At 60.8% G+C, this 113,628-nt stretch carries 99 protein-coding genes (2 of these 99 running past the window's edge); 63 read left to right on the plus strand and 36 right to left on the minus strand.

The annotated features are described in order from the left end of the window. Both CFU_RS00695 and CFU_RS00700 read left to right on the plus strand, forming a co-directional pair. Window positions 1-262 carry the 3' portion of a hypothetical protein gene (locus tag CFU_RS00695; protein WP_014004129.1) on the plus strand. It extends 272 nt beyond the left edge of the window, so 262 of the gene's 534 nt are visible here — the last part of the coding sequence; its start codon lies off the left edge, out of view; the stop codon is at window positions 260-262. Between the two features lie 158 nt (window positions 263-420). Beyond that, window positions 421-891 (plus strand): hypothetical protein, encoded by a 471-nt coding sequence (locus CFU_RS00700; RefSeq protein ID WP_014004130.1) that lies wholly within the window; start codon window positions 421-423, stop codon window positions 889-891. Between the two features lie 105 nt (window positions 892-996). Here the strand turns inward: CFU_RS00700 and CFU_RS24755 are convergent, their stop codons facing one another. Further along, entirely contained in the window at window positions 997-1,149 is a 153-nt protein-coding gene (locus CFU_RS24755; RefSeq protein ID WP_190275207.1) for a hypothetical protein, read from the minus strand. Window positions 1,150-1,313: 164 nt separating this feature from the next. Here CFU_RS24755 and CFU_RS00705 point away from each other — a divergent pair, with 164 nt between their 5' ends. The 5 genes from CFU_RS00705 (at window position 1,314) to CFU_RS00725 (ending at window position 7,547) form a co-directional block, all read left to right on the plus strand. Next, a complete protein-coding gene (locus CFU_RS00705) occupies window positions 1,314-2,453 on the plus strand; it encodes a branched-chain amino acid ABC transporter substrate-binding protein (RefSeq protein WP_041741021.1) in 1,140 nt (379 codons plus the stop codon). A gap of 30 nt (window positions 2,454-2,483) precedes the next feature. Next, a complete protein-coding gene (locus CFU_RS00710) occupies window positions 2,484-3,188 on the plus strand; it encodes a helix-turn-helix transcriptional regulator (protein ID WP_014004133.1) in 705 nt (234 codons plus the stop codon). 93 nt (window positions 3,189-3,281) lie between these two features. After that, window positions 3,282-3,914, plus strand: coding sequence for a glutathione S-transferase family protein (locus CFU_RS00715; RefSeq protein ID WP_014004134.1), 633 nt, complete (start codon window positions 3,282-3,284; stop codon window positions 3,912-3,914). 239 nt (window positions 3,915-4,153) lie between these two features. After that, window positions 4,154-5,839: an aspartate-alanine antiporter gene (gene aspT, locus CFU_RS00720; protein WP_041741022.1), complete on the plus strand. Its 1,686-nt coding sequence runs from the start codon at window positions 4,154-4,156 to the stop codon at window positions 5,837-5,839. A gap of 61 nt (window positions 5,840-5,900) precedes the next feature. Beyond that, window positions 5,901-7,547, plus strand: a complete 1,647-nt coding sequence (locus CFU_RS00725; RefSeq protein WP_014004136.1) for a bifunctional aspartate transaminase/aspartate 4-decarboxylase — start codon at window positions 5,901-5,903, stop codon at window positions 7,545-7,547. A gap of 40 nt (window positions 7,548-7,587) precedes the next feature. On the opposite strand, the gene CFU_RS00730 is transcribed toward CFU_RS00725, so the two are convergent. Further along, on the minus strand, window positions 7,588-8,859 hold the full coding sequence (locus CFU_RS00730) for a cytochrome-c peroxidase (RefSeq protein ID WP_041741023.1): 1,272 nt from the start codon (window positions 8,857-8,859) through the stop codon (window positions 7,588-7,590). Window positions 8,860-9,056: 197 nt separating this feature from the next. Here CFU_RS00730 and acpA point away from each other — a divergent pair, with 197 nt between their 5' ends. Next, the gene (gene acpA, locus CFU_RS00735) at window positions 9,057-11,210 is read left to right on the plus strand and encodes an acid phosphatase (protein ID WP_041741024.1); all 2,154 of its coding nucleotides are present in this window, start codon (window positions 9,057-9,059) and stop codon (window positions 11,208-11,210) included. Between the two features lie 64 nt (window positions 11,211-11,274). Here acpA and CFU_RS00740 read toward each other — a convergent pair whose 3' ends face one another. The 3 genes from CFU_RS00740 to CFU_RS25340 all read right to left on the minus strand — a co-directional run bounded on the left by CFU_RS00740 (window position 11,275) and on the right by CFU_RS25340 (window position 13,654). Next, on the minus strand, window positions 11,275-12,255 hold the full coding sequence (locus CFU_RS00740; RefSeq protein ID WP_014004139.1) for a pyridoxamine 5'-phosphate oxidase family protein: 981 nt from the start codon (window positions 12,253-12,255) through the stop codon (window positions 11,275-11,277). A gap of 51 nt (window positions 12,256-12,306) precedes the next feature. Further along, on the minus strand, window positions 12,307-12,945 hold the full coding sequence (locus CFU_RS00745) for a glutathione S-transferase family protein (RefSeq protein WP_041741025.1): 639 nt from the start codon (window positions 12,943-12,945) through the stop codon (window positions 12,307-12,309). A 136-nt stretch (window positions 12,946-13,081) separates the two neighbouring features. Next, window positions 13,082-13,654 carry a TetR/AcrR family transcriptional regulator gene (locus tag CFU_RS25340; RefSeq protein ID WP_041741026.1) on the minus strand — a complete coding sequence of 191 codons (573 nt, stop codon included), beginning with the start codon at window positions 13,652-13,654 and terminating at the stop codon, window positions 13,082-13,084. 164 nt (window positions 13,655-13,818) lie between these two features. Here CFU_RS25340 and CFU_RS00755 point away from each other — a divergent pair, with 164 nt between their 5' ends. Further along, entirely contained in the window at window positions 13,819-14,235 is a 417-nt protein-coding gene (locus CFU_RS00755) for a MarR family winged helix-turn-helix transcriptional regulator (RefSeq protein ID WP_014004143.1), read from the plus strand. Window positions 14,236-14,315: 80 nt separating this feature from the next. Further along, window positions 14,316-14,570, plus strand: a complete 255-nt coding sequence (locus CFU_RS00760) for a hypothetical protein (RefSeq protein ID WP_014004144.1) — start codon at window positions 14,316-14,318, stop codon at window positions 14,568-14,570. 55 nt (window positions 14,571-14,625) lie between these two features. On the opposite strand, the gene CFU_RS23155 is transcribed toward CFU_RS00760, so the two are convergent. From CFU_RS23155 to CFU_RS00775, 3 genes are read right to left on the minus strand one after another with little or no spacing between them, the layout of a single operon-like run. Then, window positions 14,626-15,363, minus strand: a complete 738-nt coding sequence (locus CFU_RS23155) for a helix-turn-helix transcriptional regulator (protein ID WP_014004145.1) — start codon at window positions 15,361-15,363, stop codon at window positions 14,626-14,628. A gap of 12 nt (window positions 15,364-15,375) precedes the next feature. Continuing rightward, window positions 15,376-16,389 carry a response regulator gene (locus CFU_RS00770; protein ID WP_014004146.1) on the minus strand — a complete coding sequence of 338 codons (1,014 nt, stop codon included), beginning with the start codon at window positions 16,387-16,389 and terminating at the stop codon, window positions 15,376-15,378. Between the two features lie 54 nt (window positions 16,390-16,443). Continuing rightward, window positions 16,444-17,763, minus strand: coding sequence for a sensor histidine kinase (locus tag CFU_RS00775; protein ID WP_014004147.1), 1,320 nt, complete (start codon window positions 17,761-17,763; stop codon window positions 16,444-16,446). 163 nt (window positions 17,764-17,926) lie between these two features. On the opposite strand from CFU_RS00775, the gene cqsA reads away from it, so the two are divergent. Then, the gene (cqsA, locus tag CFU_RS00780; RefSeq protein ID WP_050808433.1) at window positions 17,927-19,174 is read left to right on the plus strand and encodes an alpha-hydroxyketone-type quorum-sensing autoinducer synthase; all 1,248 of its coding nucleotides are present in this window, start codon (window positions 17,927-17,929) and stop codon (window positions 19,172-19,174) included. Window positions 19,175-19,218: 44 nt separating this feature from the next. Here the strand turns inward: cqsA and CFU_RS00785 are convergent, their stop codons facing one another. Together CFU_RS00785 and CFU_RS00790 are read right to left on the minus strand one after the other, a co-directional pair. Then, window positions 19,219-19,785 carry a DUF1697 domain-containing protein gene (locus CFU_RS00785; protein WP_238531376.1) on the minus strand — a complete coding sequence of 189 codons (567 nt, stop codon included), beginning with the start codon at window positions 19,783-19,785 and terminating at the stop codon, window positions 19,219-19,221. Then, window positions 19,782-20,576 (minus strand): IclR family transcriptional regulator domain-containing protein, encoded by a 795-nt coding sequence (locus CFU_RS00790; protein WP_148264724.1) that lies wholly within the window; start codon window positions 20,574-20,576, stop codon window positions 19,782-19,784. Before CFU_RS00790 ends, CFU_RS00785 begins: the two co-directional genes overlap by 4 nt. A gap of 199 nt (window positions 20,577-20,775) precedes the next feature. Between CFU_RS00790 and CFU_RS00795 the strand changes: the two genes are divergently transcribed. The 5 genes from CFU_RS00795 (at window position 20,776) to CFU_RS23160 (ending at window position 24,598) form a co-directional block, all read left to right on the plus strand. Then, window positions 20,776-21,474 (plus strand): 3-oxoacid CoA-transferase subunit A, encoded by a 699-nt coding sequence (locus tag CFU_RS00795; RefSeq protein ID WP_041741027.1) that lies wholly within the window; start codon window positions 20,776-20,778, stop codon window positions 21,472-21,474. A 30-nt stretch (window positions 21,475-21,504) separates the two neighbouring features. Then, the gene (locus tag CFU_RS00800; RefSeq protein WP_014004152.1) at window positions 21,505-22,155 is read left to right on the plus strand and encodes a 3-oxoacid CoA-transferase subunit B; all 651 of its coding nucleotides are present in this window, start codon (window positions 21,505-21,507) and stop codon (window positions 22,153-22,155) included. Window positions 22,156-22,176: 21 nt separating this feature from the next. Beyond that, a complete protein-coding gene (gene pcaF, locus CFU_RS00805; RefSeq protein WP_014004153.1) occupies window positions 22,177-23,379 on the plus strand; it encodes a 3-oxoadipyl-CoA thiolase in 1,203 nt (400 codons plus the stop codon). 72 nt (window positions 23,380-23,451) lie between these two features. Then, the gene (locus tag CFU_RS00810) at window positions 23,452-23,991 is read left to right on the plus strand and encodes an isochorismatase family protein (protein ID WP_014004154.1); all 540 of its coding nucleotides are present in this window, start codon (window positions 23,452-23,454) and stop codon (window positions 23,989-23,991) included. 151 nt (window positions 23,992-24,142) lie between these two features. Then, window positions 24,143-24,598 (plus strand): transposase, encoded by a 456-nt coding sequence (locus tag CFU_RS23160; protein ID WP_190275208.1) that lies wholly within the window; start codon window positions 24,143-24,145, stop codon window positions 24,596-24,598. A 38-nt stretch (window positions 24,599-24,636) separates the two neighbouring features. On the opposite strand, the gene CFU_RS00820 is transcribed toward CFU_RS23160, so the two are convergent. Both CFU_RS00820 and CFU_RS00825 read right to left on the minus strand, forming a co-directional pair. After that, window positions 24,637-25,086, minus strand: coding sequence for a ProQ/FINO family protein (locus tag CFU_RS00820; RefSeq protein ID WP_041741028.1), 450 nt, complete (start codon window positions 25,084-25,086; stop codon window positions 24,637-24,639). A gap of 206 nt (window positions 25,087-25,292) precedes the next feature. Next, window positions 25,293-26,243, minus strand: a complete 951-nt coding sequence (locus CFU_RS00825; RefSeq protein ID WP_014004157.1) for a helix-turn-helix transcriptional regulator — start codon at window positions 26,241-26,243, stop codon at window positions 25,293-25,295. Between the two features lie 270 nt (window positions 26,244-26,513). Here CFU_RS00825 and CFU_RS00830 point away from each other — a divergent pair, with 270 nt between their 5' ends. The 7 genes from CFU_RS00830 (at window position 26,514) to treF (ending at window position 37,431) form a co-directional block, all read left to right on the plus strand. Continuing rightward, on the plus strand, window positions 26,514-27,161 hold the full coding sequence (locus CFU_RS00830; RefSeq protein ID WP_041741029.1) for a LysE family translocator: 648 nt from the start codon (window positions 26,514-26,516) through the stop codon (window positions 27,159-27,161). A 309-nt stretch (window positions 27,162-27,470) separates the two neighbouring features. Then, window positions 27,471-28,790, plus strand: a complete 1,320-nt coding sequence (locus tag CFU_RS00835) for an MFS transporter (protein ID WP_014004159.1) — start codon at window positions 27,471-27,473, stop codon at window positions 28,788-28,790. Window positions 28,791-28,800: 10 nt separating this feature from the next. Then, the gene (gene nirB / locus CFU_RS00840) at window positions 28,801-31,362 is read left to right on the plus strand and encodes a nitrite reductase large subunit NirB (RefSeq protein ID WP_041742871.1); all 2,562 of its coding nucleotides are present in this window, start codon (window positions 28,801-28,803) and stop codon (window positions 31,360-31,362) included. Window positions 31,363-31,371: 9 nt separating this feature from the next. After that, complete coding sequence (gene nirD / locus CFU_RS00845) at window positions 31,372-31,725, plus strand: nitrite reductase small subunit NirD (protein WP_014004161.1); 354 nt, start codon at window positions 31,372-31,374, stop codon at window positions 31,723-31,725. Next, window positions 31,722-32,969 (plus strand): NAD(P)/FAD-dependent oxidoreductase, encoded by a 1,248-nt coding sequence (locus CFU_RS00850; protein WP_050808434.1) that lies wholly within the window; start codon window positions 31,722-31,724, stop codon window positions 32,967-32,969. The genes nirD and CFU_RS00850 overlap by 4 nt, the downstream gene beginning before the upstream one ends. 12 nt (window positions 32,970-32,981) lie before the next feature. Further along, complete coding sequence (locus CFU_RS00855; protein WP_014004163.1) at window positions 32,982-35,729, plus strand: nitrate reductase; 2,748 nt, start codon at window positions 32,982-32,984, stop codon at window positions 35,727-35,729. A 64-nt stretch (window positions 35,730-35,793) separates the two neighbouring features. Beyond that, window positions 35,794-37,431: an alpha,alpha-trehalase TreF gene (treF, locus tag CFU_RS00860; protein WP_041741030.1), complete on the plus strand. Its 1,638-nt coding sequence runs from the start codon at window positions 35,794-35,796 to the stop codon at window positions 37,429-37,431. 10 nt (window positions 37,432-37,441) lie between these two features. On the opposite strand, the gene CFU_RS00865 is transcribed toward treF, so the two are convergent. Further along, window positions 37,442-38,635: an MFS transporter gene (locus tag CFU_RS00865; RefSeq protein WP_041741031.1), complete on the minus strand. Its 1,194-nt coding sequence runs from the start codon at window positions 38,633-38,635 to the stop codon at window positions 37,442-37,444. A 161-nt stretch (window positions 38,636-38,796) separates the two neighbouring features. On the opposite strand from CFU_RS00865, the gene CFU_RS00870 reads away from it, so the two are divergent. Beyond that, window positions 38,797-39,276 carry a DUF1348 family protein gene (locus CFU_RS00870; RefSeq protein ID WP_014004166.1) on the plus strand — a complete coding sequence of 160 codons (480 nt, stop codon included), beginning with the start codon at window positions 38,797-38,799 and terminating at the stop codon, window positions 39,274-39,276. A gap of 15 nt (window positions 39,277-39,291) precedes the next feature. Here the strand turns inward: CFU_RS00870 and CFU_RS00875 are convergent, their stop codons facing one another. Then, entirely contained in the window at window positions 39,292-39,564 is a 273-nt protein-coding gene (locus CFU_RS00875; RefSeq protein ID WP_081466379.1) for a DUF2471 family protein, read from the minus strand. Between the two features lie 201 nt (window positions 39,565-39,765). On the opposite strand from CFU_RS00875, the gene CFU_RS00880 reads away from it, so the two are divergent. Next, a complete protein-coding gene (locus CFU_RS00880; RefSeq protein WP_041741033.1) occupies window positions 39,766-41,805 on the plus strand; it encodes a M3 family metallopeptidase in 2,040 nt (679 codons plus the stop codon). A 109-nt stretch (window positions 41,806-41,914) separates the two neighbouring features. On the opposite strand, the gene CFU_RS00885 is transcribed toward CFU_RS00880, so the two are convergent. Next, window positions 41,915-42,859 (minus strand): S1/P1 nuclease, encoded by a 945-nt coding sequence (locus CFU_RS00885; RefSeq protein WP_014004169.1) that lies wholly within the window; start codon window positions 42,857-42,859, stop codon window positions 41,915-41,917. A 237-nt stretch (window positions 42,860-43,096) separates the two neighbouring features. Here CFU_RS00885 and CFU_RS00890 point away from each other — a divergent pair, with 237 nt between their 5' ends. Continuing rightward, a complete protein-coding gene (locus tag CFU_RS00890; RefSeq protein ID WP_014004170.1) occupies window positions 43,097-43,759 on the plus strand; it encodes an epoxyqueuosine reductase QueH in 663 nt (220 codons plus the stop codon). Then, window positions 43,756-43,974, plus strand: coding sequence for a hypothetical protein (locus tag CFU_RS00895; RefSeq protein WP_014004171.1), 219 nt, complete (start codon window positions 43,756-43,758; stop codon window positions 43,972-43,974). The genes CFU_RS00890 and CFU_RS00895 overlap by 4 nt, the downstream gene beginning before the upstream one ends. Before the next feature lie 19 nt (window positions 43,975-43,993). On the opposite strand, the gene CFU_RS00900 is transcribed toward CFU_RS00895, so the two are convergent. The 3 genes from CFU_RS00900 to CFU_RS00910 all read right to left on the minus strand — a co-directional run bounded on the left by CFU_RS00900 (window position 43,994) and on the right by CFU_RS00910 (window position 46,096). Further along, entirely contained in the window at window positions 43,994-44,752 is a 759-nt protein-coding gene (locus CFU_RS00900) for a molybdopterin-dependent oxidoreductase (RefSeq protein ID WP_014004172.1), read from the minus strand. Continuing rightward, window positions 44,749-45,408, minus strand: a complete 660-nt coding sequence (locus CFU_RS00905; protein WP_014004173.1) for a cytochrome b/b6 domain-containing protein — start codon at window positions 45,406-45,408, stop codon at window positions 44,749-44,751. The genes CFU_RS00900 and CFU_RS00905 overlap by 4 nt, the downstream gene beginning before the upstream one ends. A gap of 64 nt (window positions 45,409-45,472) precedes the next feature. Further along, window positions 45,473-46,096 (minus strand): hypothetical protein, encoded by a 624-nt coding sequence (locus CFU_RS00910; RefSeq protein WP_041741034.1) that lies wholly within the window; start codon window positions 46,094-46,096, stop codon window positions 45,473-45,475. A 147-nt stretch (window positions 46,097-46,243) separates the two neighbouring features. Between CFU_RS00910 and CFU_RS00915 the strand changes: the two genes are divergently transcribed. Then, entirely contained in the window at window positions 46,244-46,924 is a 681-nt protein-coding gene (locus CFU_RS00915) for a heavy metal response regulator transcription factor (protein ID WP_014004176.1), read from the plus strand. Continuing rightward, entirely contained in the window at window positions 46,921-48,333 is a 1,413-nt protein-coding gene (locus CFU_RS00920) for a heavy metal sensor histidine kinase (RefSeq protein WP_014004177.1), read from the plus strand. The genes CFU_RS00915 and CFU_RS00920 overlap by 4 nt, the downstream gene beginning before the upstream one ends. Before the next feature lie 26 nt (window positions 48,334-48,359). On the opposite strand, the gene phnD is transcribed toward CFU_RS00920, so the two are convergent. Both phnD and CFU_RS00930 read right to left on the minus strand, forming a co-directional pair. Further along, the gene (gene phnD, locus CFU_RS00925) at window positions 48,360-49,319 is read right to left on the minus strand and encodes a phosphate/phosphite/phosphonate ABC transporter substrate-binding protein (protein WP_050808435.1); all 960 of its coding nucleotides are present in this window, start codon (window positions 49,317-49,319) and stop codon (window positions 48,360-48,362) included. A 177-nt stretch (window positions 49,320-49,496) separates the two neighbouring features. After that, window positions 49,497-50,810, minus strand: coding sequence for an HAD family hydrolase (locus CFU_RS00930; RefSeq protein ID WP_041741035.1), 1,314 nt, complete (start codon window positions 50,808-50,810; stop codon window positions 49,497-49,499). A 351-nt stretch (window positions 50,811-51,161) separates the two neighbouring features. On the opposite strand from CFU_RS00930, the gene CFU_RS00935 reads away from it, so the two are divergent. Next, window positions 51,162-52,337, plus strand: coding sequence for a geranylgeranyl reductase family protein (locus tag CFU_RS00935; RefSeq protein WP_190275209.1), 1,176 nt, complete (start codon window positions 51,162-51,164; stop codon window positions 52,335-52,337). Window positions 52,338-52,405: 68 nt separating this feature from the next. Here the strand turns inward: CFU_RS00935 and CFU_RS00940 are convergent, their stop codons facing one another. Further along, the gene (locus CFU_RS00940; RefSeq protein WP_014004181.1) at window positions 52,406-52,945 is read right to left on the minus strand and encodes a methylated-DNA--[protein]-cysteine S-methyltransferase; all 540 of its coding nucleotides are present in this window, start codon (window positions 52,943-52,945) and stop codon (window positions 52,406-52,408) included. Between the two features lie 221 nt (window positions 52,946-53,166). Between CFU_RS00940 and CFU_RS00945 the strand changes: the two genes are divergently transcribed. The 3 genes from CFU_RS00945 to CFU_RS00955 all read left to right on the plus strand — a co-directional run bounded on the left by CFU_RS00945 (window position 53,167) and on the right by CFU_RS00955 (window position 58,157). Continuing rightward, window positions 53,167-53,625 carry a (2Fe-2S)-binding protein gene (locus CFU_RS00945; protein ID WP_014004182.1) on the plus strand — a complete coding sequence of 153 codons (459 nt, stop codon included), beginning with the start codon at window positions 53,167-53,169 and terminating at the stop codon, window positions 53,623-53,625. Between the two features lie 10 nt (window positions 53,626-53,635). Beyond that, a complete protein-coding gene (locus CFU_RS00950; RefSeq protein ID WP_014004183.1) occupies window positions 53,636-55,834 on the plus strand; it encodes a xanthine dehydrogenase family protein molybdopterin-binding subunit in 2,199 nt (732 codons plus the stop codon). 172 nt (window positions 55,835-56,006) lie between these two features. After that, window positions 56,007-58,157, plus strand: a complete 2,151-nt coding sequence (locus CFU_RS00955) for a TonB-dependent receptor (RefSeq protein WP_014004185.1) — start codon at window positions 56,007-56,009, stop codon at window positions 58,155-58,157. A 61-nt stretch (window positions 58,158-58,218) separates the two neighbouring features. Here the strand turns inward: CFU_RS00955 and CFU_RS00960 are convergent, their stop codons facing one another. Next, complete coding sequence (locus CFU_RS00960; protein WP_014004186.1) at window positions 58,219-59,250, minus strand: Glu/Leu/Phe/Val family dehydrogenase; 1,032 nt, start codon at window positions 59,248-59,250, stop codon at window positions 58,219-58,221. 331 nt (window positions 59,251-59,581) lie between these two features. On the opposite strand from CFU_RS00960, the gene CFU_RS00965 reads away from it, so the two are divergent. Continuing rightward, on the plus strand, window positions 59,582-59,824 hold the full coding sequence (locus CFU_RS00965) for a type II toxin-antitoxin system Phd/YefM family antitoxin (protein ID WP_014004187.1): 243 nt from the start codon (window positions 59,582-59,584) through the stop codon (window positions 59,822-59,824). Continuing rightward, complete coding sequence (locus CFU_RS00970) at window positions 59,821-60,240, plus strand: type II toxin-antitoxin system VapC family toxin (RefSeq protein WP_014004188.1); 420 nt, start codon at window positions 59,821-59,823, stop codon at window positions 60,238-60,240. Before CFU_RS00965 ends, CFU_RS00970 begins: the two co-directional genes overlap by 4 nt. 45 nt (window positions 60,241-60,285) lie before the next feature. Here the strand turns inward: CFU_RS00970 and CFU_RS00975 are convergent, their stop codons facing one another. From CFU_RS00975 to CFU_RS00985, 3 genes are all read right to left on the minus strand, one after another. Further along, entirely contained in the window at window positions 60,286-61,545 is a 1,260-nt protein-coding gene (locus CFU_RS00975) for a DEAD/DEAH box helicase (RefSeq protein ID WP_041741038.1), read from the minus strand. A gap of 122 nt (window positions 61,546-61,667) precedes the next feature. Continuing rightward, window positions 61,668-64,151: a DEAD/DEAH box helicase gene (locus CFU_RS00980; protein WP_014004190.1), complete on the minus strand. Its 2,484-nt coding sequence runs from the start codon at window positions 64,149-64,151 to the stop codon at window positions 61,668-61,670. Next, window positions 64,148-64,921, minus strand: coding sequence for a hypothetical protein (locus CFU_RS00985; RefSeq protein WP_041741039.1), 774 nt, complete (start codon window positions 64,919-64,921; stop codon window positions 64,148-64,150). The genes CFU_RS00980 and CFU_RS00985 overlap by 4 nt, the downstream gene beginning before the upstream one ends. 241 nt (window positions 64,922-65,162) lie before the next feature. Here CFU_RS00985 and CFU_RS00990 point away from each other — a divergent pair, with 241 nt between their 5' ends. The 4 genes from CFU_RS00990 to CFU_RS01005 all read left to right on the plus strand — a co-directional run bounded on the left by CFU_RS00990 (window position 65,163) and on the right by CFU_RS01005 (window position 73,317). Continuing rightward, window positions 65,163-67,313, plus strand: a complete 2,151-nt coding sequence (locus CFU_RS00990) for a S9 family peptidase (RefSeq protein WP_238531377.1) — start codon at window positions 65,163-65,165, stop codon at window positions 67,311-67,313. 33 nt (window positions 67,314-67,346) lie between these two features. Further along, entirely contained in the window at window positions 67,347-69,539 is a 2,193-nt protein-coding gene (locus tag CFU_RS00995; protein WP_014004193.1) for a prolyl oligopeptidase family serine peptidase, read from the plus strand. A 106-nt stretch (window positions 69,540-69,645) separates the two neighbouring features. Then, window positions 69,646-71,901 carry a glycoside hydrolase gene (locus tag CFU_RS01000; protein ID WP_041742877.1) on the plus strand — a complete coding sequence of 752 codons (2,256 nt, stop codon included), beginning with the start codon at window positions 69,646-69,648 and terminating at the stop codon, window positions 71,899-71,901. Window positions 71,902-72,045: 144 nt separating this feature from the next. Next, window positions 72,046-73,317: an alkaline phosphatase family protein gene (locus tag CFU_RS01005; protein ID WP_148264725.1), complete on the plus strand. Its 1,272-nt coding sequence runs from the start codon at window positions 72,046-72,048 to the stop codon at window positions 73,315-73,317. A 23-nt stretch (window positions 73,318-73,340) separates the two neighbouring features. Here CFU_RS01005 and CFU_RS01010 read toward each other — a convergent pair whose 3' ends face one another. Together CFU_RS01010 and CFU_RS01015 are read right to left on the minus strand one after the other, a co-directional pair. Continuing rightward, window positions 73,341-74,360, minus strand: a complete 1,020-nt coding sequence (locus CFU_RS01010; protein ID WP_014004196.1) for an alpha/beta fold hydrolase — start codon at window positions 74,358-74,360, stop codon at window positions 73,341-73,343. A gap of 95 nt (window positions 74,361-74,455) precedes the next feature. Next, window positions 74,456-75,505: an AraC family transcriptional regulator gene (locus CFU_RS01015; protein ID WP_014004197.1), complete on the minus strand. Its 1,050-nt coding sequence runs from the start codon at window positions 75,503-75,505 to the stop codon at window positions 74,456-74,458. A gap of 433 nt (window positions 75,506-75,938) precedes the next feature. Here CFU_RS01015 and CFU_RS01020 point away from each other — a divergent pair, with 433 nt between their 5' ends. The 12 genes from CFU_RS01020 (at window position 75,939) to CFU_RS01075 (ending at window position 91,079) form a co-directional block, all read left to right on the plus strand. Beyond that, window positions 75,939-77,159 (plus strand): D-arabinono-1,4-lactone oxidase, encoded by a 1,221-nt coding sequence (locus tag CFU_RS01020; protein WP_238531378.1) that lies wholly within the window; start codon window positions 75,939-75,941, stop codon window positions 77,157-77,159. A 16-nt stretch (window positions 77,160-77,175) separates the two neighbouring features. Next, on the plus strand, window positions 77,176-78,378 hold the full coding sequence (locus tag CFU_RS01025) for an MFS transporter (RefSeq protein WP_190275210.1): 1,203 nt from the start codon (window positions 77,176-77,178) through the stop codon (window positions 78,376-78,378). Beyond that, complete coding sequence (locus CFU_RS01030; RefSeq protein WP_081466381.1) at window positions 78,375-79,667, plus strand: alanine racemase; 1,293 nt, start codon at window positions 78,375-78,377, stop codon at window positions 79,665-79,667. Before CFU_RS01025 ends, CFU_RS01030 begins: the two co-directional genes overlap by 4 nt. After that, window positions 79,660-81,054 (plus strand): coniferyl aldehyde dehydrogenase, encoded by a 1,395-nt coding sequence (locus tag CFU_RS01035; RefSeq protein ID WP_041741041.1) that lies wholly within the window; start codon window positions 79,660-79,662, stop codon window positions 81,052-81,054. Before CFU_RS01030 ends, CFU_RS01035 begins: the two co-directional genes overlap by 8 nt. A gap of 69 nt (window positions 81,055-81,123) precedes the next feature. Beyond that, a complete protein-coding gene (locus tag CFU_RS01040) occupies window positions 81,124-82,500 on the plus strand; it encodes a DUF1329 domain-containing protein (RefSeq protein ID WP_014004201.1) in 1,377 nt (458 codons plus the stop codon). A 65-nt stretch (window positions 82,501-82,565) separates the two neighbouring features. After that, window positions 82,566-84,512 (plus strand): DUF1302 domain-containing protein, encoded by a 1,947-nt coding sequence (locus tag CFU_RS01045; RefSeq protein ID WP_014004202.1) that lies wholly within the window; start codon window positions 82,566-82,568, stop codon window positions 84,510-84,512. Between the two features lie 23 nt (window positions 84,513-84,535). Beyond that, window positions 84,536-86,956, plus strand: coding sequence for an efflux RND transporter permease subunit (locus tag CFU_RS01050; RefSeq protein ID WP_014004203.1), 2,421 nt, complete (start codon window positions 84,536-84,538; stop codon window positions 86,954-86,956). Window positions 86,957-86,964: 8 nt separating this feature from the next. After that, window positions 86,965-87,963 carry a WD40/YVTN/BNR-like repeat-containing protein gene (locus CFU_RS01055; RefSeq protein ID WP_085959131.1) on the plus strand — a complete coding sequence of 333 codons (999 nt, stop codon included), beginning with the start codon at window positions 86,965-86,967 and terminating at the stop codon, window positions 87,961-87,963. Window positions 87,964-88,078: 115 nt separating this feature from the next. After that, on the plus strand, window positions 88,079-88,483 hold the full coding sequence (locus tag CFU_RS01060; protein ID WP_014004205.1) for a nuclear transport factor 2 family protein: 405 nt from the start codon (window positions 88,079-88,081) through the stop codon (window positions 88,481-88,483). 50 nt (window positions 88,484-88,533) lie between these two features. Continuing rightward, entirely contained in the window at window positions 88,534-89,391 is an 858-nt protein-coding gene (locus CFU_RS01065) for a helix-turn-helix domain-containing protein (protein WP_050808437.1), read from the plus strand. A 69-nt stretch (window positions 89,392-89,460) separates the two neighbouring features. Then, window positions 89,461-90,006, plus strand: coding sequence for a DUF3455 domain-containing protein (locus CFU_RS01070; RefSeq protein WP_014004207.1), 546 nt, complete (start codon window positions 89,461-89,463; stop codon window positions 90,004-90,006). A gap of 188 nt (window positions 90,007-90,194) precedes the next feature. Next, window positions 90,195-91,079: an amino acid ABC transporter substrate-binding protein gene (locus CFU_RS01075; protein ID WP_050808438.1), complete on the plus strand. Its 885-nt coding sequence runs from the start codon at window positions 90,195-90,197 to the stop codon at window positions 91,077-91,079. A gap of 9 nt (window positions 91,080-91,088) precedes the next feature. On the opposite strand, the gene CFU_RS01080 is transcribed toward CFU_RS01075, so the two are convergent. From CFU_RS01080 to CFU_RS25070, 6 genes are all read right to left on the minus strand, one after another. Continuing rightward, window positions 91,089-92,096 carry a nucleoside hydrolase gene (locus tag CFU_RS01080; protein WP_014004209.1) on the minus strand — a complete coding sequence of 336 codons (1,008 nt, stop codon included), beginning with the start codon at window positions 92,094-92,096 and terminating at the stop codon, window positions 91,089-91,091. Between the two features lie 18 nt (window positions 92,097-92,114). Continuing rightward, window positions 92,115-93,266: a nucleoside hydrolase gene (locus tag CFU_RS01085; protein WP_202946133.1), complete on the minus strand. Its 1,152-nt coding sequence runs from the start codon at window positions 93,264-93,266 to the stop codon at window positions 92,115-92,117. A gap of 57 nt (window positions 93,267-93,323) precedes the next feature. Continuing rightward, window positions 93,324-94,277: an alpha/beta fold hydrolase gene (locus tag CFU_RS01090; RefSeq protein WP_014004211.1), complete on the minus strand. Its 954-nt coding sequence runs from the start codon at window positions 94,275-94,277 to the stop codon at window positions 93,324-93,326. 92 nt (window positions 94,278-94,369) lie between these two features. Continuing rightward, entirely contained in the window at window positions 94,370-96,622 is a 2,253-nt protein-coding gene (locus CFU_RS01095) for a TonB-dependent receptor (RefSeq protein WP_081466383.1), read from the minus strand. A 475-nt stretch (window positions 96,623-97,097) separates the two neighbouring features. Further along, the gene (locus CFU_RS01100; RefSeq protein WP_238531379.1) at window positions 97,098-97,826 is read right to left on the minus strand and encodes a GntR family transcriptional regulator; all 729 of its coding nucleotides are present in this window, start codon (window positions 97,824-97,826) and stop codon (window positions 97,098-97,100) included. Between the two features lie 164 nt (window positions 97,827-97,990). Beyond that, entirely contained in the window at window positions 97,991-98,158 is a 168-nt protein-coding gene (locus tag CFU_RS25070) for a hypothetical protein (RefSeq protein WP_238531380.1), read from the minus strand. Here CFU_RS25070 and CFU_RS01105 point away from each other — a divergent pair. The 5 genes from CFU_RS01105 to CFU_RS01125 all read left to right on the plus strand — a co-directional run bounded on the left by CFU_RS01105 (window position 98,145) and on the right by CFU_RS01125 (window position 103,495). Next, window positions 98,145-99,683 (plus strand): ABC transporter ATP-binding protein, encoded by a 1,539-nt coding sequence (locus CFU_RS01105; RefSeq protein ID WP_041742889.1) that lies wholly within the window; start codon window positions 98,145-98,147, stop codon window positions 99,681-99,683. The genes CFU_RS25070 and CFU_RS01105 overlap by 14 nt on opposite strands. After that, the gene (locus tag CFU_RS01110; protein WP_041741042.1) at window positions 99,676-100,764 is read left to right on the plus strand and encodes an ABC transporter permease; all 1,089 of its coding nucleotides are present in this window, start codon (window positions 99,676-99,678) and stop codon (window positions 100,762-100,764) included. Before CFU_RS01105 ends, CFU_RS01110 begins: the two co-directional genes overlap by 8 nt. A gap of 5 nt (window positions 100,765-100,769) precedes the next feature. Continuing rightward, window positions 100,770-101,690, plus strand: coding sequence for an ABC transporter permease (locus tag CFU_RS01115; RefSeq protein WP_014004216.1), 921 nt, complete (start codon window positions 100,770-100,772; stop codon window positions 101,688-101,690). A gap of 22 nt (window positions 101,691-101,712) precedes the next feature. After that, entirely contained in the window at window positions 101,713-102,855 is a 1,143-nt protein-coding gene (locus CFU_RS01120) for a BMP family ABC transporter substrate-binding protein (protein WP_041741043.1), read from the plus strand. 82 nt (window positions 102,856-102,937) lie between these two features. Continuing rightward, window positions 102,938-103,495 (plus strand): flavin reductase family protein, encoded by a 558-nt coding sequence (locus CFU_RS01125; protein WP_014004218.1) that lies wholly within the window; start codon window positions 102,938-102,940, stop codon window positions 103,493-103,495. 182 nt (window positions 103,496-103,677) lie between these two features. Here CFU_RS01125 and CFU_RS01130 read toward each other — a convergent pair whose 3' ends face one another. After that, window positions 103,678-104,157 (minus strand): VOC family protein, encoded by a 480-nt coding sequence (locus CFU_RS01130; protein WP_041741044.1) that lies wholly within the window; start codon window positions 104,155-104,157, stop codon window positions 103,678-103,680. A gap of 351 nt (window positions 104,158-104,508) precedes the next feature. Between CFU_RS01130 and CFU_RS01135 the strand changes: the two genes are divergently transcribed. The 3 genes from CFU_RS01135 to CFU_RS24260 all read left to right on the plus strand — a co-directional run bounded on the left by CFU_RS01135 (window position 104,509) and on the right by CFU_RS24260 (window position 107,690). Then, a complete protein-coding gene (locus CFU_RS01135; protein ID WP_041742890.1) occupies window positions 104,509-105,939 on the plus strand; it encodes an IS1182 family transposase in 1,431 nt (476 codons plus the stop codon). 674 nt (window positions 105,940-106,613) lie between these two features. Further along, window positions 106,614-107,039, plus strand: coding sequence for a hypothetical protein (locus tag CFU_RS01140; protein WP_041741045.1), 426 nt, complete (start codon window positions 106,614-106,616; stop codon window positions 107,037-107,039). A gap of 225 nt (window positions 107,040-107,264) precedes the next feature. Then, a complete protein-coding gene (locus CFU_RS24260; protein ID WP_148264727.1) occupies window positions 107,265-107,690 on the plus strand; it encodes a hypothetical protein in 426 nt (141 codons plus the stop codon). A 764-nt stretch (window positions 107,691-108,454) separates the two neighbouring features. Here the strand turns inward: CFU_RS24260 and lepB are convergent. Both lepB and CFU_RS01150 read right to left on the minus strand, forming a co-directional pair. After that, entirely contained in the window at window positions 108,455-109,303 is an 849-nt protein-coding gene (lepB, locus tag CFU_RS01145; protein ID WP_041741046.1) for a signal peptidase I, read from the minus strand. Between the two features lie 100 nt (window positions 109,304-109,403). Continuing rightward, entirely contained in the window at window positions 109,404-109,775 is a 372-nt protein-coding gene (locus CFU_RS01150) for a hypothetical protein (protein WP_148264728.1), read from the minus strand. An 822-nt stretch (window positions 109,776-110,597) separates the two neighbouring features. Here CFU_RS01150 and CFU_RS23165 point away from each other — a divergent pair. From CFU_RS23165 to CFU_RS01170, 4 genes are all read left to right on the plus strand, one after another. Beyond that, complete coding sequence (locus tag CFU_RS23165) at window positions 110,598-111,437, plus strand: HEAT repeat domain-containing protein (RefSeq protein WP_081466385.1); 840 nt, start codon at window positions 110,598-110,600, stop codon at window positions 111,435-111,437. Window positions 111,438-111,914: 477 nt separating this feature from the next. Further along, the gene (locus tag CFU_RS24270) at window positions 111,915-112,157 is read left to right on the plus strand and encodes a hypothetical protein (protein ID WP_148264730.1); all 243 of its coding nucleotides are present in this window, start codon (window positions 111,915-111,917) and stop codon (window positions 112,155-112,157) included. 722 nt (window positions 112,158-112,879) lie between these two features. After that, window positions 112,880-113,182 (plus strand): DUF6678 family protein, encoded by a 303-nt coding sequence (locus tag CFU_RS25445; RefSeq protein WP_041742893.1) that lies wholly within the window; start codon window positions 112,880-112,882, stop codon window positions 113,180-113,182. Window positions 113,183-113,315: 133 nt separating this feature from the next. Next, window positions 113,316-113,628: the 5' portion of a hypothetical protein gene (locus tag CFU_RS01170; protein WP_014004221.1), read on the plus strand. Its footprint extends 62 nt past the window's final position; 313 of the gene's 375 nt are visible here — the first part of the coding sequence; the start codon lies at window positions 113,316-113,318; the stop codon falls past the right edge of the window.

Genomic DNA, 113,628 nt, shown 5'->3' on the forward strand with positions numbered 1-113,628 from the left:
GATCGCGCGCTCGGTGCAAACGCATTTTGCGACCGAGCCGGGATTCGCCCGCAACAGCAGCCTATGGCTGACCTTCCAGCGCCGCTTCGTCTGGATCGAGGGCTGCAGCGCCGATCCAGCCGTCGATGCCGCCGCGCTGGAAACGTTCGTCCGCGCTGAACCGGATATCGAACGGGTGATTGTTAACCTGCGCATAGCGGGTGACAGCAAGCCGCCCTATCCGCTGGCGCCGAACGCCATGCCGCTGCCGCCACCCAAATAAATTGACGCCGGATGTCCGCCTGGCCTTCGATTGTTAAGCTGAACGTAACAATCGACGCCAGGAATTTTCGGTTTGCGAAAGGCGGCAAACCGTTTAGAGTGGCCGTGCGGCGCGCGGGATGAGCCAGCGCGCTGTGCCTGGAAAACAAAAGGTAAGTTATGAAATTGTCCCTGATCCCCCTGCTGTTTAGCGCTCTGCTGGTGTCCGATATAGTGAAGGCGGATGATCTGTCGATGTCCATCGGCGACATGCTGACCGACAAGGATGTGATGCAGGCCGCCAATGCCTGCCTGCTGAGGCATCCGAAAGGCGCCAATGAATTTGTCGAAAACGTTTATCCCATGAATCACGGCATGGTGGGCGTCGTCACCGCCGATGCTTCCGGCCGCCGCTACGATTGCAATGCCGAACTGGGCACCGGGAAAGTGCGCGGCAGCGAACCGATAGTAGAACCGAAGGGACCGCTGTTCGTGTCGGTCAGGCAGATGCAGGCGCCGCCGCAAGGCGAATGTTTCAGCAGCAGCCCGCTGGTGATCGGCAAGCAGCTGCAAGGCTGGCTATTGAGCCAGACCGGAAAATGCGGTGGTGTATCCTGGAACGGCATCGCCGCTGGCGCGAAAAGCCAATAACTATATTCCCGATAACTTCTCTTCATCAGACCTTACCAGTGCTACCGAACTCGCTGTAGCGCTAGGCTGCGTATCAAATGATGCCGCAACGGTAAAAATACACCGCTAGTCGGTATCGAAATCCATTTTTCTTGCCGCCATGGACGTTAGTGCCGTACATGGAAAGTCGACCAGCCCGGCCAGCGTCGAACTCTTGCCGCAGCATGTGCAGCGGGTGGTTTCCGGGACCTTGTTGCACTCGTATGGATTATGGTTCATGACGGTGGCGGCGAAAAAGGGTGGCAGCGGAGAATATTGGGCTGGAGCCATTATAGCCACAAGCGCCACACGGCTTGTGTGTAGAATAAACGCCGCTGGAACAGTTGCCAGGAGGCTGGGATAATCGCAGCACTTCAACCAAATTCAAACCCCGGGGAGAAAACATGCAGAATCATGCCAAAACAGCCTTGCTGGCCGCCGCCGTCGCCTTGACCTTCGGCACTGCCGCGCAGGCCCAGGAGCAAATCGTGAAGATTGCGCACGTCGGCCCGATTACCGGTCCGGTGGCGCATGTCGGCAAGGACAATGAAAACGGCGCACGCATGGCGATCGACGATTTGAACGCCAGGCACCTGGTCATCGGCGGCAAGAAGATCCAGTTCGTATTGCAGGCTGAAGACGACGCCAGCGATCCGAAACAGGCCACCAGCGTCGCCCAGAAACTGGTCGACGCCAAAGTGGCGGGGGTAGTCGGGCATTTGCAGTCGGGCACCTCGATTCCTGCATCGAAGATTTATTTCGACGCCGGCATCCCGCAAATCTCGCCTTCCGCCACCAGCGCCAAATATACCGAACAAGGATTCAACACCACCTTCCGCGTGGTGGCCAACGATTCCCAGCTTGGCGCCGCGATGGGCCGCTATGCGGCAAAAACCCTGCATGCAAAAAAGATCGCGGTGATTGACGACCGCACTGCCTATGGCCAAGGGCTGGCCGCGGAATTCCTGAAAGACGCCAAGGCCAACGGCGTCGAAGTGGTGTCGACCCAGTACACCAGCGACCGGGCGACCGATTTCAGCGCCATCCTGACCGCGGTCAAGGCCAAGCAGCCGGACCTGATTTTCTTCGGCGGCATCGACGCCAGCGCCGGCACCATGCTGCGCCAGATGCGGCAACTTGGCATCACCGCCAACTTCATGGGCGGCGATGCCATCTGCACCGGCGCCCTGCCGCGCCTGGCCGGCGAGGGCCTGATCGACGACAAGGTTTATTGCGCGATCGCGGGCGGGGTTGAAAACCCTGCGCCGCTGGATGCTTTCAAGGCTGCTTACAAGAAAAAATACAATGCCGACATCGTCCAGTACGCGCCGTATACCTACGACGCCGTGATGATCATCGCAAAAGCCATGCAGCAGGCCGATTCGGTCGACCCCAAGAAATATCTGCCGGCGCTTGGCAAGATCCAGTATACCGGCGTCACCGGCAAGATCGGCTTTGACAGCAAGGGCGACATCAAGAACGGCACGCTGTCGATCTATACCTTCAGGAACGGCCAGCAGACCCTGTTGACATTGACCAAGTAGATGAGCAAGTAGGCAGGCGAAGGAGGCGCATTGGCACAAGCAGCAAGCCGTACCGGACGATTGTTCATGCTGATGGACGCCTTGCGCAGCCATCGCCGGCCGGTTACCGCTGCCCGTCTGGCGGAGCAGATGTCGGTCTCGGTGCGCACCATTTATCGCGACATGCAGACCCTGATCGAGCTGGGCGCGCCGGTAGAAGGCGAGGCCGGCCTCGGCTACGTCTTGCGCGCCGGCTTCTTCCTGCCGCCGTTGATGTTCAGCGAAGACGAGCTGGAAGCGCTGGTGCTGGGGGCGAGCTGGGTCAGGCAGCAAGGCGACGACGGCCTGGCGCAGGCCGCCAAGAGCGCGCTCAGCAAGATCGCCGCCGCTGCGCCGCTGGACCTGCGCGACAGCATGGCGAACACAGGGTTGCTGGCCGCCAGCTACCTGGAAGAAGCGCCCGGCAACAATACGCTGGGGCCGATCCGTGAAGCGATCCGGCGCCAGCACAAGATCAATATCAGCTATCGCGACGAGAGCGGCAGCGCTACCGAAAGACTGGTCTGGCCGATTGCGCTGGCGTTCTTCGAGGGCAAGCGGCTGCTGATCGCCTGGTGCGAGCTGCGCAACGGCTTCCGCCACTTCCGCAACGACAGGATCAACGTCCTGACGCTGACCAAGGTGCGTTATCCGCAGCAGCGCAGCGTGCTGCTGCAAGCCTGGCGCCGTGAAAATCCTTTCGGCGACGGCGAGTAGCGCCTGCTTGTCGGAACACTACTGACACAGCCTGTCAGCACCCCGGGGCTAAGATGCAGATATCGCATCAACAACCGCCGGGAGATCGTCGTCATGCGCCTCTATCATCACCCCATTTCATCCAATGCGCGGCGGGTCGTCATGACCGCGCACCACCTCGGCCTGCCGCTCGAGCTGGTGCTGCTTGACCTGTCCAGCGCCGAGCAGCGCAAGCATCTGCTGGCGATCAATCCCAATGAAAAAATCCCGGTCCTGGTGGACGGCGAGTTCATCCTATGGGAATCCTGCGCGATCATGCAATACCTGGCCGACAAGACGCCGGGCCAGACGGTATACCCGGCAGAGCTGCAGGCCCGGGCCGATGTCAACCGCTGGATGTTCTGGTCGGCCCAGCACTTCGCGCCGGCGATCAGCATTTTTTACTGGGAAAATTTCATCAAGGGATTGATCGGCGCCGGCCGCCCCGATCCGGTCGAACTGCAGCGCGGACTGACCGACCTCGAGACCTTTGCCGGTGTGCTCGACAGCCACCTGGCGCGACGCCGATGGGTATCGGGACCGGGCCTGACCCTGGCCGACCTGGCGATCGCGGCGCCGCTGATGGCAGCCGCAGCAGGGCATGTGCCGCTGCAGCCGTACCCCAACCTGCGCGCCTGGTTCGAGCGCGTGCAAGAGCTCGACGCCTGGCGCCAGACCACGCTTGAGGAAGAACTGCTGATAGCCTGAGCGCGGCGGACACACTGCTGCTTCAAGCCAGTCTTTCTTCGGCGGCATGCGCCGCCAGCCCGCATCGCTCCTCCTTTTCGCCCCATAAAACAGTCGCTATTTCTTTTTGGAAATAGCGACTCTGCTATTATTGGGATGCCATTTTGCAACTTTCCAAGGCTTCATCCGCACAAGTCGTGCTGGCAGCGACACCGATTGATTGAGCAAACTGCATTTCTCAAAAGGAAAGGATGTCCCTTATGGAGTGGCTGCATGAATTATTCAAGAAATCCCCGGAAATAGCGCTGTTTTTATCGCTGGCGGTCGGTTATGCCGTCGGCAAGATCAGGTTCGGCAAGTTCCAGCTCGGCGGCGTCGCCGGTTCTTTGCTGGTGGCGGTGCTGGTCAGCCAGGTCGGGGTGCAGGTCGATCCGGGCGTCAAGGCAGTGCTGTTCGCGCTTTTCATTTATGCGGTCGGCTACGAAAGCGGTCCGCAATTCTTCAACTCGCTGGGCAAACAATCGATCCGGGAAATCGTCCTGGCGGCGATCCTGGCGCTGACCGGCCTGGCGACGGTAGTCGTGATGGCCAAGCTGTTCGGCCTCGACAAGGGACTGGCTGCGGGTGTCGCCGCCGGCGGCCTGACGCAGTCGGCGATCATCGGCACCGCCGGCGACGCCATTACCAAACTGGGGCTGGATGCCGCCGAGGTGGCGCGCCTGCAGGGCAATGTCGCGGTGGGTTACGCGGTGACTTACGTGTTCGGCTCTTTCGGCGCCATCATTGTCTGCGTCAACATCTTGCCGAAACTGATGGGGCGCAGCATCCGCGAAGATGCGATCAAGGCCGAGACGGCGATGCAGGCCGGGGTCAAGGTGCTGGGGCCGGAGCAGCATGCGGCGCTGCCGGAACTGGTCGGCCGCCTGTATGAAATCACCCAGGGCAAGATTTCGGTCGAGGAAGTGGAAAATCTCGATCCTGCCACCGCCATCACCATTGAAAGAGTCAAGCGCGCCGGCCAGGTGATCGAGGTCAGTCCGCAACTGCTGCTGCTGCCGCACGACATCGTGCTGGTGGTCGGCCGCCGGGAAGCGGTGGTCAGCACTTCCGGTTTCCTGGGCAAGGAAGCGTATGCGGTGGAAGGCATGGAGCTGACCATGCAGCACCGGGAAGTGGTGCTGACCAACAAGGAATTCCACAATAAAAGCGTGGCGGAAATCCGCACCCAGACTGCCGGCGACGTACGGCACGGCATTTACGTGGTGCAGATCAGCCGCATGGGGCAGGTGCTGCCGATCCTGCCGGAAACCATCGTCCAGGTGGGCGACGTGGTGTCCATCTACGGCGCCGAACAAGACGTCAAGCGCGTCGCCGATATCGTCGGTTATGTGATCGTGCCGAGCGCCAAGACCGATTTTGTCTATCTCGGCGCCGGCCTGGTGGCGGGTTTGCTGGTAGGCCTGCTGGTGGCCAAGGTCGGCTCGATTCCGCTGACGCTGGGCAGCGGCGGCGGCGCCCTGCTTTCCGGCCTGCTGTTCGGCTGGTTCCGCTCCCGCCACCAGTCGTTCGGCGCCATGCCGGCCGGCGCGGTGCAGATCCTGAAAGACCTGGGCCTGGCCGGTTTCGTGGTGGTGGTCGGCCTGTCGTCCGGGCTGCAGGCGGTGCAGACCGTGCGCCAGCAGGGTTTCACCATCTTCGGCGTCGGCGTGGTGGTGACCATCCTGCCGATGATCCTGACCATGCTGATCGGCCGCTACATCCTGCGCTACGACAATACTGCCGTATTCGCCGGCGCCTTGAGCGGCTCGCGCAGCGCCAATCCGGCTTTCGGCGAGGTGCTCGACAAAGCGGAGAATGCCATTCCCACCGTGCCTTTCGCCATTACCTATGCACTGGCCAATGTGTTCCTGACGTTATTGGGACCGCTGATCGTGGCGCTGGTCTGATCTTGTTTGTGCCTCTCAGTCCGCTGCGGCGGATTCAATCTATCGAATAAGGAGTATCAGAATGGATTTCAGCAATCCGGATAAACTCGCCCTGCTCAGCCCGTTTGAATTGAAAGATGCATTGATCCAGGTGGCGTCGGGCGCTGACCGCGCCATGCTCAACGCCGGCCGCGGCAACCCGAATTTCCTGGCAACCACGCCGCGCCACGGTTTTTTCCAGTTCGGCCTGTTCGCCATGAGCGAAGCCGAGCGCTCCTATGTCTACATGGACGGCGTCGGCGGATTCCCGCAGCGCGACGGCATCGAGGCGCGTTTCGAGATTTTCACCAAGGCCCATGCCGGCGTCGACGGCGTGCGTTTCATCGAAGCCGCCGTGTCTTACGTGCGCGACCAGCTGGGCCTGTCGGCCGGCGCTTTCCTCTACGAGATGTGCGTCGCCATCCTCGGCTGCAACTATCCGGTGCCGGACCGCATGCTGAGCCTGAGCGAGAAGATCGTCGGCCAGTACATCCGCCAGGAGATGATCGGCGAGCAGCCGTTCATCGGTAATTTCGACATGTATGCGGTGGAAGGTGGCACCGCCGCCATGACCTACATTTTCAACAGCCTGCGCGAAAACCATATCCTCCAGGCCGGCGACACCATCGCCCTGGGCATGCCGATCTTCACACCGTATATCGAAATCCCGCACCTCAACGACTACCAGCTGCTCGAGCTGCTGATCGATGCGCCGCCCGAGAACAACTGGCAGTTCACCAAGAAGGAGCTCGACAAGCTGCTCGATCCCAAGGTCAAGGCCTTCTTCCTTGTCAATCCCAGCAACCCGCCGTCGGTCAGGATCAACGATGAGACGCTGGCGTATATCGCCGAGATCGTCCGGCAGCGCCCCGACCTGATCATCCTGACCGACGATGTGTACGGCACCTTCGCAGACGATTTCGTATCGCTGTTTGCGATCTGTCCCTACAACACTATCCTGGTGTATTCGTTCTCCAAGTATTTCGGCGCCACCGGCTGGCGCATGGGGGTAGTCGCCACGCATGAAAACAATGTCCTGGACGACAAGATCGCGGCGCTGCCCGAGGCGCGGCGCAAGGAGCTGGACCTGCGCTACAACTCGATCACCACTGAGCCGCGTGCGCTGAAATTCATCGACCGGCTGGTGGCCGACAGCCGCACCGTGGCGCTCAACCACACCGCCGGGCTGTCGACCCCGGTGCAGGCGCAGATGACCTTGTTCTCTTTGTATTCATTGCTGGACGAGCCGCAGAATTACAAGAAATCGATGAAACGCATCGTCCTGCGCCGCAAGGAAGCGCTGTACCGGGCGCTGGGATTGCCGCTGCCGGTCGACGCCGATTCGGTCAGCTACTATCACCTGCTCGACATGGAAACGCTGGCCACGGAAATGTACGGCGCCGATTTTGCCAAGTGGATGGTGAAACGCCTGAAGCCTAACGAGGCGCTGTTCCGGCTGGCGGAAGAAACCGGCGTGATCCTGCTGCCCGGCCGCGGCTTCGGCACGGCGCATGCGTCGGCGCGGGTATCGCTGGCCAACCTCAACGAATACGACTACACCAACATCGGCACGGCGATCCGCAAGCTGGCGCTGGAATTTCACGCATTGTTCGAGAAAGGCGCCGGCAGCGGCAAGGCGGCCGCCGGCAAATCGAAACCGGTGAAGAGCGCGAAGAAAACCAGGAAATAACGCAGGCGGCCCATGGAATCCCGTGGGCCTTGCCGTTTTCTTATGGGCGGTAACCGTCGTTCAGGGTTTTCAGGAAGGCGATGACATCCTTGATCTCGCCATCCGTGAGCGCCGGCCGGTCGCCTGGCTTGCGGTCGAACGGCGCTTCGACATTGACGTTGCCATGATAGGCCTCGGGCAGGTCGTCGAATTTGCGCACCTTGCCATCTTTATCGCGCGGATACCATTTCTGCGGCTGGGTATCGCGCTGCACGTAGAACTTCATCACCTGCTCCAGGCTGGTGAAAGCGCCGTTGTGGAAAAACACCTGGCGCGTGGCGACGTTGCGCAAGGACGGTGTCTTGAACATGCCGCAATATTCGGTCTTGTCCTTGAGGTCGGTGCGGTCCGGGCCGCACAAGCCCATGTCGAAATATTTCGGATCGGCGTTGGCCGGAATATTCTTGTTGCGCGGCACGCCGATGGCAATCAGGCCGTAGTCGGTAAATTGCGGAAACGCGCCGCTGGCGGTGATTTCACTGATATGGCATGAGGCGCAGTTGCCTTTGGACGCATCGTTGAACAGGCGCAAGCCGTTCAACTCCTGTTTGCTGAGCTGGGTTTGCTGGCGCAGGAAGGCGTCGTACTTGCTGTTGTACGGATAAAACTCGGTCGGGCTCTCCTGGAATACTTCCAGCGCCATCAACGCCCACTTGAAAGCCTGTTCCTGGTTGTCGAAAATATCTTCGCCGAAGGTGGCGCGGAATTGCGCCACGTAGCTGGCCTTCTTCAGTTTCTCCACCACTTCAGCCGCACTCGCATTGCCCATTTCGTGTGCCGACAACAGCGGAATCCGCGCCTGGTCGTGGGTCGATGGCGCGCGGCCGTCCCAGTTGTGGCCGCCTGTGGGGCCGGCGTCGATGCTGTCGTCGCCGTCGTCGTCGAAGAAATGCTCGGTGAATGCCGGCACGTTCTGTATATAGCGCAGCGAAGGCACGGCGCGCGTGCCCAGCGTTTTCATTTCCTTGCCGCCCAGCTGCACCGCCAGGTTGTTGGGCGGACCGAATGCATGGTCGGGACTGTGGCAGGTAGCGCAAGACATCTTGCCCGAGGCCGACAGCGAGGGATCGGAGAACATGGTGCGGCCGAGCGCGGTCATGGCGGCCACCGAGGGCTGCTTTTTCAGCGTCGGCGCATAGGCGGCGCCGACGTAGGCCGGGGCAGCAGGCTTGGCGGCTTCAGCGTCCGCATGCTGTTGGCCGCAGCCGTTCAGGGCAAGCACGGCGACGCCGCTCATGAATACAATGACTGCCGCAATGACCGCTGGTTTCATAGGAATGTTGACAAGCCTCGGAGGACGAGCGGAGCGCTGCGCCGCGTTGAATTGAATGGGAGGCAAGCCTAGCAGCGTTGTGTGACAGAACGATGACACATCCACATCCCAAAAATAAATGGCGGCCGCTACCGCATTTCACACAGCTGACATATTCGGGGCATACGATTGCGCTTTTTATCGCCCGGGGAGGGTATATGAAGCGGACCATGCAATGGCTGCCAGAAACGATGGCAGCGGTAGCAACAGTGACACTAGCGGCGGGCTTGAGCGCATGCGGCGGTGGCGGCGGTGGCTCGATCGGCGATTCCGGCGGCGCCGTGACCAGCGGCCAGGTGACCGGCAGCTATTATGAAAAAGCCAAGGTCTGCTTCGAAGACAAGGTAAAGAAAGCAACCTGCGACGCCGCCTCGCCGGTAACCACGACGGCTGCCGACGGTTCCTATTCCCTCAAAGGCCAGGGCGCGGTAGTGGCTACTGTCGGTACCGACGCCGTCCGCCATGAAGCGCTGGGCGACAAAGGCAGCGCCGTCACCCAGAAACTGGTGTTCCGGGCGCCGTCCGGCCACAGCGCTTTCGTCAGCGCCATTTCGACCGAACTGGCGACGGCCATGGACGCCAACGGCGGCGATTTCGCCGACGCCAGCAAGAAGCTGGCCGCCAAGATCGGCACTGCCGAAGCCAACCTGCTGGCCGACATCAACAAGCTGGGCGGCAACGACCAGGCCAAGCTGAAAGCGGAAGCAGCAGCCGTCAACGCCGCCATCGCAGCGGCTATTGCCCAAGGCGGCAATGTCGACCTGGGCCAGGCCCTGGGCAGCGCGCTGGCCATGAACAATATCCAGAACGTCGTGGTGATCTTTGCCGAGAACCGCGGTTTCGACAACCTGTACGGCCTGTTCCCTGGCGCCAACGGCATTCCCGGCGTCAATCCGACCTCGGCTTCCAGCTACGTGCCGCAAAAGGATTTCGACGGCAGCACCCTGCCGGTCCTGCCGCCTACCTGGGGCGGCATGACCCTGGCCGGCCAGAGCACCGTCATCACGCAAGCGCAGTCGGCCAACCTGCCGAACAAGCCGTTCCAGATCGACGATGTCAACAGCCCGATCGCCATGTCGTCGACCGTGATCACGCGCGACCTGGTGCATCGTTTCTTCAATAACCAGATGCAGATCAACGGCGGCAAGAACGATAAATTCGCCGCTTACTCGGACGCCGGCGGCCTCACCATGGGCTATTACGACGGCAGCAAGATGAAGCTGTGGAATATCGCCAAGCAGTACACGCTGGCCGACAACTTCTTCATGGGCGCCTTCGGCGGTTCCTTCCTGACCCACCAGTACCTGATCTGCGCCTGCGCGCCGACTTACCCGAACGCCGACGCCGCCACTTCGCCTGCCAAGGGCAACATTTCGGCCGTCACGCTCGACGCCAGCGGCAACCTGGTCGGCCTGACCCCAGGCACCGGCAACCCGACTTCGGTATTGAACGGGGCACCGGTCTATCAAAAGGACAGCACCATCACGCCGAAAGACGCCGCCGGCATGTTCTACGCGGTCAACACCATGCAGCCGCCGTACCAGCCTAGCGGCAACAACGCCGCTGCGGTCGCTGCTTACGCCGATCCGACCAAAGCCACCACCCTGCCGGTGCAGACCCAGACCAACATCGGCGACGAGCTGACCTCCAAGGGCATCGACTGGGCCTGGTATGCCGGCGCCTGGAACGCCGCCCTGGCCGATGCGCCGAACGCCACCCGCAACGTGATCTACAGCGGCAAGGTCCAGTTCCAGCCGCATCACCAGCCGTTCAACTACTACAGCCGCTTCGATCCGGCCACCGCCACCGGCGCTGCCGAGCGGGCCAGCCACCTGAAGGATTTCGACGCTTCGTTCCTGCAGGATGCAGCCGCCGGCAAACTGCCTGCAGTCGCGTTCTACAAACCGCAAGGCAACCTGAACCAGCATCCAGGTTATGCCAACGTGGCTGACGGCGACGCCCATATCGCCGACGTCATCGCCAAGCTGCAAGCCAGCCCGCAATGGAAGAACATGCTGATCGTGGTGACCTACGATGAAAACGGCGGTTTCTGGGATCACGTGGCGCCGCCCAAGGGCGACCGCTGGGGTCCGGGCATGCGCTTGCCGACTCTGCTGGTGTCGCCGTATGCGAAGAAGGGTTTCGTCGACCACACCCAGTACGACACTGCTTCCATCCTGCGTTTCATCACCAACCGCTATTCGCTGCCGGTGCTGCCCGGCATCACCGCTCGCGACAAGGCGCTGGTGGCGAACGGCGCCAAGCCGATGGGCGACCTGACAGGCGCGTTGACTCCGGTTCCGCAGGAATAAGCTGACCGAAGCTCAGCCAGGAAACTGGTCAAGCCGGCTGCCTTGGAAAAGGCAGCCGGCTTTTTTATTGCCAGGATCCCATGGGCGCCAGCGCCGGCGACAGTTCCGCTTCGCCCCAGCGCAGCGGCAGCGAGGCCTCGACCCGTATCGCCTGCTCCACATGGAAACGCAACAGGCGCTCGGCGCCTGCGAATGCTGCGACTTCGGGACCGTCCCAGATCAGCTCGGCGCTGACCGCCAGGTACAGCAGATCGCCGCCGGCGAAATCGATGAACAGCAAACCGGCGCGCGGATGTTCGACCAGGTTGCCGATGGTGTTGAAGTAAAAATTGCCGACAAAATCAGGCACCGTCAACGTCTTGGCATCGTCGATGCGGACGAAGCCGGGCTTGCCGCCGCGGTGCGAAACATCAACCCCGTGCTGGCGCTCGCCGGCCGCCGCGGGTTTGCCCATGAAAGCAGAGGCAATGAAAAAAGTGTCGGCGCCGGCGATCAGGTTTTGCATCGCGGCGTCGAGCTGTTCCGTCCTGTGGACCACTGGCGCTGCTGCAGCGCCATCTTCAATCAGGGCGGGACGGCGCGCCTGTATGTATTTAGGGCAGTTGCCGAAGCTCTGGTCTACCTTCAGCGTCCACCCTGCCGCATTGATTTTCTCGACCTTGCCGTTCATGCGGTTGCGGCGGCGGGTATGCGGTTCTATGCCCAGGATGCCGATCGCTGCGTTGTGAGCCAGGTTCTGCTGCAGCGGATCGGCCGCCAGCACATGCGGGTGCAGCTCCAGGTGTTCGGCATCCGGCGAAGTTGCAAAACCGGGGGCGCCGGTCACTATCGAGGCCCACGGCTGTTGCTCGCGGTCGATGCTGCCGACGATCAAGAACGGCAGCTGCTGGAAGAATTCGCGGTGCTGGTCCGGCATGAAGCTGCGCAGCAGCTGGCCGCGGCTGGCCATTTTTTCCAGCACGCCGACACGCTGCTGCACTGCCTGTTCGCCGCTATGGAAAGGCGTGTTCGCAGGACTGCTTGCAGCCGTTTCTGGATGGGACATGTCTTGCCTCCTTGGTGGAGCGTTCCGATCGGTTGCGGCCGGAGCGCAGTCTCAGGCTGCCAGCGCCGGCGGGGTGGCTTGCATGGCGACAAAACCGGCCAAGGCTTCAACCCGGCCCAACCAGGCGCGGATATGCGGGTAGTCGTCCAGCGTTACGCCGCCTTCCGGCGCATGCGCTATATAGCTGTAAGCCGCCACATCGGCGATCGTCACCTGCGTGCCGGTCAGGAACTGGCGGCTGGCCAGGTGCGGTTCCAGCAGCGTGAACAGATGTTTTGCGGTGGCGCAGGCTGCGCCATGGTCCAGCGGCATGCCGAACAAAGTGGCCAGGCGGGCGCTGGCCGGGCCGCGGAAAATCTCGCCTGCGGCCAGCGACAGGAAACGCTGCACGGTGGCCGCCCCCAGAGGGTCGCGCGGCAGCCAGCCGACATCGCCATATTTGCTCGCCAGATAAACCAGGATCGCATTCGAATCGGCCAGCGTAACCTCGCCGTCTTCAATCACGGGTACCTGGCCGAACGGGTTTTTCGCCAGGAATTCAGGCTTTTTCTGTTCGCCGGCGCGCAGGTCGATATCGATCATTTCAAACGGCAAGTCCAGCAAAGACAGGAACAGCTGCACCCGATGGGCGTGGCCGGACAAGGCAGCGCGATAAAGACGGATAGGATGGGCTGGACGGGCGCTTGGCATGGAAGATCTCCTGAATGGCTTGGATAAAAAGCACCGCAAGCGATGCCTGGTGAAACGGCTGATTCTGTACCGAACAATCGGTACAATACAAAGGCAAACCCACCCTGTCAAGTAAAAACAGGAAATCCAATCAAAATTACTCGGTTGACTGCGGGCCCAGCAGGATGGCGGGAAAGTTTTCTATCATGCGCAAAAAGGGACCGTTGCTGTCCAGCGCGCGCGACACGATCAGCGAACCCTGGATCGCCACTACCGCGTTTTCCGCACGCACCGCCGCCTCCACCTTGTCGACGCCAGCCTGTTCCGCCACCTCGGCCAGCAAGGCCATCAGCGCCCGCATGCGGGCGCCCAGGTGCTGCTGGAACAGCGAACCGGCCTCGCCTATGGTGAACACGTCCATCAGGCAGGGCGCCGTGCCGTTAGCGTAATATTCCGTCAACTTGCCGGCGAAACGCTGCAAGCGGATGGCGGAGACCTCGCGGCTGTTCAAGGTGGACAGCACATGCTGGGTAAACCAGGCGCCGACCGCTCCCATGGCGGCGCTCGCCATGTCTTCCTTGCCATTCGGGAAATAATGGTAAAGACTGGACCGGCCCAGTCCGGTGGCTTCAGACAGGCGCGACAGGCTGCTGCCCTCATAGCCGTAGCGGCGGAAAGCGGCAAGAATGCGGTCGACAACCTGGTCGCGGGTGAGAGTGGCTACTGGCATAAAATTCAGACCTGACGTTTGTACCGAATGTTCGTTGCTATCAATGTAGAGGTGAAATACCAAAACAGCAAGGGCATCTGTGCAAAATCCGCGCGCGTGATCCGCAATCTGGGGGAAGTGCAATAATAGTTGCTTAGCTAATTATATTTATCTAGAATAAAGCCATGTTCGATCACTGCCTCTATTTCAACACCACTGCGCTGGCGCGCGTCGTCGAGCGCGAGTGGAATGCTGCCTACCAGCCGTTCGACCTGACTGCGCCGCAGGGTTTCGTCTTGCGCGCAGTGTTGAGGCAGCCGGGCCTGCTCAATAGCGAACTGGCCGGCATCTTCGGCATTGCCCGGCCGACGGCGACCCGGCTGCTGGATGCGCTGCTGGCCAAGAATCTCATCGAACGTCGCCCTTCTGCCGCCGACGGCCGTGAATGGAATATCTTTCCGACCGCGGCGGCGCTGGCGCTGGACGAACCGATCAACGCCGTCAGCGCGGAACTGGCCCAGCGTCTGCGCGGGCAGATGGGAGGCGAGCGCTTTGACGATTCGATCAGCGCCCTGCGCGGAGTCAGGGAAAGCATCGGCTGATTGCCGGGACGCAGCAGGCAAGCCAGCCTTAATTTTTATCCAATTAGTTGTCTAGCTAACTTATTTGGGAAGGAATCGCCATGCCAGCCATTTCAAGGGATGTGCAGAAAACCGCGGGACGCCACGCCATGCTGGCGGCGCTGGCAGTTGCCGCTGCGGCGGCCGGAATCATCCTGTACTTCTTCGCCGAGCCAGGCCTGCTGGATAGCCAGGGTGCTTGCCTGGCGGCGCATGCGGCCGACTACGGCGTCACCACGCAGCAACTGCGCAGCGACGTCAGCCGTCAGCCGGAACTGGTGGCGGCGCTGTCGTCCTGTTCCGGCATGGCGCCTTAGTTGCAACAGGGCGCACCCAGCGCCACGCCAAGATGCATAGCCGATGCCTTGCCGTTCAGGTATTGGGTTTGATGATACCCATCATGACCGCTCTGCTAATTGCATGGCGGGTACTGTAGACGCCCAGCTTCATCGCCACATTCTTCATGTGGAAATACACGGTGCGCTGCGATATGCCCAGGATCAGGCCGATTTCGCTGCTGGTCTTGCCGTCGGCGCTCCAGCGCAGGCATTCGAGTTCGCGCGCCGACAGGATCGGTTCCTGGTTCGGCGCCACCTTGCGCCACAAGCGTTCAGCCGCTTCCTGCAGATAGACGCCGAGCAGCAGGGCGTCGGCCTGGGCCGCGGTAGACATCACCGCCGGACCCGCCGCATTGCTATAGAAATCGAGGCGGCTCGCCGTATGCTTGCTGTGCAGCGCCACGCTCATGCCCTGCGTGACGCCCTTGGTCTTCAACAAGGGATAGATCTGTCCGCCGTGCAGCAGGCACAACTGGTCGACCTGCCAGTTCAGCGGCAGGCAGGAACGCACCAGATGCTGCCGGACCGGATCGGTCTTGTCGTCTGCCGGCTGGCCGAACTGCTGCAGCATGGCGCTTGGCAGGCTGCCGAACAGCTGCACCTGCGCCACGCCGTTGACGCCGGCGATCTCCATCCGCAACATGAAATCGCACATGCCGAGCTGCGCCAGCAGCCGTTGCATGCATGCGCGCAGCTGCTCCCAGTCGGGAGCCTGCACGACCTGCAGCAGGTCGGGAGCGGATAATCGAGGAGCGGTTTCGCTTCGCAGCATGGGATGGGGGTTCTATGATTTTATGTCGGCGGACTGGTCGCGCAAGAAATCCGCCAAGGAATAAAAGGGTTCGCGTAAATAATGGGTCGGGAAATCAAACAGCGCCCAATAGTAGTCCTGGGCGCCGAAACAAATCTGGGCCGGCAGACAGTATGATAGCCAATCGTGGCGCAACGCGTCGGTATACATGCCGCCGCTGTCGGAAAAGAACGGCACCAGCCGCATTTCGCGCAGGCCGGTCAGCAATTCCAGCGGCGCGCCGTAGTCTTGCGCCACCTCCAGCTGCGACATCAGGCTGGCTTCGGTTTCCACCACCATCAGCGTTGCCTTGCCCTGCATGTCGAAGAACAGGATGCCGGTCGGGTTGGGAAACAGGTAATACTCGACAAAGCCGTGCCGTTTGCACAGCTGTTCGACCAGCGTTTCCAGCGCCGGGTCCGACAGGAACGTATAGGAATGGCGCGACAGCAGGTCTTTCAGCGTCAGCGACTGGGCATGGAAGAATTCCTTTTGCAGGCTGCGGATTTCCAGTTCCAGGTGGTCGAGCGCATCGTGGTCGCTTTTCTTGATGAAGCGGTCGATCAGGCCGCGGTTGAAGGCGTCGATTGCGATCTTTTCGTCGGCCTGGCCGGTAAACAGGATCTTCTTGCAAGGCAGGTCCTGCACCGCCTGGCAAAACGCCAGGCCGTTCATTTGCGGCATGGCGTAGTCGATCACCAGCACCGACGGCAGCAGGAAACGGCGGCGGTTCATCGATTGCCGGTAAATCTGCTCGATATCTACCGCCACCGTGCGCCGTTCGAACGAGAACGCCTGTTCATCGTAATTGACCCGGATCGACTGGCTCTTGCTGGGCGAATGGCGATAGGCGTCGCGCAGCCACTCGAGGGCGGCCTGGGTATCGTGGAACACCTTGCGCGCCATGTGCGGCGGCAGCTGGAAAGCCAGGCTGTCGAGGAAACTCTGGCTATCGTCGATCAGGATAGTCAGGGTCGGATGTTGATAAACAGGTAATGAAATATTCATGTCAGGGGCATTGCCGGCGCAAGGATGGCGTTTGCGCTTGGTCTGGAAAGACAGTTAATTTAACAGAGAGCGCATGTCTGCTGCTTTTTGTTGCACTATGGGTGGAAAATCCAGCACAAAAATGGTGTAGCGGAGCGGACGTGAAACCACGCGTATGCGCGCCCCCCAGGCTTCCAGCACGTCCTTGCAAAAAGCCAGCCCGATGCCGGTGCCGCTGGATTCGGGATAGGCGTAAAAGCGTTCGAAAATCTGCGAGGTGCGGCCTGCCTCTATGCCGCAGCCGGTATCGATGAACAGCAGCCTTGGCCTCGGGCGGGTGCCGTCCAGCACAATCCGGATCCGGCCCTTGCCGACGCGCTGGATCGAAGTCAAGGCATTGCGCAGCAAATTGATCAGGACCATCGAACACAGCTCGACCTGTCCCAGCAGGCGAAAATCGGAGCGGATCGTGATGGCCACCAGCTCACGCTGTTCCTGGTTGACGAACGGATAGCGCTGCATCATCAGTTCCACCACTGCAGCCATCGACACGATGTCCTTCGGCACCAGGTTTTCCCTGCCGGTCGAGGCGCTCAGCAGGAACAGGTCGATTACGTTGTTCATGTGGCGGACTTCGAGTTCGATCCGGGCCAGCGCCTTTTCCATCGGCACCTGGCTTGGCGTCGCCTGCGGCGCGTTCTCCTGAAGCAGCCGGCTCAAGCCGCGCGCATTGGCGTTGATGCTGCGCAAAGGCGTGCGCAATTCGTGCGATACGGTCGCCAGCGCGGTCGCCATGCCGGCCAGCTTTTCCCGCGCCAGGACTTTTCTGCCGACCTTGGCGAGCGACACCGTGAATACCGCGAACAGCTGGATCGGCACTTGTTCCAGCATCTCCGGACGGAGCGGCATGAGGCTGCCGTGGACTACTGAATAAACAACGTAAGCGAGCAGGGTTCCTATGACATACGACAGGAAGGCCAGGGCGGTGTCGAAGTGGAACAGGAGGATCAGTCCGATCAGCAGCGACTGGCCCCATATCGCTGAACCGTCATTCATGAGGAACATGAACGTGAAAAAAAACGGCAGGCCGAAGGTCAGGCAAACGAAAAAATAAGCCGCCAGCCATTTTCTCTGGCGCAGGTGGCGAATCAAGATGATCGGCCCGCAGAGCGCGACGCAAAACAGGCGCAGGCTGAGGTTTTCGTACGGCTGCGGAAACCAGTACGCCCAGACCACGTAATACAGCGGCATGCCGATCACGGCGACCCACGCCAAGATCGCTACGCGGTTGGCCATGTCATTGAATTGAGTATTGATGCTCAGCCACCAGCGGCTTGCCGCGCGCTCCCAAGCCCGCCAGCGCTTGCTTTTCCAGCTGCTAATGTTTTCAATCATGATGTATCAGATATTAGGCCTATTGGATTTGATGCGGGGTCGTTGCGAGGCGACGCTAAGTTAGCGATGTGCTAAGTCCAATTGCATAACCTGATTCCACGTTCCAGACAGGGACATGGCGGCTCTGTTTGGTTTTTCATCTGAAAGTATAGGGGAGAAAATCATGCCATTAACAGAAAGCTACCACGAACCTTTGATTTTGGCAGCAGAGCAGCGCCTGCCAGCCTTCGTATCCACCCGTCTGGACGAGTATTACACGGATCGCATGGAAAAATTGTGGGGCGGCGAACACTTGCTGCACTGGAGTTCACCTGGACCGAACGCTATTTATTTATCTAGCAACGATTATCTGTGCATTGCCGCGGAACCGAGGCTGATCGAGGCGCAGGCAGCGTGCCTGTTGCGCGGTGAAGCCGACCTGCTGATGTCGACAGTGTTCGTGCGGGAAGGCAGCGCCCAGCCGTGCCTGGAAAAAAAAATGGCAAATTTCATGGGGGCGGAAGACGGCTTGATCACGCAGTCCGGCTGGAGCGCCAATGTCGGCCTGCTGCAAACCATAGCCGGTCCCGGCGTGCCGGTCTACCTGGACATGCAGGCGCATGCTTCCTTATGGGAGGGGGTGCATGCGGCCCAGACGCGGCCGGTGCCGTTCTTGCACAATGAGGTTGAGCATCTGCGGCGCCAGGTGCTCAAGCACGGCGCCGGCGTGATTGTGGTCGATTCGGTCTACAGCGTCAGCGGCAGTGTGGCTCCGCTGCGTGAAGTGCTGGCTGTCGCCGAAGAAAGCGGCAGCATCCTGGTGGTGGACGAATCGCATTCGCTCGGCACGCACGGTCCCGCGGGGGCCGGTCTGGTGGTGCAGATGGGCTTGGCCGATCGTGTTCATTTTCGTACTGCATCGCTGGCCAAGGCTTTCGGCGGACGGGCTGGATTCATCACCTGTTCCAGTAAGTTCAAAGGCTACTTCCTGTCCACCTCGCGTCCGGCCATTTTCAGTTCCTGCATGCTGCGGCATGAGCTTGCCTGGTTCGACGCTGCGCTCGATTTCATCCGCAACGCGGATGAGCGGCGTCTTGCCTTACATCGCAACGCACGCCGCGTACGCGACGGTTTGAACAAGTTGGGCTACAACGTCAGCGACGGCACGGAGCAGATCATTGCGCTGGAAGCCGGAACCGAGCCGAAGACGCAGGTGCTGCGCAAGGCGCTGGAAGCGGAGGGCATTTTCGGCGCGGTTTTTTGCGCCCCGGCGACACCCAAGAACCGCTCTCTGGTCCGGCTGACGCTCAACTCTGGCCTGACCGAAGTGGAAATCCGGCAGATCTTGCAAGCCTGTGCGGCGATTCGTGAAAAAGTGCAGTTGGCCGACTGGTCATCCAGCAAGCGCAAGGCTGCAGCCGCTGTCAGCTGACCTCGCCGGCTGACTTCCCGGAGCTCGGAGTCTGCGGGAGGAGCTCAGCCATGTTTCAGGACCAGGCGCCGCACCGTGTTCCAGCTTCTGGTGGTAGCCGGCAACCCGAGCAGCTTTTCCAGGAAAGCGTTCGGGCTGCCCGGACTGCTGCCGATTTTCCTGCTGACGCTCAGCGCTTCCGAGCCGGTGCAATGGAATATCTCAAGGTCGCGCCGCTTCGACTCCAGCGGCAGCGCAGCCGGCATGACACTGTCGGCATGCAGGAAAGAGATACAGCATTCGTAAACATCGCCGCGTTCGATGGCGGCGAACAGATCCAGCGCCACCAGCCCGGCGAGATAGTCGATGCTGCGGATGTATGCCGGTTCCCTGAGGCCGCATTCCGCTTGCAGGATCTGGCGCGCCAAGGCCAGGACTTTCATCGCACGAGCCTCGCTCTTGACGGTAAAAACCACGGTGCCGTTGGTCAGGAATGACGCGGCGGCGCTGGCGCCGGCGCTGATGAACGCCGCTTCCAGCTGGGCCTTGCTTGGGCAGTTGGGCCGCCCCAGGTTGAGGTTGCGGAAAAAGGCAGCGTACTTCACGCCATCGGGTTTGCCGGCCGGCGTCATTTTTGCGCCCGCACCAGCAAATTGATCTTTGCCGCGGCGGCCAGCAGCATCGGCAGGCAATGTTCAAGCAGGTGCGCCGGGGTTGGATTATTCACCTGGCCGCTGAGATTGATGGCGGCCACCACCCGGCCGTTGCGATCGAACACCGGCGCGGCCAGCGAGACCAGGCCCGGCTCCAGTTCTTCATTGACCATGCACCAGCCTTGGATTCGCACCTGCCGGATGATTTCCAGCAGCCGCTGCGGATCGACCACCGTTTGCGCCGTATGCGCCGGCAACGAGGCGGCGGCCAGGCGCTGCACTAGGGTTTCGTCCGGCAAACCGGCCAACAGCACGCGGCCCAGCGAAGTGGCGTAGGCCGGCAAGCGGCTGCCGACGCCCAGGTTGATCGACATGATCTTGTGCGCCGGCACCCGCAGCACATACACGATGTCGTCGCCGTCCAGCACGGCGGCGGAGCAGGACTGGCGCAGGCTTTGCACCAGGTCTTCCATCACCGGCTGGGCCTGGGTCCAGACCGGCAGCGACGACAGGTAGGCAAAACCCAGTTCCAGCACTTTCGGCGTCAGGCGGAACAGGCGGCCATCCATTTCGACATAGCCCAGGTGCAGCAGGGTCAGCAAGATGCGGCGCGCGCCGGCGCGGGTCAGTCCGGCGCCGGCCGCGACTTCGGTCAGCGTCTGCGCCGGCGCCCGGGCGCCGAAGCTGCGCAGCACCGCCAGTCCGCGTGCGAAGGACTGGACATAGCTGTCGCCAGGTTTGGGATCGCTGACATCGGACGGATTCGGCATGGCCATGCTTTCATTAAAGTTGTAGTACGCAAGATGCAACGCGCAGGCGTAAAACGGCCCAGGCGCAAAGATGAGCGAATAAGCAGCGGTTGACATTGGCCTGCCAGCTGACTATTCTTTTGAAATAAGTTCTTTATACGAATATTTGTTCATTATAAGAACTTTATTATATTTTTCAACTGAAAAGTTCGTAAAAACCATGATCAATAAAATTATTCCTTCGGTCGAACAGGCGCTTGCCACTATTCATGACGGCGCCACGGTCATGATCGGCGGTTTCGGCGGCGCCGGACAGCCGGCGGAACTGATAGACGCGCTGATCGCGCAGGGTGCGCGCGACCTGGTGATCGTCAACAACAACGCGGGCAACGGGGAAACCGGATTGGCGGCGCTGCTGAAGGCGAGGCGGGTGCGCAAGATCATCTGCTCTTTCCCGCGCCAGGCCGATTCGCAAGTTTTCGACGGCCTGTATCGCGCCGGCGAGCTGGAGCTGGAGCTGGTCCCGCAAGGCAACCTGGCGGAACGGATCCGCGCCGCCGGCGCCGGCATCGGCGCCTTTTTTACGCCTACCGGCTACGGCACGGAACTGGCCAAGGGCAAGGAAACCCGCGAAATCAACGGCAAGATGTATGTGCTGGAACATCCGATCCACGCGGATTTCGCTCTGATCAAGGCCGAATGCGGCGACCGCTGGGGCAACCTGACCTACCGCAAGACCGCGCGCAACTTCGGCCCCGTCATGGCCAGCGCCGCCAAGGTAACGATCGCCTCGGTGCACGAAATCGTCGAGCTCGGCAGCCTCGATCCCGAAAGCGTGGTTACGCCCGGCCTGTACGTCCAGCGGGTGGTGCAGGTGCCGCGCAGCGCAACCGGCCCGGCCGGTTTCAAGGCTGCATGAATAAGCAGAGGACAATGAGAAGAGGACATGATGAACCAGTCGATAAATAAGTGGAGCAGGGAACAGATGGCGGCGCGCGTGGCGCAGGACATACCCGACGGCGCCGTGGTCAACCTGGGAATCGGCTTGCCGACGCTGGTGGCGAACCAGTTGCCGAGCGACCGTGAAGTGATCCTGCACAGCGAGAACGGCGTGATCGGCATGGGCCCGGCGCCGGCCGCCGGCGAGGAAGACTACGACCTGATCAACGCCGGCAAGCAGGCGGTGACGCTGCTGCCGGGCGGCTGTTATTTCCACCATGCCGACAGCTTCGCCATGATGCGCGGCGGCCATCTGGATGTCTGCGTGCTGGGCGCATTCCAGGTGTCGGCCGGCGGCGACCTGGCCAACTGGCACACCGGCGCCGCGGATGCGATTCCCGCTGTCGGCGGCGCCATGGACCTGGCCATAGGCGCCAAAAAAACCTATGTGATGATGGAGCATCTCACCAAGACCGGGGAAAGCAAGCTGGTCGCGGCCTGCAGTTATCCGCTCACCGGGATTGCTTGCGTGAGCCGCATCTATACCGACCTGGCGGTGATCGACCTGAGCGCCGACGGCGCCAGGGTAACCGCCATCGTCGACGGCCTGTCGTTCGAGGAGCTGCAGCAGCTGACCTCGGTGCCGCTCGTCATGGCCTGACTAACCGATCCAGGAGAAACCATGTCCCACGCTTTCATTTGCGATGCCCAGCGCACACCCTTCGGCCGTTATGGCGGTGCGCTGGCCAGCGTGCGCGCCGACGATCTCGGCGCGATTCCGATCCGCGCCCTGATGGCGCGCAATCCCCAGGTCGACTGGCAAGCGGTGGCCGATGTCATCTACGGCTGCGCCAACCAGGCCGGCGAAGACAACCGCAACGTGGCGCGCATGTCGGCGCTGCTGGCCGGCTTGCCGCTGGAAGTGCCGGGGGCGACCCTGAACCGCCTGTGCGGATCGGGCCTGGACGCGCTGGGCACGGCGGCGCGCGCCATCAAGAGCGGCGAGGCCGGCCTGATGATTGCCGGCGGCGTCGAGAGCATGAGCCGGGCGCCGTTCGTGATGGCCAAGGCCGAGAGCGCGTTTTCGCGCAGCGCCAGGATCGAAGACACTACCATCGGCTGGCGCTTCGTCAACATCCTGATGAAGCAGCAGTACGGCGTCGATTCGATGCCGGAGACCGCGGAAAATGTCGCTGCCGAATACGGCATCAGCCGCGCCGACCAGGACCAGATGGCGCTGGCCAGCCAGATGAAAACGGTAGCGGCGCAAAACGCCGGCTACTTCGACAGCGAAATCACGCCGGTTGCAGTCCCGCAGAAAAAAGGCGAAACCATCATCGTCGATAAAGATGAACACCCGCGCGCCACCAGCCTGGAAGCGCTGGCCAAGCTGAAACCGGTGGTCAGGCCGGACGGCAGCGTCACCGCGGGCAATGCCTCCGGCGTCAACGACGGCGCTTGCGCACTGCTGTTGGCCGACGAAACCAACGCCGCGAAACATGGCCTGGTGCCGAGGGCCCGGATCGTCGCCATGGCTAGCGCCGGCGTTGCGCCGCGCCTTATGGGCATGGGCCCGGCGCCGGCGACGCTGAAAGTGCTGGCGCTGACCGGCCTGAACCTGGCCCAGTTCGATGTGATTGAGCTCAATGAAGCGTTCGCCGCCCAGGGGCTGGCGGTGCTGCGCCAGCTCGGATTGCAGGACGACGACCCGCGCGTCAATCCGAACGGCGGCGCCATCGCGCTCGGCCATCCGCTGGGAGCTTCCGGTGCGCGCCTGGCCGCCACCGCAGTCAACCAGCTGCAGCGCATTCAGGGCCGCTACGCGCTGTGCACGATGTGCATCGGCGTCGGCCAGGGGATTGCGGTGGTGCTGGAACGGGTCTGATTGCGGGCGGACGGGAAAGCAGCTGCGGCGCGTGGTATAAAACCGGATATGTCCTAAACATCTTATCTGCCCATGAGCTATCTCTGCGACGCCTCCCGCGCAACCCTGATCATTGTCGACCTGCAGGAAAAACTGATGCCGGTGATCGATGACGGCGCGCTAGTCTTGCAGCGTGCGGTGCTGCTGGCGCAGGCCGCGGGGTTGCTGGGCATTCCCGTGATCGGCACCGCGCAGCAGCCGTTGCGGCTGGGGCGCACCGTCGCGCCCATTGATGCGTTGCTGGACCGGACCATAGAAAAAACCAGCTTCGATGCCTGCGCCCAGGCTCCATTCATGGCGGCGCTGTGCAATGGCCGGGACGAGCTGGTGGTGCTGGGCTGCGAAGCCCATGTCTGCGTGCTGCAGACGGTGCTGGGGTTGCTGCACCGGCAGCGCCGGGTAAAGCTGGTCAGCGATGCGATCGGTTCGCGCCGCGGCAGCGACAAGCAAGCGGCGATCGGCCGCGCCTGTGCCGCCGGCGCTGAAATCGTCAGCAGCGAAATGCTGATGTTCGAATGGATGGGCAATAGCGACCATCCGGAATTCCGCAAAATACTCAAGCTGATCAAGTAGCCCGGCGGGCGGTCGCCTTGCGCGATATGCGCCGCCAGGAAAACACAGGCATTTCCTGTCCACGGATTCAGCCATCCCTTATGTATTTTTCACTCGAAATGATCAAAAATATATCGAACAGTTTGATAACCACCAGCATGGTATGGACGATATGGATCTGCGAGAAGAGCATTGGCAAAAACTGAAACCGCTGCTGCTGGGAGGAGATGCTGACCCCGGCGCCACCGGCCGCGACAACCGCCTGTTCCTGCAAGCCATTTTGTGGGTGGTGGAGAGCCGTTCGAAATGGTCGGCGCTGCCGCCGGAATTCGGCCGCTGGCAGACCGCCTATGTGCGTTTCATGCGCTGGAACCAGGCCGATATCTGGCGCCAGCTGGCGAATCGCCTGAGCGACGACAGCGAACTGCAAAGGAAGCTGGAAGCGATCGTCGCGTTTGGCGACGAATACACGCGGCGCGCAACACAAAGGCTGACGAACAAGGGCAACCGGGACGCTTACAGTTCGATGCTGGGCAAAGCGGCCCGGCAAAAACCCTGTGTTTCAATCGAAGAAAATACGATGGCCGGCGCCGGTTCCAACTGGATATGGCTGCTGACCCGCAAATGAGCCGGCTGCCGTAAACGCTGCGCAGCCGGTCAAATTTTTCAGCCGCGGTTGCGCGAGAATTTTGCGGTCAGCTGGTTCAGTTTTTCCGCATGCTGGCGCGCTGCTTTTTCGGCGGCTTCCTGGGCCGCTTCGGCGGCGCGCTGGGCCTTGCGCTGTTCGGCGTTTTTCTTGAAACGTTCGCGCAGCGTCTCGGTGGCATGGGTGCGATGGACTTCCGTCACTTCATCCGTGCTGTTGCCTTCGAGGTCGAACCGGTGCGTCGCTTTTTCCATCCCCTTGAGATAGCGCAGCGAGTTGGTGTGCATGCCGAGCGCTATGCGCAAAGTCTTGCGGTTGAGTTCAGGCGTCAGGGCGATGAGCTGCTTGTCGATGCCGATCGCGAGCGGCTGGTAATCGCGGAATACCGCGAATTTTTCCTGGAGTTCCTTGAGCAGAACGCGAGCGGTTTGAACAGGGTTAGGAGTGGTTGCAACAGCAGGTGTATTCATTGACAACAAAAGCGTTATGTTTTAGAACGCTCAGGATATCACGGAGATGCCTTGAAACTCTTGCCGGGGCCGTGTTTTCGGGGCTTAAGCGCTGTTTTTATGCAGCTTGTTGTTCTGCGGAGAACTGTAAAGCCGCGAATCTGCATCACAACCACTCTATCGTGCATTGCATCATCGACATACTGTCAATATTGCGAGGCAGGGCTCTAATTGCCCGCCAGCGCCAATAATCTTTGCGCACAAATCCTGACGGCGTCGCGCAATTGCGGCGGATGGCGGATCTCGAATGCGAACGGCAGCCGCGCCAATTGCCTGGCAAACCAGTCGAGATCGTCCGACTGGTTATGGACCAGCACGCCATCGGCGGTCTGCTCGAAGATGCCGATGGCGTCGAACAGATGGTCGCGCGCCGACTTGAGATCGGTCTTGAGCAATACCTCTATCGCAAACGCGCGCGGCATGGTGGCGACCGAAAACGCCAGGTGGGCCAGGGCGTCGAAACTGGCCGGGCGGATAAAACTTTGTTCCAGCAGCTGCACCTGGCGGATCCGGTCCAGCCGGAACGAGCGCAGGTCCTGGCGCAGATGGCACATGCCCGCCACGTACCAGCGGCCGCTGCGATACACCAGGCCATAGGCGTCGAAATCGCGCTCGCTGTCGTCGCCGCCGGCGCTGCGGTAATGCAGATGCACGCGCTGCCTGTTTTGCGCCGCCGCGCTAAGCGCCACCAAGGCAGCGTTGTCGGCCGGCGAGACGGCTTGCGACAGGTCGAGCTTGACTGTCTCGTCGACGGCGCTGACGCGGCGCTTCAGGTTGGCCGGCATGATCCGTTCCAGCTTGGCCTGGGCGCTCGCCACGGCCGGCGCCGCTTCGGCCAGGCCCAGGCTGCGCGCCGCCAGCAAGCCGATCGACAAGGCCAGCGCCTCGTCGTCGGTAAACATCATCGGCGGCAGCTTGAAGCCGGCGATCAGCGCATAACCGCCGTGGCATCCGCGATCGGTTGTGATCGGGATTCCCATTTCTTCCAGGGTCACGATGTAGCGGCGCAGCGTGCGGCTGTCGACCTCCAGGCGCGACGCCATCTCGGCTCCGCTCATCCGGCCATGGGTTTGCAGCAGTTCCAGCACTGCCAGCACGCGTGTGGTTGGGTGGTACATGCTTAGGCCCCGTTAGGCAATAAGTTGAACATTTGTGCTGGCCGTAGCTGGCGCGCTGCTGCGTTGCCCACCACTTGCAGTGCTCGCACTGCAGCGCATCGGGCGCCTTGCATCGCATCCAGCTACGGCCGCCCAAATGCCCAACTTATTGCCTAACGCGCCCTTTGCAGGATAGTTTATATATAGGGCGGATTGTGTCCTATATATACTTTATCGTCGGTTCCAGCAACAAAAATACAAACCAACCCATTGCGCGCAAGGAGCCTCCCAATGAACCAATCCGTCAATCTCTGGCTGTATTTCATGATCGTATTCGGCGTCATCATCCTGCCCGGGCTGGACATGGCTTTCGTGCTGGCCAGCGCGCTGGTCGGCGGCCGGCGCTCGGGCCTGGCGGCGGTGGCAGGGATTGTCGCCGGCGGCGTCTGCCACATGACCATGGGCGCGCTGGGCCTGGCGGTGGTGCTCAAGCTGTGGCCTAGCCTGTTCAACCTGGTGCTGCTGGCCGGCGCTGCCTACATCGCCTGGATCGGCTGGTCGCTGCTGCGCAGCGAGAGTGGTTTCCGTTTTGCATCGGCGTCGCCTGAGCCGGCCCCGGCCAAGGCGCCTGCCACCACTTTTTACCAAGGCATGTTGACCAGCCTGCTCAACCCGAAAGCCTACGTATTCATGCTGGCGATATTCCCGCAGTTCCTGAAAATCGATGCCGGCCCGATCTGGAGCCAGGCGCTGGTGCTGTGGATAATCACCGCGCTTACCCAGGCAGGCGTGTACGGTTTCATCGCCATCCTGTCCAGCCGCACCCGCAGCTGGTTCGACGCCAATCCGCGCGGCAGCTTGGTCGCGGCGCAGGCAGTGGGCGCATTGCTGATTGCCGCCGGGATATTTACCGGGATCGAGGGCTGGCAGGCGATATAGCCGGCGCACGGCCGCTGCACCGAAATAGAGTGCAGCGCACCATTTTCAGGCAAAAAATCCTGCGCCGCGCGCTGCAACGGCGCGGCGGGCAAAATTTCCCATGCTTCGAAAATGAAAAACTCCTTTTAAATCAATGTATTAAATTGATGGCACGGCGTTTGCTCTGGATCAGGCCATAGGATCAACGAAGATCCGACCTTTTCTAACGCAGGTCCAATGATGGATCTGTTGGACAACGGCGTCCTCTTGGCCCGACCACTCTATGGTTGGGACGAGAGGACGCCTTTTTGTTTTTAAAGAGACAAAAAAATGGCAAATAAAGCGACCAGTATCCAACTCTTCAGCCTGCGCACACCTCAGATGCGTGCCTTTCATCTGACCTGGATGGCGTTCTTCGTCTGTTTCTTCGCATGGTTCGCCTGCGCGCCGCTGATGCCGCTGATCAAGGGACAGCTCGGACTGAGCATGGCGCAAATCGCCAATATCAATATCGCCGCAGTAGCAGTGACGATACTGGTGCGGTTGCTGGTCGGTCCGCTGTGCGACCGCTACGGCCCGCGCAAAACTTATACCGGGTTGCTGCTGATAGGCGCGTTGCCGGTGTTCGGCGTGGCCATGGTGCAGAGTTATGAGAGCTTCCTGTTCTTCCGCCTATGCATTGGCGCGGTCGGCGCCAGTTTTGTCATCACGCAGTATCACACCTCGGTCATGTTCGCCTCCAATGTGGTCGGCACCGCCAATGCAGCCTCGGCTGGGTGGGGCAATGCCGGCGGCGGCGCGGCGCAAGCCTTGATGCCGTTGCTGGCGACAGCGTTGCTGATGCTGGGCGTCAGCGAGACCTTGGGCTGGCGTCTGGCGTTGTTGGTGCCAGGCGTGTTCATGCTGATCATGGCGGCGCTGTACTGGCGCTATACGCAGGATTGCCCGCAAGGCAATTACGCGGATTTGCGCGCCCGCGGCGTGGCGATAGAGGGTGGGAAAAAGGGCGGCTGGGCCAGTTTTCGCGCCGCCAGCGCCAACTACCGGGTGTGGCTGCTGTTCGTTACTTACGGCGCTTGTTTCGGCGTCGAGATTTTCATTCACAACATCGCTGCCATTTATTACGTCGACCACTTCGGCTTGTCGCTGAAGGGGGCGGGCATGGCCGCCGCCAGCTTTGGTTTGCTAGCCTTGTTTGCGCGTGCGCTGGGCGGCTGGCTGTCCGATAAAGCGGCATTGCGCGGCAACCTGGATAGCCGGGCGGCATTGCTGTTTGTGCTGATGTTGGGCGAGGGTTTGGGTTTGCTGTGGTTTGCCCACGCCGGCAGCGTGGCGCTGGCGGTGGTGGCGATGCTGACGTTTGGCCTGTTCACCCACATGGCCTGCGGCGCCACTTATGCGCTGGTGCCGTTCATCGACCGCAAGGCGCTGGGCGGCGTGGCCGGCATCATCGGCGCCGGCGGCAATGTCGGCGCGGTTGCTGCCGGTTTCCTGATGAAAGGCCTGGGCGATACCCAGCAAACGCTGACCATGCTCGGCGCGCTGGTGACGATTTCGGCGCTGTGCGCCATCGCCGTGCGCTTCAGCCCGGAACACAAGGCGCAGGAACAGGAATTGCACGATCTCGCACTAGCCACCCGAAATGCATAAAGGACGCACCATGAAAATCATCGTCATCGGTCACGGCATGGTCGGCCACAAGTTCCTGGAATGCCTGGCCGAGGCCGGCACGCCAGGGATGGCAGTCACTGTGCTGTGCGAAGAACCGCGCCCGGCTTACGACCGCGTCCACCTGTCGGAATTCTTTTCGGGCAAATCGGCGCAAGACCTGTCGCTGGTGGCGCCCGGCTTTTTCGAAGCCAACAGCCATATCGAACTGAAGCTGAACGCCAAGGCGCAACTGATCGACAGCATCGCCAGGACCGTGACGGTGAATGTCGGCGGCGCCATCGAAATCCTGTCGTACGACAAGCTGGTGATCGCGACCGGCTCCTATCCGTTTGTGCCGACCCTTGCCGGCAACCAGCGCAAGGATTGTTTTGTCTACCGCACCATCGAGGATCTGGAAGCGATGCTGGAATGCGGCAAACGGTCGCGCAGCGGCGTCGTCATCGGCGGCGGCCTGCTCGGGCTGGAATGCGCCAAGGCTTTGCGCGACATGCAGCTGGAAACCCATGTGGTCGAGTTCGCGCCGCGCCTGATGGCGGTGCAGGTGGATGAAAGCGGCGGCCGCATCCTGCGCCAGAAAATCGAAGAACTGGGCGTCACTGCGCATACGCAAAAGAACACCCTGGAAATCGTCGACGGCAAAAGCGGCACGCATCGCATGAATTTCGACGACGGCAGCCATCTCGATACCGACATGATCGTATTTTCCGCCGGCATCCGTCCGCGCGACGAGCTGGCGCGCGACAGCGGCCTCAAGGTCGGCGAGCGCGGCGGCATCGTGATCGACAACAGCTGCCGCAGCTCCGATCCGGATATCTATGCGATTGGTGAATGCGCTTTGTGGAACGGCCGCATATTCGGCTTGGTGGCGCCGGGTTACGACATGGCGCGTATCGCTGCCAAGCACATGCTCACGGTTGACGGCAGCACGGCGGTTCCTGAATTCAGCGGCGCCGACATGAGCACCAAGCTCAAGCTGATGGGCGTCGATGTCGCCAGCATCGGCGATCCGCACGGCAAGGAAGCCGGCAGCCGCTCCTACCAGTTCACCGACGAGCGCAAGCAGATCTACAAGAAGATCGTGGTGTCGGAATGCGGCAAATACCTGCTGGGCGGCGTGATGGTGGGCGACGCCAGCGAATACGGCACGCTGCTTCAGATGATGCTCAACCGCATCGAACTGCCGGCCTCGCCCGAGTTCCTGATCCTGCCGCAGGCCGACGGCCAGGCCAGGGTGGGCTTGGGCGTCGATGCCTTACCGGAAACGGCGCAGATCTGTTCTTGCAATAATGTGTCGAAAGGCGACTTGTGCGCGGCGGTGAGCGCCGGCGCCACCAGCATCGGCGCCCTGAAAAGCTGCACCAAGGCCGGCACTTCCTGCGGCGGCTGCGTGGCGCTGGTGACGCAGATCATGAAGTCCGAGATGAAGAAGCAGGGCGTGGCCGTCAACAACCATGTCTGCGAACATTTTCCGTATTCGCGCCAGGAGCTGTTCCACCTGGTGAAGGTGGGCCAGATCAAGACTTTCGGCGCCCTGCTGGAACAGCACGGCAAGGGCCTTGGCTGCGATATCTGCAAGCCGGTGACGGCCAGCATCCTGGCTTCCTGCTGGAACGACTTTGTGCTGAAAAAGGAACACGCCAGCCTGCAGGATTCGAACGACTACTTCCTCGGCAATATCCAGAAAGACGGTACCTATTCGGTGGTGCCGCGCATGGCCGGCGGCGAGGTCACGCCGGACGGCTTGATCGCGGTCGGCCAAGTCGCCAAGAAGTACGGCTTGTACACCAAGATCACCGGCGGCCAGCGGGTCGACCTGTTCGGCGCCCGCGTCGAGCAGCTGCCGCTGATCTGGGAAGAGCTGATCGCGGCCGGCTTCGAATCCGGCCACGCTTACGGCAAGTCGCTGCGCACCGTCAAATCCTGCGTCGGCTCGACCTGGTGCCGCTACGGCGTCGACGACAGCGTCGGCCTGGCGATTGCATTGGAAAACCGCTACAAGGGTTTGCGCGCGCCGCACAAGATCAAGTTCGGCGTCTCCGGCTGCACCCGCGAATGCGCCGAGGCGCAGGGCAAGGACGTCGGCATCATCGCCACCGAAAAAGGCTGGAACCTGTACGTGTGCGGCAACGGCGGCATGAAGCCGCGCCATGCGGAACTGCTGGCATCGGACCTGGACAAGGCGACCTTGATCCAGACCATAGACCGTTTCCTGATGTTCTACATCCGCACTGCCGACCGCCTGCAGCGCACCAGCGTCTGGCGCGACAACCTGGAAGGCGGGCTCGATTACCTGAAACAGGTGGTGGTGGACGACAAGCTGCATATTGCAGCCGAACTGGAAGCCGACATGCAGCACGTGGTCGACACTTACGAATGCGAATGGAAGCACGCGGTGACCGATGCCGAAACGCGCAAGCGCTTCCAGCATTTCGTCAACAGCGAACAGGCCGACAATAACGTGGTATTCATGCAAGAGCGCGGCCAGATCCGTCCGGCCACCATAGAAGAACGCAAGCGCATCAACATCCCGGTTGTCGTGGAAACCGTTTAAAGGAATACCATGCACAACGACCAACAAAGCAGCAACTGGATCGCCGTTTGTCAGCTGGACGATATCTTGCCGGACACCGGCGTCTGCGCGCTGGTCAACGGCGAGCAGGTTGCCGTGTTCCATGTGGTCGACGGCGAACATCGAGTCTTCGCCATCGGCAACTACGATCCGAACGCCGAAGCGGCGGTATTGTCGCGCGGCCTGGTCGGCAGCCTGGGGGAGCGCATCGTAGTCGCTTCTCCCATCTATAAACACCATTTCGATTTGCAGACCGGCGAATGCCTGGAGGCGCCGGAACATTCCGTGAACGCCTATCCGGCCCGCATCAGCGAGGGCAAGGTGTGGGTAGCCGCATGCATATGAACATCGCAAATGACACGCCATCGACAGCCAGGAAACCGGCGCTGGCGGTGATCGGCAACGGCATGGCTGGCATGCGCACGGTCGAAGAACTGCTGAAGCTGGCGCCGGACCTGTACGACATCACCGTGTTCGGCGCCGAGCCGCACGGCAACTACAACCGCATCCTGCTGTCGCCGCTGCTGGCGGGCGACAAGAGCATGGACGACATCATGCTCAATACGCCGGAGTGGTACCGGCAGCACGGGATCACGCTGCATGCCGGCGATCCGGTGACCGGCATAGACCGGCAGCGCCGGATTGTCCGCTCGCGCGCCGGCATCGAGCTGCGCTACGACCGCCTGCTGCTGGCGACCGGCTCCAAGCCCTTCATCATTCCGGTGCCGGGCCATCAACTGCCGGGCGTGATCGCCTTCCGCGATATCCAGGACGTCGAAACCATGCTGGCGGCGGCGCGCAGCCATCGCCATGCAGTGGTCATCGGCGGCGGCCTGCTCGGGCTGGAAGCCGCCAACGGCCTGTTGCGGCAAGGCATGGATGTGACGGTAGTGCATGTCATGGACAGCCTGATGGAAAGGCAGCTGGACAAGTCGGCGGCGGTCTTGCTGAAGAAGGCGCTGGAACAGAAAGGCCTGCGGTTTTTACTGAACGCTCAGACCGCTGAAATTATCGGCGCCGAACAAGTCACCGCGGTGCGCTTCAAGGATGGCACCGAGATTCCTGCCGACCTGGTGGTCATGACCGCCGGCGTCCGTCCCAATATCGAACTGGCGCAGCAGGCCGGCCTGCATTGTGAACGTGCGATCGTGGTCGACGATACCTTGCAGACCTACGATCCGCGCATCTATGCGGTAGGCGAATGTGTGCAGCACCGCATGGCGACTTTCGGCCTGGTGGCGCCGATCTGGGACCAGGCGCGCGTATGCGGCGCCCACCTGGCCGGCGCCGGCCATCGGCGTTATGTGCAGCAGGCCACCGCCACCAAGCTCAAGGTTACCGGCGTCGACTTGTATTCGGCTGGCGATTTCATCGGCGGCGAAGGCAGCGAAGACCTGGTGCTGCGCGATCCGCGCCGCGGCATCTACAAGCGGCTGGTGATCAAAGGCCCGCATATCGTCGGCGCGGTATTGTATGGCGACGTCAAGGACGGCCCCTGGTATTTCGAGATGATCCAGGGCCGCACCGATATTTCGGCGCTGCGCAGCCAGCTGCTGTTCGGCCAGGCGCTGTGCGCCCAGGCCGCCTGAACGGGAGCGCGCATGGATCCGGTCCCGACGTTTCCCTTGCTTGCGGCCAGCCAGCTGGCCGGCACGCTGACCACTTGTCCCTATTGCGGCGTCGGCTGCGGCGTGCGCGCTACCGTGCGCGGCGACGGCCAGGTCGACATCGCCGGCGATGAAACCCATGCCTCGAATGCGGGCCGCCTGTGCGTCAAGGGTTCGGCGCTGGGCGAAACCGTCGACCTGGACGGCCGCCTGCTGCATCCGCAGATGCGGGCGCGGCACGGCGATGCATTGCAGCGCGTGTCCTGGGATGCGGCGCTGGACAAGGTCGCGCTTGGTTTTCGTTCAGTCATCGAGCAACACGGCCCGGACGCTGTTGCGCTGTACGTCTCGGGCCAGTTGCTGACGGAAGACTATTACATTGCCAATAAACTGATGAAGGGTTACATCGGCAGCGCCAACATCGACACCAATTCACGCCTGTGCATGTCGTCCGCCGTCGCCGGCCACAAGCGTGCTTTCGGCGCCGACCTGGTGCCGCTCTGTTATGAAGACCTGGAACTGGCCGACCTGGTGGTGCTGGTCGGCTCCAACACCGCGTGGTGTCATCCGATCCTGTTCCAGCGCATCGCCAGGATCAGGGAAACGCGGCCGCAGATGAAGCTGGTGGTGATCGATCCGCGCCGCACCGCCACTTGCGAACTGGCCGACCTGCACCTGCCGTTGAAGGCCGGCAGCGATGTCTGGCTGTTCAACGGCCTGCTCAGCTTCCTGGCGCGCCACGATGCCGCCGATGGCAGTTTCATTGAAGCGCATACCAATGGCCTGGAGGCGGCGCTGGAAACCGCCGAGGCCGAATGCGCCGACCTGGCGGCGGTAGCAAAAACCTGCAAACTCGATCCGCAAGACTTGCTGACTTTCTACGAATGGTTCGCGGCGAATGAGAAAGTGGTGACCGCCTTTTCGCAAGGCGTCAATCAATCGTCGTCCGGCACCGATAAGGTCAACAGCATCATCAATTGCCACTTGCTGACCGGGCGCATCGGAAAAGAAGGCATGGGTCCGTTTTCGATCACCGGCCAGCCGAACGCCATGGGCGGCCGCGAGGTGGGTGGCATGGCGAACATGCTGGCCGCGCACATGGACCTGGACAATCCGCGCCACCGGCAGACGGTGCAGGATTTCTGGCAGGCGCCGCGCATGGCGCAGCGGCCCGGGCTGAAGGCGCTGGACCTGTTCCAGGCAATCGAAGCCGGCCAGGTCAAGGCGGTATGGATCATCGCCACCAACCCGGTAGTCAGCCTGCCGGATGCGGACCAGGTGCAGCGCGCGCTGGCCAAGTGCGAGCTGGTGGTGATGTCCGATATCATCGAAAAAACCGACACCGGCGCTTTCGCCCATGTCGTGCTGCCGGCCCTGGGCTGGGGCGAGAAAGATGGCACGGTCACCAGCTCGGAACGCCGCATCTCGCGTCAGCGCGCTTTCCTGCCGGCCCCGGGCGAAGCGCGCGCCGACTGGCAGATCCTGTGCCAGGTGGCGCAGCGCATGGGTTACGCAGGTTTCGATTTCAGCGCAGCGCACCAGGTGTTCGACGAGCACGCGCGCCTTAGTTCCTTCCGCAACGGCGATGCTTTCGGCCAGCGCCGGGTATTTAATCTGGCCGGCCTGAGCGGCCTGGACCAGGCCGCCTTCGATGCCTTGCAGCCGGTGCAATGGCCTGTCGTCGCCACCTCTGCCGGTGAAAAACAGGGTACGGCACGGCTGTTCGCCGATGGCCGTTTTGCCCACGCCGACGGCAAGGCGCGTTTTATCGCTACCGCGCCAAGGGCGCCGCAGCACGCAGCCGACAGCGACTATCCGCTGAGCCTGAATACCGGCCGCGTGCGCGACCAGTGGCACACCATGACGCGCACCGGCAAGTCGCCCAAGCTGGCTGACCATGTGCCGGAATCTTTCGTCGACATGCACCCGCAGGATGCTTTGCTGTATGGCGTGCGAGAAGGCGCGCTGGCGCGCGTGTCCAGCCGCTGGGGATCGATGGTGGCGCGGGTGCAGCATGGCGGCGGCATCGCGCGCGGCAGTATTTTTGTGCCTATCCATTGGAACGGCCAGTCGGCGTCGGACGCGCGGGTGGGAGCGCTGGTCAATCCGGTGGTCGATCCAGTTTCCGGCGAGCCGGAATTCAAGCATACGCCGGTGCTGGTCGAAGAATTCCGCGTGGCCTGGTACGGGTTCGTGCTGAGCCGCGGCCGGCCGGTGCTCGACGACGTCACCCACTGGACCCGGATCCAGGGACGGCGCTTCAACCGTTACGAACTGGCCGGCCGCAGCCCGATCGCCGACCATGGCGCCTGGGCCGCCGACCTGCTGGGCGTTGCTATTGCCGACGCCGACTGGCTGGAATATCAGGACGCCAGCGCCGGCATCTATCGCGCGGTGCATGTGGTGGATGATCGTATCGAGGCTTGTCTGTTCCTGTCGCCGCGGCCGGACCTGCCGTCGCGCGCCTGGCTGGCCGGCCTGTTCGTCAAGGAGCAGCTGGAAGATGCCGACCGGATCGGCCTGCTGCTGGGCCAGCCGATAGCGAAGGGCGCCGATACCGGCCCTACGGTGTGTTCCTGTTTTTCAGTCGGCCGCAATACCATTTGCGATGCGGCGCGCAAGCAGGGCCTGACCACCGTGGCACAGGTCACCGCCTGCCTGAAAGCCGGCGGCAACTGCGGCTCTTGCGTGCCGGAGATTAAAAAGCTGTTGACGGAAATCTCAATTGTAGAAGTGGTATAGACCGGGAAATCTGATTAACTAAGTTACCATTATTTTACTTAAAACGAAAATGATGGAGACGAACATGGTTTTCTTCTTTGCACCATCGCGCCGGCATTATTCCCGTTTAGCCGCGCTGATCCTCGCGGCCGGCCTTGCCATTGCCGCACCGACGTACGCCGATACCTCCGCTGTCCTTAACACCGCTGCTTATCCGGCGCCACCGTCCGAGCTGTATCCGCAGCTGTTTTCGGCGGTGCAGACCAGCCAGGTTTTCGAGGACGGCAAGACCTTTGTCGACGCCTTGCCGAAAGGCCGGCCTGCCGCCATCGAAGCCGAGTACCTGCGGACCAAGGAGCGGCCCGGTTTCGCGCTGGCGGATTTTGTCCGGCAGCATTTTGAACTGCCGCAAGACGATCCGGACGCTTACGTCAGCGATCGCTCGCAATCGCTGCAGCAGCACATCGCCGGCTTGTGGCCGCACCTGACCCAGCAGCCGGCGAAGACCAGCGCAGCCTCGTCGCTGCTGCCTTTGCCGCAACCTTATGTGGTGCCGGGCGGGCGCTTCCGCGAAGTGTATTACTGGGATTCCTACTTCACCATGCTGGGCCTGCTGCAAAACGGCAAGCCGCAGCTGATTCGTGCCATGGTGGATAATTTCGCCAGCCTGATCGACCGCTACGGCCATATCCCGAACGGCAACCGCAGCTATTACCTGAGCCGCTCGCAGCCGCCGTTCTACTTCAAGATGGTGGGCCTGCTGTCGACCCAGGACCCAGCCGCCGCCTATGCGCGCTACCTGCCGCAGCTGCGGCGCGAGTACGGCTTCTGGATGGATGGCGAGCGTGGACTCAAGCCCGGCACGGCATACCGGCGGGTAGTGGCGCTGGCCGACGGCGCCGTGCTGAACCGCTACTACGACGATCGCGCCGTGCCGCGCGACGAATCGTATGCCGAGGATGTCAACCTGGCCAGGCAAAGCGGACGCCAGCCGGCCGAGGTCTACCGCGACATACGCGCCGGCGCCGAAAGCGGCTGGGATTTCAGCAGCCGCTGGTTCGCCGACGGCAAGACCCTGGCCACCATCGAGACTACGGCGATCCTGCCGGTCGACCTGAACAGCTTGCTGTACGGCCTGGAAAACGCGATCCGGCTTGGCTGCGAACGGGTGCGCGACCTTGCCTGCAACGGCGATTTCAAGCAGCGCGCCGAACGCCGTCGGGTTGCCGTGCAAAAGTACATGTGGGATGAAGCCGGCGGCTACTACGTCGATTACCAGTGGCGCAAACAGCAGTCGACCGCGCGTCCCGGCGCCGCTGCTTTTTATCCGCTGTTTGCCGGCATCGCCGAACCGGTGCAAGCGGCGCGTGTCGCGCAATGGGCCGGCAAGGAGCTGTTGAAACCGCATGGCATTGTCACTACGCCGGTCGACAGCGGCCAGCAATGGGATGCGCCCAACGGCTGGGCGCCGCTGCAATGGATCGCTGTGGACGGCCTTAACCGCTACGGCCTGCATGCCCAGGCGCGCGATATCGCTACGCGCTGGATGGGCAAGGTGCAGCAGGTCTACGCCGGCAGCGGCAAGCTGGTGGAAAAATACGATGTGGTCGGCAGCGGCGCTAAAGCGGGTGGCGGCGAATATGCCTTGCAGGACGGCTTCGGCTGGACCAACGGCGTGGCGATGCAGCTGATGACGCTGTATCCCGAGCTGAAACGTCCGTGACTTGTTAATCCTAGTGCTGGGTGGCGGGCTCGGCTTTGCGTTCGGCCAGCAGCCAGATGACCAGGCCGGCCGCGCTCAGGCCGGCGCCTGTCATCGACACTCCGAACCAGCCGGCGTAGCCGTACATCGCGGTCGACAGCACCGAACCGCAGGCGCCGCCGATGAAGTAGCAAGTCATGTAGCCGGCGGTCAGGCGATTCCTCGAGTCCGGATGCAGGTGATTGATGACGCTCAGGTTGGTGACGTGGATCGCCTGCACCATCAGGTCCAGCAGCAGGATGCCGACGATCAGCCCCAGCAGCGAACTTTTGGCGAACAGCAGCGGCAGCCACGACAGCAACAGCAGCGCCAGGCCGACGGAAGTCGAACGGCCGGCGTGGCCGCGGTCCGCCAGCCGTCCGGCGTGCGAGGCCGCCATGGCGCCGGCGGCGCCGACCAGGCCGAACAAGCCGATGGTGCCGTCGGAATAATGGAAAGGCTCGGCCGCCAGCAAGAAGGAAATCGAAGTCCACAGTACGCTGAACACGGCGAAGATGATCGCACCCAGCAAGGCGCGGATACGCAATACCGGCTCCGCCACGAACAAGGTCAGGATCGACCCCAGCAAACGCGGATAGCTCATGCTTTGCGACTGGTGATGGCGCGGCAGGGCGCGTCCTAGCAGTACCGCCGTCACGATCATCAGCGCCGCGCCGAACCAGTAAACAGTCTGCCAGCCGCCCAGCGCCGACAGATAGCCGGCCACGGTGCGCGCCAGCAGGATGCCCAGCAGCAGTCCGGTCATCACGTGGCCGACCACCTTGCCGCGTTCCTGCGGCGCCGCCAGGGTCGCAGCAAACGGCACCAGCACCTGCGACACCACCGAAAACAGCCCGGTCAGCGCCGTCCCGATCAAGACGAACGCCATGCTTTGCGCAGTGGCGGTGATCAGCAGTCCGCAGGCGGACAGCAGGGTCATGATGACGATCAGTTTCTTCCGTTCCAGCATGTCTGCCAGCGGCACCAGCAGCATCAGGCCGAGCGCGTAACCGAGCTGGGCCACGGTGACGATCAGGCCGGCGCTGCCGTTGGAAATGTTGAAGCGGGCGGCGATGGTATGCAGCAGCGGCTGCGCGTAATAGTTGCTGGCCACCGCGACGCCGGTAGCGATCGACATCATGATCACCAGGCCGGGGCTGAGTTTTCCGGGTTGTGCTTGTTCCATCTTGAAGTGCCTTTGAAAATACAAGGCGACACTTTATCCCTTATCGCAGCGTTGCGCTTTGGCGCTTCGTAAACCGGCTGCCAGCAGGCTGGCGAAATATTGCGTAGAGTAGCAACCAGCGCCTGCCGCAGTCTTTCATCCATCGATCTAGGAGCATTACCATGAGTCAAGCCAGCGAAGCCCGTCCGCCGTTCCCGCCCTTCACCCGCGAGACGGCGGCGCAGAAGGTGAGGATGGCGGAAGACGGCTGGAACAGCCGCGATCCGCAGCGTGTGTCGCTGGCCTATACCGTCGACACCATCTGGCGCAACCGCCACGAATTTCCGCAAGGGCGGGAACAGGTCGTGCAGTTCCTGACCCGCAAATGGGAGCGTGAGCTGGATTACCGCCTGATCAAGGAATTGTGGGCCTTCGACGGCAACCGGATCGCCGTGCGTTTCGCTTATGAATGCCACGATGCCGCCGGCAACTGGTTTCGTTCCTATGGCAACGAGAATTGGGAGTTCGATGAAAACGGCCTGATGCATCGCCGCTTCGCCAGCATCAACGATTTGCCGATCAAGGAGTCGGAACGTAAATATCACTGGCCGCTGGGACGTCGTCCTGACGATCATCCAGGATTGAGCGACCTCGGCTTGTAATTTGAGCGGCGTTGCCTAGTGCGATCGCCTGTATTCGTTATAAATCAGCGAGAGCACTACCGGCACCCGGTTGGCGTTGCCGAAATTGACCGGATCGTCGGTGCGCGGGTAGGCCACCGGATAGGCGCGCAGCATGTTGATCTGCATCAGATCGACATCGTCCGCTTGCGTCAGGGCGGCGATCGCTTCGTTTTCGATCTGATGCATCAGTGACCAGGTCAGCAGGGTGTCGGCATTGCGATGGCGCGTCACGATGGCTGCGATTGCGGCTTTCAGTCTGGCAGTCATGGCGTCTAGCTCCGGTCTTCTGACAACAATCATCACATCTCTCCACGCAAATTATACTGTATGTATGTACAGTATAATTCAAGCCGCGAAATTACCCAATCGATACCCGATCGCTCACGGTCAACCAGTGCAGCGTTGCGTCGGGAATCCGCACGGCGCTATACAATAGCGTTCTCTCCATTAGCCAGGATGCTAGTTGCCATGACCGCCATCAATCCGCTGTTGCAAGACTGGAATACCCCGTACGGACTGCCGCCTTTCGACCTGGTCAAGGCTGAGCATTTCGTGCCTGCATTTGAAGTGGCGCTGCCAGCGCACCTGGCTGAGATCGATGCCATCGCGGCCCAGTCCGCCGCGCCGAATTTCGCCAATACGCTGGCAGCCTTCGACGCTTCTGGGCGCCTGAACAGCCGCATCAATCTGCTGTTCGAAAACCTGACCGCAAGCGAAACCTCGCCTGCCCTGCAGGCGGCGGAAGTCGAGCTGGCGCCGCGCCTGGCCGCGCACAAGAATGCGATCTACCTGCATGCCGGTTTGTTCGCGCGCATCGCTGCGTTGTACGCGCGCCGCGCCGAACTGGACCTGGATCCGGAACAGCTGCGCCTGCTGGAGCGCGTGCACCTGGATTTCGTGCGCGCCGGCGCCAACCTGCCGCCGCAATCGCGGGCGCGCTACAGCGCCTTGACCGAGCGGCTGGCAGCCTTGAGCACGGCGTTCACGCAAAACGTGCTGGCCGACGAATCCGGTTTTTCCGTGCAGCTGGAAGACGAAGCGGCGCTGGCCGGCTTGCCGCAATTCCTGCGCGCTTCAGCTGAGGCGGCGGCGCAGCAGCGCGGCTTGCCGCAAGGCAGCCATGTGATCACGCTGTCGCCCTCGCTGGCCGAACCGTTCCTGACATTTTCGGACCGGCGCGACCTGCGCGAAGCGGTCTGGCGCGGCCGGGTCGCGCGCGGCGCCCATGCCGGCGCCCACGACAATCGTCCGGTCGCCGCAGAAATCATGGCCTTGCGCCAGGAGCAGGCGCAGTTGCACGGTTATCCGACCTACGCCGACTATCAGCTGGTCGACCGCATGGCCGGCAAGCCTGAAGCGGTGTCGGCCTTGCTCGGCAAGGTATGGGAGCCGGCCAAGAAGAAGGCTGAGGACGACCGCGCCGCGCTGACCGACATGGCGCGCAGCCTGGGCCAGCCGACGCCGATCGCGGCCTGGGACTGGCGCTACCTGGCGGAGAAAGTCCGGCAGGCGCGCTACGACCTGGACGACGCCGAACTGAAGCCGTACTTCGCGCTGGAAAACATGATAACCGCCATGTTCGACTGCGCCCAGCGGCTGTTCGGCCTCAGTTTTGTCGAACAGCACGGCGTCGCCCTGCATCATGCCGACGCCCGCCTGTGGGAAGTGCGCAACCGCGACAATACGCTGATCGGGCTCTTTATCGGCGATAACTACGCGCGCGCCAGCAAGCGCAGCGGCGCCTGGATGCATATCTTCCGCAGCCAGTCCGGTCACGACGGCGGCACGCTGCCGGTGGTCATCAACAACAACAATTTCGCCAAGGCTGACGTCAGCCTGCTGAGTTTCGACGACGTGCGCACCCTGTTCCACGAGTTCGGCCACGGCTTGCACGGTTTGCTGTCGCAGGTGAAGTACGAGCGCCTGGCCGGCACTCAGGTGCTGCAGGATTACGTCGAACTGCCGTCGCAGATTTTCGAGAACTGGGCCGAGGAAGAAATCGTATTGCAACGCCACGCTCGCCATTACCAGAGCGGCGCGGCAATGCCGCCAGCCCTGCTGGAAAAGCTGAAGCGCGCGCGCCAGTTCGACCAGGCCTGGGCCACCATCATGTACGCCGGCCCGGCCCTGATCGACATGGCTTTGCACTCGCTGCCGAACGGCAGCAAGGTCGATATCGCTGCCTTCGAAGCGCAGCAGTGCGAGCTGCTGGGCGTGCCGCAGGATATCGGCCAGCGCCATCACCTGTCGCACTTCCAGCATCTGTTCAGCGGCTCGGATTATGCAGCCGGTTATTACGTGTACATGTGGGCAGAGGTGCTGGATGCCGATGCCTACGATGCCTTCATCGAAGCCGGCGACCCGTTCGAGCAGAAAATCGCCGAACGCCTGCAGCGTTACATCTACAGCTCAGGCAACAAGCAGGATCCAGCGCTGGCGTTCCGCGCCTTCCGCGGCCGCGATCCGAAGGTGGAGCCTATGCTGGCAAAACGCGGCTTGATTGCGTAGGGTGGGCAAGTTTTTCTGCCCACGCGGTGCCGCGGACATTCGTGTTGTGATACGTCCGCGTGGGCACAGGTGCCCACCCTACTCGTCGTGCGGCGACTAGGGGCGCATTTTATTTTTTCCCGGCAAACGGCGACAGCAAGATGGCGGAACCCGAGCTTGCGGACGCGCTGCCGCCCAAGGCATCGTTGAGAACCTTGGCCAGACGCACGCCTGCCCGGCTCAGCTGGGTGGCGACCACGCTGCCGGCGTTGCTGATATAAGTCGCCGGCAGCTTGTATTTTCCGCTTGAATCCGGCGTCGGCAGCTTGCCGTAGACATCGGTGCGGGCGATATCGAAGGCTTCCAGCGACCAGTCGCGCGGCGTCTGTTTCTGCCATTGCTTGACCTCGGCGCTGGTGATCTTGGCGATCAATGCCGCCGCCACCTTGTTCTGGTCGGTTCCCAGTTTGTTGACAAAAGCGGTATCCCAGTAGGCGTGCAGCTTGCCGGCCGCGATGCCGGTCGCCGATACCGTCTCGTCGTTGCCGCCGCGGTCGTGCGAATCGCTGGAATGCAGCGGCTGGTGCAGGTCGCCGACGAAGTGCAGCAGGAACTGCAGCGCCAGCAGGCGTTCCGCCGGCGTCGTGGCAGGATCGCGCAGTTCGATGGCGAACTGGTCGACCTTGTCGACCACGCAATCCTGCGCCACGCCGCCGGATGCCGGGGTATTGGCCGGCAAGCTAGGATGGCCGAAGCAGGCGGCGTCGATGTCGCCGTCGCTGATCTCGGTATCGACAAAATGCCAGGAAGCGGTTTCCCGGTGCGAATTGCGGTATTTGTCGGCCCAGGTTGCCTCAGATGCGATGTCGGTGGCGGTCAGGCCGCTGCTGTCGGCCGCGAGTATGGTTTCGACCTGCGCGCGCGTATTGGCTGTCAGGTAATGATCGGCGATCAGGCCGACCACCATGTGGCCTTCATCGCCCCAGGCCAGGGCGGCCGGGCTTGCCAACAGGAGAGGGGTGGAGCAGGCGGCGCTGCCGATCAAGGTGAGGAACAGCTGGCGGGTCAGTTTCATGGCGACTCCATTCAGGAAGGAAAAAGTTTCCGTTAGTGCAATTCATGCACCATTTGCCGCCCGAATATATGCCGCATTTATGACCGCGGCATGTCAGAAACACCTGTCAAGACGGACAGTTGGCAACTGTATGAATTTCGCTCATGCAAACTTGAGAGTTTGTCGCTTGACGCGGCGGGCCCGAATCGAGACACTCGGTAACAAGCGCTGCCTCGCCCTGGGTAGCCGCATTTCCTGATGCCGACCATGACCCAACGCCAGAAACTCGTCCTGCCGGGCGGGCACAATAAACTGCTCTTGCATTCCTGTTGCGCACCCTGCTCGGGCGAGGTGATGGAAGCCCTGATCGTCAGCGAAATCGATTTTTCGATCTATTTCTACAATCCCAACATCCATCCGCAACGCGAATACGAGTTGCGCAAGAATGAAAACATCCGCTTCGCCGAACAGCACGGCATACCGTTCATCGATGCCGATTACGACCTGGACAACTGGTTTGCGCGCGCCCAGGGCATGGAACACGAGCCGGAACGCGGCAAGCGCTGCACCATGTGCTTCGACATGCGGTTTGAACGCAGCGCGCTGTATGCGCATGAACATGGATTCCCGGTGATCAGCAGTTCGCTCGGCATTTCGCGCTGGAAGAACATGGAGCAGATCAACGATTGCGGCGCGCGCGCGGCGGCGCATTATCCCGGCGTCACCTACTGGGACCACAACTGGCGCAAGCAGGGCGGATCGGCGCGCATGATTGAAATCTCCAAGCGCGAGAATTTCTACCAGCAGGAATACTGTGGCTGCGTTTACTCGCTGCGCGACAGCAACCGCTGGCGCAAGGAGCAGGGACGCGAACGGATCAAGATCTGCGAGAAATTTTACGGCCAGGCGGAAGAGCAATGAGCGCCAACGCTAAGACGGCTGTCGAGCCTTGGCTGGCAGGAACCGCCGATCCAGACAACAAGCCCGCCTTGTTGAGCGCGGCCGACCGGCTGGCCAGCATGGAAAAACTGCTGGCCGCATTCATGCAGACGCTGGACCGGGATGAAGACGCCGGCGCACCGCATCTGATGGGGCAGCATCGCGGCTGCCCCTGCTGCAGCGAACGGGGCGAATGACCTGGTCTACGTAGGTGGCTTAAGACCCGCTGAACCAGTTGTATCCCTGGTCTTCCCAATACCCGCCCGGGTTTTCATTGGTGACGAAGATGGCGGCGATGTGCTTGGGATTCTTGAACCCCAGCTTGGTCGGCACCCGTAGCTTCAGCGGATAGCCGTACTCGGTCGGCAGCGGCTCCTGGCCGAAGTCCAGCGCCAGGATGGTCTGCGGATGCAAGGCAGTGGCCATGTCGATGCTGGAATAATAGCGGTCGGCGCATTTGAAGCCGACATACTTTGCCGTCGTATCGGCGCCGACATGGGCGAGGAAAGTGCGGAACGGCACGCCGCTCCACTGCCCGATGGCGCTCCAGCCTTCGATGCAGATGTGGCGCGTGATCTGCGACGCCTGCGGCAAAGCGCGCAGCTGCGCCAGGTTCCAGCTGCGCTTGTCGCGCACCAGGCCAGAGACTTCCAGCTTGTAGGTATCGCCGTCGATTTCCGGCGCCGAATCGGCGTCGTAGAACGCATTGAACGGGAACGGCTTGGTGATCATGCTGGCCGGATAAGTCGGCGCCAGGTGGCTGGGGCGGAACAGCATGCTCTGCACCCGGTCGTTCCAGCGCGACATCGCCCACAATACCTTGTCGACCTGGTCGCCATCCTGCAGGTTGCAGCCGGACAGCAGCGACAACGCGCCCAGCGACAGGCCGGAACGCAGGAACAGGCGGCGCTGCAGCTGCACCAGTTCAGGCTGCAGTTCGCGGTTTTTCGGCAAATCCTTTTTCTTGTCGCTCATGCCTGCTGCTCCTGTTTTTCGGTCTTGTCAGGGGAGTGGCGCGGCGCCCGCCCGGTCAGCATCGGCAGCAGGGTGCTCGGCACGATCAATACCAGCGCCAGGTGCACCGCCACGAATGCGACGATGCCGGCCATCGCGACAAAGTGCACGCGGCGTGCGGTATCGTAACCGCCAAACAGGTCGGCCAGGACGTCCAGCTGCACCGGTTTCCAGATCGACAGGCCGGACGCTACCACCAGCACCCCGAGCAGCAGTACGATTATGTACATCAGGCGTTGCACGGCGTTGTAGATGCCGGGCTGGTGCGCCAGCTTGAAAGTCAGCGCATCCGTGGCGTCGCGCAGCAGGTCGCGCGGCCGCAGCGGCAGGAAATGGCGGCGGAAATGACCGGCCAGCACGCCGTAGCCGATGTAGATCAAACCGTTTGCCACCAGCAGCCACATCGCCGCCAGGTGCCAGGCAATCGCGCCGCCCAGCCAGCCGCCGAGCGTGGCCCAGCGCGGGAAGTCGAAGCCGAACAGCGGCGAGGCGTTGTAGATCGTCCAGCCGCTCATCACCATGCAGACGATGGCGAAGGCATTGATCCAGTGGACTATGCGCACCAGCAGCGGATGGATGATGTGCGCACGGACGCGGGGTTGCTCAGCAGTGGCCATGAATGCACCTTGTCAAAAATCTTGTAGAAATCGCCGCGGACGGCCGGGCCGCCCGCAAACAGCATTACATCGGCGGGACTACGCCATTGATACCTACCGTGGCGCGGCCGACAACATCGCTGCCGTCGGCAGCCTTGCTGACGAAAAACACGCCATGCGCGCCAGCCACCAGCAGGCTGCGGTCACCCTTGTTGAGGCTGACGATTGGGACATCGGCCGGCACCACGATTTTCTTTTCGCCATCCGGATACTTGACCGTGATGGTGCGGCCGCTGGTCACCACCACGTCGCCCACGGTGCCGTTGGTCATGCTGCTCTTCTTGCCCAGGTCCCAGGCGTAGTGGCCTTCGCCAACCTTCATCCCGGCCGGGAACACATGCACTTCCAGCGCCTTCAGGCTGCCGTCAGGCAAAGGCACTGCAGCGCTGCCGATGAAACTGTCGGACTTGATGTCGGTGATCGCTGCATGGCTGACCGAGAACAGCATCAGGTCAGGCGCCAGTTTCAGGGTCTGTTTTTTGCCGGCCTTGGTGCTGACTTCGAGGCTGTCGGGATTGACCTTGTCGATGGTGGCGCGTACCCGCACCACCGGGGCAGCGGTTTGGGCGGCGGCGATGCTGCCATAAGCCATGAATGCGGATGCTGCCAATACAGGAACAAGCCGGCGCAGAAGTTGTGTGGTTTTCATGAAAACGGTCTCGGTGGTTGCTGGGAATCCCAGTCTAGGACCGGCGCAGTGTCTTATCGGTGACATATGAATGACAATATTGTCATTATTCGCGGCAAGCGAATTGATAGAATGGGGCATATTCCCACCATAAGTTCAAGCACAAGCATGTCTATCCTCGTCATCGAAGACGATCCCAAGACCGGCGCCTACCTCAAGAAAGGTTTGCGCGAATCCGGCTATGCGGTCGACCTGGTCCGCAACGGCAGCGACGGCCTGCACATGGCGCTGGAAAACAGCTACGACCTGGTGGTGCTGGACGTCATGCTGCCCGGCACCGACGGCTGGAAAATCATGGGCGCCCTGCGCGCCAAACGCGATCTGCCGGTGATCTTCCTGACCGCGCGCGACCACGTCAACGACCGCATACGCGGCCTCGAACTGGGCGCCGACGATTACCTGGTCAAGCCGTTTTCGTTCACCGAACTGCTGCTGCGCATCCGCACGCTGTTGCGGCGCGGCGTGGTGCGCGAATCGCACGAGCTGGATTTTTTCCAGGTGGCCGACCTGCAGCTCGACCTGCTGCGCCGCAAGGTCACGCGTCAAGGTACGGACATCGTGCTCACCAACAAGGAATTCCTGCTGCTGCACCTGCTGGTCAAGCGCAAGGGCGAGCCGCTGTCGCGCACCGTCATCGCATCGGAAGTGTGGGACATGAATTTCGACAGCGACACCAATGTAGTCGACGTCGCCATCAAGCGCCTGCGCGCCAAGATCGACAACCCCTTCGAGCATAAACTGATACACACGGTACGCAGCATCGGCTACATGTTTGCGGAAGATCCATGAACGCCTGGCGCAGGCAGTCGCTGACGGCGCGCGTGACTTTCCTGTTCGCGCTGATCGCCTGCGCGATCGTCGCCACCCTCGGCATGTACCTGTATTCGTCGACCCGGCAGGCGCTGGAAACCCGCGCCGATTATTCCCTGATCGGCAAGGTCGAGCATTTCCGCCACCTGCTGCACGACCTGTACAACGTCAAGCAGATGGAAGACAGTCCGACCTTGTTCGAAACCATGCTGGGCAGCGAACAGGATGTGCTGATATTCGCTTACCCGGGCCAGGCGCCGTTCGTGCGCGTCAATCCCGACCACATGACGCCGCCGCCGATGACGCCGCAAAGCCTGGACCAGCCGCTGACGCTGGCGCAGCTGCACGCTGGCGTGCGCGCCGACGGCGTGCGGGTGCGCTGGGTGTCGGCTTTGGCCGACGTCGGCGGCGACGGCACCCAGGTAGTGATTACCGGCGCCCATGTGATGACCCAGGAGTCGCACATCCTGGCGCGCTATTACTGGCAAGTGATCGGTGCGGCGGCAGTAGCGGTGCTGCTGGCGGCGCTGCTGGGCTTCCTGGTGCTCAAGCGCGGCTTCCTGCCGCTGACGGCGATGGCCTGCCGCGCCGCCGAAGTCAGCCCCACCAATATCGCGATACGCTTGCGGGAAGAAGACGCGCCGCACGAACTGCGGCGGCTGGCGGCGTCGTTCAATGCGATGCTGGACCGGCTGGCCGACGGCTACGAACACCTGTCGCAGTTTTCCGCCGACCTGGCGCACGAGATACGCACTCCGATCGGCGCCTTGATGGGGCAGACCCAGGTCACCCTGGGCCAGGTGCGCAACGCCGCCGAATACCAGCAGGTGCTGGAGTCGAACCTGGAAGAGCTGCAGCGCCTGAGCCGGATCGTCGAAAACATCCTGTTCCTGGCGCATGCCGACCATGCCGGGCTGGCGGTGGAAAAAACGCCGCTGGTGCTGGCCGACGAGCTGCACAAGATTGCCGATTATTTTGAAGGCGTGGCCGAAGAGCGCGGCATCCGGCTGGAAGTCGACGCCAGCGGCAAGGTCCAGGCCAGCCCGGTGATGTGGCGGCGCGCGGTCAGCAACCTGGTGGTGAACGCGGTGCGTTACGCGGCGCCCGGCAGCACGGTGCGGCTCAGCGGGCGGCCGCAGGCGCAAGGGATAGATGTGGCGGTGGAGAACCAGGGCGATCCGATTCCGCCGGAGCAGCTGGAACGCCTGTTCGACCGTTTTTACCGCGGCGACCAGTCGCGCAGCGAATATACCGAATCGAATGGCCTGGGGCTGGCCATCGTGCGCGCCATCATGCTGGTGCATGGCGGCAGCGCCGAGGTCGCCTGTTCGCGCGAAGGGCTGATCCGCTTCAGCCTGTATTTCCCGGAGGGAGCGGAAACAGTCTGAGAGCGCAGTCTGCGCAGAGGGTTGTTTTAGCGGATGCGCGCCATTTCCAGCGCCATGCTCAATTTGCCGAAGCGCGCAGTAATTTCTTCAAAAGCTTTTTGTTTTTGCGCCGTGCTCAGTTTGCTGTCGTACATGTTGTTGCGCAGCAGGCCGAACATGGTGAGGTCGGCGATCGGCTTCAGCTGGGCGTCGGTGGAATGCTGGAAACCGGACAGGTCGAGGATATTCTGCAGCACGTCGGGCTGGCTGGCAGGATTTTTCGGCTTGCCGTAGGTGACGAAGAAATCCTCGATCCTGGCTTTGGAAGCGGCCGGCAGGTCCTTGCGGTACAGCAGCGGATCGTTCGGGATCAAGGGCGACGACCAGACCACCCGCAATTTGCTGAACTGCTCGGGCGACTCTTTTTTCAGGCGCTCCAGCTCTTCGGTATTGTTGGTCGCGACGTCGACCTGGCCGGCGATCACCGCCTGCAGGTTCTTCTTGTGGTTGCCGACCGTAATATTCCTGAACAGCCGCTCCGGCTCCACCTTGTTCTTGGCGAAGGCATAGTAGGCCGGCACCAGGTAACCCGAAGTCGAACTCTTGTCGCCGTCGTAGAAACTGTAGACGCCCTTGTTGGCCAGGATGTCCTCGAACGATTTGATCGGGCTCTTGGCCGGCGTGATCAGCACCGAGTTGTAGCCGTGCGAACCGTCTTTCTTCACCATCTGCGCAAAGATGGTCGATTGGTTGTCTTCCACCGCTTCCAGCGCGATCTTGCTGCTCAGCCAGGCGACCTGGATGGTGTTCGATTTCAAGCCGGCCAGGATGTCGCTGTAGTTGGTGGAAACCACCGTGCGCACTTCCATTTTCGTATATTTGGCAAAATCGTCGATCACCGGCTGCCAGCGCTTCTGGGTATCTTCGGCGGTGGTGGTGGCGATCAGGCCGATGGTGATTTTGCGGGGAGCGTCGTCATCCTTGGCAAAAGCGCAGGACGCGAGCATGGAACACAATACAAGTGCGGTTTTCAGTAATCTCTTCATAAATGCCTATCTGCTTAGTGCGGGTGGTGATGGAAAACGGCTGCATCGGCCGCGCCAGGGCGGCGGCCGAGTGATTCGATATGGGGAGTGAGCGCAGGAGCCGGCTGCCTGCTTGCTGGCAGCCGGAGTGCAACGGATTTAACCGAGCAGCGTTTCGCCGGTCTTGCCGTACTTGATGCTGGCTTCCGACGGCATCCAGTTGCCGGTCAGCTCATTGCGGCCTTGCAGCAGGAAGCGCGGCGATTTGGCCGGGATCTGGTCGGCGGCCAGTTTGGAGAGGTCGCCGATCTTGCCCTTCTTCATGCGGTTGACGATCATGCCCAGCTGGGTGTCGGCGAAATCGCGCAGCATGTCATAGTCGCCGTCGCTGTCGCCGGCGACAAACACCGGACCGTAACCCTTGGCCGCGACCAGTTCTTTCTTGATGACTTCGGTTTTCCCCGGGCCCCAGTTGAGCGGCCAGCCAGCCTTGTAGCGGTTGACGAATACGCCGTTGGCGGTTTCCAGACGCAGCCCGAGCACGTGTTCGCGCTTGACGTTGTAGCCGTATTTGGGCGTCGTCGCAAACACCGCCACCACGTCTTCCAGCGAGGCGGAGCTGACGTAGACGTCGATCCCGCTCTGCTGCAGGGCGTCCATCAAGGTGGCAATCTCGGTGCACAGGCGGATCCCGTGGAAGTGCGTCACGCTGACGATGCCTGCCTGGCCCGGCTGCGCTGCCGGGCTGGTGTACTTGGTCTTGACCAGCCCCAGGCCGAGGTTGTGGTCGTTGGAGGCTTCGGCCAGTTGCTGCACTTCGGCTACCGACATATTTGTGAAGAAATAGATCACCCAGGGGTAACCGACATTCACGCCATAAGTCTCGTTGACGGCTTCGTACAGGTAATACAGCTTGGCGCGAAAATCCTGGAACTGGGCGGTCTCGCGGATTTCTTCCAGCTTCCTGCTGCCATTCAATTTTTCATAGTTGTCATACAGGTACTGGTAGTCGTCATCGATATCGCTGCAGATGGCTTCCAGGTCGACTGCCTTGCCGGCGGCGTTCTTGAAGTCGGCGGCGAACGGTCCGGCCGGCACGTTCTGGCGGATGATGGCGCCCATTTCCTGCGGGCTCAGCTTGAACGACAGGGTATTGATCTGGTACATGAGCAACGCCTCTTCGGTATCGTTCATGATGCTGGTGTTGTCCCAGTCGAATACCGCGTAGGGCCGGCGCTTGGGATTGTAGCCGGCGCTGCTGTTGCCGTTGCGCGCCAGCAGGGCTTGCAGCTGCTGATGGTTGCGCGTGCCCCACTTGGCGCGGTCGAGGGCCAGGCCGGCGGCCTTGCTGTCCTTGGCCAGCAGTTCCGACGGCAGCGCCGTCGCCGCCAGCCCCGCCACCAGGCCGCCGGTCAGCAGCGTGCGGCGTTTTTGCAGCATGGTGTTGTCTTCTGTTTTTTTAACGCTTTTCATGGATACTCCCTGTGCCGGTTGAAATATTGTCCCTGTTCCATACGTTTTTTTATCTGCCGCTTGAGCAGCCGAATACACTAGCATGTTTCTAATCGGAAACGTATATAAAAGATAAAGGAAAAGCTCTATCCGCCGCTCGCAAGAGGCATGCCTGCGCCTACCGGGATGTCGGTTTTCAGCTATGCTGGCGATTCCGCCGGACAGGATGAATTGCCATGGCCGGTCGTCGATCCAGACACGAGGCGCTGCTGATGAAATCGTCAAGAAGTCGAGCTGTAAGTCGAACTGCGAATCGGGCCGCAAATCATTGCTCCGGATTTGCCGGGCCGGATGGCCTGGGGCGGCGCTGCCATGTCTTTTGACGACACCGTGGCCGACGTGCTGGTGGTCGGCGCCGGGCCGGCCGGTTCGCACCTGGCTTACCTGCTGGCAGAGCAGGGTTTGCGGGTGACGATTATCGACAAGCAGGCTTTTCCGCGCGCCAAGGTATGCGGCGGCGGCCTGTCGCGTAAAGCGATGGACCTGCTCGGTTTCGACCTGGGGCCGGCGATGCACCGGGCGATAGGCGGCGCCATCCTCAATTACCGCAACCGCGACGCTATCCTCAAGGAAGTGGAGCCGATGGCGGCTTGCACCGTGGTGCGCAGCGAATTCGATCAATTGCTGCTTGACCGCGCCTGTGCCAAAGGCGTGCGTTTTCTGGCCGAAACCGCGTTTGTCGATGCTACCGAGGGGGCCGATGCAGTCAGCGTGACCACCAGCCGCGGTCTGTTGCGCTGCCGCTTGCTGCTGGCCGCCGATGGCGCCGCCAGCGCAGTGCGCAACAAGCTGTTCGGCAAGGACCTGGTGGCTTACGTGCCGGCCATGGAAGCCACGGTGTGGCCGGCGCCAGGAACGCTGGAGCGCTTTGGCGACCGCGCCCTGTTCGATTTCGACGGCATGCCGCGCGGCTACGGCTGGATTTTCCCCAAGCGCGATCACTTTAATGTGGGTGTGTACTCACCATTCGGCGGTACGGCGTTGCGCCAGCACCTGGACCGTTTCATCGCGGCATATGCCAGCTTGCAGCAGCCGTCGCGGGTCGAGTACCAGGGTTATGTCATTCCGCTGCAAAACCGCCGCCAGCTGTACCAGCGCGGCCGGGTCTGGCTGCTGGGAGACGCGGCCGGCCTGGCCGAAGCCTTGTTCGGCGAAGGCATTTATTTTGCGCTGAAGAGCGCAACCATCGCCGCCAAGGCGATTGCCGCCGACGGACTGCGCGCCGAATCGGCGCTGTACAGCCGCCTGCTGCGCCTTGAGTTGCTGCCCGAGCTGCGCGCCGCCGCATGGATGGCGCGCCTGATCTACCGTTTCCCGAAACTTGCTTTTTCCCACCTGGTGCTCAACCAGCAGATCAATCACGACTTTGCCGGCCTGATCAGCGGCCAGATGGGCTACCGCCATTGCCTGCTGAAAACCGCGCTCGGCTTGCCGCGCTGGCTGCTGCCGAGCAAGGCGCCCGGCAGCGCTGCCGATCATTCCCGTTGAATCAATTGAACAGGCCGGTGCCGATCGATATCAAGGCGCCGATCCCGTTTAACAAGCCGCATTAGATTTTAAAAGCCAGGCAGGCGCAGGCTTTCCGGATCGCCGGCTTCGGCGCGTTCATGGCCGAGCAGCCAGGCCTTGCGTTCCAGGCCGCCGGCAAAACCGGTCAGCTTGCCGTCGGCGCCCACCACCCGGTGGCAGGGCACGATGATGGCGATCGGGTTGGTGGCGTTGGCGCTGCCCACCGCACGGGCGGCGCCATTGTGCTCGCCCAGCTGCAGGGCGAGCTTGCCGTAGGTGGTCATCCGCGCCGGCGGAATCTGGCGCAATGCGGCCCATACGCGGTGCTGGAAGCTGGTGCCGTTGGTGGCGACCTCGATGTCTTTCAGCGCGTCCAGCTCGCCGGCGAAATATCGCTGCAGCGCCGGTTCCGCGCTGGACGGCGCGGTGGCGGCTTGCAAGTCGTAATGGCCGTAGTGAGTAGTCAGCAAGCTGCGCATGCGCGGCTCATAGTCTTCGAAATCCAGCGCGCGTACGCGGTCCTGGCTATCGGTGACCAGCAGGATGACGCCGATGGGCGATGCGATCCGGTGCAGGAATAAGTTCATGATGGTAATCTCGTCAGATAGTAGGGCATAGTTTAGCCGCAGCGGCGGCTCTGCGCACCCCGCTGCTTGCTTTCAAATTCGGTAAATATCAGTGTAACGGTGAAGTGGCTTTGTTTTTGATATTTTGCTGTTTATAGTAGGGAAGCAGCTCAGTGAAACAACCGTATGGCTGTATGAAACACGTATAAGAATCCCGCCCCAACCCTTTTGGAGAAATCGCAATGATGAGTCTTCAGGTGAACGGCCTTACCGTGGAAGTCGACGTCGCCGCGGATACCCCCTTGCTGTGGGTGCTGCGCGAAAATCTCAAGCTGACCGGCAGCAAATTCGGCTGCGGCATCGCTGCCTGCGGCGCCTGCACCGTGCATGTCGGCGGCAACGCGGTGCGCTCCTGTTCCTATCCTGTTTCCGCGGTCGGCCAGCAGGCGGTGACGACCATAGAAGCAGTCGCCGCCGATCCGGTCGGCAAGGCGGTGCAAGTGGCCTGGATCAAGCATGACGTGCCGCAATGCGGCTACTGCCAAAGCGGGCAGGTGATGACCGCGGTCGATTTCCTCAAGAAGAAACGCCATCCGAGCGAGGCTGAAGTGGTCGCCGCCATGGGCGGCAACCTGTGCCGCTGCGGCGCCTACCAGCGCATCAAGGCGGCGGTGCTGGACGCTTCCAAATCTTTGGCCTAAGGAGGTCGCCATGTCCCTAGAATCTCTTGTGGCCAATTCGCGGCCGCTGAAACAATCGCGCCGCAAATTCCTGAAGACTTCCGCCGTCGGCGGCGCCGGCCTGGTGCTGGGGTTTTTTATCCCGGGTCTGGGCCGTATCGCCGAGGCCCAGGCTGTCGCTCTCAAGATTTCCCAGCCTAACGCCTTCCTGCGGGTCGGCGCCGACAACAGCGTGGTGGTGCAGGTGTCCAAGGCAGATATCGGCCAGGGCACGCTGACCGCGCTGCCGATGCTGCTGGCAGAGGAACTCGATTGCGACTGGAGCAATGTGCGGGCCGAACTGGCGAAGGGCGAGGATGTTTTCCGCGATCCTGTATTCGGCATGCAGATGGTCGGCGGCTCCACCAGCGTCGCCCACAGTTTCCAGCAATACCGCGAGGTCGGCGCCCGTGCGCGCAGCATGCTGGTGGCTGCCGCCGCCAGCGAATGGAAGGTCGATCCGGCCAGCTGCAAGACCGCCAAAGGCGTCATCACCGGCCCGCGCGGCCAGCGCCTGAGCTACGGTTCGGTCGCCAATGCGGCGATGCTGTTGCCGGTGCCGGACAAGGTGCAGTTGAAGGATCCCAAGCAGTTCACCATCATCGGCAAGGCGACGCCGCGGCTGGATACGGCCGCCAAATCCAGCGGCCAGCAGAAATTCGGCATCGATCTCGACCTGCCGGGCATGAAAGTGGCGATGCTGGCCAGGGCCGTGCCGTGGGGCGCCAAGATCGGCAAGCTCGATGACAGCGCGGCCAAGGCGATCCCCGGGGTGCGCAAGATATTCACGATTCCGGGCATCCGCGGCGGCCAGAGCGTGGTGGTGGTGGCGGACGGCTACTGGATCGCCAAGAAAGCGCGCGATGCGCTGAACATCGAATGGGATGTGAGCGGCGTCGAGCAACCCAGTTCGGAACAGCTGTTCGCCAGCTACCGGGAAGCGGTGATGAAACCCGGCACGCCGGCAACCAAGGCCGATGTCTCGGCGCTGGCCGCTTCGCCCAAAATCATCGACGCCATCTTCGAGTTTCCCTATCTGGCGCATGCGCCGATGGAGCCGCTCAACATGACGCTGCATTTCAGCGGCGACGCCTGCACGGTATGGGCCGGCTCGCAGTTCCAGTCAAACGACAGGGAAGCGATCGCCAAGGTGCTGGGCCTGGCGCCGGCCAAGGTCGAATTCAACACCATGATGTCGGGTGGCGCGTTTGGCCGGCGCGCCTTGCCGGAATCCGAGAATGCGGTGGAGGCCGCGTATGTGGCCAAGGCCATGCGCGGCACGCCGGTCAAGATCATGTATGCGCGCGAGGACGATATCAAGGGAGGATATTACCGGCCGATGCATGTGCACCGGGTGCGCATCGGTTACGACGCGCATGGCAAGATCGCTGCCTGGGAGCACGTGATCGCCGGCCAGTCGATCCTCGGCGGCAGTCCGTTCGAATCGTCCATGGTCAAGGACGGCGTCGACAGCACCATGACTGAAGGGGTGCTGGAGTCGCACTATGCAATTCCGAACCTGGCGCTGTCGGTGCACAACATGAAGGCCAATGTGCCGGTGCTGTGGTACCGCTCGGTGGGCCATAGCCATAATGCGTTTGTGATGGAAACCCTGGTCGATGAAATCGCCAGGTCGGTCGGCCGCGATCCGGTCGAATACCGGGCCAGCCTGTTCGACAAGTCGGCCAAGCGCAGCAAGCAGGCGCTGGAACTGGCGGTGGCCCGCTCCGGCTACGGCAAGCGCAAGCTGCCGGCCGGCCAGGCCTGGGGCGTCGCCGTGCATCACGGCTTCAATACCTCGATTGCCTATGTGGTGGAAGTGTCGCTGAAAGACGGCAAGCCGCAAGTGCATCGGGTGACCGCCGGCGTCCATTGCAACATGGCGATCAATCCGCGCACCATCGAAGCGCAGATCCAGGGCGGCGTGGTGTTCGGCATCTCCACCACCTTGCCCGGCAATGAGATCACCTTGAAAAACGGCGTGGTGCAGCAATCCAATTTTTCCGATTACACGCCGGCGTACATGGCCAGCTGTCCGCAGGTCGACATCCATGTGGTGCCCAGCGCCGATGCCCCGACCGGGGTCGGCGAGCCCCCGGTGCCGCCGATTGCGCCCGCCATCGCCAATGCCGTCGCCGCCTTGACCGGCAAGCGATTGCGCAAATTGCCGTTCGATGCCGTCAAGGCTTAGGGAAAACCTGGGCCGCCTGTTGTAAAAACCTGACGCGAGGAAATCATGGACATGATTTCCTCGCTAAAACCAGGCTTGCTGATGGATAATAATGATTCTCATTAATTACTGCATATAGCCAGCCAGCTTCAACGCAAGCAAGCCAGTGAAGCAGATCCACCACTGGCTCACCATGAAAACCTCCACGCGCTTGCGCGCCATCGCCTCCGCCTGCGCAGTCGTCGCCGGCGTCAAATCCCAGATCGCTCTCGCCCAGCAGCAGCTGCCGGACGTCAATGTCACCGCCGAACGCGCCCACGGCGACGATTACGCGCCGGCCAACACCACTACCGGCCTGAAAATCGATGCGCCGTTGCGCGATGTGCCGCAGACCGTGAACGTGATTCCGCAAGAACTGATCCGCGACCAGGGCGCGCGCAGCCTGCAGGACGTGATGAAGAACATTCCCGGCGTCGGCCTGGCCACCGGCGACGGCCAGCGCGATGCGTTCGTGATCCGCGGGTTTACGGCGCTGTACGATATCTTCCTCGACGGCGTACGCGACGACGCCCAGTATTACCGCGACCTGTACAACATCGACCGCATCGAAGTCATCAAGGGGCCGGCGGCGGTATTGTACGGCCGCGGTTCCTCGGGCGGCTTGATCAACCGCATCACCAAGAAGCCGACGTTTACTCCATCCGGCGAGATCGGCGTCACCATGGGCAGCCACTACCTGCGCCGCACCGATTTCAACATCAACCAGCCGGTCTCCGATACGGTGGCGATCCGCCTCGACGGCGCGCTGGAAGATTCCGGCGGCTACCGCGACCAGGGTTACCTGAAGAACCGCGATCTGTCGCCCAGCCTGCTGTGGAAAGACGGCAACCAGAGCCTGCTGCTGCAGTTCGACTACCAGCACCAGGACCGCAGCATCGACTTTGGCGTGCCTGGCTACCGCGGCGCACCGGCCAGCGTCTCGCCTTCCTTGTACTACGGCGCACGCAATGCCGCCGCCAACGATTACACGGTTTCCGACATGCGCGCTTCGACCGCGCAATACAAGCTGCGCATAGACCAGGACACGGCGCTGACCAACACCTTGCGTTATTACCAGTACACGCTGGACCGCAACCACACCCGCATCATGTCGGTCAACGACCTGCTGGCGACGCCGACCGTGACGCTCGGGCGCGGCAATATCCGGCGCAACGAACACGGCTGGTTCAACCAGACCGAACTGACGCACGACCTGCATTTCGGCGATGTCACGCACAAGGTGCTGGTCGGCCTTGAGGTCGGCGAGCAGAACAAATACCAGCTGATCAATAATTCCACCGCCGCGCCGTATGTGTACACCACCTCGCTGTTTGCGCCGGTCCTGAAAGACCTGCCGTTCACGGTGCAGACCGCGCCGCAAACCCGCGGCGTGGCGACCCAGGACACGGCGGCGGTATACGCGCAGAGCTTGTCCAGCTGGACTTCCAGCATCAAGACCCTGGTCGGCTTGCGCTTTGACCGCTTCGGCCAGAAATACGACGACCAGCTGCCAAGCAACCGCGACCTGCAGCGCACCGACAATGCGGTCTCGCCGCGCTTCGGCGTGGTATGGCAGCCGAACAACTGGCAGAGCTACTACGCCTCGTTCAGCAAGTCGTTCCAGCCCTCCAGCGAAAGCGCGCCGCTGGCGGCCAACAATGCCCAGCTGGCGCCGGAAAAGACGCGCAACCTGGAAATCGGCAGCAAGACCGAGCTATTCGACGGCCGCGCATCGTTCACCGCCGCGCTCTACCAGCTCACGCGCACCGACATCAAGGTCACCGATCCGGTCAATACCAGCAACCTGATCCCGGTCGGCGAGCAGCAGTCGAAAGGCGTCGAGCTGAGTTTTACCGGTGAAGTGACGCCGGGCTGGCAAATCATCGCCGGGTACTCGTACATGAATGCGAAGGTGACCAAGGCGGTCGGCACCGTCAACTCGCCGCTGGCGTCGGCGGCAGCGCAGACCCCGTTGCAAGGCAAGACCCTGGCCCAGGCGCCGCGCCATACCGCCAGCTTGTGGACCTTGAAGTCGCTGGACCAGTGGCTGCCCGGGATTCAGGTGGGCGGCGGCCTGACTTATCGCGGGGCGAATTACGCCAGCATCGACAATGCGGTAAGGATTCCCGGCTTCGTAACCACCGACCTGGCGGCGTATTACCATCCGGCGCAGAAAGGCTGGAACCTGGCGTTGAACCTGAAGAACCTGTTCGACAAGCGTTATTACATTTCGTCGAACAACGATATCGGCATTTTGCCGGGAGCGCCGCGCAGCGTCGAATTGAGCGCGCGTTACGCGTTTTGATGGTGTAGCCAGGCAGCAGGCAAGAAGGGCGGAAGCTTCTGGCGTTCCGCCCTTTTTTGTTTTATTGCTTGAAGCGAGCTTCCGCCAGCTTGTCTGCCACTACGCTGGTAGGCAAGCCTTCCGCATCGGCGCGTCTGAAAATTTCGGCGAGGGTCACGCCGATTTCACGCACGTGCGCTTCGACATCGGCTTCCGGCTTGTCGTAATACTCGTAGCAGACCTTGATGATGCCGCCGGCGTTGATCACGAAATCCGGTACGTACAGCACTTCCTTGCGGCGCAGCAGTTCGCCCACTTCGGCCGTGGCCAGCTGGTTGTTGGCGGCGCCGGCGACGATCTTGGCTTTCAGGCGCGACAGGGTGGCCGGGTTGAGCGTGGCGCCCAGTGCGCACGGCGCGTAGATGTCGGCTTGCACGTCATAGATGGCGTCGATTTCGACCACTTCGGCGCCGAATTCGGCGCGCGCGCGTTCCAGCGCAGCCTGGTCGATATCGGTGACCACCAGCTTGGCGCCGGCGGCGTGCAGGCGGCGTGCATAGTCGTAGCCGACATTGCCCAGTCCTTGCACGGCGACCGTCAGGCCTTCCAGCGAATCGCGTCCCAGATAGTGCTTGACCGCGGCTTGCGCGCCGACGAAACAGCCGAGCGCGGTGAACGGCGACGGATCGCCGCTGGCGCCGAGGCCGGCAACATATTTTGTCTTGGCGGCGATATGCGCCATGTCGGCCGGGCTGGTGCCGACGTCTTCCGCCGTGATGTAGCGGCCGCCCAGGCGCTCCAGGGCTTCGCCCATGGCTTCGAACAGGGCAGGTGTCTTGGCGCTCTTCGGATTGCCGATGATCACGCTCTTGCCGCCGCCGATAGGCAGGCCGGCGACTGCATTCTTGTAGGTCATGCCGCGCGACAGGCGCAGCACATCGTTGACGGCGACCGCTTCGCTGGCGTAATCCCACATGCGGCAACCGCCCATGGCCGGGCCGAGGTTGGTGTTGTGGACAGCGATGATGCCTCTGAGGCCGGATTTTTCTTCTGCGACGAAGACCACTTGCTCGTGGTTGTCGAAATTCAATTCATTAAAAATGAAGGTGCTCATGCTTTTGGCTCCGTGCGGATAGCATTCACTCGTCCGGGTAGGGCGGGTGATGGTTTTCCGGTGTTCTAGGGTTAAGGACAGTAATGCGCGTGTTTGCGGCGGGTTGGTGCCGGAAACGGGTATGGCCGTGATTGTGTCACGCAGGCGAGAGTGTAATTTATCGCTATGTGAAACTCAATTGGGTTCGCATTTCCATCTAAGATAAGGTCTAAATAATTATTAAAATATTAATTTAATCTGATCATAATGGCAATATGGATGGCAAGGAAATGCGGATTTTCGCGATTTGTAATAAACTAGGTCAATGAACTAGTTTAATTGGGAGATTGCCATGTTCCAGGAAATCGGCGCTTTCGACGCCAAGGCCAAGTTATCCGAATTGCTGCGCGGAGTGGGGCACGGGCAGCGCTACACCATTACCGTCAGGGGTAAGCCGGTTGCCGATCTCGTCCCAAGTGAAACTTCTGCGCAGAATGACGCCAAAGCCGCTGTTGCTTCCATGCAGGCATTCAAGAAAGTCCTGGGGCTGGGCGCCGAAGATATCAGCGAAATGATTTCTGAAGGCCGTCGATGATCCTGGTGCTCGATGCGTCGACCGCGCTGGCATGGATCTATGCGCGCGAAAAGCCGGATGAAGCGGCTTGTGCGGAACGGGTATTGCAAGCTACGGCAGAGATGGAAGTCGTGGTGCCTTCACTTTGGCATACCGAAATTGCAAACGCACTGCTGGTTGGCGAACGACGCAAGATCATTACGGAAGCCCAGGCGTTTGACTACCTGGCACGACTGGCCAAGTTGCCAATCGCAACTGACAATGTCATGCCCGCTACCCGCCAGGATCAGGTAATGGCGATTGCGCGGGCATATGGCCTGAGCGCATATGACGCCACTTACCTGGATCTGGCGCTGCGAACGGGAGCTGTGCTGGCAACGTTTGACGGAAAGCTGGCGGCAGCAATGCAAGGAGCTGGCGGCGCCTTGTTTAAATGACCGCCATTCAGGAAATTCTCATCCGCGGATAAAAGGTCGTCTTTCCTAATCGGTCTTGCCAAGTGCGGCTGCCTCGCGCAGCTTGTCCTTTTTGCTCTTGCGCTTGCCTTTAATACCGCCGTCGCTCGACGATTCCGCGTTCAGGTCGTTGGCCGGCGCTGCGCTGACGACCGGCTCAAAACCGGCAATCTGCTCTCGCTCGCATTTCAGCTGATGACGTTTTTCGATCAGGCGGAAATGCGCCTCCGTCTCGGCGCTGACAAAACTGATGGCGATGCCGCTCTTGCCGGCGCGGCCGGTGCGGCCGATGCGGTGCGTGTAGTCCACCGCGGAGCGCGGCAAATCGTAGTTCAGGACCACCGGCAGCTGCGCAATGTCGATCCCGCGCGCAGCGACATCGGTGGCGACCAGCACCTGCAGCTTGCTGGCCTTGAAATCGGCCAGCACTTCATCGCGCGCCCCTTGGCTGAATTCGCCGTGGAAGGCAGCCGCCTTGATCCCCGCGCGATGCAGCTTGTCCGCAATATGTTCCGCGGCATATTTGGTGGCGACAAAAACCAGCACCCGGCCCCAGTTGTTTTGTTTCAGCAGGTGCCGCAGCAATTGCGTGCGGCGGCCGGCGTCGACCGCGATTGCGCGCTGTTCGATGTCGGGCTGGTTCTGCGCCAGCGCCGGAACAGCGATGCGGGCCGGTTCATGCAGCATCCTGGCGGCGAGTGCGTGCACCGCGCTCGGAAACGTCGCCGAGAAAAACAGGTTCTGGCGCTGCTTGGGCAACAGCGCCAGGATGCGGCCGATCTCGTCCGAGAACCCCATATCGAGCAAGCGGTCGGCTTCATCCAGCACCAGCGACGATACCGCCGCAATGCTGACAGCGTTGTGCTCGATCAGGTCGAGCAGGCGGCCGGGCGTCGCCACCACGATATCGGCGCCGCCGCGCAGGTCCATCATTTGCGGGTTGATCGAGACGCCGCCGAACAGGGCGGCGATCTTCAGCGATTGCGGAGCGGCTTGCGCCAGGAGGCGGATAGCTTCGGCAGTCTGCTGCGCCAGTTCGCGGGTGGGAACCAGGACCAGCACGCGCAGCCGGCGCGGTTTTTCGCCGGGGCTGTCTTGCAACAACTGCAGCAGCGGCAACGCGAACGCCGCGGTTTTGCCGGAGCCGGTCTGCGCCGCCGCCAGCACATCGCCGCCACGCAGGATTGCCGGAATCGCTGCGATCTGGACCGGGGTTGGCGTGACGTAGCCGCGTTCGGCAACGGCTTGCAGGATGGCGGGGGACAGGCCCAGGGAGGAAAATGACATGACGACGGGCCTTGACAGCTTGTAGTGCTGCCATCTTACCATTTGCGCCCGATAGCAATCCCAGGCAGTTAATTAGGGTCAGAGTCGAATTATTTTAATTCGACTCTGACCCTAATTAATGCTTAGGCCAGCGGCGCCAGCAGCAGCTGCAGATCTTCGCTGCTGAACTTGGTCGCCAAAGCTGCGTCGCTGCCTAGCACGCCTTCGGCCAGCGCTGCCTTGCGCGCTTGCAGTTCGATGATGCGTTCTTCTATGCTGCCTTCAACCACTATTTTATAGACGAACACGGTCTGGTCCTGGCCGATGCGGTGGGCGCGCGCTGTGGCTTGTTCTTGTACTGCCGGGTTCCACCACGGGTCGATGTGGATCACGGTGTCGGCGGCGGTCAGGTTGAGGCCGACGCCGCCGGCCTTGAGGCTGATCAGCAGCAGGGGCACTGTCTTGCTTTGGAACTGCGCCACCAGCGCGCCGCGTTTTGCCGGCGGGGTCTTGCCGGTCAGCGCCAGCCACGGCAGTTGCATGGCGTCGAGTTCGGCTGCGATCAGGTCCAGCATTTCAGTGAACTGGGAAAACACCAAGATGCGCCGGCCTTCGTCTACCAGCGCCGGCAGCATGTCGCGCAGCAGCTCCAGCTTGGCGCGTTCGATGGCGGCTGGATGTTCCATGCCTTTCAGCAGGAACGGATCGCAGCATACTTGCCGCAGCTTGAGCAAGGCATCCAGGATCGTGATCTGGCCGCCGCTGAAGCCTTTGCGCTTGAGCACGCGGCGCACCTGTTCATCCGCGGCCAGCCTGACGCTTTCGTACAGGTCGCGCTGCTGTCCTTGCAACTGCACCAGCTTGACGGTCTCGGTGCGCGGCGGCAGTTCGCTTGCCACCTCGTCCTTGCGCCGCCTCAGGATGAACGGCCTGACCCGCTGCGCCAGCAACTGTGCACGCAAGGTCTGGCCGCCGATTTCGATCGGCTTGCGCCACAAGCGCGTGAAGCTACGCATGTCGCCGAGGAAACCCGGCATCAGGAAATCGAATTGCGTCCATAGTTCGCCCAGGTGGTTTTCCAGCGGCGTGCCGGTGATGCACAGCCGGTGCCGCGCTCGCAGGCGCCGCACGGCGCCGGCGCTGCGGGCGGTGGCGTTCTTCACGGTCTGCGCTTCGTCCAGGATCAGCATGTGGAAGGGCTGGGCTTCCAGCGCCGCGCGGTCGCGCCACAGCAGCGGGTAGGTGGTGAGCAGCAGGTCGTATTCGGCCATGTGCGGGAAATCGCGATGGCGCTCCGGTCCCTGCAAGGCAAGCACGCGCAGGCCGGGCGCCATGCGCCTGGCTTCGGCCTGCCAGTTGAATATCAGCGAAGTCGGCAGCACTACCAGCGCCGGCAGGTCGAGGCGGCCGGCCTGTTTTTCTATCAGCAGGTGGGCCAGCGCCTGCGCGGTTTTCCCCAGGCCCATGTCGTCCGCCAGGATGCCGGCCAGGCGATGCTCGCGCAAGTATTGCAGCCAGGCGACGCCGTGCAATTGATAGGGGCGCAGGGTAACGCCGAGGTCGGCCGGCGCGCTCACGGCTTGCGGCGCACCGGCGCCTTGCAGCCGTTGCGCCAGCGCGCGCAGGCCGGCGTCGCCCTGCAACTGCCAGGCGCCGTGGGCGCCGGCGCGTTCGCGCTGCGTATCGAGCAAGCTCAGGCGCATCGTTTCAAGGCGATAGGCATCCCAGGAGGAAAGCAACAGCGGCCCTTCCTTGCGCAAGGGATCGGTCAGCAGTTCCAGCATGCTGCCGACGATGGCCTTGAGCGGCGCCGCCAGGGCTTCGATCCGTTTGCCGCCGGGCGCCCGCAGCATGATCAAGGCATGGTCGTCGATCAGGGCGATCTGCCTGGCGTCGAGCCAGCGGCCGTCGCGTTGCAGCAGGTGCGCCAGCAGCGGCACCAGGTCCACCAATTCGCCATCGATTTCGATACCCAGGGTCAGCAGCCAGGAGCCTTCGCCGGCGGGCAGCCCCAGAGCTGTCACGGCTTGTTCTCGGCCGCGCATGCGGGCCGCGACTTCCTTGCCCAGCAGTGCGCCGGTTGCAGGGTTGACGATCAGGCGCCAGGCGTCCACCGGCACGCTCTCGTGGGCAAAACCGGGACGTACCACGATCGCCCAGCCCTTGGCCTGCAGGCCGGGCAATTGCTCGGCCCAGAAATCGCCGAAGAAATCTTCCTGCACCAGGGTCCAGAGCGAATCCAGTGTTTGCGCCGCATCCTGTGCGGCAATGTCGGTGCGCCATTGCAGGGTGTCGGCCGGCAGCGGATACAGGCCCAGGTCCCACACCAGGTCCAGCGCATCGGCCTCGGCTCCCAGGTCGCGTAGCAACAGGCGCCGGCCTTGTTCATCTTCCACCGTTTGCGACGATGGCGGACGGCGGTTCAGCAAGGCAGTAGGGGCGGCGGTTTCCCACTGCAAGCCGTCATCGGTGACATAAGTCCAGCTGATCTGGACCACCGTCACGTTCGGCCCGCGCGGCCCGAACGGTCCGGAAGGCCGCATGCCCAGCAAGCCGTCGCCGCGGCCCAGAGTTTGTAATGTCAGGCGCGGCCGGAAACGGCCGACGGCGCTTGCGGCAGAATTCATCTCGCGGCGAAGCGGACGGTCAGTTGGCCCAGGTCGCCATAGCGGATGGCGATTTCCTGCGCTACCGGCAGGCCGAAGCTGCCGGCATAAGAACCGGTGATGACGGCCTGGCCGGCTTGCAAGCTCTGTCCGGCGGCACGCAGGAATTCAACCAGCCAATATAGCGGAGCGCGCGGATTGACGGCGGGATGGCGGCCGTGCAGCTGTTTTGTATTGCTTGTGTCGCCGCTGTCGACCTCTATCGCCAGCTCGGCGGCATTGCGTGCGCGTCCTGCATCTACCTGCGGTCCCAGGTACAGCCCCTGGTTGAGCAATCCGTCCGCCAGGTTTTCAAGAAAATCCGCTTCGTCCGGATCGCTGTAACGGCTGTCTATCAGTTCCAGCGCAAGGTGGGTGCGGGCGATGGCGGCATCGACCTCTGCATCGGAATAGGGGGAAGGGCGCGGCGGCAAATCATGGCCGAGAATGAAAGCCAGCTCCGGTTCGATCCGCACCTGGCCGTTGCGCACCCAGGCCGTGCATACGCCGCCGCTGAAGACCGTGCCGCCATAGATGGGCGCCGCTACCGGCTGGCCTGCGGCCGGCATGCCGCATTTCCAGGCAGTTATCGTGTCGCCGATCTGGGCGCTGACGAGCGCCTGTATCGCCAACGCTGCCGCGGCATCCGGCGGCCGCAAGGCCAGTGGCAGGCGCGCTCCCTGGGCGCCGGTTTTGCGGCGCGTCGCCAGGATGGTAGCGGCGTCGGACAAGGCTTGCTGGGTCTGGGACATGGCGGCTTTCGGATTGGAGGATGCGGCCGGCCGTGGCGGGCGCAACCGTTTGTCCGATATTTTAGCCGCGAATTAAGCTGCGAACCGCAATCGCCGAGAGCCGGCATATTGTGTTTCCGCCGAATTACGGGTAACTTAGCGGATTGCAACAGAGTTGCATGTTAAAGATTGCCCATACCTAGGCGGCCCCACCCGGGCATATCCAGGCGCATTGTCTATCCATACAAGGGATCTGTACTATATGTCTTTTCTTCCGCAACGCACCCATACCCTGGGCGCATTCTTCCTGGCTCTGATGACCTCCACTTCCACTCTCGCCGCATCACCCCCAACGCCGCCGGCCGCCGCCAAGCAGGCCTGGCAGGAAACCCGCCACGGAGAAATCGTCAGCGACGACTACCACTGGCTGCGCGAAAAGACCAATCCCAAGGTGATTGCCTACCTGAAGGCAGAGAATGCCTACACCCAGGCCATGACCAAGGACCTGGCGCCGCTGTCGAAGAAACTGTACGGCGAAATGAAGGGCCGCATGAAGGAAACCGACCTGTCGGTGCCGACCCGGCGTGGCAACTACTACTATTACAGCCGCACCGAAGCTGGCCAGCAGTACCCTATCATTTGCCGCCGCCTGGCCAAGGCCGATGCGGATTTTACCTATGACGCCAGCGCCAGGGAAGAAATCCTGCTCGATGAAAACCAGCTCGCCAAGGGCAAGGAATTTTTCCACGTCGAGAGTTTTTCGGTCAGCCCCGACGACCGTTACCTGGCGTATTCCACCGACACCACCGGCTACCGCCAGTACCAGTTGCATGTCAAGGATCTGGGCACAGGAAAGTTGCTGGACGATAGCGTGGAACGCGTGACCACACTGGCCTGGGCCGCCGATAGCCAGACCCTGTTCCTGGTGCAGGAGGACGCCACCACCAAACGTTCCGACCTGCTGCTGCGCCTCAAGCTGGGCGACCAGCCGGTCGAGGTGTACCGCGAAGCGGTCGAACAGTTCAACCTCGGCGTCGGCAACAGCGGCGACCGCAAATTCATCGAACTGGAAGCGCAAAGCACCGACACCACCGAAGTCAGCCTGCTGCCGGCGGACCAGCCGCAAGGCAGCTTCCGCTCGGTGCTGGGACGTGAAACCGGCCATCGCTACCACGTCGATCACCGCGACGGCGAGCTGTTCATCATGACCAACAAAGACGCCAAGAATTTCCGCCTGGTGACGGCGCCGCTGGCGACGCCCGGCCCGGAGCACTGGAAAGAACTGATAGCGCACGATCCCAAGGTCTTGCTGGAATCGTTCGAACTGTTCCGCGATTTCCTGGTGGTCAGCGAAAAATCGGATGCGCAAGAACGTTCCCGCATCTACAATTTTGCCGACCGCAGCTGGAAGACCGTGCAGTTCGACGAAGCGGTGTACACCTCGCATGCCGGCGGCACGCCGGAATTCACTTCGCGCCAATACCGCCTGATGTACGAGTCGCCGGTGACGCCGCCTACGGTGTTCGACGTCGACATGGCCAGCGGCGAGCGCAAGCTGCTGAAGCAACAGGAAGTGCCCGGCTACGATCCGCTCCTGTATGAAACCAGGCGCCTGTGGGCCACTGCGCGTGACGGCGTCAAGGTGCCGCTCTGGACCGTCGCCAAAAAAGGCATCAAGCTCGACGGTTCGGCGCCGCTGCTGCTGTACGCCTACGGCTCCTACGGCATCCCGGCCGAAGCGACGTTCTCCAACAGCCGCGTCAGCCTGCTGGATCGCGGCGTGGTGTTTGCCGAAGCGCATATCCGCGGCGGCAACGACATGGGCGAGCACTGGCACGACGACGGCATGCTGATGCACAAGAAGAACACCTTCTACGATTTCATTGACAGCGCCGAATACCTGGTCAAGCAAGGCTGGACCAGCCCGCAGCACCTGATCATCGAAGGCGGCAGCGCCGGCGGCCTGCTGATGGGCGCGGTCACCAACATGCGGCCCGACCTGTTCCATGCGGTGCATGCAGCGGTGCCGTTCGTCGACGTGATGAACACCATGATGGACGCCAGCCTGCCGCTCACCACCGGCGAATACCTGGAATGGGGCAATCCCAACGACAAGCCTGCCTACGACTATATGCGCAGCTACTCACCCTACGACAACATCGAGCGCAAGGCCTATCCGTCCCTGCTGGTCACCACCGGCCTCAACGACAGCCAGGTGATGTACTGGGAGCCGGCGAAATATGTCGCCAAGCTGCGCGCCATGAAAACCGACCGCAATCCCCTGCTGCTCAAGGTGAACATGGGCGCCGGCCACGGCGGCGCTTCCGGCCGCTATGACGCGATCAAGGAACGCTCGTTTGAAATGGCGTGGATGCTGTCGCAGTGGGGTTTGCTGCCGGCCGGAAAACGCTGATCAATCAATACATTCAACTTACCTAGGATTGCCATGCAATTTTTGAACACACCATCGCGACTGTTTGCAGTCACGGCAGTTGCCGCAGTTGCTACCTTTGTCGCAGCCCTGCCCGCCCAGGCAGTCAGCGTCGCCCCGGTGCAGGACGTCAGCGACGTCTTGCACGGCGTCACGGTGAAAGATCCGTACCGCTATTTCGAAAATGTGAAAGATCCCAAGGTGCAGTCCTGGCTCAAGGAGCAGGGCGAGTCGGCGCGCAAGGAACTGGACCGGATAGAACTGCGCGGCCAGCTGGAACAGCGCATCGCCGAGATTTCCGCCGCCACCGGCGACGACATCCGCGACGTAACGCGGATGCCTGGCAACCAGGTGTATTACCTCAAGCGCGCCCGCGGCGAGAAGCAGTTCAAGCTGGTGATGCGCGACAGCCTGCAGGGTCCCGAACGGGTGCTGGTCGATCCGGAACTGGACGCCAAGCGCATCGGCGTGCCGCACGCCATCAATTATTTCGTCCCGGCCTGGGATGGCAAACACGTAGCCTACGGCGTTTCCGCCGGCGGTTCGGAAGATGCCTCGCTCTATATCCTCGATACGGCAAGCGGGAAAAATGTCGGCGAGCCGATTCCGCGCGTGCACGAAGCCCTGCTCGGCTGGCTGCCGGACAGCAAATCGCTTACCTACAACCAGCTGAAGGTGCTCAAGCCGGGCGATCCGGATTCCGAGACCTATCTCGACAGCAAGGTGATGTGGATCAAGGTCGGTGCGCCGGCTGCTGAAGCCAAGGCGGTGTTCGGTCCCACCGTGACTACCGAGCTGGGACTGGCGCGGCTCGATGTCGGCACCATCATCTTCAATCCGGGCAGCCGCTGGATGATCGCACGCACCACCGACACTACCTTGCCGGAAGGTTTCCTGTTCGTGGCCGATGTCGCGGACCTGGACAAGCCGGCCGTGGCCTGGAAGAAAATCTCCAGCTTCGACGACAAGATCACCGACGCCGAATTGAAAGGCAACGACCTGTATCTGCTGACGCATGACCATGCGCCGCGCAACCGCGTGCTGAAACTCGACTTGCGCCATCCCGACCTGAAGCTGGCGCGCGAAGTGGCCGCCGCGCCGAAAGACGCGGTGCTGGAGAAATTCTCGCTGACCTCCGATGCGCTGATCGGCGAAGTGCGCGAGGGCACTTCGATCGTGCTGCGGCGCTACGCTGCCGGCGACGTCAAAGGCCAGAACATCCCGCTGCCGTTCAAAGGCGCCGCCACTGTCCATAACGACCCGGCCCATGCCTACAGCGATGTGCTGTACACCCTGAACGGCTGGACCGAACTGCCGCGCACCCTGCTGCTCAAGGGCAAGGTATCCAGCGATCCGGGCCTGCGGGTGAATCCGCCCATGCCTAGCCTGCCTGAAGTAGAGGTGGTCGACGTCAAGGTGCCGAGCTACGACGGCGCGCTGGTGCCGATGACCCTGCTGTACAAGAAAGGCTTGAAACGCGACGGCAGCAACCCGACCCTGCTCGACGGTTACGCGGCTTACGGATTTTCCCAGACCGCCGGTTTCTCGCCTGCGCGGATGGCCTGGCTCGAGCGTGGCGGCGTGCTGGCCTATGCCAACGTGCGCGGCAGCGGCGTTTACGGCGACGACTGGTACCGGGCCGGCTTCAAGGCCACCAAGTCGAATACCTGGAAGGATGGCGTCGCTTGCGCCAAGTACCTGATCGCCGAAGGTTACGCCACGCCGAAGACGTTGGGTGTGATGGGCACCAGCGCTGGCGGCATCTTTGTCGGCCGCACCGTGACCACCGCGCCTGAGCTGTTTGCGGCTGCCATTTTTAATGTTGGCATCATGGACGCCGTGCGCGCCGAAGACAGCGCCAACGGCATCACCAACATTTCCGAATTCGGCAGCGCCAGGAATCCGAAGGAATTCCCGGCCTTGCTGGAGATGAGCACCTACCATAACATCAAGGACAATACCGCCTATCCTGCCGTCATGCTGGTGCACGGCATGAACGATCCGCGCGTCGACGTCTGGCACAGCGCCAAGACCGCGGCGCGCCTGCAGGCAGCCACCAGCAGCGGCAAGCCGATCCTGCTGCGGCTCGACATGCAGGCCGGCCACGGCGTAGGCAGCACGGCGACCCAGCGTTATGCGTTGTCAGCCGATATCTACAGTTTCCTGCTGTGGCAGATGGGGAAAATAAAGCAAGCGGACAAGGGCTAACTAAGTTTTGTCTTAAAAACAGGTATTGCCAACATTCTTTCGGCAATCGAGACAGGCAAGCAAGGAATAATAGGGGCCGACCTTGTTTCGCCTGATCTTGAGCGCCATGAAAAAATTCCTGCTTTTTTCTCTGTCCGGCACGCTATTGCTGCTTGCCGTTTTTTCCAGCCAGGCGCAGGCTGCAATCGTGCTGGAGAACCCGCTCTGGCACATCGTGCTGGATCCGGGCACGCTGGCGATTCGCGTAACGCCTGCCGGCGCCGCCGCGGTCCAGGTTTCCGACGGCGTCGGCAGCCATCGGGTCGCGGCCCTGCAAAGCACAGCCGACCAGGCCGGCTGGCAATGGGACGACGGCGCCTACCGCATCGAGGCAAAACTCAGCGAGCGCGACCTGATGCTGACCGTGCGCGCCAATGCGGCGGGCGCACTGACCTTGATCAGGCAACCGGGAAGCGCAATAGGGCGTGGCCTGATCCTGCCGCTGGCGGAGGGCCACTATGTGGCGCGCGACAACAAGGTGTGGAATGACTTCATCCTGCAAAAGATGGGGCGCCTGAATACCACGCAAGATCTCAGCCTGCCGTTGTGGGGCATGGATCACGGCAAGTTTTCCCTGCATTGGCTGCTGACCAATCCATACAATAACCAGCTTGATTTCAGCGCTGACGGCTCCGGCCTGGCGCTACAGGCCAGCCACACTTTCACGCAACTGGCGCCGGACACGCCGATGACGCTGACCTTGCACCTGGGAGACGGCGATCTGCTCGCCGGCGCCAAGCACTATCGCGCATGGCTGCTGGCCGAAGGCCGCTTTGAATCCCTGGCGGAAAAAACGGCAAAAAGTCCGGGCGCCGCCAAGCTGATCGGCGCATCGCATGCATATCTGTGGGGCAGCGGACTGATCGCCGCCAAAGATGTCAGGAGCTGGCCGGCTTTCCTGAGGATTTTGCGCAGCAAGAATCCGCTGGCAATCGACCTGCGCCGGCATTTCGCGCCGGAAAGCAGGAAAGCATTGGCGGAAGCCGGGACCAACCCTGCCAGGTATCAGGAAAAAATACTCGTCGGCGCCTTCAACGCCGGTCTCAACAGCTTGGCTCGCGAAGCCTGGCAGACCGACGCCCCCGACGTCAATCGACTGGCCAGCCGCTATGGAGAACTGAGATCGGAGGTGGCGCGGGCATTTGGCGCGGCCCTGAATGCCGATGCCAAGGATTGGGGCGGCGGCGTTTCCGGCGCTACCATGGAGCAGCTGCGCAAGGCGGGATTGGCGCGCCTTTGGCTGGGCCTGGGCGAAGGTTGGGAAGGCGGCTTGTGGCATCCCGAGGCAATTGCCGCCGGCGTCAAGGCAGGTTATCTGCTGGCTCCCTACGATTCCTATGAAACGGCGCTGCCGCGCGGCCACAATCCGGATTGGGCCACCGCGCACTTCGGCGAAAAGACCTATCGCGATTGCGCCATCGTGCTCGATGACGGTCGCTTCAAGACCGGCTTTAACGGCTTCGGCCACTACACTAATCCGTTTTGCATGCGGCCGTTGATGGAAGCGAGGGTGAGGGCCGTCCAAGAAAAAGCCGGATTCAATAGCTGGTTTCTGGACGTTACCGCGGCCGGAATGCTGTTCGATGACTATCGCCGGAGGGCCGCCATGACCATGGCGCAAAATGCCTACGCCAATGCGGCCAGCACGCGCTGGATTTCCGAAGACAGGCAACTTCCGGCCGGTTCGGAAGACGGCAATGCCGTGACGGCGCAAGGCATATTCTTTGCCCACGGCATGCAGACGCCGGTGATCGGCTGGGGCGACAAGGAGATGCAGAAGGACAAGAAATCTCCCTACTACCTCGGCAATTACTATCCGCCGGAAGAGCCCAGCAACATGTTCAAGGCAGTGCCGCTGAAAGCCTTGTATCGCAGCATCCATTTCGATCCGGCCGCGCGCTTGCCCCTGTACCAGGCGGTGTTTCACGATTCTGTCATCACTACGCATCATTGGCTGTTCGATAATCTGAAGCTGACCAATGTGCGAAGGGAAAACGAATTGGCGCAGCTGCTCTATAACGTGCCGCCGCTGTTCCACTTGAGTGAAGGCACCTTGGCGTCGCGCCTGCCGCTGATGCAGCGCCAGGACGCGTTCTTTCGTCCTCTGCATGAAAAGCTGGCAAACCAGGCTCTGACCGGATTCCGCTGGCTTTCAGCCGATCGTCTGTTGCAGCAGACCGGTTTCGCCGACGGCACAATGCAAGTGGCGAATTTTTCCGCCGAGGAACGCAGTTTCAATGGCCGGCGTTTTCCTCCATATAGCGTGACCGCATTGACTGCCGACGGCAAAACCACGGTGTTTGTCAGCGAGGACGGGCGATAGCTAAACGCTTGAAAGAAAATAGCATTTTGTCATGTTTGCGTCACGCGCAAGTCATGCCGGTGAAATATTCAGCCGCAACAATGTAGGCTTTTTAACAATATCAATGCATTGATAATTCCACTGCATTTCCATATTGGGGGAAACATGCTTACAGTAAATGGTCGAGGAAAACGCTTGGCCGTGGCGACGCTGACCACGGTATTTTTGTACGGTTGCGGCGGCGGGGAAATTAATGTCGATCCGCCAGCGCCGGTTGTCGATTACAGCAAGCACAAGGCGCTGGTGATCGGCGTCGACGGCATGCAGTACGAAAAACTGCAGGAAGCGATTGCGGCCGGGCAGGCGCCGAATCTGGCCAGGTTCCATCTCGCCAAAACCTATGGCGGCGGCATCGTAGGCAGCGTCACGGAACAAGTCACCTCCAGCGGCGCAAGCTGGACCACCATCCTGACCGGCGTGTGGGCGAATCGGCACAAGGTCACTTCCAACGACGACCGGTTCCGCAACCAGGCCGACAGCGTATTCAAGCTGATCAAGGATGCCGATGCGCGACGCCGCACCGCCAGCATCGTCAGCTGGAACACCATCAACAATAATTTTGCCCGCGATATCGACTTGCGGCACATCACCCACGCTGAAAAATGCAGCGAAGACGATCAATGTGTGGCCGACAAGGTCAGCGGCCTGCTGGTTTTCGGCGATGTCGATTTTGTGTTTGCGCACTTCGACGATGTCGACAATGTCGGCCACTCCGTCGGTTTTGTACCGGCCTACCAGGCGGCGATCCAGAGCACCGATGCCCGGATCGGGCAAGTGCTGGCTGCGCTGCAACGGCGCCAGCAAAATCATCCCGATGAAGACTGGCTCATCATAGTAACGCCGGACCATGGCCGCAGCCTGCCGGGCGGCTTCGGGCACGGCAGCCAGACCCTGAGCGAAAAAACCACCTTCATCGCCACCAACAAAGAAGCCAACGCGCAGTTCAATTCGCCGTTCAAGGATCCGGCGGACATGGCTTTCAACGGCCTGTACGGCAATGCCACGCAAGCCGATATCGTGCCGACTGTATTGACGCATCTAGGCGTCAAGCCGGATGTTCCCAATTACCGCATCGACGGTGTCCCGCTGCTGGGCCAGCCGAGCGTGCGGCAGCTGACAGCCAGGGCCGACGACGAGGCGCGCAGCGTCACCCTGCAATGGCGCAATTCAGGCCAGCCGTCCGGCAAGCCGTTGACGATTTATCGCGACGGCAAGCAGATCGCACAGCTGGACGACGCGGCGACTACCTATATCGACCAAGGCCTGGGGGTGCCGGACGGTGTCGCCGAGCTCAACTACAGCGTGGTGCTTGACCAGATACCAGTAGCTTACCTGGCGCGCATCAATGCAGGCAAACCGGCGCAGGTTAATCCTTAAAGCGAATCAATCCGTAAAGCCGCTCAGTGCGCGGCAAGCCACGACAGCAAGGCTTTGTGGAATTCAGCCGGCTGCTCCATCTGCGGCGCGTGGCCGAGGCCGGCGAACTCGACCAGCGTGGCTTGCGGAATCGATTTTGCCGCTTGCTTGCCCAGCACCTTGTATTGGCCTATTTTCGCCTTTACCGCGGCCGGCGCGGCATCGCTGCCGATGGCGGTGGTGTCCGCATCGCCGATCAGCAGCAGGGCGGGCATGCTCAAGTCCTTGAATTCGTAGACGACCGGCTGGGTGAAAATCATGTCGTAGATCAGCGCCGAATTCCACGCCACCAGCTCATGGCCCGGACCCTGGTTAAGCCCGGCCAGCATGGTCACCCAGCGTTCGTATTCCGGCTTCCAGCGGCCGACATAGTAGGTGCTCTGTTCGTATTTGCGCAGGCCGTCGGCGTTCAGCTTCAGTTCGCGCTGGTACCACTGGTCCACCGTGCGATACGGCACGCCCAGCGCCTTCCAGTCTTCCAGGCCGATCGGGTTGACCATCACCAGCTGCGCCGTCTGCTCCGGATACAGCAGGGCGTAGCGGGTGGCCAGCATGCCGCCGGTGGAGTGGCCGACGATGGTCGCTTTGCGGATGCCGAGCTGTTCCAGCAAACCATGGGTATTGATGGCGAGCTGCTGGAACGAATACTGGTAATGCTCGGGTTTGCTCGATGTGCAAAAGCCGACCTGGTCTGGCGCAACCACCCGGTAGCCGGCCGTGCTCAAGGCCTTGATGGTCTGCTCCCAGGTGGCGCCGCAGAAATTCTTGCCATGCATGAGAACCACCGTGCGGCCGTTGGCGGCGCCGGCAGCGGCGACGTCCATGTAACCCATCTGCAGCTGCTTGCCTTGCGATTCGAAGGCGTAGTGCTTTAACTCGTAGGGATAGTCGAAGCCCTGCAGTTCAAGGCCATAGACGGGAGCGGCAGGTGTTTGGGCGGTTGCAGCAGACAGCGCGACGCTCAGCAGCAAGCCGCCGAGCAGGAAAGAAAAGGAGTTCGACATGCGGTAGTTCTCCGGGAACGAAGCGGCTATCTTACTCCCGGATTCCGGCCGGCGCTGGGCTGGTCCGGTTCAGCCTCGGCTTGCAGCCTAAGCCGTCACTGGAAATTGGAGGAACTGCGGCTGCTGCGGTAACCGCCGGGAGTTTCGCCGGTCCATGCCTTGAAGGCACGCCGGAAGCTCCTGACATCGGTGAATCCGAGTTGCTCCGCAATTTCGCACTGCGTAAGCCGCTGGGTCTCGAGCAGGTTCCTGGCCCGGCGTTCCTGCATCTGGGCGCGTATCTGCTGGAACGACATGCCGCATTGATCGAGGTGGCGGCGCAGCGTCCGCTCCGTCAGATTGAGCGTGCCCGCGATTTCGGCCATGTTGGGGGGCGATGCCCAGTTGCGGCGAAAGGCGCTTTCGATCGATTCGATCAGGTCCGGCGTGTCGGGATCACGCATCGCCATGCGTTGTAAATGTTCCAGCGCCTGGCGCTGCGCCAGCGGATTGTGGGTATCGAGCGGCACCGCGAACAAGGAGGCGTCGGCCACGATGCAATTGCGTTGCGCCGAGAATTGCAAGGGGCAGTTGAACAGCTGCCGGTAATGCGCGGCGTAGGCCGGCGCCGGATACTGCAATTCCATGCGCAGCAGCAGCTTGCGGCTGCCCAGCAGGATTTGCCCCATGTTCATGAGATGGGCGGTGACTTCTTCGATCAGGAACGGCGTGATCGCGGCGTCACCCGGATTATGGAAGACGGCGGTGCATTCGTGTTCGGTTGCCATGAAATCGATGTCGACCATGGTGCCGCCTTCCTTGTGGTACCTGCGGCAATGTTCAATTGCTTCGCCGAACGTGGCCGAAGTCATCATTGCAAAGCCGACCATGCCCAGCGAATTGAGGGTCTGCTTGCTGCCGACCAGCAGGCCGAGCGGCAATTCCGGCAACAGCTTGATGGCGTGCGCAATCATGCCGCTGGTCTGGCGGCGCGACAGCCTGAAGGACGGATCTTCCAGGTCGGAGACAGTCAGTCCAAAACGCGCCAGCACCGTGGCCGGCGCGATGCCGTTTTCGGCAAGAACCTGGGTCAGGGCTAGGGCGATGTTGGGAGTAAGGGACGCTTTGTCGTCACTCGCCAGACTGTTGCCTTTGCTATAACGCATACGTCGACTCCTCGTCTCGATTGCCCGGAAATCCTGAGGGTAGGGCTGAACGGAAAATTTGCACGCCGGTCCATTTTGGCCGGATATGTTCCCTTATTTTCTGTCGCGGTCCTGTTGCCGCCAGTACCAGGTACATATAATTATTTCGAATATGTTACATCAAAAAAACAGGCGCATGAATCAAGCCTGGCGCTATTTTGGCGCTCGCCGGGCAGATGTTCGTGTGATGCCGGCAAGGCAATAATCTGAATATTCGTTGCTGTTCCAAAGGCGCAGGGATGAGGATCCGGCCGATGACAGCGCCACTGCGGTATCTTTGGAGGAGTGCGGTTTGGATCAAGCAATTTTGGTGCCTCAAGAACGCCGGACAGATTGGCGCAACTGGTCGGGATCCGTACGGTTTTCGCCGGCCCGGCATTTATCTCCAAGTTCAATGGAAGAATTGAAGACCGTGGTGCGCACCACCGTCGCCGCCGGCCAGTCGCTGCGGGTGGTGGGCAGCGGCCACTCGTTCGTGCCGCTGGTAGAGACCGGCGATGCGCTGGTCTCGCTGCGCAACATGAGCGGCGTCCTTTCGGTCGAAGCCGGCGTGGCCGATGTCTGGGCCGGCACCGATCTCAAGACGCTGGGTGAGCAGCTGGGCGCAAGCGGCCACGGCATGTTGAACCTGGGCGACATCAACAAGCAGTCCCTGGCCGGGGCGGTGGGGACCGGCACGCACGGCACCGGCATCGGACTGGGATCGATCTCGACCCAGGTGCGGGGCATGACGCTGGTGATGCCGGACGGCGAACCGGTGACATGTTCGCCGACGCAGGAAGCGGACCTGTTCGCCGCGGCGCGGGTGGCGATGGGCAGCCTCGGCATCATGGCGAAGATCAGAATCGAGGTTGTCCCCGCTTACCGGCTCGAGCTGGTCAAGCAGACCATGGACCTGGATGCATGCCTGGACAACGCTCCCGTCCTGGCGCAGCAGAATCGCCATTTCGAGTTCTACTGGTTTCCGCATACCCGCAAGACGGTGGTCAAGCTGATGAATCAGACCGAGGCCCAGGTTTCAAACCAGGGCCTGACCAGCGCCATGGAGCTGGCGCTGGAAAATGGCGTGTTCGGCATGCTGTCGCGCCTGGTGCGCGCCAAGCCGGCCCGCGCGCCAGGCATTGCGCGGCTGATCGGCAAGCTGGTCGGCGGCAAGGCGCCGGTGATGGTGGCCGACTGCCGCCGCGCTTTCGCTACCGAGCGCCTGGTGCGGTTCAATGAAATGGAGTACGAACTGCCCGCCGGACGCGGGCCGGAAGCGCTGCGCGAACTCGTCGCTTATATCGAAAAGAACAATGTGCTGGTGCATTTTCCGGTCGAATACCGTTACGTCAAAGGCGACGATATCTGGCTGTCGCCGTTTTACGGCCGCGACTCCGCATCGATTTCGGTGCACCAGTATGTGGGCATGGAGCATGAGCCGTATTTCCGCGCGGCCGAGGCGATTTTCTTAAACCATGGCGGCCGGCCGCACTGGGGCAAGATGCATAATCTCGGTGCGCGGCAACTTGCTGGCTTGTATCCGCGCTGGGATGATTTCATGGCTTTACGGGACAGGATTGATCCGGCCGGGGTGTTCATCAACCCGCTGCTGAAACGATATTTTGGATGCTGAGGCAAACATGCATGGCGTGAAAGCTTTACCGTTGCAGCGCTGGGGAATCCTGGCCATATTCTGCGCCGCGTTGATCATGACGCAGGTGTTCTGGTACGACTTCGCGCCGATACTGACCTATGTTTCGGGACACTACGGCGTCAGCGAATTGTCCGCCAGCCTGCTGATCCTGGTGTTCCCGGTGATGAGCATCCTGGTTTCGGCGCTGGCCGGCGGGCTCATCGACAGCCGCGGCTACCGGCTGTCCCTGCTCATCGGCACCGGCTTGATGGCGGTTTGCAGCCTGCTGCGCGTGATCGACAGTTTCTGGCTGCTGGTGCTGGCGCAAACCGGCATTGCGGTCGCGGTGCCGTTCGTGGTGACGCCGATCACGGTGCTGGTGTCGGACTGGTTCGAGGCGCGCGACGAAGCCAAGATAACCGGCATTTGCGCAATCGCCATCTTTGCCGGGCTGGCGCTTGCCATGATGGTGTCGCCGCTCTTGTTCACCGCCTTCCACCTGGCCGGATCCATGGCGATACACGCAGTTGCAGCCTTCCTGCTGTTCCTGCTGACGTATCTGTTTGTCCGCCAACGGCAGTACCGGGCGCCGGCCATCCAGGCCAAGGCCAAGGCGCAAGCGCCGTTCCAGATCAAAAGCAATATCGCGCTGCTGGTGATCCTGGTCGCCAGTTTCCTGATACAAGGCTGCTTCAACGCCGCCACCACCTGGCTGGAGGTGGTGTGGAGCGCGCGCGGCTTCGGCATCGACGATGCCGGCCTGGCGATGGCCGCGGTGGTTGCGGGAGGCATTGTCGGCGCCATGATCATTCCCGCGCTCGCCACTCGCGCCGGCAACACGCTCGGCGTGATGACCGCATGCCTGGTGCCGTCGGCGCTGCTGCTGTATCCCCTGTTCTCGGCCGGCAGCGCTGCCTGGGGCGTCGCTTGCGGCGCATTGCTCGGTTTCTTCTGGCTGCCACTGCTCCCTTTGTCGCTGACGGTGATCGATGAGGCTGTTCCCAAGTCGCATGCCGGCATGGCGGCCGGGCTGTTCTGGACGGTGGGAAACGCGGGTGTGCTGGCGATGACGGTGCTGTTCGAGCGCATCAAGAACCTATTGGGCTGGCAGCAGGCGGTGATCATGCTGATCTTGTGCATGGCCGCCGTCCTCTGCGTGCTGTTGCGTTTTGCTCCTGCGATGCGGCGCCACCTGTTCATCCATTCAAGGGAGGCATGATGCCAGCAAGCATATGGCCGCAAGATCGCGGCGCGCCCCACGATTCCTATTTTTCGGCGCTCAACGCCGAGCTGCGCAGGAACGGTCCGGCGCGCCCTTGCCTGGTGATCGACCTCGACCGCCTGGACCATAACATTGCGCTGGTGCGGCAAGTCATGGGACCCGGCAGGTCGTTGCGCATCGTCGCCAAATCGCTGCCTTCGCTGGCTTTGCTTGACTACGTCTTGCTGGCGTCGGGCAGCAGCCGCCTGATGGCTTTCCACCAGCCTTTCCTGAGCGAAGAGGCAAGGCGCTTCCCGCAGGTTGACATCCTGCTCGGCAAACCGATGCCGGTGCGCGCCGCCGCCGCATTCTACGACCAGCTGCAGGGCCCGTTCGATGCGGCCCGGCAGCTGCAATGGCTGCTCGATACGCCGCAGCGCCTGGCGCAATATCTGACGCTGGCCCAGCAGCGCGGATTAAGCATGCGGATCAATATCGAACTGGATGTCGGCTTGCACCGGGGCGGAGTGGCAGAGGAGAAGGTGCTGGCCGACATGCTGGAAATGATAGAACGCAATCCGGCGCACCTGACGTTCGGCGGTTTCATGGGATACGAGCCGCATGTCGCCAAGTTGCCGCGCGCCTTTGGCACGCAGGCGCAACTGCACGAGAAGGTGCTGCAGCGTTACCGGGATTTCATGCAGGTGGTCAGCAGTTCCTATCCCAAGCTGTTCCATCAGGGCCTCACGCTGAATGCCGGCGGCAGCATGTCGTACCGTCTGTACGGCGAGCAGCCGCTGATCAATGACATATCGGTCGGTTCCGCTTTCCTCAAGCCTGCGGATTTCGATCTCAGCCTGCTGGCTGAACATCAGCCGGCCATGTTCATCGCCGCACCGGTGCTCAAGGTGCTGGGCGGCACCAGAATTCCGGGAGCGGACTGGATCGGGAAAGTCGCGGCATGGTGGAACTCGAACCGGCGCCTTACCTATTTCCTCTACGGCGGACACTGGCTGGCGCGCTACGAATCGCCGCGCGGCTTGCTGGAGCACCCGATGATGGGTTACAGCACCAACCAGCAGTTCGTCAACGGCTCGGCGGCGACCGCGCTGGCGCCGGACGATTATGTATTCCTGCGGCCGACCCAGAGCGAAGCCGTGATGCTGCAGTTCGGCGCCATGGTCATCCTGCGCCAGGGAAAAATTGTCGATTACTGGCCGGTGCTCGGGTCTTCCGATCCGGGGCCATCCCTGCAAGGCGCTTCCCAAGTGCAGACTACCCACCGCGAGATTGCCAGCCATGCTTGAAACCCGTCCGATTTTCGATGCGATGCACGCGGCCAGCCGCCATGCGCCAATGCCGGACTGGGCGACGCGCGCCGACCGGCTGCGGCGGCTGCGGGCGCTGGTGATGGACAACCGCGCCGCCATCGCCGCAGCGATTTCGGCCGATTTCAGCAATCGGCCGCAGCAGGAGACCGAGCTGGCGGAAGTGTTCCCCTCGGTCGCCGGCATAGCCCATGCGCTGCGCCACGGCAAGCGCTGGATGCGGGTGCGCAGGCGCGCCACCGGCCTTTGGTTCAAGCCGGCGGCATCGAAGCTGATGCCGCAGCCGCTGGGCGTGGTGGGCATCGTGGTCCCGTGGAACTACCCGCTGATGCTGGCGGTAGGTCCGCTGACCGCGGCGCTGGCGGCGGGCAACCGTGTCATGCTCAAGCAGTCGGAATACACGCCGCGTTTTGCCGCTTTGTTCGCACAGCTGATCGGCGCCAGCTTTGCGGCCGACGAGATCGCCGTCGTCAACGGCGATGCCGAAGTCGCGCGCGAATTCTCCAGCCTGCCGTTCGACCATCTGCTGTTCACCGGCTCTACTGCAGTCGGACGCCATGTGATGCGCGCCGCCAGCGAACACCTGACCCCGGTCACGCTGGAACTCGGCGGCAAATCGCCAGCCATCGTCGGCCCCGAAGCCGACTTCGACAAGGCGGTGGAACGCATCCTGGTCGGCAAGCTGCTGAATGCGGGACAGACCTGTATCGCTCCGGACTATGTGCTGCTGCCGGCGGACAAGGTGCAGCGTTTCATCGACACAGCCAAGCGCGTGTTCGGCAAGCTGTACCCGGACCTGGCCGGCAATCCCGATTACACCAGCATTGTCAGTGCGCAGCATTTTGCGCGGCTGCAGGCGCTGGCCGATGAAGCCGGCCATCTCGGCGCGCTGGCGGTTCCGTTGTCCGACAGCGTATCGGATGCCGTATCGCGCCGCATGTCGCCGCTGCTCCTGAGCGGCGTCAACGACGGCATGCGCGTCATGCAGGAAGAAATTTTCGGCCCGCTCTTGCCGCTGCTGCCGTATGGCTCGCTGGAGCAGGCGATCGCCTACGTCAATGCACATCCGCGTCCGCTGGCGCTGTATCTGTTTGAAAAGAACCGGGCAAACATCGACCAGGTGATGCGCAATACCGTGGCCGGCGGCGTTTCCATCAACGACACCTTGCTGCATATCGCGCAGGACGACCTGCCGTTCGGCGGCGTTGGCGCCAGCGGCATGGGCGCCTACCACGGCGAGTACGGTTTCCAGACCTTGTCGAAGATGAAGCCGATTTTCCACCAGTCGGCCATCAACGGGCTGTCGCTGTTCAAGCCGCCTTATGGAAAGACTTTCCAGATGATGATGAAACTGCTGGTGCGCTGACGGCCGATGCCGCCGTTTATCGAAAGTTTATCGAATTAAGTTGTGATTTGACCTGCGAGGAGACGTGAAATGCACCCGATCAAACCGAAAGCATCCGTACTGCTGTTGTCTGCCGCCTGGGCCTGCTGCCTGCTGACCGCGCCGCTGTGGGCGCAACAGGCAGCCAGGCTGGGCGCGGAACTGACGCCGGTCGGCGCCGAAAAGGCGGGCAACAAGGACGGCACGATCCCGGCCTGGAGCGGCGGCGACGTCACTGCGCCGGGCGGCTACAAGGCCGGCCAGCCGCGCCCGAATCCCTATGCGGCCGACAAGCCGCTGGCCTCGATCAGCGCCGCCAATCTCGATAAATATGCCGCCAAGCTGTCGCCCGGCCAGGTGCAGCTGATCAAAAGCATCAAGGGTTACCGCATGGATGTCTATCCGACCCACCGTTCCTGCGGTTATCCGGACGTGGTGTACCAGCGCAGCAAGGAAAATGTCGGTTTCGCCAAGATCGGGCAAAACGGCTACGAACTGGTGGAAGCCAAGACCGCCGGCTACCCGTTTCCGATGCCGGCCAACGGCGTCGAGGCGATGTGGAATTTCAAGATGCGCTACCAGGGCGAAGGCCTGACCTGGGCCTACGCCACGGCGATTCCGCCGAAAGGCGGCAGCGGCATCGGCGAGCCGCTGATACAGGAAGACTACATCATGTTCCCGCTGTCGAACCCGAAGAACAACACGATCGCCGGCGCCAAGGGCGTCGAGTCGCTTTACCTGAGCCCCTACATCGCGCCGGCCCAGTTCGCCGGCGACGTCACCTTGTCGCACGCCTACATCGGCAAGACCAACGATATCTGGCTGTACTTCGCCAGTCAGCGCCGGGTGCGCCGCGCGCCGACCTATTCCTACGACGCCCCTATCCTGAACGATGAAAACCTCGAAACCATCGACCAGTACACCATGTACAACGGTCCGCTGGACCGCTACGACTACAAGCTGGTCGGCAAGAAGGAAATGATCGTTCCCTACAACTGGAACAAGGTCAACGCGGTGGAAAACAAGATCGGCGACGTGGTGCAGCCGACTTTCCTCAACCGCGACCTGACCCGTTACGAAACCCATCGCGTGTGGGAAATAGAAGCGACGGTCAAGCAGGGCGCGCGCCATACCTTCCCGAAACGGACCTTTTACCTGGACGAGGATTCCTGGCAGATCCTGGTGCAAGACCTGTACGACGGCCAGGGCAAGGTGCAGCGCGTGATGGAAAGCGGAGTAGTGATGGCGACCGAACTGCCGGCTTGCGTGCAGGAGGGTTACGCCAGTTACGACCTGTCGTTGGGGCGTTACATCGCCGAACGCATCCCGGCCGGACAGAAACAATCCGACTGGCTGGCCGGCCGCGAAGGCAGGGTCAAGGAATCGATGTTCGAACCTGACGGCTTGCGCCGCTTTGCCACCCGCTGACAGGCGTCCGCAAAAATGCGGCCACAAAAAATCGCGCAGTTTATTCGTATCCCGGGGAGAGAAGAATGAAGAAGATGGCGAGAAAGATGGCGAAGGGCAGGCGTTCCGGTTTCAAGCCGAGCATGGTGGTGGCCCTGGTATGGGGCAGCTCGACGGTGTTCAGCCAGACGGCCAGGGCGGAACAGTTCGACCTCGGCAACGGCCTCAGGGGCAGCTTCGACTCCTCGATTTCCTTCGGCATGGCGGTGCGCACCTCCAGCCCCAACTGCGCCTTCATCGGCCAGGACAACGGCGGCTGCGCCAGCAGCGACCAGATCGGCATCGCACGGCGAGATCCGGTCAATTTCAACCAGTCGTACGACTTGACCAGGCTGAACCAGGACAACGGCAACCTCAACTATAAAAGCGGGCAGGTGTTCTCAGCCACCTTGCGCGGCGTGCACGACTTGTTCCTGAAAGCGCCGGACGGCTGGAGCGGCCTGATGCGCGCTGCATGGTCCTACGATTTCGCCGCCGACCGCACCCGTTATGCCGATCTTGAGCCCGATGCGCGCAGCCATGCGGTGCACGACATCCGCCTGCTGGACGCCTACGTCAACAAGGAATTCGAGATCGATGAGCATCCGGTGCGGGCGCGGGTCGGCAATCAGGTGATCAGCTGGGGCGAGGACATTTTCATTCCCGGCGGGATCAATTCGATCAACGCCATCGATGTGCGGCGCGCGCACAGCCCCGGCGTGCAGCTCAAGGAGATCTTCCGCCCGGCGCCTATCCTGTCGCTGAATGCCGAGGTGGCCAAGGGCTTGAGCGTCGAGGGTTATTACCAGACGCGCTGGAACGGTTACGAGTTCGATCCGGTCGGCACCTTCTTCTCCACCAGCGACATCGTCGGCCGCGGCTCCACCGGCGCTTTCCTGCCGACCTCGCTGGTCAATTCCGTCACCGGCCAGTTCGGCCTGCCGCCGGCGCCGCCCGGCACCGTGGGCGATACCGGCACCCGCATCATCGGCGTCAATCCCAGCACCGGGCTGCCGTTCAACCGCCAGCTATCGGCCAGCGAGCTGGGCGATCCCAACCTGAATCCCTTGTACGGCCCGCTGATCCACAGCGGCAGCGTGATCCCGCGCGGCATCGACCACAACCCCAGGAACAGCGGCCAGTTCGGCCTGTCGACCCGTTATACCTTTCCTGAGAGCGGCGACGAACTGGGCCTGTACTACATCCGTTATCACGACAAGATCCCGTTCGCCAGCATCCGCGTCAACCAGGGCACCACCGCCAACCCGTTCGGCTGGCAGGAAATTTACCTGGATTACGCCGAGGACCGCAACCTGTTCGGCGTCTCCTACAACACCCGTGCCGGCGACTGGGCCTTCGGCACCGAGCTGTCGTTCCGGCCGAAGGAAAGCACCCCTATCGATCCGACCATCATCAGCAACCCGAACAATCCGTATTACTGCAACGCCGACCTGAATCCGGCCAACTACCGCCCCACCGGCTACGTCTGCCGCGGCGCCGTCGACCAGAAGAAATACCAGTTCCACTTGACCGCGCTCAACATCTTCACTCCGGGCGGCAGTTTCGGCGGCCTGCTGCGCGCGCTGGGCGCCACCGAGGGCACGTTTACCTCGGAACTGGCGGCGGCCTATTATCCGGACCTTGATCTCAACCAGGGCATTCCCTATTCGGTGACTTCCGATTACCGGCAGCCGACCAAGCTCTCCAGCGGCCTGGTGGCGCAGATCGGCGTCAACTATCCGGCTGCATTCGGCGGCCAGGCTTCCTATGCGCCGGACCTGTCGCTGTCGTACGGCATGTCCGGCGTGTCGGCCAGCGCCTTGCCGGGATTCATCCAGGGCGCGGGTGCGGTGGTACTGGGGCTGACTGTGGATTTCAAGACCAAGCCGGCCACCAAGATGCGGGTCGACTACACCCACAATTACGGCGGCGGCCTGTCCAACCTGAGCCGCGACCGCGATTTCGCCACCTTCAGCTTCACAACGTCGTTCTGATTAACCAGTGATCGGATGCAGGCATGAGCAGTAGTTCAACCCAGGGTCCCGCCAAGGATGGCCGGCTGCAGCGGCTGGTGGCAGGGCTGGAATCGGTTCTTTTCAGGCGGCGTTTTGCGGTGCTGCTGGCGTTTGGCGTTTTTACGCTGTGCATGGCGGTGCTGACGCTGGGTTTGCGCATGTCGGCCGGGTTTGAAAAGACCTTGCCGCAGCAGCATGAATACATCAAGACCTTCAACCAGTACCGGGAAGCGCTGTTCGGCGCCAACCGCCTGATCGTGGTGGTGCACGCATGCCACGGCACGATCTGGAACCCGCCGGTGCTGCGCCAGTTGCTGGGTGTGACCGAGGCGGTCAATTACCTGCAGGGAGTAGACCGCAGCAGCGTCATGTCGCTGTGGACGCCGAATGTATTCTTTACCGAAATCACGGAAGAGGGTTTCAAGGCGCTGCCGATTACCGGCGGCGACATCATTCCCGACAAGCTCAATCCGCAGGTGATCGCCGACATCCGCGGCCGGGTAGCCGCCGGCGGCTATCTCGGCAACCTGGTCTCGCGCGACCAGACCAGCGCCATGGTGCTGGCCGAATTGCAGGATAGCGACCCGCAGACCGGGCAGGCGCTGGATTACCGCGTCTTCAACCAGCTGCTGGAAGACAAGGTGCGCAAGCGGTTCGAAAACGCCGACGTCGAGATCCAGATCATCGGCTTCGCCAAGGCCATCGGCGATATCGGCGAAGAAGCCAGCCGCGTCATGGAATTCTTCGGCATCGCCTTGCTGCTGACCGCGCTCTCGGTTTACTGGTATTGCCGTTCGCTGCGGCTGACCATGCTGCCGCTGGTCTGTTCGCTCAGCTCGCTGGTGTGGCAGTTCGGCACCCTGCGGCTGCTCGGTTTCGGCCTCGATCCGTTGGCGATCCTGGTGCCGTTCCTGGTGTTCGCCATCGGCGTCTCGCACGGCGTGCAGCAGATCAATTTCATCGTGCGCGAAATCGCTGCCGGCCGGAATACCGAACAGGCCGCGCGCCACAGTTTCACCGGCCTGCTGATACCGGGCACGCTGGCGCTGGTGACCGCCTTCATCAGCTTCATCACGCTGACCCTGATCCCGATCCCGATGATCCGGGAACTGGCGATTGCCGCCTCGATAGGCGTCGGCTACAAGATCGTCACCAACCTGGTGATGCTGCCGGTCGCCGCCTCGTATTTCAGCTTTTCGCAGGAATATGCGCAACGCGCCATCGGCCGCCGCGAACAGCACAGCCGTTGGCTCGGCGGCCTGGCGCTGGTGGCGCGGCCGCGCAACGCATGGATAGTAGTGGCGCTGGGCGCTGCCTTGTTCGGCGTGGCGGTATGGCAAAGCCAGGGTCGCCACGTCGGCAGCCTGCAGGCCGGCGCCGCGGAATTGCGGCCGGAAGCGCGCTTCAACCGCGACGCCGCCGACATCACCGCTCGCTTCGACGTCGGCCTCGACTGGCTGACGGTGGTGTTCGAGGTAGCGCCGGCGGGCCAGCTGGATGCCTGCGCGCGTCCCGACGCCCAGCTGTTCATGGACGATTTTGCGCAGCAGATGAGCGGCGTGCCGGGCGTGCTGTCGATCCGTTCGGTGGCCGACGTGCTCAAGGGCGTGAATGCCGGCCTCAATGAAGGCAACCCGAAGATGGCCACCATCACGCGCGATGCGCGCGGCCTGGGTTCGCAGTTCGGCAGCGCCAACAACCAGCTGCACGGTTTTTCCTCATCGGATTGCCGGGCCCAGGGCGTCAACCTGTATTTGAGCGATCACAAGGCGACCACCATCAAGGGCGTGGTCGCCGCGGTAGAACAGTTTCGCCGGACCAACCGGCTGGACGGAGTCAATATCCGCCTGGCCAGCGGCAACGCCGGCGTGCAGGCCGCCACCAATGAAGTGCTGGAACGCAGCGAACTGCCGATGATGCTGTACGTGTACGCCGCCATCCTGCTGCTGGTACTGATCGCCTACCGCGACTGGCGCGCCATGCTGGCCTGCTGCCTGCCGCTGACCGTAGCGACCTGGCTCGGCTACTGGTTCATGAAGGACCTGAACATCGGCCTTACCGTGGCCACCTTGCCGGTGATGGTGCTGGCCACCGGCATCGGCGTCGACTACGCCTTCTACATCTATAACCGTTTGCAGCTGCACCTGGGAGCCGGCATAGCGATCAGCGACGCTGTCGAGCGCACTTTGCACGAAACCGGTGTGGCAACCGTGTTTACCGCGCTGACCTTGTCGATAGGCGTCGCCACCTGGTCGTTTTCGCCGCTGCAGTTCCAGGCCGACATGGGCAAGCTGCTGACCTTCATGTTCCTGGTCAACATGGTCATGGCGGTCACCTTGCTGCCGGCCTTCGCTGTGGTGCTGGAAACCATCTTTCCGCGCCGCGCCGGCATGCCGCGCATGACGTCGTCCGTTGCTCATTGAGGAAACCCATGCCATCGACATCCAAGAATATGCGTGTGATTCCTGCCATCTTGTGTCTCTTGCTGGCGGCTGCCGGCGCCAACTCGTCTGCGGCCGAAGCGGCCAACTCCGGTTGGCCGACCAACCGGCCCGCGCAGCTGCGCCAGCAAGCCGCCGGCACGGCCATGCTGGCGGCGACCAGCACCGCAGGCGGCAGGATCGTAGCCGTCGGCGACCATGGCGTGATCCTGCTGTCCGACGACGGCAAACGGTACCGCCAGGCGCGCAGCGTGCCGACCCGCACCATGCTGACCTCGGTCATCTTCATCGACCGCAACACCGGCTGGGCCGCCGGCCATGACGGCGTGGTGCTGAAAACCGCCGACGGCGGCGAACACTGGAACCTGCTGCGCCAGCAGTATGGCCAGGAGCAGCCGATATTGTCGATCTGGTTTGGCGATGCCGACAAGGGCCTGGCGGTCGGTCTGTTCGGCATGGCCCTGGGCACCAGCGACGGCGGCGCGACCTGGACCGAAATAAAACTGAGCAACGGCGACGCCGCCGACCGCCACCTGTACCGGATTGTCGCGACCGCCAGCGGCACGCTGCTGATCATGGCCGAAGCCGGCGCTGTATTCCGCTCGGAAGACGGCGGCAAACACTGGGATGTAATCGACAGCGGCGAAAAGGGCTCGCTCTGGAGCGCCGCCGCCTTTTCTGAGAACGGCGCCAGCACCGTGGTCGCGGTCGGCATGCGCGGCCACATCATACGCAGCGCCGATGACGGCAAGAGCTGGCAGCCGGTCGCTTCCGGCACAACGCAATCGCTGACCGATATTACCCAACTGTCCGGGCGCGAACTGGCGGCCGGCGGCATGGGCGGCACCATGTTGCGCAGCACTGACGGCGGCCGCCATTTCACGCTGGAGCATAGCGCCGGCGATGAACCGATCACGGCGCTGCTCAAGGCGCCGGGCGGGAAGGGCGCGCTGCTGTTTTCCCTGGCGGGCGTGGTGGCGGCGCCCTAGTTTCCTCCATTTGATTACCTGGGACGTAATCGACCGTGCCCGATGCTGGGCGGAGAATGCTCTTGTCGTCAACGACAACGCAACTCTCCCAACCCATCCTTGAAGGAGCACCACCATGACCAGCACCGCCAGCGCCAATGCCCGGAATATCGCCGATGAAGCCGCGTCCATCGCCGGCCGCTACATCGCAGCCTGGGACGAAACCGACGCCGTGCGCCGCCGCGCACTGATAGCAGCCGCATTTACCCCAGAAGCAACCTACGTCGATCCGATGATGAGCAACGCCGGCCATGACGGGCTGGATGCCATGATAGGCGCGGTACAGCAGCAGTTTGCCGGCTTGCGTTTCAAGTTGCACGGCAATCAGGACGGCCATAACAATGTCGTGCGCTTTTCCTGGGCCCTGGCCGCCGACGGCGCCGAGCCGGTCGCCATCGGCACCGACATCGTGGTGCTGGCGGCGGACGGACGCATCAGCAGCGTCATCGGTTTCCTGGATGCGATGAACCTGCCGGTTTGAAATCCCTGGCTGCCGGGCTACACTGCCCGGTAAATCTTTGGAGACAATTCATGGGCGCATCGCAAGCCGCAGAAAAAACAGGCATGGAGCAGGCCGCACACAATCGCTATTTCAATGACTTCGCCACGGCTTTGCGTTACTGGCGCGACAAGCGCGGCTATAGCCAGCTGCGCCTGTCGGCCGAAAGCCATATCTCGCAGCGCCACATCAGCTTCCTGGAAAGCGGACGCTCGCAGCCGAGCCGCGAGTTGATCCTGAAGCTGGGCACAGCGCTCGACATTCCGCTGCGCCAGCGCAATGTGATGCTGCTGGCGGCGGGTTTCGCGCCGGCCTACCAGGAGCGCAAATTGTCCGATCCCGAACTGGCCGCGGTCAAGCAGGCGCTGGATTTCATGCTGGCCCAGCAGGCGCCTTATCCGGCGCTAGTGGTGGACCGCCTGTGGAACCTGGTGATGAGCAACGGCCCGGCCGCCATGATGATCCGCTGGCTGCTGGACATGCCCGACAGCCAGCCGATCCCGCGCGAAGGCGTCAACGTCTTGCAGCTGATGCTGGACCCGCAGGCGATCAGGAAGCACCTGGTCAACTGGCAGGATGTCAGCGCCGACCTGCTGCACTGGATACAGCGCGAAGCCATGAGCGACGGTCCGGGCAGCGAAGCCACCAGGCTGCTGGAACAGCTGCTGGCGCTGCCCGGCATCAAGGCCGCCAGCCAGACGCCGAACCTGGACACGCGCGTCTTGCCGTTCCTGGCGATGACCCTCAGAAAAGACGGTGTCGAACTCAACCTGTTCACTTCGATCGCCACCATGGGTACGCCGCACGACGTCACCGTGCATGAGCTGAGGATAGAGTCATTCTTTCCAGCCGACGCCGCCACCGCGGCCTGGTTCAAAAGCAGAGGCTAGCCGGGCGCTTTACAATAGGCGCGCTGGAAACAGGCAGATCCTATCGATCCACACAATGGAGAAGGCAAAATGACAAGAAAGATGCTAGGCACGGCAGCAGCGGCCTGGGCCGCACTGCTGCTCGCAGGCTGCGCCAGTTCACCGGTCACGACGACGATCGTGGTGCCCGACAGCCTGAAGGTGGCAGACACGCAGACCTTGTCGCTTGAGGTAAAGGCGACAGGCGTACAAATTTACCAATGCGCCGTTGCCAAAGCGGACGCAACGCAGTTCGAGTGGCGCTTCGTGGCACCGGAAGCTGATCTGTTCGATAACGCCGGCGAGAAGATAGGCAAGCACTACGCCGGTCCGACCTGGGAGTCGACCGACGGCAGCAAGGTAGTCGGCGCACTGCAGGCGCACAGCGATGCGCCCGAGGCGGGCGCCATCCCGTGGCTGCTGCTCAATGCAAAATCGACTGACGGTATCGGCGTGTTCGGCCTGACAAAAAGCATCCAGCGCCTGCAGACATCCGGCGGCAATGCGCCTGCCGATGGCTGCGACCAGGCTCAGCTGGGGAAAGAAGTTCGCGTGCCTTACAAGGCGATATACCGCTTTTATTCCGCTAAACCGTAAGCTGCCGCCAGCAGCGTTTCCGCCCCAAGCCTTGGGCGGAAACGCCGCGCCGAATTGAGACAATCAATTTGTAACACAAGCACCGCAAGCGCCAGAACTACTGATATATTTGTCGCGGGGAAATCTGCTCCTTAATCTATTCTCCGGCAGCCTGATCTGCCGGGCGCGACTCATTGGGAGCTTACGTTATGCATGGTGCCATCAAGCACGGCCTTACCCTGTTTTTTATCCTGGCGCCGCTCGCTGCAACCGCAGGCGATACCCTCGGCAAGATCCGCGACAGCCAGACCATCACCTTCGCCTACCGCCAGACCGCACCTTTCTCCTACACCAATGACAACAAGCAGATCGTCGGTTATTCGATCGACCTCTGCCAGAAAATCGCCGACGCCGTCAAGCGCGAGCTGAAGCTGCCGAACCTGAAAGTGCAGTACCTGCCGGTCGATTCCAGCACCCGTTTCTCCAGCATCATCGACGGCAAGGCCGACCTCGAATGCGGTTCGACCACCAATAACGCCGAGCGCCGCACCCGCGTCGGCTTCACCGTGCCGCATTTCTTTTCCAGCGTGCGGATGGTGGTGAAGAACGGCAGCGGCATAAAAAACTGGTCGGACCTGCGCAACAAGACCATGGTGATCACCAAGAGCACCACCACCATCGACCTGGTCAACGACCGCAGCAATGTGCGCTCGCTGAACATCAAGGTGCTGGAAGCGCAGGACGATGCCGAATCGTTCGCCTTCGTCGAACAAGGCAAGGCCGATGCCTACGCGATGGACGACGTGCTGCTGTACAGCTTGCGCTCGACCGCAAAGAATCCTGCCGACTACACGATCCTCGGCGATCCGCTCTCGATCGAACCGTATTCGCTGATGCTCCGCAAGGACGATCCGGCCTTCAAGAAAGTGGTGGACCAGGAGATGGTGCGGCTGATCAATGAAGGCGAACTGAAAAAAATCTACAGCTATTGGTTCACCCAGCCGAATGGCCCGAAAGGCAGCAACCTGAACATGCCGATGGGTTACCTGCTGCGCGATTCCCTGCAATATCCGTCGGACAAGACGGCGCAGTGAGCGCGGTAATTATTGCAGCAGGCGCTGCATGAAGAGCTCCATGAACAGTCGCTTGTCGAGCGCCAGGCAGACTTCGGCGTTTGGCGCGCCGGGCTGCTCCCTGGTGTAGCCGTCCTGGTCGACCACGATGCGCAGCGGCGTGGTCGGACAAATGCCGCGGTCGGCCAGGTAGGCCACCGGCACCGCGTCGAACAGCGTCGGCGTAGTGCTGGACCAGGGCTGGTAGCTGTCGGTCCACTGGTGGTACAGCAGCGTCAGCGCATCGGTCAGCGGCGAACCATGGCCAAACAGGGCGCCGCGCTCGACTTCGTCCAGCCGGACCTGGGTCGAATCGAGCGGCATCATCACGATAGGCACACCCGACGCAAACAGCTTTTGCGCAGCCGGGATATCGGCCGCAATGTTGTATTCCTTGTCCGCCGGACGCGGCGCCGCATATTCCGATTTCCTGTAGCCGGCCCGCACCGACCCACCCATCATTACCACTCGCTTGAGCTTGCCGAAAGTGGCCGGGTCGCGCGTTATCGCCGCGCCGATGTTGGTCAAGGGACCGAGGGCGATCAAGGTGATCTGGCCCGGATGCTGACGTATCTGCCGCAACAGGAAATCGACCGCCGGCGGCGCCGGTTCCGGCAGGCTGCCGCGCTGGGCCCAGCGTGCCTGGGTGAACGGCGTCATGCTGGTGGTGGCGATGCCGCGCGCAATCGGGATGCCGTCATGTCCGGTTTCGCGCAGCAGGCGTTGCAGCAGCTGCATGCGCAATCCGGTGTCGCCCCAGGCCGAGGTAAACCCCAGGATTTCGAAACCGGGGCTGTTCAACAGCAGCCCTAATGCAAACGCGTCGTCGATATCGTCGCCGATGTCGGTGTCGACGATCACCTGCCCGGCTTGCGCCGCATACGCCGGCTGCGGTGCGCACATCAGGCACAGCGACGGCGCCAGCAATAGCGCCGGCAACAGAGCCGAGCGCGCGCTTCTCAGTGCGTTTTTCAGTTCTCTCCTGGCCCGGGCAAGCATCGTCGAGATCTCCTGCGGTTACTTGGCTGCCGCCGGCGTCGGCAGGTTCATCAGCCTGATCATCAACTTTTCGAAAGCCGGCACGTTGACTTCGCGCACCACCGTGGTCGGGCTGGCGATCAGGCCCTGAGGCGCGTAAGCGGCCGGCCAGGACAGGGTGTTGCCATAACCGGCGCCGAAATCGGTGTCGATGCTGACGAACAGCTGGTCGGACTTGCTGATCAGCGCCGGATCGAGCCAGACCGCCGTGGCCAGTTCATCCCACAGGGGAAAACCGGTTTCGGTGACTTTCTTCACCATCTGCGCCAGCGGCGTGCTGGACTTGGTCATGTCGTTCAGCAGCTTGGCGCTGAGTTCGGTGGCGGTCGACGGATCGGCCGGCACCATGACGATCCGTTTCCACGGTGCGCGCAAGACGATCTTGGCCGCTTCAGGGTCCCAGCGGAAATTGAATTCCAGGCGCGGCGTATTGATGTATTCGCGCGCAAACTGCTCCGCCGACTTGGACGGCAGCACCTGGTGCGGATTCAGGCTGCCGCCCATGTAGACGATTTCCTTGGCGGTCTCGGCAAAACTCGGATCCAGGCTGATCGCCAGCGCCACGTTCGTCATCGGGCCGGTGGCCAGGATGGTGACCTGGCCCGGGAACTCATGCACTTTGCGGATCATGAAGTTGGCGGCGATTTCATTCGCGGCCTTGGTATGCGGCATGCCTTCCGCCAGCTGCGGCACCACGTCGTGGGCGTGGTAGTTGGGCTGGCTCTGGATGGTGCCGTCCGGCCATTTCTCATCCATCCACGCACCTTTGTAGACCAGCTTGCCGTACAGCGCTTCCCAGCGCCGCGTTGCTTCCTGCGTATTCAGCAAGGGAAAGGCCGAACCGGGCACCACCGGTATGTCGCTGCGTCCGATCACTTCCAGCGTGCGCAGTGCGTGTGCGATATTTTCGTCGCGCCAGGTCGAGCCGCTGACAATCGTGATGCCCAGCACCTCCACATCGGGCGACTGGATCGCCATCAGCTGCGCCGCACGCGGACCGCCGACATCGTCGTCGATGATCACTTTGCGCTTGCCGGCGGCCTGCGCCTGCGCCGGCAAGGTGGCGGCGACCGCCAGCCCCAGCATGAATACCGTCGATAACAGCCGGCGACGCATTGAATTCGGTTTCATCAATTAGCTACTTTCAAATGGAAAATATAAAAACATGCCGGACGCTGTCGCCGCAGGTTATCGCAAAAATGGCTGCAGCGCCGACAGGAAGGCATCCGGCGTTTCAATCATCGGCGCATGGCCGCTGCCCGCGATGATCTTCAGTTCGGCGCCGCCGATCTTGGAGGCGAAATAGCGGCCGTCTTGCAACGGCAGCAAGTTGTCGTGTTCGCCCCAGATCACCAGGGTCGGGATCTTGATCGCGCCCAGCTTGTCGTCCACGGTTTCGTCCAGCAGGGCCGGATTGCGCACCGCACGTATGGCCCAGGCGTCGCCCTTGGCCAGGCTCCAGGCCAGGCCGTCGCGCAGCGCCTGGTCGGTCTGATAGGAGGGCGAATGAAACACGCTGGCCAGCAGCTGCTTTTCGCCGGCCAGCGAAGCGCCGACGGTGGCCGGTTTGCCGGGCGGGGGCGGCGCGAACAGGCGTTTCATGGTCGCGTGCAGGCCGGCCGAATCGGACAGCACCAGCCGCGCCGGTTTGGGCAGGCCCAGGCTGGGGCCGGCGGCGATGCCGCGCAGAGCTTGTATCGTATATTGGGCCGAAATCCAGCCGCCCAGCGATTCGCCTACGAGGGTGAAATCGGATACCTGGTTCTGGCGCAGGAATTCGCCGAGGAAATCGACCCAGGTCTGGATGCCGTAATCGATCTGCGGTTTATCGGAATTGCCGAAACCCAGCTGGTCCAGCGCCAGCACCCGGTGGTTTTGCGCCAGCGGCAGCATGACCTGCCCCCAGTCGCCCTTGGCGCTGCTGCCCAGGCCGTGCACCAGCACCAGCACCGGACCGCTGCCGATATCGTAATAGCGGATGGCGGCGCCAAACAGGAGCGCGGTTTTCTGTTCCGGCAAAGCGGCTGGCGGCGCGGCACTGGCCGCGGCCGGCGCCAGCAGGGCGGTGCCGATCGCCAGCGCCGAACATGCGGCTGCCGCGAGCCGCCGCCAGGGTTGGCCGGAACCGTGAGCGTTATGCATGTGTCTCTCCCGATGGAATCTTGCGCATGCATACAGGGGCGGCAGCTGCGCCGCCCCTGGAATAACCGGCGCGATTGAAGCTGCCCGGCAGCTTAGAAATTCGACCGGAACTGCACGCCGAACATGCGCGGATCGTTGATGAACGCGGTCCGGTTGTCGAAGTCGATGCCGCCGACCGCCACGATCTTGTTGGTGATGTTGCGGGCGAATGCAGCAACTTCATACTTGTCGCCATCCCACTTGTAACCTATGCGCAAGCCGCCTTCGAGCAACGGCTTGCCGGTGAACTCGGTCGAGTTGTACAGGAAGAAGTTGATCTTGCTGCGGTAGGCCCAGTCGGTATAGAAGAACAGTTCGTCGTTGTTGCCCATCGGGATGCCGTAGCGCGCCGTGACGTTGGCGATCCACTTCGGCGCTTGCGGCAAAGGATTGCCGTCGATCGAGTACAGGCCCGGACGCACCTGGGTATTGAGCATGGTGCAGGAAGCGCAGCCGGCCACCAGCAGGTTCGGATCGCGAATCTGGGTGTAGTTGTAGCTGCCGCCTACGGTAACGCGCAGGCGCTCGCTCAGGTTGGCTTCCAGATCGAGCTCGGCGCCGCGGCCCACGGTCTTCGCTGCATTGATCAGCATGATCGAGTTGGAGTTGCCGCCGACCGCGGTCAGCTGCTGGTTCTTGACGTCGAAACTGTAGACGCTGAAGTTGGCGCGGGCGCGGCGGTTGAACAGGTCGGCCTTGATCCCGGCTTCATAGGAAGTGATGGTCTCGGCGTTGGCCACAGTGATCGGCACCGAAGAGGACGGCGCCGCGATACTCGGCGCGCGGAAGCCGGTGGCTACTCGCGCATAAGTACTGATGTCCTTGGTCAAGGCGTAGTTGGCGCTGAGGTCCCAGCTCACGTTCGACTTGTTTTCGCTGATCGCGCCCGGGCCGGTAAAGGTGACGTTGTTGGCGACCTCGTTGGAGAAGTCCTTCTTGTCCTCTGTGTAGCGCAAGCCGCCGCGCAGTTTCAGCCTGTCGTTGACGTCATAGGTCAGCGAGCCGAACACCGCGTACGCCGTGTTTTTCTGGCGATTCTGCAGGTAGCTGGTCTGCAGCTGGGTGGTGCTGTTGAAGTTGGAGCTGTTGCCCGCTACGTCTTCATAGAAGTAGTACAAGCCGGTCTGCCAGTTGAGCGGCCCTTCGTTTTTCGACTCGACCCGGAACTCTTGCGAAAACTGCTTGTGGTCAGCGACGCCGCCGCCGGTCTGCACCTGGAACGGAATGAAGCCGGGGCCGGTCGGCGTGCCGCCGTCGATGTCGCCGCGGCTGAAGTAGCTGGAGATGGTTTCATAACCGGTGATCGAATACAGCTTGACCTGGTCCAGGTTCCACGACAGGCGGGCGCTGCCGCCGGCGGTGTGCAGCGATTGCGTGTTGATCGCGTTGGTGGTGATCTGGGACGGATCGAAGCCAGCGACAAAACCGTCGCTGCCTTTCTCCAGGATATTGGCGCGGAACAGGCGGGCGCTGCCGGTAGTGGCGCGCGCGTGGATATTGAACAGGGCGTTGAAAGTGCCGTCGGGCTTGTACAGGAACTGCAGGCGGCCGGCCTGTTCGTCGTAGCCTTCCAGGAAAGGCGTGCCGCCGCCGTTGTTGGTGACCCAGTTGTCGCGGTGCTGCAGCAGGGTCGAGAAACGCATCGCCCACTGGTCGCTCAGGGGCACGTTGACCGCCGCTTCGACATTGGCGGTGTTGTGGGTGCCGTCGGATACGCTGTAATAGCCGGAGACCTTGTCCAGATTCGGTTTGGCCGAATCGAACTTGACCACGCCGGCCGGCGTATTGCGGCCGAACAGCGTACCTTGCGGACCGCGCAGTACTTCGACCCCGGCCAGGTCGAACATCGGGAAACCTTTGAGGGCAGCGTTTTCCTGCACCACGTCATCGAATATCAGGGATACCGGCTGCGAGGCGAAGGTGGAAAAGTCGGTATTGCCGTAGCCGCGGATGTAGAAGCGCGGGAAGGTGCGGCCGTTCGACGATTCGATGTTCAGGCTCGGCACCTTGCCTGCCAGCACGCGGATATCCTGGCCGCCGGAGTTGAGGACATCCAGGGTTTCGCCCTTGAGCAAGGTCACCGAAATCGGCACGTCCTTGATCTTTTCCACGCGCCGCTGGGCGGTCACCGTCATGGTTTCCAGCTGCAGCGAAGAGCCGCTCTGCGGCGCTTCCGCCGTCGCCGCCGGCGCCGTGCTGCCCGTGGTCTGCGCCAGCGCGGCGCCGAACGGCAAGGCGACTCCCAACGTCAGCACCATCTTCTGCGCGCAATACATGCGGGCGTGTGCCCTCGCTCTTTTTCCCATTTTTCCCATCCCTCTGTTATCGATATTGATAAACCGGACTTGCACGAATTCTTGTTTTGCCTGTTTTGTCTGCATAGAGCGCAAGGTTCGGATCAGCGCAGGTTCACGCGGCGGTTGACCAGAACGGATTCATGTAACGCAAAGACCGTGCCAGAATTTTTCCGGGCAGGAAGAAATGAAAAAAACGGTATTACGATTTGTATCGGAAATATATTGTATACATATGAAAAACAGCTTTGGACGGCAGATCGTGCTGTCCGGATTGCAAATCGTTGTTCCGCCGGAGAGCTGGATTTTGGTGAGGAATCACGCTATTTATTGGTGAGGCCCGCGCCAAATTAGGGATGGCTGCTTTTTGCGAGAACCGGATTAGTGCGCGGCCATGTCTCGAAATAACGACATTTTTTTAATAATTTGTATACACTTTAAACGGGCCGGAGCAATGTCCGGCAAAGGAAGGAAGCGCGCCGCTTCGCTACGCAATATCGAGGATTTCGGCGAGGTCGACTTCGTGCTGGTCGTCGCTCAGGCGCAAGGCGCGCTCGATGTCGAGCAGGTGCTGGTCCATCATCCTGACTGCCTGTACGGCGTCGCCGGCGGCGATGGCGTCGATCAGATGTTCGTGTTCGTCGTTCGGGCAGGCGGTCTTGCCGGGCGCCTGGTAGAGCGCGATGATCAATGAGCAGCGCGACACCAGTTCGCGCAGGAAGCGGGTCAGCACCGGGTTGCCGGCGCTGTCGGACAGCAGGATATGGAACTCGCCGCCCAGGCGTATCCATGTGGCGTGGTCGCCGGAGTGGAAAGACGCATGTTCTTCCCTGACGATCTGGCGCAGGCGGGTAATCTGGGCGCGGGTGGCGTTGGCTGCCGCCAGCGGCACGATCGCCGCTTCGATGGCGCGCCGGGCGGCGAAGATTTCGCGGGTTTCCTGCGGCGTCGGCTGGGCGATGATGGCGCCGCGGTTGGGGCGCAGTTCGAGGATGTGATCGTGCGCCAGGCGCTGGATCGCTTTGCGCACGATGGTGCGGCTGACGGCGAACAGTTCACACAGGCTGGCTTCGGTCAGCTTGGTGCCCGGCGGCAGGCGCTGGCTCATCACCGCCTTCAGCACGGAGTCGTAGATCTTTTGGTCGACGATGCCGCTGCCCCGCTTGGCGGCGGGCTTGGCCGGCGTAGGCGCCGTGTCACCAGAATTTTTTCTCATGGGTCCCATTTCTGTTTCGGATAACAAGCCTGTAATCATGCTACCGCAAATTCCTGCTGCCGATCTTGGGAACAGGCCCTGCGCAAGCCAGTAGCACAAACCACGCCAGATGCGCCGGGCGCCATGTACCCGTGTCTGGCATGCAGTTTGCTTTTGTAAGGACTTTATGCCGACAATACATTGTGGTTCAAGTCGGCGATCAGCACAGGAATTGATGTAGCATGTTGCTTGTTTTGGCATGCGCTGAATGGCGCGGCAAGGCAGGCGGCAGCGCTGGAATCATTTTGCAACAGTCTTTTATCGGCACAGGCAAAAGAAGTGACTTCAACCATACCGCGTCTGGAAATCGCCCATATCCGCAAAGCCTATCCGGGCGTGCTGGCCAATGACGATATCAACCTGCGCGTGGCTCCCGGCGAAATCCACGCGGTGCTCGGCGAGAACGGCGCCGGCAAGTCGACTCTGATGAAGATCATCTTCGGCACCGTGAAACCGGATGCCGGCGAGATTTTCTGGAACGGCGAGCAGGTCCACATCGCCAATCCGCATATTGCGCGCAAGCTCGGCATAGCCATGGTGTTCCAGCATTTTTCCCTGTTCGATACCCTGACCGTGGCGGAAAACATCGCCCTCGGCCTGGCTTCCGACATCAGCATGCCGCAGCTGGTGACGCAGATCCGCCAGACCGGAGAAAAGTACGGACTGGAGCTGGAACCGCATCGCCACGTGCACACGCTGTCGGTCGGCGAACGCCAGCGGGTCGAGATCGTGCGCGCCTTGCTGACCAATCCGCAGCTGCTGATCCTGGACGAACCGACCTCGGTGCTGACGCCGCAGGCGGTGGACAAGCTGTTCGTCACCCTGCGCAAGCTGGCTGCCGAAGGCTGCAGCATCCTGTATATCAGCCACAAGCTCGATGAAATCCGCGCCCTGTGCCACAGCGCGACAGTCATGCGCAACGGCCGGGTCACCGGCAACTGCGATCCGCGCAACGAAACCAGCGCCGGCCTGTCGCGTCTGATGATCGGCGATGAGCTGGTGCGCCTGCAGCGCGAACGCAATCCCGATTCCCAGCGCAGCGAACGCAAGCTGCACCTCAACCGGCTGAGCTTGCCGAAGGCGCACCTGTTCGCTACCGAATTGCACGATATCGAATGCGAAGTGCGGGCCGGCGAGATTGTCGGCATCGCCGGCGTTTCCGGCAACGGCCAGCAAGAGCTGCTGGCGGCGCTGTCGGGCGAGGACCAGCGCGCCGCGCCCAACATGGTGATGCTGGCCGGGCGGCAAGCCGGACAGCTGGCGCCCAACCCGCGCCGCGCGCTCGGGCTCGGACTGGTGCCGGAGGAAAGGCTGGGGCGCGGCGCGGTGCCGGGCATGACGCTGGCCGCCAACATGCTGCTGTCGCACCAGAAATCGCCTTACGTCAAACGCGGCATGATCGATTTCGACTACACGCGCAAGATCGCCGCCCACATCATCGACCGCTTCAAGGTCAAGGCCAGCGGCCCAGATGCGCTGGCGAAGAGCCTGTCCGGCGGCAACCTGCAGAAATTCATCGTCGGCCGCGAACTGGAGCGCAAGCCTGCCGTGTTCGTCGTGGCGCAGCCGACCTGGGGCGTCGATGTCGGCGCCGCCGCCCAGATCCACGCCGAAATCCTGGCATTGAAAAAAGAAGGCTGTGCAGTGCTGATCATTTCCGAAGAACTCGATGAACTGTTTGCCTTGTGCGACCGCTTGCATGTCATTGCCAAAGGCAGGCTGTCGCCTTCGATTCCGATCGAACAGGCTACCCGCGAGCAGGTCGGCCTGTGGATGAGCGGCCTATGGCAAGATGCGCCGGAGACTGCGCATGGGTAATCTATGGCCATGGAAACTGGAACTGCGCGGCACGCCGTCGCGCACCATGACCTATCTGTCGCCGGTGCTGGCGGTGGTATTGACGATGCTGCTGGGCGCGCTGTTGTTCATCGCGCTGGGCAAGGACCCGCTGGCCGGCCTTAAGGTATTCCTGATCGATCCGTTCAACGGCAAGCGCGCCATCAGCGAACTGCTGCTGAAATCCATCCCGCTGATACTTTGTGCGCTGGGCCTGGCGGTGTGTTTCCGCGCCAATGTCTGGAATATCGGCGCCGAAGGACAATTCACGGTCGGCGCCATGTGTGCCGGCGCCGCGCTGGTGCTGATCGATGTGCCGGGGCATGCCATTCCGGGCGGCCTCGGCCTGTTCCTGATGATTGTCGCCGGCATCCTCGGCGGCGCCTTCTGGGCCGGCATTACGGCGCTGCTGCGCGACCGTTTCAACGCCAACGAAATCCTGGTGTCGCTGATGCTGACCTATGTCGCGCAGCTGCTGCTGATGTATGCGGTGAACGGGCCGTTGAAAGATCCGAACGGCATGAATTTTCCGCAATCGAAAGTGTTCTCCGGCGAATTCATGTTGCCGGCGCTGCTCAGCGGCACGCGTTTGCATATCGGTTTTGCCGTGACGCTGGTGCTGGCCGCCGTGATGACGGTGTTCATGACGCGCAGCCTGCGCGGCTTTTCCCTGTTCGTCGGCGGCGCCGCGCCGCATGCCGCGCGGTATGCCGGTTTTTCCAGCCGCAGCGCCTTGTGGACTTCGCTGCTGGTTTCCGGCAGCTTCGCCGGCCTGGCGGGAGCGTTTGAAATCGCCGGCCCGATCGGCCAGCTGCTGCCGTCGGTGTCGCCCGGCTACGGCTTCGCTGCCATCATCGTCGCCTTCATCGGCCGCCTGCATCCGGTTGGCGCAGTGCTGGGCGGGCTGGTGATGTCGCTGCTGTACCTGGGCGGCGAGCTGGCGCAATCGCGGCTCGGCCTGCCGTCGGCGATCACCGGCGTGTTCCAGGGCATGCTGCTGTTTTTACTGCTGGCCAGCGATACCTTGATCGACTATCGCCTGCGCCGCAAAGCCAAGGTCTGACGCATATGGAACAATTCGCTTCTCTCATCGCCGCTTCGATCAACGCCGGGACACCCTTGCTGCTGGCGGCGCTCGGCCTGCTGATCAACGAGCGCGCCGGCGTGCTCAACCTTGGCGCGGAAGGCATGATGCTGGTCGCCGCCATCGCCGGTTTTGCGGTCGGCTACACCACCCATAGCCCGCTGCTAGGCTTCCTGGCCGGCGCGCTCAGCGGCGTGCTGATGGCGGCGCTGTTTTCCTGGCTGGCGCTGGTGCTGGCGACCAACCAGGTCGCTACAGGGCTGGCCTTGTCGATTTTCGGCGCCGGGCTGTCGGCTTTCATCGGCCAGCGGTTTGTCGGCCTCGCCTTGCCTTCGCAAACGCTGGCCATTCCAGTGCTCAAGGATATTCCCTTCATCGGCCAGGCGCTGTTCCAGCAGCATTGGATGAGTTACCTGGCTCTGCTGCTGTGCGCCGCCATCGGCTGGTTCATCTACCGCACGCGCGCCGGCCTGGTGCTGCGCGCCGTCGGCGAATCGCCGGAATCGGCCCATGCGCTCGGTTATCCGGTGCGCTGGATACGTTTCGCCGCGCTGCTGTTCGGCGGCGCCTGCTGCGGCCTGGCCGGGGCTTACCTGTCGCTGGTCTATACGCCGATGTGGGTGGAAGGGCTGGTCTCGGGACGCGGCTGGATCGCGCTGGCGCTGACCGCATTCGCCACCTGGCGGCCGGCCCGTGTGCTGCTGGGCGCTTTGCTGTTCGGCGGCGTCACCATCCTGCAGTTTTACCTGCAAGGCATGGGTGTCACGGTGCCTTCGCAAATCCTGTCGATGCTGCCGTATGTCGCCACCATCGTGGTGCTGGCGCTGATTTCGCGCAATCCGGACTGGATCCGGCTGAACATGCCGGCGTCGCTGGGAAAACCTTTTAAACCTGATGCAAGCTGACCAACCACCAAGGGAGATACACATGAAGATTTCACGCAGGGCATCGCTCGCAATGCTCACAGCACTGGCCGCGGCTACGCTGATCGGCTGCGGCAAGAAGGGCGAAACACCGGCGCCGGCCGCCAGCGCCACGGCGCCAGCCGCCGCACCGGCCAAGGCCGAACCGCTGAAAGTGGCGTTCGTCTATATCGGACCGGTGGGCGACGCCGGCTGGACCTTCGCCCACGACAAGGGCCGCAAGGCGGTCGAGGAAAAATACGGCGACAAGGTGAAAACCACGTTCGTCGAGAACGTGCCGGAATCGGCAGCCGACGCCGAGCGCGTGATCCGCCAGCTGGCGGTCGACGGCAACAAGCTGATCTTCGGCACCACCTTCGGTTACATGGAAGCGATGCTGAAGGTCGCCAAGGAATTCCCGGACGTCAAATTCGAACACGCGACCGGCTTCAAGACTGCCGACAACCTGGCGCAATACGATGTCCGCACATATGAAGGCGCTTACCTGGCCGGCGTGGTGGCAGGCAAGATGAGCAAGTCGGGCAAGCTCGGCGTGGTGGCATCGGTGCCGATCCCTGAAGTGATCCGCAATATCGATTCCTTCACCTTAGGTGCGCGCTCGGTCAATCCGAAAGCCACCACGCGCGTGGTATGGGTCAACAAATGGTTCGATCCGGGCAAGGAGCGCGAAGCGGCTACTACGCTGATCGGCCAGGGCGTCGACGTGCTGATGCAAAACACCGACTCCGCCGCCGTGGTCCAGACCGCGCAGGAAAAGGGCGTGTACGCCTTCGGCTGGGATAGCGACATGACCAGCTTCGGCCCGAAAGCCCACCAGGCGGCATCGATGATCAACTGGAGCGTGTATTACAACAAGCGCGTCGGCGAAGTGCTGGACGGCACCTGGAAAACCGGCAGCAGCTGGCTCGGCCTGAAAGAAGACGGTATCGACCTCGGCGCCTTCAACCCGGACCTGCCGGCTGATATCAAGGCCCTGGTCGCGGAGCGCAAGAAAGCCATCATCGACGGCAGCGCGCCGATCTGGAAAGGCCCTGTGGTCGACAACACCGGCAAGGAAGTGGTCGCCAAGGACGCCGTGGCGGATGACGCTTTCCTGCACGGCATCAAGTTCTACGTGCAAGGCGTGGAAGGTAAAGTGCCGGGCTGATCGCGTTAATTTCGGGCCGGCTTGGTCGCCAGGTCGGTCCGGATGCATGGCCCGTAAACTTCGAGCTTAGGAGAAGGGCGAGATGAAAACAGCCGCCAAGCAGGATTTTCCGGTGTCGGAAATCCGCCGTTACCTGGAACCCGGCCCCATTGTGCTGGTGACGTCGAAGTGGCGCCGGCAGGTCAATATCATGACTATGGGCTGGCACACGGTGATGGAATTTTCACCGTCGCTGGTGGGCTGCGTCATCGCCGGCGGCAACCATAGTTTCGAGCTGATCAGGAACAGCCGCGAATGCGTGATCAATATCCCCGCTGCGAAGATGATAGATACAGTGGTCGGAATAGGGAACTGCTCAGGCGCCGAAGTCGACAAGTTCGCCAGGTTCAAGTTGACCGAAGTCAAAGCCGACAAGGTGAAAGCGCCGCTGATCCAGGAATGTTTCGCCAGCCTGGAATGCAGACTGGCGGATGACAGTCTGGTGGAGAAATATAATTTCTTTATCTTCGAAGTGGTGAAGGCGCATGTCTCCACCAGTCCGAAATATCCGCAGACCTTGCATTACACAGGCAACGGCGTATTTACCGTATCAGGGAAGAACATCAGCCGGCGAGCGCTGTTCCGGCCGGAGCATCTATGAACGCAGGTTACCTTGCAATTTGGTGAAAATTGTATAAATACTACGCCCTCCTGGGGGGCAAGCTGAGTATGTATTTCCTCCGCGCCCCATCAGGTAGGCTATCAAAACGAGTTTCTGCTCCGTGCAATTTTTGTTGACCTTAATTCCGAAGCCCGATATATCACGGGACGGTACCAGGAGCCTCAACCGCGCCGGGCTGCTTCAATCGCAGCGACGTCGATCTTTTTCATCGTCATCATGGCATTGAACGCACGCTTGGCGGCGGCACGGTCAGGATCGGAGATCGCAGCCATCAGGACGCGTGGCGTGATCTGCCACGACAGTCCCCATTTGTCCTTGCACCAGCCGCACGCGTTTTCTTCGCCGCCGTTGCCGACAATCGCGTTCCACAAGCGGTCCGTTTCGGCCTGGTCGTCGGTCGCGACCTGGAACGAGAAAGCCTCGTTGTGCTTGATCGATGGCCCGCCGTTCATGCCGATGCAAGGAATGCCCATCACTGTGAACTCGACCATCAGGATATCGCCCTCCTTACCCGCAGGATAGTCGCCAGGCGTGCGATAGACTGTTCCCACCGTGCTGTCCGGGAAAGTCTCGGAGTAGAACTTCGCTGCGTCCAGCGCGGCGCTGTCGAACCAGAGAAAAATAGTGTTTTTGCTGACCATGTCGGGTCTCCTTAATTGGGACGGATAAAAGAGGGGCCACTCGCCCGTCAACAGGCTGAGTTGCCCGGCCATAGACTTCTTCGATTTCACTTCTTGAAAATAGTGCCGAAAAAATTCCTGGCCCCATTACTTGATTATTGAACAACGGCAGTGGTATTTTGCTATGGTTGACGAATAGCGGTACGGATGATGGCTTGCTATTATTCCATGTCCGCAATCGGCCCAGACTGTGTAAAAACGAATCCAAGCCGGATGCGGCTTCAAATATAACGCAACTTTCTTGTTTTTCGAGTAAACGAAATAAGCGTTGCCGTGTCATAGCGATATCTCGTCATATATCGGGTGATCAATATGGGACGTTTCATCGAAGGCAGAGCTCGGACGCAAGGTATATTGCTTCCTGAGCAGCTGGACGACTACGTTACGGAGAGCAACCCGGTACGGGTAGTTGACGTCTTCGTTGACGAACTGGATTTGGATCAAATGGGATTTGATGGTGTCAATCCAGCGGAAACCGGACGGCCTGCATATCACCCCTCTGTATTTCTTAAAATCTACATTTACGGTTACCTCAATCGCATTCAATCGAGCCGACGTCTTGAGCGGGAAGCGCAACGCAATGTGGAGCTGATGTGGCTGACCGGCCACCTGAAACCTGATTTCAAGACGATCGCCAGCTTTCGTAAAAATAACGGCAAAGCGATTTCAAGCGTGTGCAGGCAGTTCGTCGTGATATGCCAGCGGCTTGGATTGTTCTCCGAAGCGCTTGTCGCCGTTGATGGCAGCAAATTCAAGGCAGTCAATAACCGTGATCGAAACTTCACCAGTGCCAAGCTTCAACGAAAGATGGAGGAGATCGAGTCGAGCATTGCGCGTTATCTCACTGTGCTTGATGCATCGGACCGGCAGGAGCCTGAGCGAAAGCAGGCCACCACGGTGCGATTACAAGAGAAGATCGCTGCTCTCAAGGTTCAGATGCAAGGGCTCAAGGAAGTGGAGATCAAACTTGAACAGGCGCCCGATAAGCAAATTTCCCTGACCGATCCGGATGCCCGTTCGATGAAGACGCGCGGAACAGGCGTCGTCGGCTACAACGTCCAGACGGCGGTCGATGCGAAACATCATCTGATTGTCGCGCATGACGTGACTAACGTTGGTATCGACCGAGACCAACTTTCTTCAATGAGCGAGCTGGCCCGTACAGCAATGGCGACGGAGTCTTTGACGGTAATTGCAGACAGAGGCTATTTCAAGGGCGAAGAAATCCTGGCATGTCATGAAGCTAGCATTGATGTGATCGTCCCAAAGACCGTGACATCAAATGCCACTGCCGAGGGACGGTTTGGCAAAGCCGACTTTATTTACGATGTCCAGACGAACGAATATCGCTGCCCTGCAGGACAGCGTCTGATCTGGCGATTTACAAACAAAGAAAAAGGGCTGAACCTGCATCGGTATTGGAGTTCGCACTGCCAACAATGCCCACTCAAGCAACAATGCACGGCAAGTCCGCAGCGTCGCGTAACGCGATGGGAACACGAAGCAGTTCTCGACGCGATGCAAGCCCGCCTGGATCAAACACCTGATGCAATGCGAATCCGTCGTCAAACCGTCGAGCATCCGTTCGGGACGATTAAGGCCTGGATGGGATCAACCCACTTCCTGACCAAAACAATAAATCGCGTCAGCACCGAAATGAGTTTGCATGTACTGGCTTACAACATAAAACGGCTGATCAATATCCTGGGCGTTGGCAGATTGATCCAGGTGATGAGCGCATAAGCGCTTTTAACGTTTGCAGCGACGCCATAGCGACAGTTCGGCCGCTTTTTACAAATAGTCTAAAATCCAAGGGGTCACAACGCCGCAGCTCTACGGGGTTTATCTAACCCGAAAATGAAGATCCCATGGCATGATTATGCTGCTTCTTCGTTTTTACACAGTCTGGGCCAATAGCGGACTGCCGCGAAGCCCAATACTAGAGAGAACCTACAGAGTGCATACCGATTCTATTTTTTATCTCGAAAGCCCTGGAGATAGGCCCGCGTATTACAAAATCGCTGACCATCTCTGGGGAGCATCGGCAAACGTAGACTCAGATGGCAACAGTAGCCATCCGGAAGATACACAGTGGACCGAGCTCTCACTTTTTCTTCGCGATGGGAAGGAACGAGACCAAGTTCATATTGACCCAGTTTCGCTCGTCCCGCTTATTTTAGAAATACGCTCCCCGGATAGGGAAGTTGCGAGACATGTCGTAACCTACCTCCATGAGGTAGCTGGTGGAATGATTTCACAAGACCCACAAAAGTCTGGTTGACCGAGTGTGGCCGGCATCTGTCAGCCAATACCGGTCCTTCGCGCGTAGCGTCAATTTGATACTATTCCGACAATTTTTGTGATCAAGATACTCCATTCAAATTTATCCAATGGCAGTGTGAAATGACAAGGATTTTATGTTGGCTCGTGCGACGATGCTGGGGTTGGCAATGGCTGTGTCCGGACATGTTTCGGCCTCAGAAGCGCTGATTTATGCTGCCGTTTACGAATGCAACTCAAAGTCTATAAATCTAGAAATGGTTCAAATATGCTCGACGCAGTTTCCCAAATTAGCGACCCGCGCAGCTGACGCTTACCGAATGTGGCTCACACGAAATTCTACCAAGGCCGCCGCGACTGAAAACGCTTGTGAACAAGAGTTGCGAGCCAAGGCAACGAGTGACTCGAAACTGGAAGTCGATGCAGTCCGCAAACAAATGAACGACCTGAAGAAGGAAATCAGAAGCAATTTCCAGGTGCGGGTACAGGTCGAAGGTGCAAGCGCATGCGATGAATCGCTGCGTCAACTAGAAACAGGTAGCGGTGCAATGGACCTCAAATAAACAGGTGATGGCATGCCTATTCCAAATTCAAGGAATTAATCATCGAGTGTATGACCAGCAGAAACCGGCCAACTGCCGCCATTTGGAGATGCTTCGAATCTGATGTTGTCAGAGAAACTTATTCGTGGCACGATAAGTTGAGTATCGACTAGGATCGCGTCAACCGCGCCAAACCCGCGCAAATTGCTGCTTGACGGGCTATGAGAACACGAAGGCAAATGGAGTATGAAAATTCAAGTCCGACTTTTGCTTTACGTCACGATGGCTATAGCAATTTGGTTCACCCTCAGTCGGGTCGGTCCAACCAACAAGTACTTACAGTTATCTCAAGCGGGCGTGCATTCCGTTGCGGTTGTCGTTAGACCTGATTGCACAAACCACGCAACAATAATTTATCGCTTTGAGGTAGCAGGCAATCAGTTTGAATCTCATGATGGCGCAAGCAATGCGGGGAAGAACTGCGCAAATGTTAAACCCGGTGATGTGCTTAGCATTCTTTACCTGCCAACTAATCCGACCGTCAACACCATTGGTGACCCCGGCGCCGAATTGCAAAACGAAAGAATTTCCGTCGCACTTGTTGCACTTTTCTTCCCGGCTTTTATCCTTTGGGCATATTTACGACGTCGGAAGTCATGGAAAGGCACATAACGTATCCGGCGAACGCCAAGATCGGTTTGGGTTGAATCGAGCCCGTACAACCGGCTCAAAACGGCAGCGGATTCAACTGGTCGATAGTGACTGCCAAACTAATGACGCTTCAAAACGCTGAGGCGCGAGTTCTTAGGTAAATGTGGGATTAGACATTATGCATACAGGCTCTCAAGCTGGCTATTGGGTTGTGGAGTGGACGGAGGATTGGGATTCGTCCCTTAATGAACTTATTGGTCGCCTCCCAGAAATAGTTGTGGGGCGGTATGTGGCCATCGCATCATGTGGTAGCGGACCATATAGACCGACAGACGTCGAGATAGCAGCTGGATGGCACAACCGACACGGAATGGCGGTTAGCCCGCGGATTTCAGAGGTTTCTCAATTGCCGATGCCTGGCTTTGACGAATGGTATGTGTACGATAATTCAGGAGCCCCCAATTACTGTCGCGCATTTGTAAATCACTTTGGATTTGCACCACTCGGCGCAAGCAACGACTTAGCAAATGCGTTCTGGTCACAAGTAGAAGTCTGTCAACCACTGCATGTGCTTGGTGCCGGAACACCCACAATGTTTTTTGTAACGCGCGACGAAGCGCTGTTTAGGAAAGTAACGAATGCTTAACTTGGGCTTCGCGCCGGTTGTGGAGGATGTTTGAGCTAGTTGCACGGTTACGAATCTGCCAGAAGCCGTCATTCAGCGGACGAATGAAACATTCGTGTGCGACACAGTTCTTCATGTAGAACAATGTGAAAAATTCCAATCAGAAGACATACGCGACTTTTCCCACTAAATTCGTCTCTGGGACAAATCCCCAATAACGACTGTCTTCTGAATTATCGCGGTTATCACCAAGTACAAAATATTGATGCTCAGGAACCTTACCTTCGAAGTCGGGGCTAGCAATGTTATTGAGAAGTTTTGTCCGCCAAGACGCACTTCCAAATCTTTCATCCACAATTACTTGCTGTGCCTCACTGACTTTTTTCTCGGTTTGGACTGTCACGCCGTTGATAACGAGTTGTTTGGATTTATATGAAATGACATCGCCCGGAAGCCCTATGATGCGCTTAACATAATCCAGAGATGGATCGGGCGGGTAACGAAAAACAAACACGTCGCCTCGGTTTACCGGCAGCGTTGGTGCTCCGGTTATCACGGGAATTCCAAAGGTTCCATAGTTACCGTACCCCCATTTTTTTACAACGATGTACGATCCTGCAGTCAGCGATGGCTCCATTGAACTGGAAGGCATTCTAAACGGCTCATAGAGGAAGCCGCGAAAGCAAAAAACAACAAGAACACTTGCGAAACATATGCTGATCAAGCCGTACCACTTGCTGTACCACGGTCTGGATACGAAAGTTCCGCTGCGCTTAGCGAGTTGGTGTGCATGGATAGCGCAAGCAATCATGATTAGCCAGGTAAAGGAAAAATACTTCAGTGCGTATGGACTTCTGGTCACGCTAAGCCAAAACTCAGTGATTCCAGTTATTACGCCAAAGAGGAAATAAAACAGTGCCCACCAAGGTTTGACCACGTAAAACATACCAATTGGTTGTAGCAAGAGCCCTAGTACAAAAGCCAGCCATTTATTCGGTTTCCACTGCATGTTGTTATATCCCGGTTGCATACATTGTTTAGCTTAATCTTCCGCCAGCTACGGTTTGCAGGTTTTATGGCTTTAAAGGTTTCTTGTGGCTGAATTATTATTACTGATAAATTCTAGTTACGATTTTCTTGCCGTCAGTTTCATACTCAAGCGTACTGTCATACGGAGCACCAAGCTGCCGCAACTTATTTTTGATGAATGGAATACCGTTCACGATATTGTCTAGTTCAATATCAATGCCAACCCATTCGACCTTTCGATCTTTTGAGAGTGAGCTCCCACCACCTGTAACCTCACCAAGATTCGCTTGCTTGAGTGCCTCATCAAGAGGATCTTCGTATTTATTTTCCCGCTCAATGGGCAGGATTGACTCGGTTACTCTAGCAAAGACAAAGGTGGACTTACCTTGTGTAATCCCCGGAACTGAGATGATAATTAACAGCGCGGCGATCAATGCTTGGAGTGGTTTCATGTTAGCCAGGGGGCCGAGGTAAGGGTTAGCTGCACCTAGATGGGTCACCAAAAAAACAAAGCTTTCGTCCCTATTGGAGATGACTGCAAGGGCAATAAATATATTGCCACAAAACAATTGTCTAGGCAATATTATATTTGCCGGATATCAATAACTGTTTTCGGCAAAAATGGGCAGTCGTGAGCGGTCTTCAAACTGCATTTTTCCCGAATAAGGCTTTCGTTTTGGTAGAGCCAAGCTGAGCCAAAGACAGCGATGAGCTGCATGAGGTAAATGATGCGCTCCGTGCAGAAGCCACAGGTTAATGTACATCGCGGCAGCCCGCTGTCGGCCAGGAACCGCCGGTCGGAAATTCTCCTCAAAGCCGACGTTCGCGCCGTCGCTTTTGGCAAGCTGCCGTGTTAAATTGGAATTTTGCAACATGTAGCAGGTAGAAACCCATGGCCTATTTTCTCCTAATCAGTATTTCGCTCGTCGCTACCGGACTTGCCTGGAAACGGATATTTGGAAAGGAAAAATATTGGGTAATCAAATTTGGCTATTTGGTTTTGTCAGCTATACCACTTGCTGGACCACTTTTCTATTTATTGATTGATCCGCCCGAGAGTTCGCCAATTGCTGTTCCGCCCGAAGAATTCTGGACTCCCAAAAATCCGAAGGTTTGGCCGTCCTTTAGTCCACTGATCAATTCACTGCGCAGACTTTTTTTTGGATCAGCAAATAGGGACCTGTAGAAATGATTGGGCACTCTTGGCCATAAGGTCCGATGCGTACTACCGGCCAATAGCTGACTCATAGAATGTAAGGAAGAAATCGACAAGAATGAATATTGGTAATCCAATGACGCATAGTCTCAAAAGCCTCGTCGGTATCGCACTTCAAGGCTGGGACAGCGACAAGAGTTGGCAGGCAATCGCGGAGCTGCAGATGCGCGGATCACCTGAAGCTCTCGCTATTTCCCGTAGGTTTACAAAGTGTCGGAATTGGAGAAAACGAGCTCTAGGCTTGTATGTCGCATCCCAGCTTCGCAGAAGCCAAAAAGGCGGGACGATAGAAAGCGTGGAGTATGCGTTGCGGGAAACGCAAGCGATGTTGTTAGTTGGTTTGCGGGATGACTGTGTTGAAGTTGTACGTGCCGCAATTTCTGGATTTGCTCACAGGCCGCATCAGTCGGCATTGCCGAATCTCATTAGATTTGCAAGCCACCCAGATCAACAGATACGTCTCCAAGTTGCCATTACGTTAGGCAGCTACATCGAGATTGAATCAATTGATGCGCTATTAATGCTTGCGACAGACATCTCTGATGACGTTCGCAATTGGGCGACCTTTGGCATCGGCTCGATGCATCGGGCAGATAATTCCAAGATACGGGACCTATTATGGCGCAATTTACAGGACAGCGATGAAGATGTCAGAGGTGAGGCGGTGGTCGGCCTGGCAATTCGCAAGGATGAGCGAGTCATCTCAGTCCTGCTTGAATTGTTAGACACTCACTGCCGAGTCTTTGAACTGGATGCTGCGGAACGAACGGCGAGTCCGCTGCTTTTGGATCGCCTGAACGCATTAAAGAAGTCTGTTACCGATAAAGATACAATTGATTCATATTGGTATCGACATCTTTTAGATGCGATTGTGGCGTGTAGTCGTACCAAAATGTAGGAACGGCCCAGATTTTTGGGTACGTAACCGGCCCAATTCGGCCAGAAGCGGCCGTTGACGAATACCCCCAAACCTATGCCATTTAAAAGGGAGCAGATCCTAATTATGAAAATCGAAGCCCTACACTGGAGTTTGGTAAACATTGCCGCCCGTCTGTTCGGAATTATGCTCTTGCTTGCAGGATTGGTCTTTGGACTTACGGCATTGGCTCAGCTTTATGGTCTCGACTTGCCCACGCCAGGAGTTAGCACACTAGGAAATTTTCTTCTGTCGGCGTTCTCTCTGGTATTCGCCGTATCGTTCCTTACGGTAAGGCCTTACAGACCAAATGTGGCAAGGCAAGATTCGGATACGCCGGGGGAGCATCAACCAAAGTTGGGATGGTGGACTGGCACACCCGCAAAAAATGTTTGAATGGGGGATATTCGGCACACTAAACATGAGGCCAAATCAGTCCATCAATAGGTTAAGAAATATATGAAACTATATGGCTACACAGACGCAGAATTACCGATAGAAGAAATTATTCCCAAACCTTTAGGGGAAGTAACTCTTTGTGCGACACCAACTGAACTTCGCAAAATGTCGGATTTTTTTATTTTCTGCGCATCCGAAATGGAACGTATGGGTTCTAAATATGACCATATTCATTTATCTGATAAGCATAAAGAATTCGTAGGATCGCCTCATTTTGTTCTCATGAAAAATAACGAGTACTGAAGTATTTGAAGGACGATCGCGGCCAGTAGCAGTCACCTGCGACCTCAGCCAAAAGCGGACATCTGGATGTCATCATTGTATGCTACTGGCCGCAGCTCTTTGCGCCCCAGGTATGGACTCTGACAACCATCTGCCACTGACCGTTTTAATGGAACTACGAATGACCGCCGTCGAATTGAGTCTGTCGCGATCGGCTCAAAACGGCCAATAGCAGTCCTCTAATGCGGCTATGATATTTGACTTGCGACACGATGAACGCCCCCCCATTTTTTACTGCATATTCGTTAGAACTCTATGTCAGATCGTCCTGAACTCACTGAGTACCTAGGTTTTTTTGAAGCTGAGCCCGAGATACTTAACCCCGAGGTGGGGTGGTGTTACGGTGCGAAATTTGTGTCGGTTCGCAACTGTGATCGGATAATCGCCATCATTGCGCCTGATGATGGTGAGATATCATTCAGGTGGTGGCACAACGATACGCTTCGTGCGGATTTTAACTTGAAGGGCGTGGTCGATTGGAACCTAGAGTGCAACGCCCAAAGAGAAGTCCTATTTCTCAAATTTCAGCAACCGGGTATTGGTTTTCTCTCGTTACAATTAAAGCCAGTAATCAGCTTTTCGTGGGTCACAGAATGGGCATAGGCCAAAGGTCTCAAAGGCGCAAATCGGCGTTGCGGACATTCGTGTCCGCCATCAACTAGGCGCTCTATATGTCTCCTGTCATGAACAACACGAAGTGGGAGGAATTGAGGCTCGGTATGATCGGGCTCGGCACGCCATCACCTCGGTTTCGCGTGCGTAATTTGCATAGCGGATACGTCAGTGCGTGGGATGGGGAGTGGTTCCACCACTTCTATGGACACCACGAAGAGGATGAGTGGGTTGAGATTTCCGTGACGTCCGCGGCCCAGCATGAGGCTGTTCTGCGGGTGCTCCGCTCAGTGCATGTGCCTGGCGTCACGACAGAGACAGGATTCAAAATCTTCGGCTACGTACCTCGTGGCACGCATGTTGAATATCTATAGCCCACGACGGAACTCGTCCATGATCGACCGATGAAATTGACCGCTATTTAACAACAACGATCACCTGTGATTTGTTGCGCATTTACCTTCATCTATGTGACATCATCTCAATTGGACACCGTTTAGAAAAAATATGGACTGGGAACCAATTTCCGAAGCATCACTATGGGACAAAATCAACGCCGCCGAAATTCGCATGAATCCACAGCAAGCGAGATTGTGGGAGGCGATACGTGTCTCGCCGCATAAGTGGGAAGAAAAATCCTACGGAGAACTTGGAAACGGGTTCTGGATAGTCGCCATTATCGGCACGACAGTGATTTGGTACAACGACATTGAAGATGGATTCAATCGTTCTCGTTACACCAGTTTTGGCACGATGGATGAATATTGGTGCAACCAAGATGAACTTGAGATGGCGCTGCAGTACGTACTTAATTTCATCG

This window comes from Collimonas fungivorans Ter331 (assembly GCF_000221045.1).
Classification (GTDB): Bacteria; Pseudomonadota; Gammaproteobacteria; order Burkholderiales; family Burkholderiaceae_D; genus Collimonas; species Collimonas fungivorans_A.

What these genes read in the sequence shown, in the direction of transcription:
- CFU_RS24755 (WP_190275207.1), bottom strand. Translation starts at nt 1,149, where the DNA reads ATGAACCATAATCCATACGAGTGCAACAAGGTCCCGGAAACCACCCGC.
- CFU_RS01130 (WP_041741044.1), bottom strand. Translation starts at nt 104,157, where the DNA reads ATGGTCAGCAAAAACACTATTTTTCTCTGGTTCGACAGCGCCGCGCTG.
- CFU_RS24260 (WP_148264727.1), top strand. Translation starts at nt 107,265, where the DNA reads ATGAAAATTCAAGTCCGACTTTTGCTTTACGTCACGATGGCTATAGCA.
- CFU_RS00930 (WP_041741035.1), bottom strand. Translation starts at nt 50,810, where the DNA reads ATGAAAAGCGTTAAAAAAACAGAAGACAACACCATGCTGCAAAAACGC.
- CFU_RS00870 (WP_014004166.1), top strand. Translation starts at nt 38,797, where the DNA reads ATGAGTCAAGCCAGCGAAGCCCGTCCGCCGTTCCCGCCCTTCACCCGC.
- CFU_RS01010 (WP_014004196.1), bottom strand. Translation starts at nt 74,360, where the DNA reads ATGTCGAACTCCTTTTCTTTCCTGCTCGGCGGCTTGCTGCTGAGCGTC.
- nirB (WP_041742871.1), top strand. Translation starts at nt 28,801, where the DNA reads ATGAAAATCATCGTCATCGGTCACGGCATGGTCGGCCACAAGTTCCTG.
- pcaF (WP_014004153.1), top strand. Translation starts at nt 22,177, where the DNA reads ATGTCCCACGCTTTCATTTGCGATGCCCAGCGCACACCCTTCGGCCGT.
- CFU_RS00795 (WP_041741027.1), top strand. Translation starts at nt 20,776, where the DNA reads ATGATCAATAAAATTATTCCTTCGGTCGAACAGGCGCTTGCCACTATT.
- CFU_RS00865 (WP_041741031.1), bottom strand. Translation starts at nt 38,635, where the DNA reads ATGGAACAAGCACAACCCGGAAAACTCAGCCCCGGCCTGGTGATCATG.
- CFU_RS00915 (WP_014004176.1), top strand. Translation starts at nt 46,244, where the DNA reads ATGTCTATCCTCGTCATCGAAGACGATCCCAAGACCGGCGCCTACCTC.
- CFU_RS00975 (WP_041741038.1), bottom strand. Translation starts at nt 61,545, where the DNA reads ATGTCATTTTCCTCCCTGGGCCTGTCCCCCGCCATCCTGCAAGCCGTT.
- CFU_RS01070 (WP_014004207.1), top strand. Translation starts at nt 89,461, where the DNA reads ATGACAAGAAAGATGCTAGGCACGGCAGCAGCGGCCTGGGCCGCACTG.
- CFU_RS00965 (WP_014004187.1), top strand. Translation starts at nt 59,582, where the DNA reads ATGTTCCAGGAAATCGGCGCTTTCGACGCCAAGGCCAAGTTATCCGAA.
- CFU_RS00810 (WP_014004154.1), top strand. Translation starts at nt 23,452, where the DNA reads ATGAGCTATCTCTGCGACGCCTCCCGCGCAACCCTGATCATTGTCGAC.
- phnD (WP_050808435.1), bottom strand. Translation starts at nt 49,319, where the DNA reads ATGCTCGCGTCCTGCGCTTTTGCCAAGGATGACGACGCTCCCCGCAAA.
- CFU_RS00880 (WP_041741033.1), top strand. Translation starts at nt 39,766, where the DNA reads ATGACCGCCATCAATCCGCTGTTGCAAGACTGGAATACCCCGTACGGA.
- CFU_RS01000 (WP_041742877.1), top strand. Translation starts at nt 69,646, where the DNA reads ATGAAAAAATTCCTGCTTTTTTCTCTGTCCGGCACGCTATTGCTGCTT.
- lepB (WP_041741046.1), bottom strand. Translation starts at nt 109,303, where the DNA reads ATGCAGTGGAAACCGAATAAATGGCTGGCTTTTGTACTAGGGCTCTTG.
- CFU_RS00745 (WP_041741025.1), bottom strand. Translation starts at nt 12,945, where the DNA reads ATGCCAAGCGCCCGTCCAGCCCATCCTATCCGTCTTTATCGCGCTGCC.
- CFU_RS00990 (WP_238531377.1), top strand. Translation starts at nt 65,163, where the DNA reads ATGTCTTTTCTTCCGCAACGCACCCATACCCTGGGCGCATTCTTCCTG.
- acpA (WP_041741024.1), top strand. Translation starts at nt 9,057, where the DNA reads ATGAAGCGGACCATGCAATGGCTGCCAGAAACGATGGCAGCGGTAGCA.
- CFU_RS00945 (WP_014004182.1), top strand. Translation starts at nt 53,167, where the DNA reads ATGATGAGTCTTCAGGTGAACGGCCTTACCGTGGAAGTCGACGTCGCC.
- aspT (WP_041741022.1), top strand. Translation starts at nt 4,154, where the DNA reads ATGGAGTGGCTGCATGAATTATTCAAGAAATCCCCGGAAATAGCGCTG.
- CFU_RS25445 (WP_041742893.1), top strand. Translation starts at nt 112,880, where the DNA reads ATGAACAACACGAAGTGGGAGGAATTGAGGCTCGGTATGATCGGGCTC.
- CFU_RS00825 (WP_014004157.1), bottom strand. Translation starts at nt 26,243, where the DNA reads ATGTACCACCCAACCACACGCGTGCTGGCAGTGCTGGAACTGCTGCAA.
- CFU_RS01090 (WP_014004211.1), bottom strand. Translation starts at nt 94,277, where the DNA reads ATGCATAACGCTCACGGTTCCGGCCAACCCTGGCGGCGGCTCGCGGCA.
- CFU_RS01030 (WP_081466381.1), top strand. Translation starts at nt 78,375, where the DNA reads ATGATGCCAGCAAGCATATGGCCGCAAGATCGCGGCGCGCCCCACGAT.
- CFU_RS00725 (WP_014004136.1), top strand. Translation starts at nt 5,901, where the DNA reads ATGGATTTCAGCAATCCGGATAAACTCGCCCTGCTCAGCCCGTTTGAA.
- CFU_RS00790 (WP_148264724.1), bottom strand. Translation starts at nt 20,576, where the DNA reads ATGCCGAATCCGTCCGATGTCAGCGATCCCAAACCTGGCGACAGCTAT.
- CFU_RS01040 (WP_014004201.1), top strand. Translation starts at nt 81,124, where the DNA reads ATGCACCCGATCAAACCGAAAGCATCCGTACTGCTGTTGTCTGCCGCC.
- CFU_RS01045 (WP_014004202.1), top strand. Translation starts at nt 82,566, where the DNA reads ATGAAGAAGATGGCGAGAAAGATGGCGAAGGGCAGGCGTTCCGGTTTC.
- CFU_RS00705 (WP_041741021.1), top strand. Translation starts at nt 1,314, where the DNA reads ATGCAGAATCATGCCAAAACAGCCTTGCTGGCCGCCGCCGTCGCCTTG.
- CFU_RS24270 (WP_148264730.1), top strand. Translation starts at nt 111,915, where the DNA reads ATGAAACTATATGGCTACACAGACGCAGAATTACCGATAGAAGAAATT.
- CFU_RS00960 (WP_014004186.1), bottom strand. Translation starts at nt 59,250, where the DNA reads ATGAGCACCTTCATTTTTAATGAATTGAATTTCGACAACCACGAGCAA.
- CFU_RS00755 (WP_014004143.1), top strand. Translation starts at nt 13,819, where the DNA reads ATGTTCGATCACTGCCTCTATTTCAACACCACTGCGCTGGCGCGCGTC.
- CFU_RS00730 (WP_041741023.1), bottom strand. Translation starts at nt 8,859, where the DNA reads ATGAAACCAGCGGTCATTGCGGCAGTCATTGTATTCATGAGCGGCGTC.
- CFU_RS00785 (WP_238531376.1), bottom strand. Translation starts at nt 19,785, where the DNA reads ATGACGCCGGCCGGCAAACCCGATGGCGTGAAGTACGCTGCCTTTTTC.
- CFU_RS00800 (WP_014004152.1), top strand. Translation starts at nt 21,505, where the DNA reads ATGAACCAGTCGATAAATAAGTGGAGCAGGGAACAGATGGCGGCGCGC.
- CFU_RS00835 (WP_014004159.1), top strand. Translation starts at nt 27,471, where the DNA reads ATGGCAAATAAAGCGACCAGTATCCAACTCTTCAGCCTGCGCACACCT.
- CFU_RS01035 (WP_041741041.1), top strand. Translation starts at nt 79,660, where the DNA reads ATGCTTGAAACCCGTCCGATTTTCGATGCGATGCACGCGGCCAGCCGC.
- nirD (WP_014004161.1), top strand. Translation starts at nt 31,372, where the DNA reads ATGCACAACGACCAACAAAGCAGCAACTGGATCGCCGTTTGTCAGCTG.
- CFU_RS01080 (WP_014004209.1), bottom strand. Translation starts at nt 92,096, where the DNA reads ATGCTTGCCCGGGCCAGGAGAGAACTGAAAAACGCACTGAGAAGCGCG.
- CFU_RS01115 (WP_014004216.1), top strand. Translation starts at nt 100,770, where the DNA reads ATGGAACAATTCGCTTCTCTCATCGCCGCTTCGATCAACGCCGGGACA.
- CFU_RS00905 (WP_014004173.1), bottom strand. Translation starts at nt 45,408, where the DNA reads ATGGCCACTGCTGAGCAACCCCGCGTCCGTGCGCACATCATCCATCCG.
- CFU_RS01005 (WP_148264725.1), top strand. Translation starts at nt 72,046, where the DNA reads ATGCTTACAGTAAATGGTCGAGGAAAACGCTTGGCCGTGGCGACGCTG.
- CFU_RS01065 (WP_050808437.1), top strand. Translation starts at nt 88,534, where the DNA reads ATGGGCGCATCGCAAGCCGCAGAAAAAACAGGCATGGAGCAGGCCGCA.
- CFU_RS00770 (WP_014004146.1), bottom strand. Translation starts at nt 16,389, where the DNA reads ATGAATATTTCATTACCTGTTTATCAACATCCGACCCTGACTATCCTG.
- CFU_RS00970 (WP_014004188.1), top strand. Translation starts at nt 59,821, where the DNA reads ATGATCCTGGTGCTCGATGCGTCGACCGCGCTGGCATGGATCTATGCG.
- CFU_RS00890 (WP_014004170.1), top strand. Translation starts at nt 43,097, where the DNA reads ATGCCGACCATGACCCAACGCCAGAAACTCGTCCTGCCGGGCGGGCAC.
- CFU_RS00940 (WP_014004181.1), bottom strand. Translation starts at nt 52,945, where the DNA reads ATGAACTTATTCCTGCACCGGATCGCATCGCCCATCGGCGTCATCCTG.
- cqsA (WP_050808433.1), top strand. Translation starts at nt 17,927, where the DNA reads ATGCCATTAACAGAAAGCTACCACGAACCTTTGATTTTGGCAGCAGAG.
- treF (WP_041741030.1), top strand. Translation starts at nt 35,794, where the DNA reads ATGGTTTTCTTCTTTGCACCATCGCGCCGGCATTATTCCCGTTTAGCC.
- CFU_RS23165 (WP_081466385.1), top strand. Translation starts at nt 110,598, where the DNA reads ATGAATATTGGTAATCCAATGACGCATAGTCTCAAAAGCCTCGTCGGT.
- CFU_RS00740 (WP_014004139.1), bottom strand. Translation starts at nt 12,255, where the DNA reads ATGTCCCATCCAGAAACGGCTGCAAGCAGTCCTGCGAACACGCCTTTC.
- CFU_RS00855 (WP_014004163.1), top strand. Translation starts at nt 32,982, where the DNA reads ATGGATCCGGTCCCGACGTTTCCCTTGCTTGCGGCCAGCCAGCTGGCC.
- CFU_RS00885 (WP_014004169.1), bottom strand. Translation starts at nt 42,859, where the DNA reads ATGAAACTGACCCGCCAGCTGTTCCTCACCTTGATCGGCAGCGCCGCC.
- CFU_RS01095 (WP_081466383.1), bottom strand. Translation starts at nt 96,622, where the DNA reads ATGGGAAAAAGAGCGAGGGCACACGCCCGCATGTATTGCGCGCAGAAG.
- CFU_RS01135 (WP_041742890.1), top strand. Translation starts at nt 104,509, where the DNA reads ATGGGACGTTTCATCGAAGGCAGAGCTCGGACGCAAGGTATATTGCTT.
- CFU_RS00875 (WP_081466379.1), bottom strand. Translation starts at nt 39,564, where the DNA reads ATGACTGCCAGACTGAAAGCCGCAATCGCAGCCATCGTGACGCGCCAT.
- CFU_RS00900 (WP_014004172.1), bottom strand. Translation starts at nt 44,752, where the DNA reads ATGAGCGACAAGAAAAAGGATTTGCCGAAAAACCGCGAACTGCAGCCT.
- CFU_RS25070 (WP_238531380.1), bottom strand. Translation starts at nt 98,158, where the DNA reads ATGGTTGAAGTCACTTCTTTTGCCTGTGCCGATAAAAGACTGTTGCAA.
- CFU_RS00995 (WP_014004193.1), top strand. Translation starts at nt 67,347, where the DNA reads ATGCAATTTTTGAACACACCATCGCGACTGTTTGCAGTCACGGCAGTT.
- CFU_RS00850 (WP_050808434.1), top strand. Translation starts at nt 31,722, where the DNA reads ATGAACATCGCAAATGACACGCCATCGACAGCCAGGAAACCGGCGCTG.
- CFU_RS01125 (WP_014004218.1), top strand. Translation starts at nt 102,938, where the DNA reads ATGAAAACAGCCGCCAAGCAGGATTTTCCGGTGTCGGAAATCCGCCGT.
- CFU_RS01110 (WP_041741042.1), top strand. Translation starts at nt 99,676, where the DNA reads ATGGGTAATCTATGGCCATGGAAACTGGAACTGCGCGGCACGCCGTCG.
- CFU_RS01075 (WP_050808438.1), top strand. Translation starts at nt 90,195, where the DNA reads ATGCATGGTGCCATCAAGCACGGCCTTACCCTGTTTTTTATCCTGGCG.
- CFU_RS01085 (WP_202946133.1), bottom strand. Translation starts at nt 93,266, where the DNA reads ATGAAACCGAATTCAATGCGTCGCCGGCTGTTATCGACGGTATTCATG.
- CFU_RS00760 (WP_014004144.1), top strand. Translation starts at nt 14,316, where the DNA reads ATGCCAGCCATTTCAAGGGATGTGCAGAAAACCGCGGGACGCCACGCC.
- CFU_RS01140 (WP_041741045.1), top strand. Translation starts at nt 106,614, where the DNA reads ATGTTGGCTCGTGCGACGATGCTGGGGTTGGCAATGGCTGTGTCCGGA.
- CFU_RS01100 (WP_238531379.1), bottom strand. Translation starts at nt 97,826, where the DNA reads ATGAGAAAAAATTCTGGTGACACGGCGCCTACGCCGGCCAAGCCCGCC.
- CFU_RS01150 (WP_148264728.1), bottom strand. Translation starts at nt 109,775, where the DNA reads ATGAAACCACTCCAAGCATTGATCGCCGCGCTGTTAATTATCATCTCA.
- CFU_RS00955 (WP_014004185.1), top strand. Translation starts at nt 56,007, where the DNA reads ATGAAAACCTCCACGCGCTTGCGCGCCATCGCCTCCGCCTGCGCAGTC.
- CFU_RS23160 (WP_190275208.1), top strand. Translation starts at nt 24,143, where the DNA reads ATGGATCTGCGAGAAGAGCATTGGCAAAAACTGAAACCGCTGCTGCTG.
- CFU_RS23155 (WP_014004145.1), bottom strand. Translation starts at nt 15,363, where the DNA reads ATGCTGCGAAGCGAAACCGCTCCTCGATTATCCGCTCCCGACCTGCTG.
- CFU_RS00820 (WP_041741028.1), bottom strand. Translation starts at nt 25,086, where the DNA reads ATGAATACACCTGCTGTTGCAACCACTCCTAACCCTGTTCAAACCGCT.
- CFU_RS00935 (WP_190275209.1), top strand. Translation starts at nt 51,162, where the DNA reads ATGTCTTTTGACGACACCGTGGCCGACGTGCTGGTGGTCGGCGCCGGG.
- CFU_RS00985 (WP_041741039.1), bottom strand. Translation starts at nt 64,921, where the DNA reads ATGTCCCAGACCCAGCAAGCCTTGTCCGACGCCGCTACCATCCTGGCG.
- CFU_RS00980 (WP_014004190.1), bottom strand. Translation starts at nt 64,151, where the DNA reads ATGAATTCTGCCGCAAGCGCCGTCGGCCGTTTCCGGCCGCGCCTGACA.
- CFU_RS01050 (WP_014004203.1), top strand. Translation starts at nt 84,536, where the DNA reads ATGAGCAGTAGTTCAACCCAGGGTCCCGCCAAGGATGGCCGGCTGCAG.
- CFU_RS00830 (WP_041741029.1), top strand. Translation starts at nt 26,514, where the DNA reads ATGAACCAATCCGTCAATCTCTGGCTGTATTTCATGATCGTATTCGGC.
- CFU_RS01015 (WP_014004197.1), bottom strand. Translation starts at nt 75,505, where the DNA reads ATGCGTTATAGCAAAGGCAACAGTCTGGCGAGTGACGACAAAGCGTCC.
- CFU_RS01060 (WP_014004205.1), top strand. Translation starts at nt 88,079, where the DNA reads ATGACCAGCACCGCCAGCGCCAATGCCCGGAATATCGCCGATGAAGCC.
- CFU_RS00950 (WP_014004183.1), top strand. Translation starts at nt 53,636, where the DNA reads ATGTCCCTAGAATCTCTTGTGGCCAATTCGCGGCCGCTGAAACAATCG.
- CFU_RS25340 (WP_041741026.1), bottom strand. Translation starts at nt 13,654, where the DNA reads ATGCCAGTAGCCACTCTCACCCGCGACCAGGTTGTCGACCGCATTCTT.
- CFU_RS00775 (WP_014004147.1), bottom strand. Translation starts at nt 17,763, where the DNA reads ATGATTGAAAACATTAGCAGCTGGAAAAGCAAGCGCTGGCGGGCTTGG.
- CFU_RS01020 (WP_238531378.1), top strand. Translation starts at nt 75,939, where the DNA reads ATGGAAGAATTGAAGACCGTGGTGCGCACCACCGTCGCCGCCGGCCAG.
- CFU_RS01055 (WP_085959131.1), top strand. Translation starts at nt 86,965, where the DNA reads ATGCCATCGACATCCAAGAATATGCGTGTGATTCCTGCCATCTTGTGT.
- CFU_RS00920 (WP_014004177.1), top strand. Translation starts at nt 46,921, where the DNA reads ATGAACGCCTGGCGCAGGCAGTCGCTGACGGCGCGCGTGACTTTCCTG.
- CFU_RS00895 (WP_014004171.1), top strand. Translation starts at nt 43,756, where the DNA reads ATGAGCGCCAACGCTAAGACGGCTGTCGAGCCTTGGCTGGCAGGAACC.
- CFU_RS00910 (WP_041741034.1), bottom strand. Translation starts at nt 46,096, where the DNA reads ATGAAAACCACACAACTTCTGCGCCGGCTTGTTCCTGTATTGGCAGCA.
- CFU_RS01120 (WP_041741043.1), top strand. Translation starts at nt 101,713, where the DNA reads ATGAAGATTTCACGCAGGGCATCGCTCGCAATGCTCACAGCACTGGCC.
- CFU_RS00700 (WP_014004130.1), top strand. Translation starts at nt 421, where the DNA reads ATGAAATTGTCCCTGATCCCCCTGCTGTTTAGCGCTCTGCTGGTGTCC.
- CFU_RS00715 (WP_014004134.1), top strand. Translation starts at nt 3,282, where the DNA reads ATGCGCCTCTATCATCACCCCATTTCATCCAATGCGCGGCGGGTCGTC.